The sequence below is a fragment of the Curvibacter delicatus NBRC 14919 genome, assembly GCF_001592265.1.
GTDB lineage: Bacteria > Pseudomonadota > Gammaproteobacteria > Burkholderiales > Burkholderiaceae_C > Hylemonella > Hylemonella delicata.
The window spans coordinates 1-110,352 of record NZ_BCWP01000007.1 but is presented as its reverse complement, the minus strand read 5'-3'; the positions used below and the strand labels follow the sequence as shown (position 1 = coordinate 110,352).

The window sequence follows — 110,352 nt, the reverse complement described above, 5'->3', positions numbered from 1 at the left end:
GAACTCGCCACCCCCTGCTTGGAAGCCCTGGTGGCGGGCACTTTCGCCCTCATGACCTGCTGGGCTGCACCGGCCGCGCAGGCGGCCACCAGCCCCGGGCGGCAACGCCTGCTGATGGCGCGCAAGATCGTCTCCAACCTGTTCTTCCTCAAGACCCATCCGCACGCCAGCCCGGCCCTGCGCCAAGTCATGGCCAATGCCCATGAGCGCTGGGTTGCCGTGTGCAATGCCGCCGGTCATGACAAGACCCCCGTCATGGCAGCCGAGCTGTACGCCGCCATGCCGCCCGAAGCGGCCAGCCTGCTGCACTGACCCAGGAGGCGACCCATGTGCCAAGCCAAGCCCGACCCGCTGCAATCCGCCCTGGAGGCGGCGCTGCCCTACGCGCAGCCGCAGCACGTGCCGCAGTCCCCGGCACCGCAAGGCTCGCGCCGGCGGCGGCTGTGGGAGCTCGACGGCCACGCCTTCTGCCCGGTGGTCGGCGTCTGCCTGCCCATTCCGCTGCTGCGGCGCCTGGCCGAGCGCACGCTGGGCGACATGACGGCCAGCAGCGACTACGAGGTGCACTGCACCGTGGTCACCGAATGCAAGCACCGCACACCCATGGCCGAGGCGGTGCAGAAGGAACTGGAACGACGCTACAGCCTGGTGGTGAGCGCTGCCGCCCAGCTCAAACACACAGAGGCGCTGGCGGCCTGGTGGCGAAGCGCCTGCGCCAACGCCGACTGGGCCGGTGCCCTGTGGGCCACGCTGACACACCCGCGCTGCACGCCCGCACTGGAACACCGCGTGCTGGGCGAGGCGCACATGCTGCAGCACCAGGTGGGCGCGGCCACGCGCGCCGACCTGACGCGCCTGGATGCCTTGGCACATGAAAACGGCGTACTGACGCGCGAACTGGCGGCTGCCCAGCACCGCAGCCGCAACCAAGCGGCCGAATTCTCGCTGCGCCTGGAGCAGCAGCAGGGTGAGCTGATGCGTGTGCGCGCCGAACTGCTGCGCACGGCAACGGCCTTGCAGCTGCAAGGCGAACAGCTGGCGGAGCAGGAACAGGCCGCGCCCGGCTTGCGTGAGCGCATCGCGCTCACGCAAGAGAACCGGCAACAGAACGAACAGATCCAGCACCTGCAGCGTGCGCTGCAGCAGGCACAGCAGGAGGCCGAACGCCTGCGCCGGCGCACCGAAGAGGCTGAAACGCAAGTCGGCCAATTGCGCAGTGCCCAGTTGGCCGAACCGGCAGCGCCAGCCTGCAGCGCAGCACCGCCGCTGTGCAAGCGATCCGTCCTGTGCGTGGGCGGCCGCACGGCCAGCGTACCGATCTATCGCCATGTGATCGAGCACACCGGCGCGCGCTTCCTACACCACGATGGCGGCGAAGAAGACAACGCCAGCCAGCTCGATGCCACGCTGGCCGCGGCCGACCTGGTGATCTGCCAGAGCGGCTGCATCAGCCACAACGCCTACTGGCGCGTGAAGGACCACTGCAAACGAACCGGCAAGCAATGCGTGTTTGTGGAGACGCCGAGCCGGGCGGCACTGGAGCGGGCGCTTGACGCTGTGGCGTTGACGGCGGCAGCCAGCCCCCGTCAGGACTGATCCGGCGTTGCCGGCGCATAGGCCTCATGCAGGTGCACCGGCTTGGCCGCCCGTTTGCGCATTCGGATGTTGAGCATTTCCACCACGACCGAGAAGGCCATGGCGAAGTAGACATAACCCTTGGGCACGTGGTGGTCAAAACCTTCGGCGATGAGCAGCACGCCGACCAGCACCAGGAAGGACAGCGCCAGCATCTTGACGGTCGGATGCTCCGACACGAAGTTGCCGATGGCGCCGGCGAACAGCATCATCAGGATGACCGAGGCGATCACGGCGGCAATCATCACCGCCAGTTCGGACACCATGCCCACCGCCGTGATGATGGAGTCGAGCGAGAACACCATGTCCACGACCATGATCTGCAGGATGACGGCAGCAAAGGTGGCTTTCACCGCGCTGGAGGCATGGCCTTCCTCGCCTTCGAGCGACTGGTGGATCTCGCCTGTGCTCTTCCAGATCAGGAACAGGCCACCGCCGATCAGGATCAGGTCGCGGCCCGAGATCTCCTGGCCGAACACGGTGAACAGCGGCGCCACCAGCCCGATGATCCAGGACAGCACCAGCAGCAGGCCGATGCGCATGAACATCGCCATGAACAGGCCCAGCCGGCGCGCCAGCACGCGCTTCTCGGGCGGCAGCTTGTCCACGAGGATGGAGATGAAGACGATGTTGTCGATGCCGAGCACCAGTTCCAGCGCCGTCAGCGTGGCCAGTGCGATCCAGGCCTGTGGGTCGGTCAATAGCTCCAGCATGGCATCTCCTCGGTCCGAGTTGAAAAAAATCAGAGCGAGGCAATGGCCTCGCGCACCGCTGACAGCTGCCGCCGCGACACCGACAGCAACTCATTTATGCCATTGAGCCGCACCGCCCAGCCCTCGCCCTCTTCCGGGTCGTAGTGTTTTTCCAGCGCGCGCACGGCGCGCCGGGCCACCAGGGCGTTGCGGTGAATGCGCATGAACTGCGTCGGGTATTTCTCTTCCAGCTCGCTGAGGGAACCGTCGAGGATGTAGCTCTTGGCCGTCGTGCGCACCGTGATGTATTTCAGCTCGGCCTTGAAGTACAGCACCTCGGCCAGTGGCACGCGCTCGGTCCGGCCGCGCTCCTGGATCACCAGGCATTCTTCAGGCAAATCAGCCCCCAGCCCTTTTGATGATTGCGCGAGGCGCTCCACTTTTTGTAGCGCCTGTTGCAGCCGCTCCAGCCGGACCGGCTTGGTCAGGTAGTCCACCGCCTCGATCTCGAAGGCCTGCACCGCATGTTCGGCATGCGCGGTGACAAAAACGATGGCCGGCGGTTGCGGCAGGGTTTGCAGGGTACGCGCCAGCGTCAGGCCGTCGGCACCGGGCATGTGGATGTCGAGCAGGGCCACGTCGAACGACTGTTTGCGCAGCAACTCGACCGCCTGCGTGGCGTTGGCGGCCTCACCCGCCACGCTCACCGCCGGGCTGGTGCAGTCGCCCAGCAGGGTGCGCAAGCGGGCGCGCGCCAGCGATTCGTCGTCAACGATCAGGACTTGAAGTGTCATGGAGCGACCTCCGCGCGGCGCGCTGCGGTATTGGCCTTGGGAACAGCCCGGCGGCTCATGCGGGCACCTCGATGCGGACCTGGAACACGCCGTCTTTCAGCACATGGCGGAACTGGCCCTCCACGTCGTGCAGCAGGCGCAGGCGGTCGCGCACATTGTTGAGCGCCACACCATGGCCTTGGGCACCGGGGCCGGCGGGCACGGTGTTGGTGACCTTGATCACCACATTCGAACCACGGCGCCGGGTGGAAATGCGGATCTGTGCGCCCTCGGCGCTGGGCTCGACGCCATGGCGCACTGCGTTCTCCAGCAAGGGCTGCAGCAACAGCGGCGGCAGGCGGGCCGTGTCGGCGGCCGGGTCAAGCGCCCAATCCAGCCGCAGGCGTTCGCCAAAACGCACCTGCTCGATTTCCAGGTAGTGCCGCGCCAGCGCAATCTCCTGCGCCAGCGTGACGGACTCGCCCTGGTCCGCCAAGGCGTGGCGGAACAGGTCGCTCAGGTCTTCCAGCAGCGCCTCGGCGCGCGCCGGCTCGGCCCGCACCAGGGCGATGGCGCTGTTGAGGGTGTTGAAGAGGAAATGCGGCCGGATGCGCGACTGCAGCTCGGCCAGCCGCGCCGTGGTGGCCGCTGGCGTCTTGCCACGTTCACGCAGGGCCAGCGCCCCCACCCCGCTGCCCGCCAGCAGGGCGCCGCTGGCGGCACTGGCCAGCCAGGGCGGTGTCTCCAGCAGGCCGGACAGGACCAGCAGGCCGCAGCCGTAGAGGCCGGCCAAGGCCCCCAACCCGATGGCGACCACATACTGGCCTTGCGGCGGCAGGCGCAGCAGCGGGCGCCGGGCTGCGCACGCCACCACCAGCCAGATCACCGTGGCCGGCAAGGCACCGCCGGTGTAGAGCGAAAGCCGGATCAGCCAGTCGAAGAAATTGGACGTCCCGAACAGGGCGGCCACCGCCACCACCAGCTCGACAAACAACACCGCGCGCAGGGCCACGCCGACCTGACAGGCATTGAACAACGGCGCCGGCGGCGCAGCAGGCACCGCCGGCTCGGGGGCCCACTCCTGGAAGGTCGATAAAATCTGGGTATCTTTCATGTCGCGGATGGCAGGACCAGCCCAAGGGATCAGGCCACAAGGGCCAAGACCCGATTATTGGTGAAGTCCGGACCTCCGCACAATGTATTCACACGACAATGGGGCTCCCGCCCCATCCACCGCACGGTTCCCATGTCAAAAAACCAACTCGACAAAAAATCCGAAGCCTGGTCGGCGCTCTTCTCCGAGCCGATGAGCGACCTGGTCAAGCGCTACACCGCCAGCGTGTTTTTTGACAAGCGCCTGTGGCATGCCGACATCACCGGCAGCCTGGCGCATGCCGAGATGCTGGCGGCACAGGGCATCATCAACGCCATCGACCATGCGGCCATCCGTGACGGCATGGCGCAGATCGTGGCCGAGATCGAGACCGGCAAGTTCGAGTGGAAGCTCGACCTGGAAGACGTGCACCTGAACATCGAGGCGCGCCTGACCCAGCTGGTGGGTGACGCCGGCAAGCGCCTGCACACCGGCCGCAGCCGCAACGACCAGGTGGCCACCGACGTGCGCCTGTGGCTGCGCACCGAGATCGACATCATCAGCGACCTGCTGACCGACCTGCAGAAGGCGCTGCTGACGGTGGCGCAGCAGAACGTGGACGTGATCCTGCCCGGGTTCACCCACCTGCAGGTGGCGCAGCCGGTGAGCTTCGGCCACCACATGCTGGCTTATGTGGAGATGTTTGCGCGCGACGCCGAGCGCATGGCCGATGTGCGCAAACGCGTCAACCGCCTGCCGCTGGGTGCGGCAGCCCTCGCCGGCACCAGCTACCCGCTGAACCGCGAGCGCGTGGCCAAGACACTGGGCATGGACGGCGTGTGCCAGAACAGCCTGGACGCGGTAAGTGACCGCGATTTTGCGATTGAATTCACCGCCGCCGCCTCGCTGGTGATGGTGCACATCAGCCGCTTCAGCGAAGAACTCATTCTGTGGATGAGCCAAAACTTCGGCTTCATCAAGATTGCGGACCGCTTCACCACCGGCTCATCCATCATGCCGCAGAAGAAGAACCCGGACGTGCCGGAACTGGCACGCGGCAAGACCGGCCGCGTGGTCGGCCACCTGATGGGCCTGATCACCCTGATGAAGGGCCAGCCGCTGGCCTACAACAAGGACAACCAGGAAGACAAGGAGCCGCTGTTCGACACGGTGGACACCCTGAAGGACACGCTGCGCATCTTCGCCGAGATGGTGGGCGGCCAGATGAACCCCGATACCGGCAAGCTCGAAGGCGGCATCACCGTCAATGCGCCGGCCATGGAGCAGGCCGCGCTCAAGGGCTACGCCACCGCCACCGACCTGGCCGACTACCTGGTGAAGAAGGGCCTGCCCTTCCGCGATGCGCACGAGACCGTGGCGCATGCGGTGAAGGCCGCCATCACCCATGCCTGCGACCTGTCGGAGCTGCCGCTCACCGTGCTGCAGCAGTTCAACCCGAACATCGAAAAGGACGTGTACGACGTGCTGTCGCTGCGCGGCTCGCTCAACGCACGCCACACCCTGGGCGGCACAGCGCCGGCACAGGTTGAAGTGCAGATCGCCCGCCACCTGGCCCGCCTGGGCGTCCAGGCCTGAAGGAACACACCATGACAACCGTGTCCACCGCCACCACGCTCGTCTGGTCGCCTGAACTGGCGCTGGGCGATGCCCGCACCGACACCACACACGAGGAATTCGTCGAGCTGGTCAACGCCACCTCGGCCGCCGCCCCCGAAGCCAAACTCGCCCTGTACCAGGAGCTGGTCAAGCACACCGTGGAGCACTTCGCCCAGGAAGAGCGCTGGATGACGGCCTGCGGCATCCCGGCCGACTTCTGCCACTTCGGCCAGCACAACAGCGTGCTGGAGGTGATGCGCGAGGTGGAACGCCGCGCCCTGCTGGGCGAGATGGCCCTGATCGAGAACATGCTCGAAGCGCTGGTGGAATGGTTTCCCCAGCATGCCCAGAGCATGGACGCCGGCCTGGTGGGCTACCTGGCGGAAAAAGGCTTTGATACCGTGAGCGAAACTTTCAAGAACAACACCCCCAACACGACTGAAGGAGTTCCCTCGTGCCATCCGTGATCACCAACATCGAAGACCTGCGCGTGCTGGCGCAAAAGCGCGTGCCGCGCATGTTCTACGACTACGCCGACAGCGGCTCGTGGACCGAGGGCACCTACCGCGCCAATGAGGCCGACTTCCAGAAGATCAAGCTGCGCCAGCGCGTGGCGGTGAACATGGACAACCGCAGCACGGCCGTCAAGATGATCGGCATCGACGTCAAGATGCCGGTGGCCATCGCCCCCGTGGGCCTGACCGGCATGCAGCATGCCGACGGCGAGATCCACGCGGCGCGCGCGGCCGAGAAGTTCGGCATCCCGTTCACGCTCTCGACCATGAGCATCTGCTCGATCGAGGACATCGCCGAGAACACCAGCGCGCCGTTCTGGTTCCAGCTCTACATGATGCGCGACCGCGACGCCATGGCCCGCATGATCCAGCGCGCCAAGGCCGCCAATTGCTCGGCCCTGGTCCTCACGCTGGACCTGCAGGTGATCGGCCAGCGCCACAAGGACCTAAAAAACGGCCTGACCGCGCCCCCGAAGCCCACGCTGGCCAACATCATCAACCTGATGACCAAGCCGCGCTGGTGTCTGGGCATGGCCGGCACGCGCCGCCACACCTTCCGCAACCTGGTGGGCCATGTGAAGGGCGTGAGCGACATGACCTCGCTGGCCGCCTGGACCAACGAGCAGTTCGACCCGCGCCTGTCCTGGCCCGACATTGCCTGGGTGAAGGAACAGTGGGGCGGCAAGCTCATCCTCAAGGGCATCATGGACGCGGAAGACGCCCGCCTGGCCGTGGCCAGCGGTGCCGATGCCATTGTGGTCAGCAACCACGGCGGCCGCCAGCTCGACGGCGCGCCGTCCAGCATCGAAGCCCTGCCGGCCATCGTGGCCGAGGTCGGCTCCCAAATCGAGGTCTGGATGGATGGCGGCATCCGCTCCGGCCAGGACGTGCTCAAGGCCTGGGCGCTGGGCGCACGCGGCACCATGATCGGCCGCGCCATGGCCTACGGCCTGGGTGCCATGGGCGAGGCCGGCGTGAGCAAGGCGCTGCAGATGATCCACAAGGAACTCGACACCACCATGGCCTTCTGCGGCCATACCCAGCTCAGCAACGTGGACCGCAGCATCCTGCTGCCGGGCACCTACCCGACCGCCTGATCCTGCAGCCCTGGCAGCCGGTTCAGGCCGGCTGCACCGCCAGGTGGTACAGGCCCCAGGGGCACTGGGCAAAGCGTTCCGGCAGCGGCTTGGCGGCCATCTCGGGGTAACGGTCGGCATCGAACACGGCCCACAGGGGCCCCAGCCCGCCCAGCGCCATCGGCTGGCCGTCCAGATGGGTGGCCACGATGAACCGCTGCTGGTGCGCCTGCGCCAGGCTCAGGTTGACGGTATAGCCATCGACCGCCCGCAGCACCAGCTTGGCCGGGCGGCTCACATCCACCCCTGCGGCCTGCAGCACCTCGCTCAGCAGCGGCCCCTTCAGCGTGTGGACATGGGCGTCGTATTCCACCGTCGGGCGGATGGTCACGGCCGGCAGGCGGAGCAGGGCCGCGAAATCGAACACATGCGCCTTGTCGAAAGTGATCTGTTGCTTGGCCAGCATCTGGTCCAGCGCCTTGTCCAGCGGCCCGCGGTTGCCGCGGCCGATGGCACCGGTGATAGTCAGCAGGCCGGGGCCGACCGGGCGTTGGCGCGCGGGCGCAGCCAGGGCGGCCGAGGTGAAGGTGGCACCGGCGGCGGTGGCGGTGGCGACAAGGAAATGGCGTTTTTTCATCGGCTTCCTCCTTCAATAGGATTGAACGGCAGGGACGTATCATGGTGGCAAGCACCGGCCACACACCATACACCCCCCGATTCGTCGGGATGACAGCCCTATGCGAGCATTCAAGAAGCACCTGACCACCGGCCAATGGATTGTCACCGTCCTGAGCACGCTGGCCATCCTGCTCCTGATCTTGGGCTACTTCGACCGCGTGATCCGCTTCGAGACCTCGCACCGCGACCTGGCACGCACCACCAGCGCGGAAGTCGCCAACCAGGTGACCTTCATCCTGAGCGAGCGGCAACGCCAGGTGCAGCTGTACGCCGAAGACCATCTGCCGCTGCTGCGCCAGTTGCAGGCAGCCCCGGACGACACGGCACTACTCAAGCAGCTGGAGCGCAGCCTGAAGCGGGTCTTTCCCGACGTCTTCGGCTTCACCATCACCGATGACCAGGGCCACCCCCTCACCCCGGATTTCGAGGGTTATGTCGGCGATATCTGCGTGCAGGACATCCAGGCTTATGCCCTGCACGGCTTTTATGCCGCCCGCATCCACCCGAACAACCTGGCCTACCACTACGATGTCATGGCCAGCTGGCGCGGCACTGGCGATCGGCCCTTCGTGCTGATGGTCAGCTTTGCACCGACAGAGCTCGGCCAGATGATCCGCAGCATCCAGCCGCCCGGGCATCAGCTGATGCTGATCTCGGATGCGGCGCAGCCCATGATCGAGGTCACCGCCGAAGGCGCACGCAACCGCACGCCGCGCGAAGACTACCGCCTGACGGCGGACGAGCTGGGCCGCCTGTTGGCCCGCCATCCGGTGAAGCACAGCCTGTGGCAAGTGGCCGATCTGGCGCAGCCCGACTTCTTTGCCGCGTACAAGCGCCGCACGCTGGGGGGCACGCTGCTGGTGTTGCTGGCCTTCGGGGCGGTGATCGGTGCCTCGCTTTTTCTGCTGCGTCGCGAGGATCAGCGCCGTCAGGCGGCCGAACGCTCGCGCGAAGAACTGTTCTCGGTCATCACGCACGAGATGCGCACGCCGATCTCCACCATTTCCAGTACGCTGTCGTTCCTCGGCCAGGCCCAACTCGGCGAGCTGCCGCCGCGGCTGCAGACCAGCCTGTCGATGATCGAGCGCAATGCCGAGCGGCTGCTGCGCCTGATCGACGACCTGCTGGAGAGTCGGCGCATTGAGTCGGGCCGGCTGACGCTGCAAAAATGCCCGGTGGACCTCGTCCTGAATGTGCGCGACACGCTGGCGCAGTTGCGCGATTACGCGCAGCAAAGCGACGTCCAGCTCGACTTCACACCGCCGCAGGAGCCGTTCTGGGTGCATGCCGATCCGATGCGCCTGCAGCAGATCGGCGCCAACCTGATTTCCAACGCCACCAAGTTTTCGCCGCGTGGCGGCACCGTGCGTGTGGGCATCACCCAAACTGCCCCAGGCAAGGTGCGCGTCTGCGTCAGTGACGACGGGCCGGGCATCCCGGCCGATTTCCAGCCCCACGTGTTCGAGAAATTCGCCCGCGGCCCCGCCCGCCCCAACCGGCCCATTGCCAGCACAGGGCTGGGCCTGAGCATCGTCAAGGCGCTGGTCGAGGCACACGGCGGCAGCGTGGGCTTTGAATCGGTTGAAGGCCAGGGCACCACGTTCCACGTCGAGCTGCCGACGGTGCCGCCACCGGCCACGGGAGCCTGACGCAACGACCGCCTCACCCTCGGGCCACTGCGGCCCGATGCCAACGACCATGAGTACCTCCCCGCCCAACCGGCGCATTGCCCACCTCGACATGGATGCGTTCTACGCCTCGGTCGAGTTGCTGCGTTACCCGCAGCTCAAGGGCCTGCCGGTGGTCATCGGCGGCAGCCGGCGCCGGCCTGACGACGCCCTGTTGCAGCAATATGCCGAAGTGCCCTTGTCCGAGATTCCCGTCGAGGCCTTTCCGCTATTGAAGGACTACACCGGCCGCGGCGTCATCACCACCGCCACCTACCCGGCGCGTCAGTTCGGCGTCGGCTCGGCCATGGGCCTGATGAAGGCGGCCAAGCTGTGTCCGCAGGCCATCCTGCTGCCGGTGGACTTCGACGAATACCGCCAGTACTCGCGCCGCTTCAAGGCGGTCATCACCGAGATCGCACCGCTGATGGAAGACCGCGGCGTGGACGAGGTCTACATCGACTTCACCAACGTCCCCGGCGGCCAGCGCGAGGGCGGCCGCACGCTGGCACGGCTGATCCAGAAAAGCATTCTGGAAGCCACCGGCCTGACCTGCTCCATCGGTGTGGCCCCCAACAAGCTGCTGGCCAAGATGGCGAGCGAGTTCAACAAGCCCAACGGCATTTCCATCGTGCTGCCGGACGACCTGCAGACGCTGATCTGGCCGCTGCCCTGCCGCAAGATCAACGGCGTCGGCCCCAAGACCGACGCCAAGCTGCAGACACACGGCATCCACACCATCGGCGAATTGGCGGCGCGCGAACCAGCCTGGCTGGTGGAACACTTCGGCAAGAGTTACGGCGCCTGGCTGTTTGAGGCTGCCTGGGGCCGCGACGAGCGGCCGGTGGTGACCGAGAGCGAACCGGTGTCGGTCAGCCGCGAAACCACCTTCGAACGCGACCTGCACGCCGTGCGCGACAAGGCCGAGCTGGGCAAGGTCTTCACCTGGCTGTGCGAGCGCGTGGCGGCCGACCTGCAACGCAAGGGTTATGTCGGCAAGACCATCGGCATCAAGCTGCGTTACGACGACTTCAAGAGCGTGACGCGCGACCAGACCCTCGACCACTACACCGGTGACGCCAAGGCCATCCGCCAAGCCGCCGGCCAGTGCCTCAAGCGCGTGGACCTGTCGCGCCGGCTGCGCCTGCTGGGGGTGCGGGTGGGCTCGCTGCTGCGCGCCGACGAAGCGGATGCCCTGCAAAAACAGGGGGCAGACCTTGCTGGTCATGCGCCAGTCGCTATGAATTCAGGAGCAAAAACCGGCTCGCTGTTCTGACCTGACAGCACCTTGAAAAATCTGACGCGAAACTTACAATTGAACTTCGCGCAGGAGGCTCCCATGAATCACGCCCTCACCCTGGTGGAGATGCAACGCATCAAGCAATGGCATGTGGCCCACCGGGACGATCACCCGCTGGAATACCAGTTGTGGGATGCCATGCTCTGCCTGTGGCTGATGGGTCTGGTCGGCTGGCTGCCGGCCTTTGCGCTGGATGCCCTCTGGGCCTGGCCGCTGTGCCTGCTGGCCATGAGCGCACCGCAGATGTATGTGGCCTGGCGCCGGCACGCGCATCAGACGCAACGCCTGCGCTGCGACTGGCTCGGCAACGTCGGCTGAACGGTTCAGGCCTCCTCGATCTCGTCCTGGTGGTTGGCCACGTGAAAGGCGTGGGCCAGGGCAAAGTCAGCCCGGCTCAGCGCACCATAGGCAAAGTGCGGCTGGAGCGGCCCCGTATGTGACTGGAAGCGTGTGACCGCCGCGCGCAGGCGGGCCGCGCCGGGTTGCCAGTCCTCCAGTTGCGCCAGTGGCGGCGCGCCGGGGATCGGTTCGGTCAGGCCGTAGCTCATGCGACCGCGCCACTTGAAAAAGGCAAAGGCCGCCGAGCCGGCGATGGCCTGGAACAGCGGACTCTTCGGTGCGGGGAAACCGTCCAGGCTCATCTCGATGCTTTGCGCCAGGTGCTCAAGCACGGCACGCATCGTCCAGGCATTGGTGCTGCGCACCTGGCTGGCGCGCTCGAGCCGGTCGAGCCAGCGCAGTACATCATCCAGCGACTGGACTTTAGGGATATTGGCCATGGCACCTCCGGCGAGCAAGCTCGTCTGTAGAACGAGGTAGTGTCTGCAGTTCATCTTGGGAGGACACCTGTTTCGCACAGGTGACTGTGGAAGACGGGTTCGTTCGATTACAGTTTATCCACTCCCACCCACCTTGCCGCCATGAACTGCTTCACGCTCACCGTCACCGACCACATCGCCCACCTGGTGCTCAACCGCCCCGAGGCGATGAACACCATGCACCCGCTGTTCTGGCGCGAGCTCGACCAGATGCTGACCCAGCTGCACGCCGGCAACGAGGCGCGCGCACTGGTGATCAGCAGCACCGGCCGGCACTTTAGTGCCGGCATGGCGCTGGAGACCTTCGGCGGCGCGGTGCAACTGGACGACCGCAGCCCCGAGGGCCGCGCCGCCGTCTTCGACCTGCTGACCGACATGCAGGCCACCTTCAGCAAGCTGGAGACGCTGCGCATCCCGGTGATCGCGGCCATCCAGGGCGGCTGCATCGGCGGCGCGGTGGACATGGTGTCCGCCTGCTGCCTGCGCTACGCCACGGCAGATGCCTTCTTCTGCATCCAGGAAATCAATATCGGCATGGTGGCCGACGTCGGCACGCTGCAGCGTCTGCCCAAGCTCATGCCGCTGGGCGTGGTGAAGGAACTGGCCTACACCGGCCGCCGCCTGCCGGCGGCGCAGGCGCTCGGTTACGGCCTGGTGAACCAGGTGTTCGACACCCCGGAAGCCCTGCTGGCCGGTGCGCTGCAGACCGCGAAAGAAATCGCCGCCAAGCCGCCGGTGGCCATCTGGGGCACCAAGCAGGCCTTGCACTATGCACGCGACCACGGCGTAGACGACGCGCTCAAACAGATGGGCTGGCTGCAGGGCGCGATCTGGAGCAACAAGCATGTGCTGGAGTCCGTGACGGCCATGAAGGAAAAACGCGGTGGCAACTTCCCGCCGCTGGCACCGCTGCAATCCTTCAAGGAAATTGGCCAGTAAAGCCCGTCAACACGGCGCCAACAGCTATTTTTTTGATAGCAATTTACTGGCGTGCCGTGCGCACGTTGGCCGGCAAGGCCTGCGGATGGCTGGTTCGCCAGGGATTGATGTCCAGCCCGCCGCGCCGCGTGTAGCGCGCATAGACCGTCAGCTTGGCCGGTTTGCAGCGCGTCCACACGTCCATGAAGATGCGCTCCACGCATTGCTCGTGGAACTCGTTGTGGTTGCGAAAGCTCACGATGTACTTCAGCAGCCCTTCTTGGTCGATCTGCGGCCCGCTGTAGCTGATCTGCACGCTGGCCCAGTCGGGCTGACCGGTCACCAGGCAGTTGCTCTTGAGCAGGTTGCTGGTCAGCACCTCGCTCACCGGCTGCTCGTCGAAGGCGGCCGTCAGCAGCTCGGGCGCCGGCGTGTACTGCGAGCACTTCACCTCCAGCCGGTCCAGGTTCAGGCCGTCGAGTTCGTGGATCGGCTCGCGGTCGAACAGCTCGGGCGCGATCAGCTTGACGCCCACCGTGCCCTTGGCCTCTGAGCCGCGACACACTGCCTCGCTGATGTCGGTGCGGATGCGTGCTTGTACCTCGGCCGCATCGGCGAACTTCGTATTGTTGAAGCTGTTCAGGTAAAGCTTGAAGGACTTGCTCTCCACGATGTTGGGTGTCTCGCACGGCACGGTGATGTGCGCCAGCGCCACCTGCGGCTTGCCGCGGGCGTTGAGCCAGCTCAGCTCGTAGGCCGTCCACAGATCGGCGCCGAGAAACGGCAGCGTGGCCGGCACACCAATCTCCTCGCGTTTGGCGATGCGGGCGATCGGGTACAGCAGCGAAGCGTCGTACTGGTCGGCGTAGGGCACGGCCTTGCCGAGCAGGGAGTTTTCGGGTGTGGTCATTCCTGCACCTTGCGACGGAAGACGAGACGATCCGGCTCAGAGGCCGCAGCATCGAAGGCATACCCTTCGAGGTTGAATTTCTCCAACTGCTTAGGCGTCGTCACCCGGTGGGTAGCGGCGTAACGCGCCATCAGGCCGCGTGCACGCTTGGCCAGGAAGCTGATGATCTTGTACTTGCCGCCCTTCCAGTCTTCGAACACGCATTCGATCACGCGTGCCTTCAAGGTTTTCTGGTCCACCGACTTGAAATACTCCTGCGAGGCCAGGTTCACCACCACCGGCGTCTTGTCGGCCTGCAGCCGCTCGTTGAGGTAATCGGCAATCTGCGAGCCCCAGAACTTGTAGAGGTTGTTGCCTTTTGCGTTGGCCAGCTGGGTACCCATCTCCAGCCGGTAGGGCTGCATCCAGTCCAGCGGCCGCAGCACGCCATAGAGGCCGCTCAGGATGCAGACATGCTCTTGCGCCCAGGCCAGGTCGTCGGCCTTCAACGTCTTGGCGTCCAGCCCCTCATAGACGTCGCCATTGAAGGCCAGCACCGCCTGCTTGGAATTTTTCGCTGTGAACTTCGGGCTCCAGGCCTGGTAACGCGCCACGTTCAGGCCCGACAGCGCGTCGCTGAGGCTCATCAGCTCGGCAATATCCTGAGGCGACTTTTCGCGCAGCAGGCCGATCAGCTCGGCCGACTGTTTGACGAACAGCGGCTGCGTGTGCGGCACGTCGCCGGCGGGGGTGTCGTAGTCGAGCGATTTGGCGGGGGATAATAAAAACAACATGCTGGAAATCCTGTATCACGACGATTATCTCGTGGCCGTGAACAAACCGCCCGGACTGCTGGTGCACCGCACCGGGCTTGATGCAGGAGAAACGCAGTTCGCGCTGCAGTTGCTGCGCGACCAGCTCGGCCGCCCGGTCTGGCCGGCGCACCGGCTCGACAAGGGCACCAGTGGCGTGCTGTTGTTCGCACTCGACGCCTCCATTGCCAGTCTGCTTGGCCAGCAGTTCGACACCGGTGCAGCCATGCAGAAAACCTACCGCGCCGTGGTGCGCGGCTGGCCCGCCGCCGAAGGCCTGATCGACCATCCGCTCAAACGCATGCGCGACGACGCCCGCGCCGGCCGCGAGGAAGTACAGGATGCGCAGACGCGTTACCGCACGCTGGCGCACTACGAACTGCCTTTGCCCTACGGCACCTTTGCCAGCACGCGTTGCGCCCTGGTTGAACTGCAGCCCCTGACCGGCCGGCGCCACCAGCTGCGCCGGCACATGAAGCACATGGCCCACCCCATCATCGGCGATGCCACGCATGGCAAGGGGCCGTTGAATCGTGCCGTGGCGGAGTTTCTGGGCCAGCAACGCTTGTGGCTGCATGCACAGCGCCTGGTGTTGCCGCATCCCATCAGCGGCATGGTCCTCACCCTTGAAGCAGAACCCGGCCCTGAGTGGCAGCTCTGGCCAAGGCATCTTGCCGCCGGGTAGCGACCCGTCGCCCCCCATCGCCGGCCCCTTTGTCGGCCCTGCCTCTGCGCCTGTTCTGGCTTGCGCCAAAATGTGCGACCATTCTGGCCTCCGAAGAGGAACCGCGCACCCTGCGCCTTACCCAGAAAGCACCCGTCCCATGCACTGTCTCTCGACGCTCTTGCACAACACCCCGCGCACACGCAGCGCCACGCTGGGCATGATGGCCATCGTGGCCGCGACCTTTCTGGCAGGTTGCTCTTTGTGGCCCAAATCCAGGGCCTCCGAACCCACGCCGGTTGCCGTTCCCGCCGAACCGGCGCCAGCCACCGCCCCGGCCGAAGGCGAAAAACCCGCCACAGCCGCCATACCGTTGAGCGCGGCAGCGCCCCAGTCTTTGCCCACCCAGCCGGAAGCCGCCACGACCGCGCCGGCGGCCCCCGTCAAGGCAGAAACGCCGCCAGCAAGCCCGCCCCAGGCGCCGGCCAAGGCGTCAACGCCGAAGGCGGCAGCACCGTTGCCCACCCTGACCGCAGCCGACCTGGCGCACGGGTACTACATCAATGTGGGCTTGTTTGCCGTTCCCGCCAACGGCACGAACGCGCACCAGAAGCTGGAGGGGGCGGGATTGCCGGTGTTTTCCGACCGCTTGACGAACAAGAAGGGCCAGCTGACCCGCGTTCGGGTCGGACCGTTTTCCACACGAGCCCAAGCCGACGCCGCAGTAAAAACCATCCAGACCCTCAAGCTGGAAGCCATCGTTTTCCGGCACTGACGGACTGACGCGCCAGGCCCGCTGAGCCAGCGGGCGGCGGACACCACGCAAGCCAAGCTACTTCAGGTCACCCGCCAAGGACGTCAGCGTTTCGGCGCCGATGCTCACATGGGCCGGGTAGTGGGTGTGGTCGCAACCCAGCTTGACGCTGGCCCCGGCCTGGATGGCTGCGCGCATGGCCGGCGTGAACTCGAAGCGCACAAAATGCACGGCGGAAGTCTTCTCGTCGTTCTCGCGGTCCAGGTCTTCATCGGCAATCGCATAGACACGCTCATACCCTTCGACCTCGACAAACATGCGGTCTTCTACACCGATCAGGCGCGCCAGCTCGCGCTTGCGCTCGTTGATGTCGGGGTACTCGATCAGCATCGTGGCTTTCCAGTTGCTGCCGTCCGGCACCAGCGGGGCATAGGCCTCGATCTCCTGCAGGATGCCTTCCTCCTCGAAGATTTTCTCGATGCGCAGCATCTCCTGGATCTGGTAACGGATGGTGGTCTCGGACTCGAACTGCAGGTGGATGTGCTCACCCAGGTGCACGCTGCGCAACTGGCGGTGCGCCATGACCTCTGCCTTGTGTTCCTTGCGCCATTTGCTGTACGCCTCCAGCGACATCAGGCTGTCGGGCGTAATCTTGCCGGTGAGCTGCATGTCCATCTTCCTCATTTCAAGCCGTAGGCCTTGCGCACGAGGCTAAGCGGATGTTGTAGTTCAGGCGCGCCGAGGCCGTTGACCTCAAAGCCCTGCGCGATGTGGTGGCCGCCGAGCGGGCAGTCCGAGCTGATGTAGTCGGGCTTGGCGCCGTCCTTCATGGTGGCCATGGCTTTGAACACCGGTTTGCCGATCTTCATGGCCTGCTGGTGGTAGGCCTTCTTGACGCCGAAGGTGCCGGCATGACCCGAGCAACGTTCGATGGTGTTGATCGTGGTGTCGGGGATCATCTTGAGCATCTCTTCGGTCTTCTTGCCGATGTTCTGCACCCGGCCATGGCAGGGGATCTGGTAACTCACCTTGCCCAGCGGCGTGCTGAATTCGGTCTTGAGCAGGCCGTCGCGCTTGCGCGCCATCAGGTATTCGAACGGGTCCCACATCGCGTCCTTGACCAATTGCACATCGGCCTCGTCCGGGTACATCAGCGGGATTTCCTGCTTGAACATCAGCGCGCAGCTCGGCACAGCGGCCAGGATGGCGTAGCCCTCTTTCGCATAGCGGGCCAGCACCGGGATGTTGGCCTCCTTGCTGGCATTCACGGCATCGAGGTCACCCAATTCCAGCTTGGGCATGCCGCAGCATTTTTCCTTGTCCACGATCACGTAGGGGATCTCGTTGTGGTCCAGGATCTTGAGCAGGTCGTGGCCGATGCCGGGTTCGTTGTAGTTGACGTAGCAGGTGGCAAAGATCGCCACCTTGCCCGGCGTCTTCTCGCCGTCCTTCACCACCGTGGCCCGGGCCTTGGGCGGGCCGGAGCGGAACTTTCGGGTGGCCAGCGCAGGCAGCCAGGCCTCCTTGTCCACGCCGGCCACGCTTTCCATCACGCTGCGCATGGCCCGGGTCTTGTTGACCGCATTGGCCACCTGCACCACGACCGGGATGCCGGCGAACTGGCCATGCACGTCGGTGGAGGCCAGGAATTGCTCGGCCATGCCGACCTCACCCTTTTTGAACTTGATGGCCTTGGCGCGCAGCATGGTGTGCGGAAAGTCCAGGTTCCATTCGTGCGGCGGGGTGTACGGGCACTTGGTCATGTAGCACAGGTCGCACATGTAGCACTGGTTCACCACCTGCCAGTAGTCTTTCTTGTCGACCCCGTCGACTTCCATGGTCGAACTCTCGTCCACCAGGTCGAACAGCGTGGGGAAGGCGCCGCACAGGCTGACGCAACGGCGGCAACCGTGGCAGATATCGAAGATGCGTTCCAGTTCCTTGAAGCAGGAGGCCTCGTCGTAGAAGTCGGGATTTTTCCAGTCCAGCGGATGTCGGGTCGGGGCTTCCAGGTTGCCTTCGCGTGCCATGGCCAGTCCTTTGTCTCGTTATGGTTTTGGATTTACAAAAAAGCGCCTGCTCGAAGCTGTTTTGTAAAACCGCTACGCCTTGCGGCGTAGCGAGCGGCTGTCAGCTAAAGAAGCGGGTGGCGGGAAACCGGAACGTACCTGAAGGTACGTGAGGATTTCCCGACAGGCCCCGCAACGACGGATCACAGCCGCGCAGTAGCCGAAAATCAATCGACGAGTTCTGCGAGCGCCTTGGCGTAGCGGTTCGCATGCGAACGCTCGGCCTTGGCCAGGGTTTCGAACCAGTCGGCGATTTCATCGAAGCCTTCCGAGCGGGCGGTCTTGGCCATGCCGGGGTACATGTCGGTGTACTCGTGGGTCTCGCCCGCCACGGCCGACTTCAGGTTGTCGCGGGTCGGGCCGATCGGCAGGCCGGTGGCCGGGTCGCCGGATTGCTCCAGAAACTCCAGGTGCCCGTGGGCGTGGCCGGTTTCGCCTTCGGCGGTGGAGCGGAACAGCGCGGCCACATCGTTCTGGCCTTCAACGTCGGCCTTGTTCGCAAAATACAGGTAACGGCGGTTCGCCTGGGATTCGCCGGCGAAGGCTTCTTTGAGGCACCCTTCCGTCTTGGAACCTTTGAGTGTCGGCATGAATATCTCCTTGAAAAGTTGAAGATTTGTCTCGCGTGCCTTGAACAAGTTGTGTCAAAGACTCGCACAGACTATTCCGATTCGGGCCCTCGGTCTAATAGGCTCTTTCAATTCAAAGAATTACCGCTGCCTATGATTTTTTGCTATTGAGATTCATTCTCAAAAAAACCTCGCGCAGCCCGCTGGTCTTCCCGAATAAGTCCGACTAAAAGTTACGATAAAGTAAACGAATTACGTAATGGTGAATGAATCACCTGAGAGGAGACTGCATGACAAGCCCCCGGGAAATGGGCTCCACGGCCCCGCCGCCTGCCCCCATCCAGCAACTGCACCACTACGCCTACCGCGCCCGCGATGCGGAAGAAACGCGGCACTTCTACGAAGACATCCTGGGCCTGCCGCTGTACCACATCATCCAGAGCGACTACGTGCCCAGCACCGGCGAGTACTGTCCCTACACGCACTTCTTCTTCCGTCTGCAGGACGGCTCTTTCATCGCTTTCTTCGACCTCGGCGATGACCAGGCCGCAGCACCCAGCGCCAACACCCCCCAGTGGGTGAACCACATTGCCTTCCGGCTCAACTCGCTGCCGGAACTGGAGGCCATGAAAGCCCGCCTGCAGTCGCACGGCATCGAGGTGATCGGTGTCACCGACCACCACATCTTCAAGAGCATCTATTTCTTCGACCCCAACGGTGTGCGGCTCGAACTCTCGGCCCAGGTGGCCGACGAATTCCAGATGCTCAAGGAAAGCACCACCGCCCACGCACGCCTGAACGAGTGGACGGCAAGCAAGGAACAGTGGCGCCGCGACCGTGCTGCCGGCAGGGTGGCCGCGCCCCTCAAGCCACAGCAGAACGACCGCCCCGAAGTAGCCGCCCGCATCCAAGGGCAGAAAGGCCATGCAGCATGAACACGACTTACCGCGAAACCGCCTACACCAATGGCTACGAATTCACGCAGGGGTCGGGCTACGAACTGCCCGAATACCCGTTCGTCGCGCCACCTGAACTCAAGAGCGGCAAGGCCCAGCGTCACCCGGTGGTGATCGTCGGCGCTGGCATCACCGGCCTGACCATGGCCTGCTGCCTGGCCAAACTGGGCATTGCGGCGGTGCTGCTCGACGAAGACAACACCGTGGGCGTGAAGGGCGCGGCCTCGCGCGGCATCTGCTACACGCAAAAGTCCCTGGAGATCTTCCAGCGCCTGGGTGTGTACGAACGCATCGCCGCCAAAGGCATCCAGTGGAGCGTGGGGCGCACCTTCGCCGGCAAGGACGAGGTCTACTCCTTCGACCTGCGCGAGCAGAGCAACTTCGGCCTGTCGGCCCAGCCGCCCTTCATCAACATCCAGCAGTTCTACATCGAGGGTTATCTGGTCGAGCGCATTTACGGCCTGGGCCATGTGGACATGCGCTGGAAGTCGCGCGTGACCGGTTTCAAACAGCACAACGGTTATGCCTCGCTCACCGTGGAAACGCCGGCAGGCAGCTACCAGTTGGAAGCCGTGCATGTGATCGACGCCAGTGGTTCGCACACGCCGTTCCACGGCTGGTGCGGCGCTACCATGACCTCGCGCCGCGGCGACGACCGCTGGTGCATTGCCGACGTGCGCTTCAAGAACCATCCGCCCAAGGAGCGCCACACCTGGATCGAGGCGCCCTTCAATGGCAACCGCGCCGTCTGGCAGCACCTGATGGCCGACGACGTCTGGCGCATCGACTACCAGATGGAACCCAATGCCGACCCCGAAGTCGTGAGCCGTGAGGACGTGGTGCGCGAGCGCCTGCGCCAGCAATTCGGACCCGATGTCGACTACGAGATCGTGTGGGTCGGCCCTTATGCCTACCGCAGCCAGTGCCTGGACCGCTTGCGTATCGGCAGCGTGTTCTTCATGGGCGATACGGCCAAGATCGTCAGCCCCTTCGGCGCCCGTGGCGGCAACACCGGCGTGGCCGATGCCGACAACCTGGCCTGGAAGCTAGCCGCCGTGCTCAAGGGCCGCGCACCGGCCAGCCTGCTGGACAGCTACCACGATGAGCGACACGAGGCCGCCACTCAGAACGTGCAGGTGACCAACCGCACAGCGCGTTTCCTGCGTCCGGCCGACGGCATGGAGCGCACCTTCCGCAGTGCGGCCATCAGCCTGGCGCGCCAATACCCGTTCGCGCGCTCGTTGATCAACACCGGCCGCATGGCCATGGCCAACAGCTACACCCACTCCCGCATCTGCGACCGCACCGGCGGTCTGTCGGTGCAGAACGTGGGGTTCCGCTGGGCGGACAACAGCCGCGGCACGGTGAACGACCTGCTCGAATGGGCCGACGGCGATCTGCTGGTGCTGGTGTTCGGCGACATGTCAGCCGCCGCCAGCCAGCGCCTGCGCCAGCTGGCCAGCCAGGCGCCGGTGCGCTGCGTGCAGGTGATGGGCACAGACAGCCACGCCCAGGCGCGCGAGCATGTGCGTGACCCGCAAGGTCACCTGCAGGGCGCTTGCCATGTGTTCGGCCATGCCTGGGCACTGGTGCGGCCCGACGGTTATCTGGCCGCCACCGGCGAGAGCGTGGACGCCGACCTGATCCAGGCCATTGAACAGGCCATTGGCCTGAAGTCTTGAGGAGCATCCCATGAAGACCACCTTGCATTTCCAGGATGCCGACACTTTCTACGAGCAATTGCTCGACGCCCATACCGGACTGGGCCATGAACAGTCAGCGCTGCTGAACGCCCGGCTGATCCTGCTGCTGGCCAACCAGATCGGCAACCGCGAGGTGCTGGCGACCTGCATCGAGGCCGCCCGGCAGCTGCCGGACTGATCAGCGGCCTGCGCTGCTGGCAGGGTCTGCCGCCGAGGCACTGGCGCGTGCGAACTGCGCCGGTGTCTGGCCGCGCCAACGCCGGAAGGCCCGGACAAAGGCGTTCTCGTCGGAAAAGCCCAGCTTCTCGCTCACGGCCGCGGCAGACTGCCCGCTGCGCAGCGCCTGCACCGCCATCTCATGCAGAAGCGCTTCGCGCAAGCCTTTGAATGAAATGGCTTCGGCGGCCAGCTTGCGGTTGAGGTGCCGGCCGCTCATGCCCAGTTGCTCGCCGATGCGCTCCTTGCCCCAGCGGGGGTGCTCACGGATCAGTTGCTGCACCCGCGCCGAGACGCTGCCCTGCTGCAGTGAGGCCAGCATGTCGTCGGCAATCGACCGCAGATGGGCATGCAACTGCATGCCGGCCTGGATCAGGCTGCAATCAAGTGCACTAGCCTCCATGCCCACGCCATTGGCCGTCTGCTCAAAACAGACCGGGCAACCGAGCAAGGCCTCGTAGGCAGCCACATCGCCGCGGGGCGCATGCATGAAATACACCTCACGGGGCCGGAAGCGGCCATTTGTCATCCAGCGCGCCAGGCTGATCACACAAGCCAGCACCGCCTCCACCCGCTGCGCACGGCAGACCGCGTAATCCGGCGTGTAGCGCAGCACCACGCCATGGGCATCCGTCACGATGTCGAAACGGGCGTTGTCGCCAATGATCGGCGCGTACTCGGTCAGCACCTCCAGGCCGTCACCCAATGTGTCGCAGCTCAGCAGCAACATGCCCACGATGTCCAGGTGGCCCGCCTGCAAGTCACCGCCCAGGCGCAGCGCGGCCAGCGGGTCGGTGGCGGCCTCGGCGAACAGGGTCCACAACGCATCCTGCTGGGCCATCGGCACCCGGCTGTGCTGCGTCAAGGACTCGCGCAAGGTCTCGGGCAGGCTGACGCCCTGGCGTTGTGCGGCCTCGACGATGGCCTGGGTGAACCGGGCCGTAACGCTGAATGAGTCTTGCATGGCGGTTGATGCCGATGGCTGCCTGTCCCGAATTGATGGCTGCCTGTCCCGAATGGTGCGGGACGGCAGCGCGAGTTTGCCCTAAAGTTTCGGCACGTAAAAAAAGATCGGGGCAGCCGTCGCGGATGGGCCCTTGAGCCTACCAAAACGAGGAGACACATCATGGCGCCCATTGACCAGGTGCAGCTGAGCTTCAACCCGCAGACCCTGACCCTGCTGAACACCGTGCTGGGGCTGGTGATGTTCGGCGTGGCGCTGGAGCTGAAAGTCGACGACTTCAAGGCCGCACTGAAAACACCCAAGGCACTGGCACTGGGCCTGTTCGGCCATCACATCCTGTTTCCGGCCATGACCTATGTGCTGGTCTGGCTCCTCAACCCCCTCCCCAGCATCGCACTCGGCATGATCCTGGTCTCGTCCTGCCCGGCCGGCCACATCTCCAACTTCCTGGTGCATTACTCGAAGGGCAACACCGCGCTCTCGGTCAGCGTGAGCGCCTTGTCCACGGCGGTGGCCCTGGTCATGACGCCGCTGAACTTCGCGTTCTGGGGCAACCTCAGCCCCGTCACCAGCGGTCTGATGAAGCAGGTGGCCATGAGCCCGTGGGAAATGCTGGAAGTCATCGTGCTGCTGCTGGGCGTGCCGCTGGTGTTGGGCATGTGGGTGGCGCGCCGCTACCCGGCTTTCGCGCAACGCATCCAGAAACCGATGAAGATCCTCTCGCTGCTGGTGTTGGTGGGTTTCATCGTCGGCGCGCTGGCGGCCAACTTCAAGCACTTCCTGGCCTACATCCAGTTCGTGCTGCTGGTGGTGTTCATCCACAACCTGCTGGCGCTGGTGACGGGCTACAGCCTGGCAACGGCGGTAGGACTGCCGGAGCGCGATCGTCGTGCCATCACCTTCGAGATGGGCATCCAGAATTCCGGGCTGGGCCTGATCCTGATCTTCAACTTCTTCAATGGCCTCGGCGGCATGGCCATCGTCACCGCCTGGTGGGGCATCTGGCACATCGTGGCCGGCATGACACTCGCCACATTCTGGAAAAACCGCGCGCCTGACGGAGCCACATCATGAGCGGGCACCGCATCCTGGTCACCGGGGCCGGCGGCTACCTGGGGCGCCAGGTGCTGGAGCGTCTGGCGCAGTTGCCCGCCTCGCAGCGGCCTGCTGTACTGGTGGCCCACGACCTGCGCGCGCCAGCACAGGCGCTGCCCGGCGTCACGTACGAGATGGGTGACATCCGTGCCCCGGCGTTGCATGAGCTGATGAGCCGTCACCGCATTGATACGGTGGTGCATCTGGCCGCCATCGTCACCCCCGGACGCAAGAGCCACCGTGAACTCGAATACGACGTGGACGTGAACGGCACCCGCAATGTGCTGCAGGCCTGCGTTCAGCACGGCGTACGGCGCATCATCGTCTCCTCCAGCGGCGCCGCCTATGGCTACCACGCCGACAACCCGGCCTGGCTGACCGAGGACATGCCCCTGCGCGGCAACGAAGTCTTCGCCTACGCACACCACAAACGGCTGGTGGAGGAAATGCTGGCCGACTACCGCGCCCGCCATCCGACACTGGAGCAGGTGGTGCTGCGCATCGGCACCATCCTGGGCGCCACCGTGCGCAACCAGATCACCGACCTGTTCGAAAAGCCCCGCCTGCTGGCGATTGCCGGCTCCGAGAGCCCCTTTGTCTTCATCTGGGACCAGGACGTGGTGGCCATCATCCTGCGCGCCATTGGCGACGGCCCAGCCGGCATCTACAACGTGGCAGGTGATGGCGCCCTGACCCTGCGCGAGATCGCGGCCCGCCTGGGCAAGCGCCGCCTGGTGCTGCCAGCCTGGCTGCTGCAGGGCGCGTTGGCCCTGCTCAAGCCCTTGGGCCTGACCCAGTACGGGCCGGAGCAGCTGGACTTCCTGCGCTACCGGCCGGTGCTGCTCAACACGCGCCTGAAAACCGTGTTCGGCTACACACCACGCTACACATCGGCCGAGGTGTTCGAGATCTACCGCCAGGCCCGGGCCGCCCAGAGCCGCCAGGCGCCACGCCCATGACGCAGCGCAGTTTCAGGGGCAAGACGGTGGTCGTCACCGGTGCTGCCGGCGGGCTCGGCCGCAGCCTGTGCCTGCGCTTCAGTGAGGCGGGCGCCCGTGTCGCCGCCTTGGACCGCGATGCGAACGGCCTGCAAACCCTGGCACACGAGCTGGCAGCACAAGGCGGCGAGATCCACACCCAACTTTGCGACGTCACCGACGCAGCTGCCTGCGCCGCAGCCATGCAGGCCGTCCATGCCCGCTGGGGCGGCATCGACGTCCTCGTCAACAACGCCGGCATCGCCCACCGCAGCGCCTTCGCTGCCACACGCCTCGACGTGATCCGCCGCGTCATGGACGTCAATTTTTTCGGTGCCGTGCATTGCACGCACGCCGCCCTGGCCGATCTGCGCGCCGCGCGCGGCCTCGTCATCACGATCTCCAGCGTCGCCGGTTTTTCCCCGCTGATCGGCCGTACCGGCTACGCCGCGAGCAAACATGCGCTGCATGGATTTTTCGACAGCCTGCGCGCCGAACTGGCCGACGACGGTGTCGGCGTGCTGCTGGTCTGCCCCTCGTTCATCGACACCGGCATCGACCAGGCCGCACTGGGTGGCGACGGTCGACCCGCAGGCCATTCCCGCCTGACGACCGGCCGTCAGGCCACGCCGGACGAAGTAGCCCAAGCCATTCTCCAGGCCGCCTCGCATGGAAAAACGCTGCTGCTTTTCAGTGCCACCGCGCGCCTGGCCTGGTGGCTGTCGCGCTGCTGGCCCAACCTGTATGCCGCTCTCATGCGGCGCCGTCTGCAAGGCGAAATGAGAACACAACACCAACAAGGAGGAGACTGACATGAAACCATGCTTGGCACACAACGTACCGCGGGCGGCCCTGATCGCTGCCATGACGGGCCTGCTGACACTGGCAGGAATGAACGCCCAGGCCCTGACGCTCAAGGTCCAGACCGAAGATGGCCGGGCCGCCAGCCTGGTCATGGTGACGCAGGCACCACAGCCGCCGGCACGCATCGACGATTCGGACAACGGCTACCCGGCCTCCGGCAAACTGCAGCAGGGCGCTTTCGAGCGCACCCGCTTCACCGATGCACAAGGCCAGGCCACGCTGGCAGACACGCGGAGCGCCTTCGAGCTGCGCTTGCGCAAGCCGGGTTACCAGGACTTGAAGCTGTCGTCGAAAGACTTGGCCGCCAACCCGGTGCTGACGCTGAAGGCCGAGAAGGATGTCGCAGCACTGGCCCAGCAGCGCCCCTCCAACGCCTGGACGGCGACGCTGGAAAAAGCCGTGCCGGATACCGCGATCCGCAAGGAGTTCCTGCTGCATTGCGGCTTCTGCCATCAGCAGGGTTCGGCCTTCCTGCACCGCGAGCGCAGTGCCGAAGAATGGGAAATAACGATCAAGCGCATGGTGCGTTATGGCTCGCGCCTGTCGAGCGAAGCGCAAAAGGAATTGCCCGCGCTGCTGGAGAAACACTGGAAGAACATTGCGGCCCACCCGGAGCTGGTACCGGCGTCCACACCATGGCGCGAGCATCTGGCAGGGGCGCAGATCACGGAGTTGCCGCTGGGCGACCGCTTTTCACAGATGCATGACTTCCTGATGCACAGCAACGGTTTTGTCTACATCGGCGACAACCTGCAGGACCGGCTGTACGAGGTGAACCCCGACACCGGCGCCTATACGGTCTACAAGATCCCGCCCGTGGCCGGTGACCAGCTCGGTGGCCTGCTGGCCGGCCGGCTGCGTGACTTCCCGAAACACGAGACCTACCAGGGCATCCATTCGCTGGCCGAGTCGCGCAAGGACGGCCACGTCTTCATCACGCCGTCCTACCAGCGCCGACTGATCGAGTTCGACCCTGTGAACAAAACCTTCAAGACGCACGAGATGGACAGCGGTTTCTACCCGCACACCGTGCGCATCGATGCCCAGGACCGCGTCTGGTTCACGCTGGCGCTGTCCAATCAGGTCGCCATGTTCGACCGCGCCACGGCCAAGTTCACCACCTACGACCTGCCGTTTCGCAGCGTCATGGAGAAGCTCACCGTCAAGCTGACGCCCTTCTTCTTCAAGCTCATCGGCTGGGGCCTGCCCATCACCAACTGGGTCAAGATCGACCACGTCTCCACCGGCGTGCCGCTGCCCTACGGCATCGACATCACACCCGACGGCACCGTCTGGATCGCACGCCTGCACACCGACGAGATCGCCTCCATCGACCCGGCCAGCGGCAAAGTCACCATGATTCCCACCCCGCTGCACGGACCACGCCGGCTGCGCAGCGACCGCGACGGCAACCTCTGGATCGCCATGTTCAACGAATCGGCCATCCTGCGCTACGAGCCGGCCAGCGGCAAATTCACTACCTTTGACATGCCGGTGCTGCCCAAGGGCAGCGACACCCCCTATGCCCTGAACGTGGACCGCCAGCGCCACCAGGTCTGGGTCACAGGCACCAATTCCGACTCGGCGCAGTGCCTGGACATCGCCAGCGGCACCTGGCGCTTCTACCCGCTGCCGCGGAAGGCCACCTTCACGCGCGATGTCGAGTTTGGCAAGGACGGCCGCGTCTTCCTCTCCAGCGCCAGCTTTCCGTCCTGGCACATCGAGGATGCTCAGCCGACATTGATCCAGCTGCAGCCCGGCAGCGCGAAGTGAGCTGATGCGCCGGCACATTCCATTCCTGCTGTCGTGCCTGCTGGCCTTCACCGCCGGGCACATGTTCAACTACACCGTCATCCTCTACCTGCAGGAGGCGGTGGGGTCGGACCTGCTGTCCGGGCTCGGCTTTGGCCTGGCCTTCGGCAGTTCGATCGTCTTCGGCTGGTTCGGCGGCGTGCTGTGCGACCGCATGGCACCGGGGCGCGTGATCCACGGAGCCCAGGCCCTGTTCCTGCTGGGCCTGGCCTGTCTCTGGTGGGCGGACACCGGTGCTGCCGCCGGCCAGCGGGCGGCCTGGGTACTCACGGGTGCTTTCGCCGGTGGCCTGGCCTGGTCCTTTGTCGGCCCGGCACGCCTGACGGCACTCGGCCAGCTCGCCTCGGCCAGCGAACTGCGGCCACTGACCATCGTCTTCAACCTGCAGGTGCTGCTGGGCTTCGGCCTGGCCCCGCTGCTGATCGGCCTGATCCGCAGTGCCCATGCCTGGCCTGCCGTGCTGGCCACGGCGGCGCTGGGTTTCGGGTTGTCGTCGGCACTGCTGCTGCGCCTGCGCACCCACGCCAACCCTGTGCCGTCGTCGCAGTCGGTGTGGGCCGATATCGCCGAGGGTTTCCGTACCGTCGGGTCCGCGCCGCTGCTGCGCCAGCTGATGCTGGCCGCAGTGATCGGCTACGCCATGACCGGGCCCCTGCAGATCCTGCTGCCGAAACTGGCACGTCAGCAGCTCGGCCTGACGGAAGCGCAACGGGGTGCCTACCTGGGGCTGCTGGCCATCAGCCTGATCATCGGCGGCGTGCTGGCGCTGGTGCTGGCCCGGCGCCTGCACCATGGCCGCACCATCCTGGGCGGCGTGGCGCTGGGCGGCCTCATCTTTGCCCTGCTGGGCGCTATTGCGTCGCCGCTGTTGTCGGCCCTGGCCCTGGCCTGCGTCGGCATGCTGGGCGGCATGGTCATCAGCCTGGTGGTGGCCGGCATCCAGACGCAAGCCCCCGAGGCCCTGCGCGGGCGGGTCATGTCGATGTACGCCATCACCTCGCAGGTGCTGCCGGCCGTGTCGGGGGTGGCCGCCGGCGCGCTGGTCAACCAGGCGGGGCTGGTGCCGGCCATCGTCGGGGCCGGTCTGGCGCTGGCGGGCCTGGCGGCCGCTGCCGCCCTGACCATGCCGGTCCTGCGGCGTCATGCCGGCCGGTGACACAGGGCACAGGTACCGGCGGGCCAAGCCGGTCGATCGCATAAAATTGCCCATCTCCTCGCCCTGCCACACTTGGGGCGCCATGGCACCCTGAATCGCATTGCAGGGTGCCGCTTTTTCCGATCCGAGCCATCTCCATGAGCGATACCGTCCAGCAGCCCGGCCTCAACAGCCTGTCCAAATCCTTCGAACCGGCCGCCCTTGAGGCGCACTGGGGCCCCGAATGGGAACGCCGCGGTTACGCCGCCGCCGGCTACCGCGGCACCGGCACCCCAAAGGACGGCGCCCCTTCGTTCGCCATCCAGCTGCCACCGCCCAATGTGACGGGCACGCTGCACATGGGCCACGCCTTCAACCAGACCATCATGGACTCGCTCACACGCTACCACCGCATGGCGGGCGCCAACACCGTCTGGGTGCCGGGCACCGACCACGCTGGCATCGCCACGCAGATCGTGGTGGAGCGCCAGCTGCAGGAACAGAAGATCAGCCGCCACGACCTGGGGCGCAAGAACTTCGTGGCCCGTGTCTGGGAGTGGAAGGAGCAGTCCGGCAACACCATCACCACCCAGATGCGCCGCATGGGCGACAGCGTGGACTGGAAGCGCGAGTACTTCACCATGGACGACAAGCTGTCCAAGGTCGTCACCGAAACCTTCGTCCAGCTCTACGAGCAGGGCCTGATCTACCGAGGCAAACGCCTGGTGAACTGGGACCCGGTGCTGCAGTCGGCCGTGTCCGACCTCGAAGTGGAAAGCGAGGAGAAGGACGGTTCGCTCTGGCACATCGCCTACCCCTTGGCCGACGGATCCGGTTCGCTGACCGTGGCCACCACCCGTCCCGAGACCATGCTGGGCGACGTGGCCGTGATGGTCCACCCCGAGGATGATCGCTACAAGCATCTGATCGGCAAGATGGTGACGCTGCCCCTGGTGGGCCGTCAGATCCCGGTGATTGCTGACGCCTACGTGGACAAGGAATTCGGCACCGGTGTGGTCAAGGTCACGCCGGCCCATGACCCCAACGACTACCAGGTCGGCCAGCGTCACAAGCTGGAGCTGATCTGCGTGCTGACGCTGCAGGCCACCGTCAACGACAACGCGCCGGAGAAATACCGCGGCCTGGACCGCTTCGTGGCACGCAAGGCCATCGTCAAGGACCTGGAAGCCATCGGCGCGCTGGTGGAAACCAAGAAGCACAAGCTCATGGTGCCCATCTGCACCCGCACCGGCCAGATCGTGGAGCCCATGCTGACCGACCAGTGGTTCGTCGCCATGAGCCAAGTTGGCAAGGGCGACCCGACCGGCAAGAGCATTGCGCAAAAGGCCATCGATGCGGTGGACAGCGGCGCGGTGAAGTTTGTGCCGGAGAACTGGGTCAACACCTACAACCAGTGGATGAACAACATCCAGGACTGGTGCATCTCGCGCCAGCTCTGGTGGGGCCACCAGATCCCGGCCTGGTATGACGAAGACGGCAACGTGATCGTGGCGCGCAACGAAGCCGAAGCGCAGGCCAAGGCCCCCGGCAAGAAGCTCACGCGCGACGAGGACGTGCTCGACACCTGGTACTCCTCGGCACTGGTCCCCTTCTCCACCATGGGCTGGCCGGAGAAGACGCAGGACTTCGACCTCTACCTGCCCTCCAGCGTACTGGTCACCGGCTACGACATCATCTTCTTCTGGGTCGCCCGCATGATCATGATGACGACCCATTTCACCGGCAAGGTGCCGTTCAAGCATGTCTACATCCACGGCCTGGTGCGCGACGCCCAGGGCCAGAAGATGAGCAAGTCCGAGGGCAATGTGCTGGACCCGGTGGACCTGATCGACGGCATCGCACTGGCCCCGCTGCTCGACAAGCGCGTCGTCGGCCTGCGCAAACCCGAGACCGCACCCCAGGTGCGCAAGAACACGGAGAAGGAATTCCCCAACGGCATTCCGGCCTTTGGTGCCGACGCGCTGCGCTTCACCTTCGCCTCGCTGGCATCGCTGGGCCGCAACATCAATTTCGACAGCAAGCGCTGCGAGGGTTACCGCAACTTCTGCAACAAGCTGTGGAACGCCACGCGTTTCGTGCTGATGAACTGCGAGGGTTACGACTGCGGCCTGAAGGAACACGGCGCCGGCGAATGCCTGCCGGGCGGCTACCTGGAGTTCAGCGCCGCCGACCGCTGGATCGTTTCGCTGCTGCAGCAGGTCGAGGCTGACGTGGCCCAGGGTTTTGCCGACTACCGCCTGGACAACGTCGCCAACGCGATCTACGACTTCGTCTGGAATGAGTTCTGCGACTGGTACCTGGAAATCGCCAAGGTACAGATCAGCACCGGCAACGAGGCGCAGCAGCGCGGCACGCGCCGCACCCTGATCCGCACGCTGGAAACCATCCAACGCCTGGCCCACCCACTGATTCCCTTCATCACCGAAGAGCTGTGGCAGAAAGTGGCGCCGGTCGCCGGTCGCAGTGGTGAGTCGGTCAGCATCGCCGCCTACCCGGTGAGCCAGCCCGAGCGCATTGACACGGCGGCCATGGCCCAAATCGCCAAGCTCAAGCAACTGGTGGATGCCTGCCGCAACCTGCGCGGCGAGATGAAGGTGTCCCCCGCCACCCGCCTGCCGCTGTATGCCGTCGCCAGCAACACCGCCGAAGCAGCCTTCCTCCAGCAGTCTGCCCCGGTGCTGCAGGCACTGGCCAAACTGAGCGAAGTCAAGGTGTTCAATGACGAGGCTGCCTGGGTTGCCGCGGCGCAAGCGGCCCCGGTGGCAGTGGTGGGCGAAGCCCGCGTCTGCCTGCACATGGAAGTGGATGTCGCAGCCGAGAAGGTGCGACTGGGCAAGGAGGCCGAGCGCCTGCAGGCCGAGATCACCAAGGCCAACGGCAAACTCGGCAACGAGGCCTTCGTTGCCAAGGCGCCGCCCGCCGTGATCGAACAGGAAAAGAAGCGTGTCGCCGACTTCACGGCCACCCTGGAAAAAGTCAAAGAGCAGCTCGGCCGATTAAAGTAACACCCCTGTGTCGGCTATCGCCGCCTCCCCCTCAAGGGGGCCACGCCAGTGGCCCGGCAAAGCCGGTGCCACGGCGTTCCCCCAATGAAGTCACCACATGTTGAGAGAGCTGCGCGCATGAACAACAAAGTCAAAACCGCCGTCTTTCCTGTGGCCGGTCTGGGCACCCGCTTCCTGCCGGCCACCAAGGCGGCGCCGAAAGAAATGCTGCCGGTGGTGGACAAGCCGCTGATCCAGTACGCCGTGGAAGAAGCGTATGCAGCGGGCATTCGCCACATGGTGTTCGTGACCGGGCGCAACAAGCGCGCCATCGAAGACCACTTCGACACCGCCTACGAGTTGGAAAACGAACTGGAACAGGCCGGCAAGCAAGCCCTTCTCGACCTGGTGCGCTCGGTCCAGCCGGAGGACATGCTGTGCTCCTATGTGCGCCAGCCGCGCGCACTCGGTCTGGGCCATGCGGTGCTGTGTGCCGAACACCTGACCGAAGGCGCACCCTTTGCCGTGCTGCTGGCCGACGACCTGATGATCGGACCGACCGGTGGGCAACCGGTGCTGGCACAAATGGTCAACACCTTTGAACGTCTGGGCAATTCGGTGATCGCCGTGCAGGAGGTGCCGCAGGAACACGTGCGGCGCTACGGCATCGTGGCCGGCACCGCCGACGGTGAACGCCTGCTCAAAGTCCGTCAGATCGTCGAGAAACCGGCGCCCGAGCAGGCACCGTCACGCATGGCGGTGGCCGGCCGTTACGTCCTCACCCCCGCGGTGTTCGAGCAGATCCGCCGTCAGCCACGCGGTGCTGGCGGCGAGATCCAGTTGACGGATGGCATTGCCGGCCTGCTGGCCAGCGAAGCCGTGCACGCCTACCAGTACCAGGGCAAGCGCTACGACTGCGGCAGCAAGGAAGGATTTCTGGAGGCAACCGTGGAACTGGCTCTGGCCCACCCGGAAGTCGGCCAGCATTTCCGCGATTACCTGCGGGCGCTGATGGTCTGAGTCAGCGCGCCGGCATCAGCGGCGGCGCAGGACGTGGATGTAGTCCTGGCCTTCGGTGGCTTGCTCAACCAGGTCATTGCCAGTCTGCTTGGCGAACGCCACGAAGTCGCGCACCGAACCCGCATCGGTGGCGACCACCTTGAGGATCTGGCCGCTCTGCATTTCGGCCAGTGCCTTCTTCGCCTTGAGGATGGGCAGGGGGCAGTTCAGGCCGCGGGTATCGAGTTCTCTGTCAAAGTTCATCACAATTCCTTCAATTGCTTTAATTTTAAGCAATTTCTGACCCAAGTTCAGTGCACCACGACAGGCTCGGAACCTTTGCCGGTAAAGACGATGTGGCCGGCTTCGTCCACCGAAAACACCCCGGCGTCAAAGTTGCGCTGCAAGCGCCTCGTGTGTTTGCCGAACATCAGGTCCACCGTCCCCGCCACACCCAGATCAATCGCTACCCGTGCATCGCGCACCAGCGCCAGCTGCTGCTCCAGTTCGTCCTTCTCCTTGATGGAATGGGCCCACAGCTGGACGGCATGCTGCCAAGAGGCTTTGGCGCGCGGCAATATCCCTTTTGGGTCACCATGCTGCATCAGGTGCTTGACCACCTTTTTCAGGTTCTCCTGATCAGCGCTCTGTTTCTCGATGATCTGCTCCAGCTCCTGGTAGCGCGCTTCCAACACAGGATTGACGCCCACCTGCACACTGGTGACACCACTGGACTCCGCGCCGAGCAAAGGCGTTTGAATCAACATCATGCTGCGGGCCGAACCACCCACCAGCCGCCCGCGTTGCGGCGACTTCACGCCGATCAGAATCTGGTTGAGGGCCTGCAACTCGCTTTGCAGGACCATGTCGTCAATCGCGATCACCGTACCGGCATGGATCTGAGAATTTTCGACAAAACGCGCTGCCACCGAACCGGAAGCCCGCACCTTGGCATGCGCGATGATGCCGGCGCCCACCACAACGTTACCGCCGGCCTCCAGTTCACCTCCTTCGACCGTACCCGTCACCGTGATATCACCGGTGACATGGACCTTCATGCCCGACAGGACGTCACCCTCGATCCGCGCTGAACCATCGTAAGTGATGTTGCCGCAGTCCATGTCGACGTTGCCGAGCGCCAGAACCTGCTCCACCATCACACCGTGGTCGACATACACCGGCTGTCCCTTGATTGCTGCGACCAGCACATTGGGGTCATCGCTTGCCTGGGAAACGCCACCGAGCTTGTCAGCAAAGGAATGGTCGTGGCCAGGCGTGGCTGGCAGCGTCGTGCCGCGCACATCGCGGCCCTCGACCCCCATTGTGGCCGGGACACGCTGCATCAGGGCCGTGCCGGGCTCCACGGACGGGATGTCGCCGTGCTCACGAAAATCAATCAGGCCCTGCGCATTCACTTTGGGCGCACGATCGCGGGCCAAGTCAATCAGCTTCTTGAACTGGGCGTCTTCACCGTGCACTGGCGCCATACCCGTGGCAACCAGCACACGGGCAGGTTCAGTCGCATTGCACACCAGCTGAAACGCAGCCTCGTCAATGCCGAAGATCACCCCCGCGTCTTCCAGTGCCCGTGCAATGTCATCACGCGCCAAGGCCTTGCCGCCATGGGCAGGCACCACATTGACCCAAGCACAGGAGGCATCCTGGGCGATATCCAGCATGAAACTGCCATCGCGTCGCTCGGCCACCGTCACCTCGAACTCGGTGGGCACCGTGTTGTAGCGCGCCACCAGCGTTGCCAAGGCAGCCTCCAGCAAAAACCAGTGGCCATAACCGGCCTGGTTCAGCAGGGTCCGCAAGGTCTGCTCATCCAGTGACGGTCGATCGACCCCAGCCTGGACTTGCGCCACCAGCTTGTCGTCGTGCTCGACGAACACCAATCCTTGAAAGCCCGTCATCAGAGAATCCTTTTTCGACTGCCTCCGACATCGCCCAATGCCGGCACCGAATCAGCCCGAGAGCCATCTGCCGCGAGTGTACGGGCATCGGGCAGCCGCCCGACCTGTGACTTACCCGTGGGACCAGTCGAAAAACTGCGGCGTATGACCGCGCGACCGCAACCAGTCGGCCAGGGCCGAGCCTGTGCCACCGGGCCAGCATTTGACCGTCTCGAGCGAGAACAGCCGGTAATCCACCAGCTCGGGGGACAGACTGACCTCGCCTTCGCAGCGGGCGTGATAGGCCACGATGACCTGGTTCATGCGCTGGAAGTCGTAAACGCCGATCAGGTTGAGTTCAAGTGGCTCCAGGCTGGTTTCCTCGCGGATCTCGCGCGCGATACCGTCCTGCGGCGTCTCGCCGGCCTCCATGAAACCGGTGATGAGGGCGTACATCTTGCCGCTCCAGGCGGCATTGCGTGCCAGCAGGATCTGCCCGCGGTATTCGACCACCGCCGCCAGCACCGGGGTGGGGTTGTTCCAATGCGTAAATCCGCAGACTGCGCAACGCAGCCGCGCCTTCTCGCCGCCATCCTCCAACTGCACCATCGACGCCAGCGGTGTGGCGCAGTTGGGGCAGAAACGGAATTCATGCGTCATGACGCAGCGTGGCAATCAAGCGGGAAAGACCCCGGTGGACAAGTAACGGTCGCCGCGGTCGCAGACGACAAACACGATGGTTGCGTTCTCTTCGCGCTTGGCAATTTCCTGTGCCACCCAGCAGGCACCGGCCGCCGAGATGCCGGCAAAAATGCCTTCCTCGCGTGCCAGACGGCGGCACATCTCCTCGGCATCGGACTGGCTGACGTTGACCAGTTCATCGACCAGGCTGGGTTCGTAGATCTTGGGCAGGTATTCCTGCGGCCACTTGCGGATGCCGGGAATACGCGAGCCTTCGCTCGGCTGCGCGCCGATGATCCGGATCTTGGGATTCTTTTCCTTCAGGAAGCGCGCCACGCCGGTGATGGTGCCGGTGGTGCCCATGGCGCTGACGAAATGCGTGATGCGCCCGCCGGTCTGCTCCCACAGCTCGGGGCCGGTGGTCTCGTAATGGATGCGCGGGTTGTCAGCGTTGGCGAACTGGTCCAGCACCCGCCCCTTGCCGCTTTGCTCCATCTGCGTGGCCAGGTCGCGCGCGTACTCCATGCCGCCGGACTTCGGCGTCAGGATCAGCTCGGCGCCGAAGGCCTTCATGGTCTGGGCGCGCTCGACCGACAGGTCCTCCGGCATGATCAACACCATGCGGTAGCCCTTGATGGCCGCCGCCATCGCCAGGGCAATGCCGGTGTTGCCGGAAGTCGCCTCGATCAGGGTGTCGCCGAGCTTGATGTCGCCACGCTCCTCGGCGCGCTTGATCATGGACACCGCCGGCCGGTCCTTGACCGAGCCCGCCGGGTTGTTGCCTTCGAGCTTGCCCAGAATCACGTTGCCGCGCGCCGCGTTCTCGGCAGCACCAATGCGTTGCAGTGCCACCAGGGGGGTCTTGCCGATGGCGTCTTCAATGGTCGGATACTTCATGCCCACACTGTGCCATAATTTCGGTCTTGCCTTCCTCCCTGCCCGGGTGGTGAAATTGGTAGACGCAGGGGACTCAAAATCCCCCGCCGCAAGGCGTGCCGGTTCGATTCCGGCCCCGGGCACCACCTCCTTGAACAACCCGTTCGTCGGCACTCACGAACCGGCACGCCCAAGGCGGCATGTGAAGCGCACTGCCTGCGCGGGTTTCGATTCCGGCCCCGGACACCACTTCTTGATTTTCCAATGCCTGTTCCCTTCGCGAACCGGCACGTTCCCTTTTCACTCGGCTGCCAGCAAACCCTCACGCACCGTCGGGTAATGCAGTGTCACCCGCAGTTCGCGCTTGAGCCGCGTGTTGTCCATGCGACGAGATTCGCTCATGAAACTCAGCAGCATCAGCGGCAGCTTGTCCTGCGCGGTCGTGCGCGGCACGCGCGGTGGGTGCGGCAGGCCGTAGAGGTCGGCCGCGAGATCGAAATAATCACCCATCTTCAGCACCGTGTCGTCGTTGACGTTGTAGACGCGCTGCGGTGCACCACGCCACAGCGCGGCCACGCAGGCGCGCGCCAGATCGTCGGCATGGATGTGGTTGGTGTAGACGTCATCCTCCGCCTTCAGCACCGGTGTGCCTTTGAGCAGGCGTTCGCGCGGCGTGCCGCCTTCACGGTCCGGTGCGTAGATGCCGGGAATACGCAGCAGGCTGGTGCGGGTGCCGGCACTGCGGCCGAAAAAACGTGCCGCCCGCTCGGCAACAACACGCCGCTGGCCGCGTGGTGTACGGGCTTGGGGCAAGCGGGTTTCCGCCACCCACGCCCCTGCGCAATCGCCGTACACACCGCTGGTTGAACCATAAACCAGCGCGCCGGGCAGTGACCGTTGCCGCAACACGTGCAGCAAGGCCTGGGTGCGCGGGTCACCCCAGCCCTCGGAAGGCGGTGGCGCCAGGTGCAGCACACGCGTGGCCAAACCAGCCAGGCGTTGCAGCGTGGCCGGCTGGTCGAGGTTGCCGGCCAGCGGCGTGATGCCGCGTGCACGCAGCTCGGCCTGGCGCGACGGTGAGGACGTCAGCGCCAGCAGACGCACCCGGCCCTGCAATTGGCGTGCCGCACGCAGGCCGACATCGCCACAGCCGACGATGAGCACACGCTCGCGGCGAAAGCGCGCTGGCAGCGCGCCGAGGGGGCTTTGGTTTGAGGGCAAAATTCCAACCTTTGCAATCTGATGGTTCAAGGATAACGAAAAGATGTCGAGCAGTGACCCCACCAGCTTCCAGGTGACCGTGCAACCCAGCGGCCGCGCCTTCAGCACCAGCGCTGGCGAAGCCATCCTGGCCGCCGCCATCCGCTCAGGGGTCGGCCTGCCCTACGGCTGCAAGGACGGCGCCTGCGGCTCCTGCAAGTGCAAGAAGCTCTCCGGCAGCGTGGTGCACGGCCCGCACCAGGACAAAGCCCTGAGCGCGGCCGAAGAAGCCGCCGGCCTGGTGCTGACCTGCTGCGCCGTGCCGCAAAGCAATGTGGTGCTGGAGTCGCGCCAGGTGACCGAAGAAGGCGCCTACCCGGTGCGCAAGATGCCGGTGCGCGTGAACCAGTTGGAAAAGAAATCGGACGACGTGATGGTCGTGCGGCTGCAGCTGCCGGCCAACGACAGCTTTGCCTTCCATGCCGGCCAGTACGTGGAGTTCCTGCTGCGCGACGGCGCGCGGCGCAGCTACTCCATGGCCAACGCACCGCACACCCTGGCCGCGGCCAAGGAGGCCACGCCGCCAGTCGGCCCCAGCATCGAGCTGCACATCCGCCATATGCCGGGTGGCAAGTTCACCGACCACGTGTTCGGCGCCATGAAGGAAAAGGAAATCCTGCGCATCGAAGGGCCGTACGGCAGCTTCTTCCTGCGCGAGGACTCGGCCAAACCCATTGTGCTGCTGGCCTCGGGCACCGGCTTCGCGCCGATCAAGGCCATCCTGGAGCACATGCAGCACCAGGGCATCACCCGCCCGGTCACGCTCTACTGGGGCGGCCGCCGTCCGGCCGACCTTTACATGCACGACTGGGTGGTGCAGAAGGCCGCCGAGATGCCCAACCTCAGCTACGTCCCGGTGGTCTCCAACGCCCTGCCGGAAGACCACTGGCACGGCCGCACCGGCTTCGTGCACCAGGCCGTGCTGCAGGACCTGCCCGACCTGTCGGGCCACCAGGTTTATGCCTGCGGCGCCCCGATCGTGGTGGACTCGGCGCGACGCGACTACACGGCACAGGCCGGTTTGCCGGAAGACGAGTTCTTCGCCGACTCCTTCACAAGCGAGGCAGACAAGCATGGCGCGTAGCGCCATGCTTGCGGCGCAGCCAAGTTAAGCTGCATGGCAGCGGCCGTAGCCACAAACTCCACGACTGAGCCCCCCGGATGTTCACCCTCTTAGGAGCATGCCAATGAAACGCAGACCCCTTCTTCTTGGCGCCGCACTGGCCCCGTTCGCTGGCGCCAGCCTGGCACAGACCAAGCCGATCCGCCTGATCGTGCCCTACGCCGCCGGCGGGCCGATCGACATCACGGCGCGTGCCCTGGCCGAACGCGTGAAGGACACCCTGGGCACCGTCATCATCGAGAACCGGCCCGGCGCCGGCGGCAACATCGGTGCCGATGCGGTGGCCAAAGCGGCGCCGGATGGCCTGACCATCGGCATCGCCGCCACCGCCACCCATGCGGTGAATCCCTGGCTCTACAGCCGCATGCCCTACAACGCGGCGACCGACTTCGCACCCATCACGCAGATGCTGCGTGTGCCGAACGTGCTGGTGATGAACGCCGACTCCGCCAAACGGCTGCACATCAACAACCTGCGCGACCTGATCGCTTATGCCAAGGCCAACCCGGGCAAGCTCAACTACGGCTCCGGCGGCAACGGCAGCGCCGGCCATCTGGCGGGCGAGATGTTCAAGGCGCAGGCCGGCATCTTTGCCGTGCACATCCCCTACAACGGCGCCAACCCGGCGCAGCTGGCGCTGCTCAGCGGCCAGGTGGACTTCAACATCGACAACCTGGCCAGCGCCGCGCCCAACATCCGCAGCGGCAAGCTCAAGGCGATTGCCGTCACCACGCTGCAACGCGCGCCGGCCCTGCCCGAGGTACCACCGATGGCCGAAACGCTCAAGGGTTTTGCCATCGACACCTGGTGGGGCCTGGTGGCGCCGGCGGCCACACCGAAGGACGTGATCGCCAAACTCAACCAGGCTTTCGTGGCCGCACTCAAGGCGCCAGAAACGCACACCCGCTTCGCCGCCCTGATGGCCGAGCCGGTGCCGAGCACGCCGGAGGAATTCGGCGCCTTCATGCAGCGCGAGCGGGCGCGCTACGAGCGCGTGGTGAAAGCGTCAGGCGCCAAGGTCGATTGAGGGATTGAAAGTCTTTTAAGGCTTTCAGGCCGTCCTGACGGCGCGGACAGCTATCAAATTCATAGCTGAACGCCAAACTTGCGCAGCAGCGGCAGCAGGGCCAGGTAGCACAGCACGGTTGCGGCGCTGGCCAGCCCCAGGCTGAGCCAGAAGTTCAACCCCTGGCGCAACAGCAACGGCAGCAGCAGGAACAAGACCAGCGAGGGCAGCACCAGCCAGAAGATCTGGCTCGACAGGCCGGCGATCTCGCTCGCCGGTGTGCCCTCCACATGCAGCCAGACAAACGCCAGCAAGGAAGTCAGCGGCAGCGAAGCCACCAGCGCGGCAAAACCCGAGCTGCGCTTGGCGACCTCGGTGATGACCACGATCAGCAAAGCTGATACCAAGACCTTGAGCGTGTAGTACAGCATGCTCAGACTGGCAACGGGTTGGAGACTTCGATCAGATTCAGGTCCGGATCACGGAAGTAGACCGACAGGATCGGCCCTTGCGCGCCGGTGCGCTGCACCGGGCCTTCGGTCACCGTCACGCCGCAGGCGACCAAGTGGTTTTGCACTTCGGCCAGCGGCACCGAGGTGAGAAAACACAGGTCGGCCGAGCCCGGCGTCGGCCACTCGGCCTTGGGCTCGAACTCGCGGCCGGCCTGGTGCAGGTTGATCTTCTGCACACCAAAGGCCAGCGCCTTGCGGCCAGCGCCGAAAGTGACCACCTCCATGCCGAGCACGCGCTGATAGAAGGCGCATGTGGCCTCGATGTCGGCCACGGTCAGCACCAGGTGGTCCAGGCTGTCGATCTTCATTCTTTAAAGCTCCAGGCTGTCTGCAATCGCCTTGATGCCGGCCTTGGCGCAGGACTCGTCGGCTTCGCCGCCCGGCCCGCCGGAAACGCCGATGGCGCCCACCAGCGTGCCGCCGCCTTCAATCGGCAGGCCACCGCCGGCCGCCACGACGCGCGGCACATGACGGATGCCGCTCATGGCCTTGCCGGGCTGGGTGTCCTTGCCAAACTCCAGCGTGGAGGTCTTGAAGCTGGCCGCCGTCCAGGCCTTGTCCATGGCCACGGTCGGCGTGTGCGGGCCGGCAAAACGGTCGCGCAACAGCACCTGCACCAGTCCGTTGCGGTCGGTCACGGCCACCGCGATCTGGTAACCCTGCTTGCGGCAGGCCTCCAGCGCCACCTGGGCCGCTTTCAGCGCGGCCTCGGGGGTCAGCGTCCTGGTCTGGAACACGGCCTCCTGTGCCAGCGCGCTGCCCGTCAGGCCCAGCACGATAAGGGAAAGGGTGATGCGTTTCATGGGAGCTCCTTCAGGTCTGTGAGACAGAGGCACATCGTAGACCTCACGTCTAGCGGTCGGCGGCAAACCTGAGCGAGCCGCTGCGTTATTCGCCGAGGTAGGGTGGTGGCTCTTGTTTTTTGGAATGAAGATACTGCCTCAACGTTCGACGTAGGGGTTAGGCAGTGTCAAGCGATCTTTCGCCACTTCTTGAAGGCAGCGATATCCACGGGTAAAAGGTTGAACCACTCACCTTCCCCTCGCTTATCTGCAAATCGACGGTGCCAGTACGCTTCGACACCGATTGGATCGTCAGTCTCGATTGCATGAAGAGTGCTTGGCGGTATCGGAATCTTGATGCCTAGCTCCCACTCACGTCGCCCTATAGAGTTTGTACGACCAATCTTGAAGTGACGACCGGATTTCATCAAATAGACGTAGCCGGTGAGAGCCTTCTTTTCCTTCTCCTTGATGTATGGCTGAGGACCTGCCTCTTGCTCTGATGGGAGAAGGGAGAGGACATCCGCGAATTGGTTCTCCTTACAGTACTCACGAACAGCGGTGAGCAAAGCGGTCTTGCTACCAATACCGGAAAACACACTGTGGCTCGGAAACGATGGATCGCTACGCGCTTTGACTCGTAGTTCAGCATGCAAGGGAACATGGCCGAGCTCACGGATGAGTGACACGTACTTCTGCAGAACCACTGAGCGATCAAATTTTCGGGCGAGCTCATTTGGGGCAAAGCCTGCCTCCTGCAGTGCGTCGCCCCAGCGAAGCCAAAGGTGGGGATACCATTCGCCCTGGCGAATGCCCGTTTCCTTCTCGAAACGTTCGCGACCAGGCGGACGCCCTCCGCTCATGGACGCAAGGCGTTTGATCTCAGCGATGACGTGGCGCTTGTCCATGAGTTGCACAGCCTAACGTGATTTCGTAATCATTTCCAGAATATAGCCATGAAGTCTTTGGCCACCTAGCGGGCGCATGCATCGCCAGCCCGGCACTCACATCAAGACCAGAACTCACTCCCCCAGATAAGCCGCCCGCACCGCTGGGTCGTGCAGCAGCGTCTGCGCCGGGCCGCTGAGCGTGATCTGCCCCGACTCCATGACGTAACCCCGGTCCGCAATGGCCAGTGCGCGGCTGGCGTTCTGCTCCACCAGCAGGATGGTGACGCCCTGCGCTGCCACGTCACGGATCACCTCGAAGATCTTGTCCACCATCACCGGCGCCAGGCCCATGGACGGCTCGTCCAGCAGCAGCAGGCGCGGCCGGCTCATGAGGGCGCGCGCCATGGCCAGCATCTGCTGCTCGCCGCCACTGAGCGTGCCGGCCAGCTGGCCGTGGCGTTCCTTCAGGCGCGGGAACAGGGCGTACATCTGCTCGGTGTCGGCGGCGATCTGCGCCTTGTCGTCGCGGCAGTAAGCGCCCATCTGCAGGTTCTCGGCAATGCTCATGCGCGTGAACACACCGCGCCCTTCCGGCACCATGGCCAGGCCCTGGCGCACCAGGTCCCAGGTGCCCTGGCCGGCGATCGGGCGGCCGAGGTAGTGCAGCTCACCGGCGCTGGCCGATAGCGTGCCTGTGATGGCTTTCATGGTACTGGTCTTGCCGGCGCCGTTGGAGCCGATCAGGCACACCAGTTCGCCGGCGCGGACCTCAAAGTCGATGCCCTTGACAGCCTGAATGCCGCCATAGGCAACCTGCAGACCGTTGACTTGCAGCAAGGCCTCGTTGCTCATGCGGGCTGCTCCTGTGCCGTGGACCCGGCGCCGTGGCCGAGGTAGGCCTCGATCACCTGCGCGTTGCGTTGCACCTCGGCCGGCGTGCCTTCGGCAATCTGCTTGCCGTAGTCCAGCACGGTGACGCGGTCGCACAGGCCCATGACGAGCTTGACGTCGTGCTCGATCAGCAGCACGGTGCGGCCGTCATTGCGGATGCGGTCGATCAGTTCGCGCAACTGCACTTTCTCGGTGGCGTTCATGCCGGCTGCCGGTTCGTCCAGCGCCAGCAGCTGCGGCTCGGTCGCCAGCGCGCGCGCGATTTCCAGCCGGCGCTGGTCGCCATAACTCAGCGTGCGCGCCTTGTAGTCGGCCAGCTGGCCGATGCCGACATAGGCCAGCAGTTCGTGCGCACGCGCCGCAATCGCAGCCTCCTCGGCCTTGAAGGCGGGTGTGCGGAAAATGGCGCCTAGCAGGCCGGTGCGGGAGCGGATGTGGCGGCCCACCATGACGTTTTCCAGCGCCGTCATGTCGGCGAACAGGCGGATGTTCTGGAAGGTGCGCGCAATGCCTGCCTGCGCCACCTCGTGCACGGCGCTCGGCCGGTAGGGCCGGCCAGCGAGTTCGAACGTGCCGCTGTCGGGCGTGTACAGGCCGGTGATGACATTGAAGAAGGTGGTCTTGCCGGCGCCGTTGGGGCCGATCAGGCCATAGACCTGGCCGCGTTCGATGCGCAGGCCAACATCATTCAGCGCCTGCAGACCGCCGAAGCGCTTGCTCACACCGCTGACATTCAGGAGCACATCCGTCATGGTGTCTCTCCCTTGCTCTGCAGCGACTTGCCATGCTCGGGTGCCGGCCACAGGCCGCGCGGGCGCAGCAGCATGACGCCGATCATGGCCAGCGCAATCAGCAGCTGGCGCAGGATGGCGGCGTCAAGCCGGCCGCCGGTCATGGCCTGCAGGGGGCTGGCCACGTAGCGCAGCACCTCGGGCAACGCGGCCAGCAGCACGGCGCCGAGGATCACACCCGGCAGGTGGCCGAGGCCGCCCAGCACCACCATGGCGACGATCATCACCGACTCCATCAGGCTGAACGATTCGGGCGAGATGAACCCCTGGAAGGCGGCAAACATGGCACCCGACACGCCGCCGAAGGTGGCGCCCATGCCGAAGGCCAGCAGCTTCATGTTGCGGGTGTTGATGCCCATAGCCTTGGCCGCCACCTCGTCTTCGCGGATCGCCATCCAGGCACGGCCGATGCGCGACAGCTCCAGCCGGTGGCAGATGACGACGCTGACCACCACCAGTACCAGGAACAGGTAGTAGTAGAGGGTGACGGACGACAGATCGAAGCCGAACAGATTGAGCTTCTTGCCGAGGTCGAAACCGAAGAACTTGATCGAATCGATCTGGCCAATGCCCTTGGGACCGTTGGTCAGGTTGAAGGGCTGGTCCAGGTTGTTGATGAAGACGCGGATGATCTCGCCAAAGCCGAGCGTGACGATGGCCAGGTAGTCACCGCGCAGGCGCAAGGTGGGCGCGCCCAGCAGGATGCCAAAACCGCCGGCCAGCAGCGCCGCCAGCGGAATCACCAGCCACAGCGGCGTGTGCAGGCCCTGCGGGAACATGGCCGCAAAGAGCGGGAAGGTATCACTCAGGTGCGGCGAGGCCATCAGGCCGAACATGTAGGCACCGATGGCGAAGAAGGCGACGAAGCCGAGGTCCAGCAGGCCGGCATAACCGACCACGATGTTCAGGCCCAGCGCCAGCAGCACGAACAGCAACGCCATGTCGGCAATGCGGACCCAGGCATTGCCGAAGCCCTGCAGGATGAGCGGCAGCACCAGCAGGCCGAGTGCGGCGAGCAAGATGGTGAAAAGACGAGTGGACGACTTCATGCTCTGTCTGCCACTCGCTCGCCAAGTAAACCGGAAGGCCGCAGCGTCAGCACCACGATCAGCACGATGAAGGCGAAGATGTCGGCGTAGTGGCTGCCCAGCACGCCGCCGGTGAGGTCGCCGATGTAGCCGGCGCCGATCGATTCGATCAGCCCGAGCAGGATGCCGCCGACCACGGCGCCAGCCAGGTTGCCGATGCCGCCGAACACCGCGGCCGTGAAGGCCTTGAGCCCGGGCAGGAAGCCCATGCTGTGCTGCACCGTGCCGTAGTTGCCGGCCCACATCACGCCGGCCACCGCCGCCAGCACGGCGCCGATGACGAAGGTAGCTGAGATCACGCGGTCCGGCCGCACGCCCATGAGCGCCGCCACGCGCGGGTTCTCGGCGGTGGCACGCATGGCGCGGCCGAGTTTGGTGGCGTGCACCAGCCACATCAGCGCCGCCAGGCAGACGGCGGTCAGCGCCAGGATCAGCACCTGCGTCGGCGTGATGGTGGCACCCCCGATCGGGATGGGGTCGCTGGGCAGCAGCGCGGGGAAGGACTTGTAGTTGGGCTTCCAGATGATCATGGCCAGCGTCTGCAGCAGGATGGACATGCCGATGGCGGTGATCAGCGGCGCCAGCCTGGGCGCATTGCGCAGTGGCCGGTAGGCGATCTTCTCGATGCTGTAGTTGAGCGTGGCGGCCACCACGCAGGCGATCAGCATGGCCAGCAGCAGGATGAGCCAGCCCGGCGCGCCCGGCAGGGCGTCCTGCATCAGGCCGATGACGCTCCAGCTGGTGAGCGCCCCCACCATCAGCACCTCGCCGTGGGCGAAGTTGATCAGGCCGATGATGCCGTACACCATGGTGTAACCCAGCGCCACCAGCGCGTACATGCTGCCCAGCACCAGGCCGTTGATGATTTGCTGCAGGAGGATGTCCATTGAATTCCTAACGCAATGTCTGTGCCATCTGCGTCGGGTCCCACGCGTTATTTTTTCTTGGCGTCGTTCAGTGCGCGCAGTGTACGCATCTTCTCGGCGATTTTGATCTCCAGACCGCGTTCCACGGGTCGGTAGAAACCCGGCTCGGCCATGCCGTCGGGCAGGTAACGCTCGCCGGCGGCAAAACCACCCTCCTCGTCATGGGCGTAGCGGTAACCCTTGCCGTAGTCGAGCTCCTTCATCAGCTTGGTCGGCGCGTTGCGCAGGTGCATGGGCACCGGGCGCGTACCGTCCTTCTTGATGAAGGCCTTGGCCTCGTTGAAGGCCTTGTAGACCGCATTGCTCTTGGGCGCGATGGCCAGGTAAACCACGCACTCGGCCAGCGCCAGCTCGCCCTCGGGTGAGCCCAGCCGTTCGTACACTTCGGCCGCATCGAGCGCCAGGCGCAGCGCGCGCGGGTCGGCCAGGCCGATGTCTTCGCTCGCAATGCGGACCAGCCGGCGCGCCATGTAGCGCGGGTCGGCGCCGCCGTCGAGCATGCGCAGAAACCAGTAGAGCGAAGCATCGGGGTCGGAGCCTCGCACCGACTTGTGCAGCGCGCTGATGGTGTCGTAGAACTGCTCACCACCCTTGTCGTAGCGGCGCATGCGCTCGCCCAGCACCTTGAGCAGCCAGGCCTCGGTGATGGTGGTCTGCTTCTGCTGCTCGGCCGCCACGGCCAGCGTCTCCAGCGTGTTGAGCAGGCGGCGCGCATCGCCGTCGGCGTAGGCGATGAGCTTGTCGATTGCTACGATTTCGATAGCTGGCACCGCTTTGATATCAAGGGCCCGGGCCACAATTTGCTTCAAATCCTCTTCTGTCAGCGACTGCAGCACATAAACCGCCGCACGCGACAGCAGAGCCGAGTTGACCTCGAACGAGGGGTTCTCGGTGGTGGCGCCGATGAAGGTGAACAGGCCGCTTTCCACGTGCGGCAGGAAGGCGTCCTGCTGGCTCTTGTTGAAGCGGTGCACCTCGTCAACGAACACGATGGTGCGCTTGCCCTGGCCCAGCGCCACCTGCGCCTGCTCCACCGCCTCGCGGATGTCCTTCACGCCGCCCAGCACAGCGCTGATGGTGATGAACTGCGCGTCAAAGGCATCGGCCATCAGCCGTGCAATGGTGGTCTTGCCCGTGCCCGGCGGGCCCCAGAGGATGCAGCTGTGCGGCTGGCCCGATTCAAACGCGATGCGCAGCGGCATGCCTTCGCCCAATAGATGCTGCTGACCAATCACTTCGCCCAGTGTCCTCGGGCGCAGGCGCTCGGCCAGGGGCTGATGGGGCGAGGCGGTAGCGCTGTTCATGCCGGGAATTCTAGGGGGAATGGCCCCTCATCGGCCTGCGTGCATCGGTACTATTTAGGGCTAGGATCGGGCAACACCAATTCGCAGGGCATGATGAGACACATTGAAAGACACCGGACCCACCGCATCGGCTGGCTTCGGGCCGCTGTTCTGGGGGCCAATGACGGGATCGTTTCGACGGCGAGTCTGGTCCTGGGGGTTGCCGCGGCCGGTGCCGAAGCGAAAAGCATCCTGGTCGCAGGCATCGCCGGCCTCGTGGCGGGCGCCATGTCCATGGCCGCAGGTGAGTATGTTTCCGTCAGCTCCCAAGCCGACACCGAACGCGCCGATCTGGACCGGGAGCGCAAGGAACTGCAGACTGACCCCGCAAACGAACTCGCGGAATTGACGGCCATCTATGTGGCGCGTGGGCTTGACCCGGCACTCGCTGCCAGCGTTGCGGCGCAATTGACAGCGCACGATGCCCTGGGTGCGCACGGGCGTGACGAACTGGGCATCTCCGAGGTGCTGAACGCACGGCCGGTTCAAGCGGCCTTGGCGTCGGCCGCCACGTTTGCCGTCGGTGCCGTTTTGCCGCTGCTGATCGTCTTCTTGGTGCCGACCTCTGCTCTCCTGTGGGCAGTTTCCGGCTGCTCACTTTTCTTCCTTGCCTTTCTGGGGGCTGTGGCGGCACGCGCCGGCGGAGCCTCCATGCTGCAAGCGGCGGCGCGGGTCGCCTTTTGGGGCGCCCTGGCCATGGCGCTGACGGCGGGTGTGGGCGCCATCTTTGGGGTCGCCGTATGAGCCCTCCGCCATACCGGGCTGGACCTCCGGCATCGCGCAACCTGGATCTGACGATCCGCCTGAATGACCGATCTCTTGCTTAGGGACAACATGGAAAACTCCCGCGATGCCCGATTCAATGCCGTGGCGACTCGGCTCGGCCACAGTTTCGACGGCGAAATCAGAGTCGGCGGCCATTACGCGCCGGTCGTCCGGCATGGTGCCGAGCTGTACATCAGCGGCCAGGTGCCACGTGTGGACCAGACGGTGGTTGTCACCGGCCGCGTCGGCACGGACGTGACACTGCTACAGGCACAGACCGCCGCCCAGATCTGCGTCATGCGGGGGCTGGCGCTGCTGCGCCAGACCTTGGGCAGCCTCGATCAGATCGAGCGCGTGCTGCGGATGACGGTTTACGTCCAATGCAGCCAGGACTTCACCCAACTCAGCGAAGTGGCCGACGGCGCCTCCGACATCTTGCATGAGATCCTGGGCGAGGCCGGCGTGCACACGCGCACCTCGGTTGGCGTGTTCCAGCTGCCGAAGAATGCGTCCGTCGAGCTGGACCTGGTGGCCGCTGCGAAGACTACTGCCGGATGACATCCGCCCCCTTGGGCGGCTGGAAACGGAAAGCGTCGGCGGCCAGGCGCGGGTTGATCTCGACCTTGCTGAAATTCAGCACCGAACGCTGGCCAAAGCTGTCGAGGATGTCGAGCGCAGCCAGTTCGGGCACCTTGTCCGCCGCGCGAAAACCGACCCGAATGGACTGCAATTGGCCCTCTTTCGCCTTCGGCTTCGCCTCCACCCACTGCAGGCCATCCTTGTCGGGCAAGGCCGCCAGTGTGAAGTCCGCCTGCAGCGCGCGCAGGTCGGGGGCGGACGCGATCAGCGCGGCCGGCGTGCTGCCCAGCGCCTGCGCCTGCTTGCGTGACGTCACCTGGTTGAGGTCCACGTCATAGAGCCACAGCGTCTGGCCATCGGCCACGATGCTTTGTTCGAACGGTTTCTTGTAGATGAACTTGAAGCGGTTGGGCCGCACAAACTCAAAGCTGCCGCTGGAAGTCTTGTGGCGCGCAGCCTGCCCTTCACGCGCCGGCATGGACACCACCTGGGTGAACTCGGCACGGCCGCTGCTGGCGGAGCGCATGAAAACCTCCAGGCTTTCCAGGCCGTCCGCCCTCGCCGACATTGCGCCAAACGCTATCAAAAACAGAGCAAAAATAATCTTCAAGGCTGTCACTCCGCGCGCGATGGCACCAGGATTTCACGCTGCCCGTTGCTGCTCATGGCGCTGACCAGGCCGGCTTTTTCCATGTCTTCCACCAGCCGGGCGGCGCGGTTGTAGCCGATCTTCAGGTGGCGCTGCACCAGCGAGATGCTGGCCTTGCGGTTCTTCAGCACGATCTCAACCGCCTGGTCGTACATCGGATCCTTCTCGCCGCTGCCGCCGCCTTCGCCGCCGGGGCCGTCTTCGCCATCCACCGTGCCGCCTTCGAGCACGCCTTCGATGTAGTCCGGCTCACCCTGGGCTTTCAGGTAGCTCACCACACGGTGCACCTCGTCGTCACTGACGAAGGCCCCGTGCACACGCACCGGCAGGCCGGTACCGCTGGCCATGTAGAGCATGTCGCCCATGCCCAGGAGCGCCTCGGCACCCATCTGGTCGAGGATGGTGCGGCTGTCGATCTTGCTCGACACCTGGAAGGCGATACGGGTCGGGATGTTGGCCTTGATCAGGCCGGTGATCACGTCCACACTGGGGCGCTGCGTGGCCAAGATCAGGTGGATGCCGGCAGCGCGTGCCTTTTGCGCCAGGCGGGCGATCAATTCTTCGATCTTCTTGCCCACCACCATCATCAGGTCGGCCAGCTCGTCGATGACCACCACGATGTGCGGCAGCCGCTCCAGCGGCTCCGGGCTCTCGGGCGTGAGGCTGAACGGGTTGTAGATGAACTCCTCGCGCGCCTTGGCTTCGTCGATCTTGTGGTTGTAGCCGGCCAGATTGCGCACGCCCAGCTTGCTCATGAGCTTGTAACGACGCTCCATCTCGGCCACGCACCAGTTCAGGCCGTGCGCGGCCTGCTTCATGTCGGTCACCACCGGCGCCAGCAGGTGCGGAATGCCTTCGTAGACCGACATCTCCAGCATCTTGGGGTCGATCATCAGCAGGCGTACGTCGCGCGCCTCGGCCTTGTACAGCAGCGAGAGGATCATGGCGTTGATGCCGACCGACTTGCCGGAGCCGGTGGTGCCGGCCACCAGCACGTGCGGCATCTTGGCCAGGTCGGCGACCACCGGGTTGCCCACGATGTCTTTGCCCAGGCCCATGGTCAACATGGACTTGGCCTCGTTGTAGACCTGCGAACCCAGGATCTCGGACAAGCGGATGGACTGGCGCTTGGCATTGGGCAACTCCAGCGCCATGTAGTTCTTGCCGGGAATGGTCTCGACCACACGGATCGACACCAGGCTCAAGCTTCGCGCCAGGTCCTTGGCCAGACCAACGATCTGCGAGCCCTTCACGCCGGTAGCCGGCTCGATCTCGTAACGCGTCACCACCGGGCCCGGCTGGGCCAGCACCACCCGCACCTCGACGCCGAAGTCCTTCAACTTCTTCTCGATCATGCGGCTGGTCATCTCCAGCGTCTCGGGCGCCACGCTCTCCTGGCGTGCCGGCGCACCGTCCAGCAGGTCGACCTGCGGCAGCTTGGAGTCCGGCAGCTCGCTGAACAGGGGTTTCTGCCGCTCCTTGGCGACGCGCTCGCTCTGCGGCACCTCCACCAGCACGGGTTCGATCAACACGGGCGCGTGATGCTGCTCGATGATCTCCTCGCGCTCCTCCATCACCACTTCCTCGCGCTCGCGCGCGGCCTGCTGGCCCAGAGCCAGGTCTTCGGCAATCTCGCGCTTTTCGCGCCGGGACTCGATGAAACCGTCAATCCAGCCGCCCAGGCGTTCGGCCACATGGCCCCAGGAAAAACGGAACACCAGCGCCGAGCCAAGCACACCCAGGCTGATGGCCACCAGTGCCGAACCGGCAAACCCCAGCCAGCGCACGCTGAACGGACCGACGAAATACCCCAGCACGCCACCACCATGGCCCGGCAGGCGGGCTTCCAGGCTGTAGAAACGGGCCCACTCGATGGCGGCACTGGCACACAGCAACATGACCAGGCCCAGCCAGAACGCCGCGCGGCTGGCGGCCCAGCGGCTCAGGCGCGACGACTCGTGCACCGACGGCGCCTCTCCCTCCAGCAGCTCATGGCCGCGCAACCAGCGCGCCAGCGAAGCCAGCCAGGCGCGCACGCCGGCAGCAAAGGCCCACCAGACCGAAAAACCGAGCAGGTAATAACTCGCATCGGCCAGCCAGGCCCCCAGGCGGCCGCCGCGGTTGTGGATGGCGCCACTCTCACCCGAGGTGGACCAGGCCGCGTCCTGCAGCGAATGGCTGCTCAGCGCCATCAGCCAGAAGGCCAGCCCCACCAGACCGGCCACCAGGGCCAGTTCGTGGGCAAAACGGCTCCAGCCCGCGCGGGCCGGCGCCTCCTCTTGGCGGGATGGGTTGTTCAGGGTATTGAGGGAGTAAGTCATAGGCAGGAATGGGGCTTAGCTTACCGCAGCCCAGGCCGTTTTTCGCACGGCCCTGTGGTCAATTCGTCCCGCTGGCTCAAGGGCATCTGGCGGGCGTCCGGCGTCCGGCGCCATCCGTTCTTACAATCAGCGCTGCATCCCCCTTGCAAAGGTTTCAGAATGTCACAGAACAAGCATGCCCAAGTCCTGATTCTCGGCTCCGGCCCGGCCGGCTACACCGCCGCCGTCTACGCTGCGCGCGCCAACCTCAAGCCGCTGCTGATCACCGGCATCGCCCAGGGCGGCCAGCTCATGACCACCACCGAAGTCGACAACTGGCCGGCCGACGTGGACGGCGTGCAGGGCCCGGACCTGATGCAGCGCTTCCTCGCCCACGCCGAGCGTTTCAAGACCGAAATCGTGTTCGACCACATCAACAAGGTCGACTTCCAGAAACGCCCCTTCACCCTGACCGGCGACAGCGGCACCTACACCTGTGACTCGCTCATCATCGCCACCGGCGCCTCGGCCAAGTACCTGGGCCTGCCGTCCGAGCAGGCCTTCATGGGCCGCGGCGTCTCTGGCTGCGCCACCTGCGACGGTTTCTTCTACCGCGACCAGGTCTGCTGCGTGGTCGGCGGCGGCAACACCGCCGTGGAAGAAGCGCTCTACCTCTCCAACATCGCCAGCAAGGTCTACCTGGTACACCGGCGCGACAAGTTCAAGGCCGAGCCGATCCTGGTGGACAAGCTGATGGACAAGGTGGCGGCCGGCAAGATCGTGCTCAAGACCTTCCAGACGCTGGACGAGGTGCTGGGCGATGCCAGCGGTGTAACCGGCATCCGCCTCAAGAGCACCAAGGACGGCAGCACCGAAGATCTGGAACTCAAGGGCTGCTTCATCGCCATTGGCCATGCGCCCAACACCGAGATCTTCCAAGGCCAGCTGGAACTGGAAAACGGCTACATCGTCACCCAGGGCGGCCTCAAGGGTTTTGCCACCCAGACATCGGTGCCGGGCATCTTCGCCGCCGGCGACGTGCAGGACCATGTGTACCGCCAGGCCATCACCAGCGCCGGCACCGGCTGCATGGCGGCGCTGGATGCGCAGCGGTTTTTGGAGCAGGAGGGGTAAGAAACCACCCCCGACTCTCGCCCACTGCGTGTGGCTCGCATCCCCCCTCAAGGGGGCGCACCCAGCGGCCCGGCCAAGCCGGTTCCGCGGGTGCCTGCGAACGGGCCAGCGCTGCGCGCGGCCATAGGCTTGCATAGCGCGGCCAAATTCCCTTATAATTCAAGGCTTTGCTGGGTTCGCCCAGTGATCATGGGTTACCGCCACCCTACTGGCGAGGTGAGGCGCTCACGTCAGTGACCGCCGTTTTGAAGAAAGCGAAGTGTCCTCATGGCACGCGTATGTGAAGTCACGGGCAAGGGCCCGATGGTCGGAAACAATGTTTCCCACGCCAACAACAAAACCAAGCGCCGGTTCCTGCCGAACCTGCAATATCGCCGTTTCTGGGTTGAATCCGAGAACCGCTGGGTCCGTCTGCGCGTTTCCAGCGCCGCCCTGCGTCTGATCGACAAGAATGGTATCGACTCCGTGCTCGCCGACCTGCGCGCACGTGGCCAAGCTTAAGGAGCTGAATCATGGCAACCAAAGGCGGACGCGAAAAAATCAAGCTGGAATCCACGGCCGGTACCGGTCACTTCTACACCACCAGCAAGAACAAGAAAACCATGCCCGAGAAGATGGCGATCATGAAGTTTGATCCCAAGGCTCGCAAGCACGTGGAATACAAGGAAATGAAGCTGAAGTAATTCAGTCTTTCCTCACGCAAAAAAGCCCGCTTCATGCGGGCTTTTTTGTGGCTGTTTGTTCGGCTGTTCTGACTGCCGGATTTCATCGCCGTGCGACAAGGCTGCGCACCGCAAGGCTCACGCAGCAGCCCTGACTTCGGCTCGCCTTCTTGGGTTTCCTTTTGAATCGACCATCGCGTTGAGACCTGACATGCCAAGCGGCCACCCACAAAAAAGCCCGCGTGAAGCGGGCTTTTTTAGATGCAGGAGAAACCGCGGAGGTATCAGGCGCGTGCTGCACGCAGCTTGCGCGAGAACTCCTGCAGCGCGGCAATGCCGCTTTCCTCGGCGTGGCGGCACCAGGCCTGCAGGTTGGCCAACAGCTGTTCGCGTGACAGCGAGGTGTTGAGCCAGAGCTGGCGCAGCTCTTCACGCATGGTCACCATCTTGTCCAGTGCCGGCGAAGCGGCACGCGCCTTGGCCAACTCAGGCACGGCAGCAGCGGGCACCTTGTCAGCGTCGCGGTGCAGCCAGCGGCTGGCGGCCTTGATGACGGCGGTGTCGGCACTGCGGGCCTTCAGCGCCGCCACTTCCTGCTGGAAGGCGCGCTGCATGCCATGGGCGTAACCCGCCATGATTTCGTAGCGGTTGGCAATCAGGGCCTCAAGTGTCTTCTCGTCGGCCACCGGCTTGATGTCGCCGAAAGCGAGCTTCGGCGGTGTCTTCTTGACCTTGGCCAGACCGACTTTCTGCATCAGGCTGATGTAGACCCAGCCGATGTCGAACTCATAGGGCTTGACCGAGAACTTCGCCGAGGTCGGGTAGGTATGGTGGTTGTTGTGCAGTTCTTCGCCGCCAATGATGATGCCCCAGGGCGTCAGATTGGTGCTGGCGTCCGGCGCCTCGAAGTTGCGATAACCCCAGTAATGGCCCACGCCATTGACGACGCCTGCAGCCCAGAACGGAATCCACGCCATCTGGACGGCCCACACGGCCAAACCGGCCGCACCGAACAGGGTCAGGTCGATGATCATCATCAGGCCCACACCCTGCCACGAATAGCGGGTGTAGAGGTTCTGCTCGATCCAGTCGTTCGGCGTGCCATGGCCATAACGCGCCATGGTTTCCTTGTTCTTGGCTTCGGCGCGATAGAGCTCGGCACCTTCCAGGAACACCTTCTTGATGCCATACACGTGCGGGCTGTGTGGGTCCTCGGCCTGCTCGCACTTGGCATGGTGCTTGCGGTGGATGGAGGCCCACTCCTTGGTCACTTGGCCGGTGGTCATCCAGAGCCAGAAGCGGAAGAAGTGCGAGGCAATCGGGTGCAGGTCCAGCGCGCGGTGTGCCTGGTTGCGGTGCAGGAAGATGGTGACGCTGGCAATGGTCACGTGCGTCATGGCCAGGGTGAACAGAACGATCTGCCACCAGGAAAAATCCAACAGGCCATGGGCGAACCACTCAATGGCCGCATTCAGCACAGCCCAGTCAGGTAACAGCATAGTCAGAGACTCTCAACGAAATGAATAGGAATAGTAATAAGGGCAAGCGATTGCTTACCCCCGTAGGCATGAATTTTAAGGGTTTCGGCCCGGTTTGACCATCCCTGGGCAGCTGCAGACGAAAACCGTGAATTCAAGTCAGATGATCACTTCTTTTGCCAAATTGCGGCAAAAAACCCATCTGTTTGATGCTTGTGCGGCCACAGGCGCAGGTATTTCTGGCCGCTGTCGCCACCGCTGCACAGGCTGGCAGCGCCCTCCACCTTCAGCTGGGCCAGCAGCTCACCGGCCTCCAGCGGCTGGAAATCGCTGTGGGCAGCCGAGAAGGCCTCTGCAATGGCCTCGTTTTCCTGCGGCAGGATGCTGCAGGTGGCATAAACCAGCCGGCCGCCGGGCTTGAGCAGACGCGCCGCGCTGGCCAGGATGGCGGCCTGCTTGACGGTCATCTCCTGCACCGCTTGCAGGTTCTGGCGCCATTTCAGGTCCGGGTTGCGCCGCAGCGTGCCCAGCCCCGAGCACGGCGCATCCACCAGCACCCGGTCGAGCTTGCCGGCCAGCCGCTTGATGCGATCGTCACGCTCATGGGCAATCGCCGCGGGGTGGACGTTGGACAAGCCGCTTCGTGCCAACCGCGGTTTCAGCGCCTCCAGCCGGTGCGCCGAGGTGTCAAAGGCATAGAGCCGCCCGGTGCTGCGCATGGCCGCACCAATGGCCAGGGTCTTGCCGCCGGCACCGGCACAGAAATCGGCCACCATCTCGCCACGCTTGGCCTCCAGCAGCAGGGCCAGCAGTTGCGAGCCCTCGTCCTGCACTTCGATGGCGCCACGCGTGAAGGCATCGAGCTTGTTCAGGGGGGGTTTGCCCTCGATGCGCAAGCCCCAGGGCGAATACGGCGTCGGCACCGCCTGGATGCCAGCCTGCGCCAGTTCCTTCTGGATGGCCTCGCGCTTGGCCAGCTGGGTGTTGACGCGCAGGTCCAGCCCGGCGCCCAGGTTGAGGCTGTCAACCAGCGGCCAGAAGCCGTCGCCCAACTGCTCCTTGAGCGGCTGCACCAGCCAGTCGGGCAGGTTGTGGCGATGCCGGTCCATCAGGTCGGTCGGCTTGACCTGGTCGCACTGGTCAAGCCACTGTTTTTCCTGATCCGTCAGCGCACTCTTGAGGAAGTCGCGCGGGCCATAAAAACCGAGGATGGCCAGGCGCCGCTCCTTCGGGCCGCTGCCCGAGAGCGCCAGCTGGTCGAACAGCAGCTTCTTGCGCAGCACGGTGTAGACGGTTTCAGCCAGCGTGGCGCGCTCGCGCGGGCCGAGGCCGCGGTTGTCGCGGAAAAAGCGCGACACGATGGCGTCGGCCGGATGATCAAACTTGAGGGTGAGCCGGACGAGCTCGGAGCAGACGTCCAACAGGGATTTGGGATGCATAGGGGAGAATTGTCCCATGCTTGAGGAAAAACTCCCCCCGTTGATCGAAACCCGGCCCGGCATCTACCGCCACTACAAGAACCTGATGTACGAGGTGCTGGGCACCGTACGGCACAGCGAAACGCTGGAGCCGATGACGCTGTACCGCGCGCTCTATGGTGAACGCGGCCTGTGGGTGCGGCCGGCGGCCATGTTTGGCGAAGCAGTGGTGATCGATGGCGTGCGGCAGCCGCGTTTTGCCTGGGTTTCAGAGACAAATCAGCAGCAAGACCCCGATAAATCTGCGCAATAAGCTATCGTTTTTGTAGCAACTGAACCACTGCGCGTGGGTAGATCAGGTGCTCCTGCGTGAGCACGCGCGCCGCCAGCGTATGTTCATCGTCGCCCGGCAGCACCGGCACCACGGCCTGGGCCAGGATCGGGCCATGGTCGAGTTCGGCCGTGACCTGGTGCACGGTGGCACCGGCGAACTTGCAGCCAGCGTCAATCGCGCGCTGGTGCGTGTGCAGACCCGGAAAAGCCGGCAGCAGCGAGGGATGGATGTTGAGCAAGCGGCCTTCGTAATGGTTGACAAAGCCAGGCGTCAGGATGCGCATGAAACCGGCCAGCACCACCAGCGCCGGCTCGAAGCGGTCGATCGCCGCCATCAGCGCGGCATCAAACGCCTCGCGTGACGCAAACCCCTTGTGGTCCAGCACCTCGGTGCTGATGCCATGGTCACGCGCAAAAACCAGCCCCTGGGCATCAGCCTTGTTGCTGATGACGGCCGCTACCCGGGCATCGAACTTGTCCTGCCAGCGCTCGCACTCGGCAGTCTTGACGATGGCGGCCATATTGGAGCCGCCGCCGGAAATCAGGATGACGATGTTTTTCATTTCTTGCTTCTGAGCCAGACTGGATTGTGCACGGCCAGGTGACCCGGCTGCAAAGACGCCCAACGGGGAACGCCGTGGAACCGGCAAAGCCTGAGCCACCGGTGTCGTCCCCCTGGAGGGGAAGATGGCCGCACGCAGTGGGCCGGCCCAGGGGGGTGCCTATTTCTGGCTTGTCGCGGTTTGGACAGGGCTTAGCGAACGATCGTGCTAAAAACACAGGCTTGCGCTTGCAACATGAATATGCGCAACCTGTTTGGAGACATCTATGGATTTGGCATTCACCCCCGAAGAACAGACATTCCGCGAGGAGATCCGCGCCTGGGTGCGCGACAACCTGCCGGCCGACATTGCCCACAAGGTGCACAACGCCCTGCACCTGACCCGCGACGATATGCAGCGCTGGGCCAAGATCCTGGGCAAGAAAGGCTGGCTCGGCTGGGGCTGGCCCAAGCAGTTCGGCGGCCCGGGCTGGAACGCGGTGCAAAAGCACCTGTTCGAGGAAGAATGCGCCCTGGCCGGTGCGCCGCGCGTGGTGCCCTTTGGCCCGGTGATGGTGGCCCCCGTCATCATGGCCTTCGGCAGCCCGGAACAACAGCAACGCTTCCTGCCCGGCATCGCCAGCGGTGAAGTCTGGTGGAGCCAGGGCTACAGCGAGCCGGGCTCCGGCTCCGACCTGGCCTCGGTCAAGACCCGTGCCGAACGCAAGGGCGACAAGTACATCGTGAACGGCCAGAAGACCTGGACCACGCTGGGCCAGTATGGTGAATGGATCTTCTGCCTGGTGCGCACCAGCACCGAAGGCAAGCCGCAGACCGGCATCTCCTTCCTGCTGATCGACATGAAATCACCCGGCGTGACGGTGCGACCGATCCGCCTGCTCGACGGCGAGTGCGAAGTGAACGAGGTGTTCTTCGACAACGTCGAAGTGCCGGCCGAGAACCTGATCGGCGAAGAGAACAAGGGCTGGACCTATGCCAAGCACCTGCTGAGCCATGAGCGCACCAACATCGCCGACGTCAACCGCGCCAAGCGCGAACTGGAGCGACTGAAACGCATCGCCAAGGCCGAGGGCGTCTACGACGACGTGCGTTTCCGCGACGAGATCGCCAAGCTGGAAGTGGACGTGGTGGCGCTGGAGATGCTGGTGCTGCGCGTGCTCTCCGCCGAGAAGTCGGGCAAGAACTCACTGGACATCGCCGGCCTGCTCAAGATCCGCGGCAGCGAGATCCAGCAGCGCTACAGCGAACTGATGATGCTGGCCGCCGGCCCCTACGCCGTGCCGCTGATCCGCGAGGCGATGGAAGCCGGCTGGCAGGGTGACTACCCCGGCGGTCTGCTGGCCAATGCCCCGCTGGCCTCGACCTACTTCAATATGCGCAAGACCACCATCTACGGCGGCAGCAACGAAGTGCAACGCAACATCGTCGCGCAGACGATTCTCGGCTGATCGCCGCAGGAACAGGAGAACAACATGGATTTCGATTTCACCGACGACCAGCAGCAACTGCGTGACGCCGTGCACAAATGGGTGGAGAAGGGCTACGGCTTCGAGCGCCGCCGCGCCACGGAAGCTGCCGGCGGCTTCTCACGCGAGGCCTTCAATGAACTTGCCGAACTGGGTCTGTGCGGCCTCTACATCCCGGAAGACGACGGCGGCCTCGGCATGGGCCCGATCGAAGGCATGGTGGTGATGGAAGAGCTGGGACGCGGCATCGTGCTCGAGCCGCTGGCGCAAAGCCTGATTGCCGGCGGTGTGCTCGCCGGTTACGCGGGCGCCGAGCTCAAGGCAGCCTGGTTGCCGCGCATTGCCTCGGGCGAGGCGCTGGTGGTGCTGGCGCAGCAGGAACGCCGCGCACGCTACCGCCTCGATGTGTGCGACAGCAAGGCAACCCAGACGACCGCTGGCTGGACCGTCTCCGGCACCAAGAACGTGGTGCCGGCCGGCGACCAGGCCGACGCCTTCCTGGTGCCCGCCACTGCGAACGGCAAGATCGCCCTGTTCCTGGTCGAACGCACGGCAACCGGCGTCACCACGCGCGGCTACGGCACGCAGGACGGTGGCCGCGCGGCCGACGTGGTGCTGGCCAACACGCCGGCGCAACTCGTCACGCTGGACGGCCTGACGGCGCTGGAGCACGCCGTAGATATCGGCATTGCCGCCACCTGTGCCGAAGCCGTTGGCGTGATGGACCAGACCCTGGCCGTGACACTGGAATACATGAACACGCGCAAGCAGTTCGGCGTGGCGATTGCCAGCTTCCAGGCCCTGCGCCACCGCGCGGCCGACATGAAGATGCAGCTGGAACTGGCGCGGTCCATGAGCTATTACGCCAGCCTCAAGCTCAATGCCCCGGCGGAAGAGCGCCGCCGCGCCATGGCACGCGCCAAGTACCAGCTGGGCCAGTCGATGCGCTTCGTCAGCCAGCAGGCGGTGCAGTTGCACGGCGGCATCGGCGTGACCGACGAGTACATCGTCAGCCATTACTTCAAAAAGCTGACGCAGCTGGAGATGACTTTTGGCGACAGCCTGCACCAACTGGGCGAAGTGTCGGCCCGCATGCAGGACACGGCCGGCGTGTTTGCCTGACACGTTCCCGATCTGCCATTAAAAAAGCCCGCCAGCATGTTGCTGGCGGGCTTTTTCATGTCACAGGCGGCTCAGAATCCCAGGGTATGGGGCAGCCAGGTCGAGATGGCCGGCACAAAGGTCAGCAAGACCAGCACGATGAAATGCGCCAGCAGGAACGGCGGCAACTCGCGCGTGAGTTCCGCCATCGACACCCGGGTGGACACGGCCGTGACGAACAGCAGGCCGCCGACCGGCGGTGTGATCATGCCCAGCGTGAGATTGACGATCACCACCATGGCAAAGTGGGTCGGGTCGATGCCCAGCGTGGCGGCAATCGGCGCCAGGATCGGCACCAGGATCATCACGCCCGGCAGCGGCTCCATGAAGATGCCGAAGACCAGCAGCAGGATATTGACGGCAATCAGGAAGGTCACTGGCGACAGGTTCCAGCCCACGATGGCTTGCGACACCTGCTGCGGCACACCTTCCACCGTGAGCACCCAGGCGAACGCGGCCGAGGTCGCCATCACCAGCAGCACGGAGGCCGTCAGCAGTGCCGAGCGCGCCGCAATGGCCGGCAGTGCCTTCCATTCCAACGTGCGGTAGATCCACTTGCCGCACACCAGCGCGTAGAACACCGCAACCACCGAGGCCTCGGTCGGCGTGAAGATGCCGAAACGGATGCCGACCAGGATCAGCACGATCAGCATCAGGGCCGGAATGGCCTTGACGCTGTTGACCAGCATCTCGCGCGCCGAGGGACGCGGCTGGGTGGAGCGGTAGTTGCGCCGGGTGCAGACGCGCCAGTTGACAAAGGCCATGGCCAGCGCGATCAGGAGGCCCGGCAGGAAGCCGGCCATGAAGAGCCCGCCGACCGAGACCTGTTCGTCCTGCATGGCGTAGATGATCATGCTGATGGACGGCGGAATGATGGGGCCGACGATGGCGGTGCTCGACGTCAATGCTGCGGCGTAGGCACGCGAATAACCGGCCTTCTCCATCATCTTGACCATCATGGAGCCGGGGCCGGCCGCATCGGCCAGTGCCGAGCCGGAAATGCCCGAGAACAGGGTGAGCGACAGCACGTTGGCATAACCCAGCCCGCCGCGCAGATGGCCGACAAACTGCGCCGCAAAACGCAGCAGCACCGCCGTCAGTGCACCACCCGACATGAGCTCGGCCGCCAGGATGAAAAACGGCACCGCCATCAGCGGAAAGCTGTCGATGCCGGTGAACATCTCCTTGAAGACCACGAGTTGCGGGTAGCGGCCGCCGACGAACACCGCCAGCGCGGCCGACATGGCCAGCGCGAAAGCCACGGGAAAACCCAGTGCCATCAGCACGACGACGGCAATGAAAAGTGTGAGGGTCATGGAATGTCTGTCCTTCCTACGTCAGAGCGAAGCTGCGGCTTCGGCGTCCATCTCGCCGGACTCGATGTAGCTGCCGTCAGTGATGTAGCCGCGCACGATGAACAGCAGGTGCACGAACATCAGCAGAAAACCCACCGGCATGGCCACGTAGATGAAGGAGATCGGAATGTCGGTCGCCGCCGTGGTCTGGAAACGCGTTGCCCAGACGTAGAGGATCGAGAAATAGGTCATCACCAGGCAGAAGATACCGATGCCGACCACCACCACGGTGCGCAACCAGCGGGCGGCACGTGTGCTCACCGCCTGGTGCAGGTTGTCAATTGCCACGTGGCCACCGAAGCGCAGCACCAGCCCGGCCCCGAGGAAAGTGCCCCAGATCATCAGATGCCGCGCCACCTCCTCGGCCCAGACGATGGAGTCGCCCGTGGTGTAGCGCAGCACCACATTGGCAAAAACGATGCAGGCCATGGCCAGCAGCAGCAGGATCAACAGCCAGCGGTTGCAGGCCACCAGGATGCGCTCAATGCGGTTCAACATAGTCGGGGTCGGCACCGGGGGTGTCGGGTCATGAGGATTTAAAACAAACGCCCGGACAAAGCCGGGCGGTGCAGGTTCAGGACAGCAAACCGCTGTTTATTTGACCGCTGCGATCTGGTCCAGCGTTTTCTGCCCGTACTTGGCCGCGTACTGCTTGTAGGCGGGAGTCAGGGCAGCCTGGAACGGTGCATTGTTCACTTGGGTCACGACCTTCACGCCGTGCGATTTGATCTCCTCCACACCCTTTTTCTCGACGTCGTCGACGAACTTGCGCGAGGCCTGGGCGCCGAGCTTGGCGCCCTGGATGAAGGCGGCCTTCTGTGCCTCCGTCAGGCTGCCGAAGAAAGCGGGCGAGACGATCAAGGCAATCGGCGCGTAGACGTGGCCGGTCAGCGTCAGGTTCTTCTGCACCTGCCACAGCTTGGCCGAGACAAAAACCGACAGCGGGTTTTCCTGGCCGTCGATGGTGCCCTGCTGCAGGGCGCCGATCACCTCAGGCCAGGCCATGGGGGTGGGCGAAGCGCCCATGGTGCGGAAAGCCAGGATGTGAACCGGGTTTTCCATGGTGCGGATCTTCAGGCCCTTGAGGTCGTCGGGCTTGTTCACCGGGTGCTTGTTGTTGCTCAGATGGCGGAAACCCTGCTCGCCCCAGGCCAGGGCAATCAGGCCGCGTTTCTTGAACTTGGTCAGCAGGTCCTGGCCGAACTCGCCGTCGAGCACCTTGCGCGCATGGGCGGTGTCACGGAACAGGAAAGGGATGTCCACCACGCCGACTTCCGGCACGAAATTGCTCAGCGCGCCGGTGGACACGATGATGGCTTCCACCGTGCCCAGTTGCAGGCCTTCGATCAGCTCGCGTTCGCCGCCCAGGGCGCTGGAGGGGAACTGCTTGACCTTGAAGGCATTGTTGGTCGCCTTCTCAACCGAATCAGCCCAGGCCTGGGCCGCAGCGCCATAGTGCGAATTGATGGCCAGTGCATAGCCAATCTTCACCTCCCGGGCTTGCTGCGCAAACGCAACGCCAGTCGCAGCAGCCAGCAAGGCGGCCGCACAACTCGTAAGGACGGAACGGCGAAAGGTCATGATGGGGACTTTCTCAGAAACGTTGACGGGAATGATGAGCGTGCATTGTAGTTTTCCCGCCGCCGGCTGCGCGCCGCCTCAGCGACATCAGTCCGGCCCACCTGCAGCCTACGTGAGCAGCCGCGAGGACTTGGGCACATGCGCCATCAGGAACTCCATCTGGTCGGCCAGGATGCGGCGGTTGCGCAGAATGAAGTCTTCCCACAGGCTGGGCACGTAGGGCGCGTAGAGCAGGGGCATGTTGGCCTGCTCGGGGGTGCGATGGCTCTTGCGGTGATTGCAGGCACGGCAGGCGGTGACCACGTTCATCCAGTGGTCCTGGCCATTCTGCGCGAACGGGATGATGTGCTCGCGCGTCAGTTCGGTCTCATGGAAGTGGTCGCCGCAGTAGGCACAGACGTTGCGGTCGCGCACGAACAGCTTGCTGTTGGTCAGGCTGGGCCGCAGGTTGAAGGGGTTGATGTTGGGCACGCCCTTGGTGCCAATGATGCTGTTGACCGAGATGATGGACTGCTGGCCCGTGATCGCGTTGTGGCCACCATGGAACACGGCCACCTTGCCGCCGGATTCCCAGCGCACCTCATCGGCGGCGTAGTGCAATACCGCCTCTTCGAGCGAAATCCACGACTGGGGCAGCCCTTGGGCCGACAGCTTCAAGACTTTCAAAACACGCCTCCTGACCGGTCACAAAACCATTCAAACGGAACGCTTGCGTCTGCGGCAGCCGGCCGGGCCGTGCTGCCTCGCCATGGGTCACAATATACCCTGTTTTCATGACAAATTGGCGGCAGTTGCTTTACGTTACAGCGCTGACTGCTATCAAAAAGATACTGCTCCATGAAGGTCTTCCGCGGCTTCCACCACCCCGGCATCGCACCGGCTTGTGCCATGACCATCGGCAACTTCGACGGTGTGCACCGCGGCCACCAGGCCATGCTGGCGCTTTTGCGTGGCGAGGCGCAGCAACGCGGCGTACCGAGCTGCGTACTGACCTTCGAGCCGCATCCGCGCGACTACTTTGCCGGCGTGACGGGCAAACCCGAACTGGCACCGGCACGCGTCGGCACGCTGCGCGACAAGCTGACCGAGCTGGAGCGCTGCGGCGTCGACCAGACCGTGGTGCTGCCCTTCGATGCCCGGCTGGCCGCGCTCACGCCGCAGGCCTTCATTGACCAGGTGCTGGTGCAGGGCCTGGGCGCGCGCTATGTGCTGGTGGGTGACGATTTCCGTTTTGGTGCCAAGCGCGCGGGTGACTACGCCATGCTCGACGCGGCCGGTGTGAAGCAGGGTTTCGACGTGGCGCGCATGAACAGCTACGAGGTGCACGGCCTGCGCGTCTCCAGCTCGGCGGTGCGTGCGGCGCTGGGCGAAGGCCGTATGGCGGATGCGGCACGCCTGCTCGGTCACCCGTACCACATCTCCGGCCATGTGGTGCATGGTCGCAAGCTCGGGCGTGAGCTGGGCTTCAAGACCCTCAACCTGCGCTTTGCCCACTGGAAACCGGCCGCCAGCGGCATCTTTGCCGTGCTGGTGCATGGTCTGACCGAGCCGCCGCCGGGCCGCCCCAAGGCGGCGAGCACCCCCTCGGGGGGCAGCGAGGACACGTCAGTGCCGAGCGTGGGTGCCTATGGCCAGCCCCTGCGCGGCGTCGCCAACCTGGGCGTGCGCCCCTCGCTCGATCCGAATGACGTCAACGGCGGACGCGTGTTGCTGGAGACCCATTGCCTGGACTGGCCGGCCGGCCTGGGGCCGGAAGGGGCCTACGGTAAAATCATCCGCGTGGAACTGCTGCACAAACTGCACGACGAGCTCAAATACGACGGTCTGGACGCCCTGACAGCGGGGATCACCAAGGACTGCGATGATGCGCGGGCTTTTTTTGCCTCCATGCACGCCGAAACGCACCGGCAGACGACACGCGACCGAATTTAGACGATCTGTCTCGACCGTCGTAGCCCTTCGACCAAGCTCAGGGCCAACGGCTTATCTCTTGTTGCTCCAACCTTTGCGTTCGGGCTGAGCTTGTCGAAGCCCTCACAACACCATCGCCATGTCAGACACCAACAAACCGGATTACCGCAGCACCCTGAACCTGCCCGACACCCCGTTCCCCATGCGCGGCGACCTGCCCAAGCGCGAGCCGGGCTGGGTCAAGGAATGGGAAGACAAGGGGCTGTACAAGAAACTGCGCGCCGCACGCGCCGGCCAGCCCAAATTCGTGCTGCACGACGGCCCCCCCTACGCCAACGGCCAGATCCACATCGGCCACGCCGTCAACAAGGTGCTGAAGGACATGATCGTCAAGGCGCGCCAGCTCAAGGGGCTGGACGCCATCTACGTGCCGGGCTGGGACTGCCACGGCCTGCCGATCGAAAACGCGATCGAGAAACTGCACGGCCGCAACCTCTCCCGTGATGTGGTGCAGGCCAAATCGCGCGCCTTCGCCACCGAGCAGATCGCCGGCCAGATGGCCGACTTCAAGCGCCTCGGTGTGCTGGGCGAGTGGGACAACCCGTACCGCACCATGGACTTCGGCAACGAGGCCAACGAGATCCGTGCGCTCAAGCGCATCATGGAGCGCGGCTTCGTCTACCGCGGCCTCAAACCCGTCTACTGGTGCTTTGACTGCGGCTCTTCGCTGGCCGAGTTCGAAATCGAGTACCAGGACAAGAAGAGCACCACGCTGGACGTGGGCTTCGAGTGCGCCGAACCCGAGAAACTGGCCGCGGCCTTTGGTCTGCCAAAGCTGGAGCAGCCGGCCTATGCCGTGATCTGGACCACCACCGCCTGGACCATTCCTGCCAACCAGGCGCTCAACCTCAACCCCGAGTTGGAGTACGCGCTGGTGCAGACCGAGCGTGGCTTGTTGCTGCTGGCTGCGGTGCTGGTGGAGAAGTGCATGGAGCGCTACCAGCTCAGCGGCAAGGTGCTGGCCACCACCCTGGGCAAAAACCTCGGCCTGATCAACTTCAAGCACCCGCTGTACGACGTTGATGCGGGTTACCGCCGCTTCAGCCCGGTGTATCTGGCCGACTACGCCACGGCGGAAGACGGCACCGGCCTCGTGCACTCCTCGCCTGCCTACGGCGTGGACGACTTCAACAGCTGTGTTGCCCACGGCATGGCCTACGACGACATCCTGAACCCGGTGCAGGGCAACGGCAGTTACGCGGCCGATTTCCCGCTCTTCGGCGGCCTCAACATCTGGAAAGCGGTGCCGGTGGTGATCGAAGCGCTGAAGAATGCCGGCCGCCTGTTCGCCACCCACGACATCACCCACAGCTACCCGCACTGCTGGCGCCACAAAACACCGGTGATCTACCGTGCCGCCGCGCAGTGGTTCGTGCGCATGGACGAAGGTGAAGGCGTGTTCACCAAGGACAAGGCGAGCAAGACGCTGCGTCAGCTGGCACTGGCCGCCATCGAGGAAACCAGCTTCTTCCCTGAGAACGGCAAGGCCCGGCTGCGCGACATGATCGCCGGCCGGCCCGACTGGTGCATCTCGCGCCAGCGCAACTGGGGCGTGCCCCTGCCCTTCTTCATCCACAAGGACAGCGGCGAGCTGCACCCGCGCACCATGGAGATCATGGACCAGGCCGCCAGCATGGTGGAGGCCGGTGGCATCGAGGCCTGGAGCAAGGTCACGGCCGAGGAGATCCTGGGCGCGGCCGATGCCGTGCACTACACCAAGGTCAACGACATCCTGGACGTCTGGTTCGATTCCGGCACCACGCACTTCCATGTGCTGAAGAACAGCCACAAGGACCAGTCCACCTGGCCGGCCGACCTGTATCTGGAAGGGCACGACCAGCACCGCGGCTGGTTCCACTCCTCGCTGCTGACCGCCTGCGCCATGTACGACCACGCGCCCTACAAGGGCCTGCTGACGCACGGCTTCACCGTGGACGGCCAGGGCCGCAAGATGAGCAAGAGCGTGGGCAATGTGGTGGCGCCGCAGCAGATCAGCGAGAAGATGGGGGCCGAGATCATCCGCCTGTGGTGCGCGGCCACCGACTACTCGGGCGACCTCGGCATCGACGACAAAATCCTGGCGCGCGTGGTGGACGGCTACCGTCGCATCCGCAACACGCTGCGCTTCCTGCTGGCCAACGTGAGTGACTTCGATCCGGCCGCGGACGCGGTGCCGGCCGATCAGCTGCTGGAGATCGACCGTTACGCCCTGTCGCGCGCGGCTGAGCTGCAGGCCGACATCCTGGCGCACTACGAAGTCTATGAATTCCACCCGGTGGTGGCCAAGCTGCAGGTCTATTGCTCGGAAGACCTCGGTGCCTTCTACCTGGACGTGCTGAAAGACCGCCTGTACACCACGGCGCCGAAGTCGCTGGCGCGTCGCAGCGCCCAGACCGCCCTGTGGCAGATCACGCACGCCATGCTGCGCTGGATGGCGCCGTTCCTGAGTTTCACGGCCGAGGAAGCATGGAAGGTGTTTGGCACCTCCGAGTCGATCTTCATGGAAACCTATTCGGCGCTGGGTACACCCGACGCCGCGCTCTTGGCCAAATGGAACCGCATCCGCGAGATCCGCGACGTGGTCAACAAGGACATCGAGGCACTGCGTGCCGACGGCAAGGTCGGCGCCTCGCTGCAGGCTGAGGTCACGCTGACCGTCGGCACCGATGACCACGCCTTGCTGGCCAGCCTGGGCGAAGACCTGAAATTCGTCTTCATCACATCCGCTATCAAATTGGTAGCTGGTGACGCTGTATCCACGAGCGCGGAAGCCTCAAAACATGCCAAATGCGAACGCTGCTGGCACTACCGCGACGACGTCGGCCACGACACTGCCCACCCGACACTGTGCGGCCGCTGCACCAGCAACCTGTATGGTGCCGGCGAAGAAAGAAAGGTTGCCTGATGGCCAAACCGCGTTCACACACCAGTGCCGGCATGCTGCAGTGGCTGGGCCTGGCCTTCATCCTGCTGCTGGCCGACCAATTCACCAAGGTGCTGATCCTGGGGTATTACCACCTGGGTGAGAGCACCTACGTCACGAGCTTTTTCAACGTCGTACGGGTGCACAACAGTGGCGCGGCCTTTTCCTTCCTGGCCAGCGGCTCGGGCTGGCAGCGCTGGTTCTTCGTCGGCATCGCGGTGGCTGCGGTGGTCTTCATCCTGTTCATGCTGCGTTCGCACGCCGGCCAGCGGCTGTTCTGCTTTGCCATGGCCTGCATCCTGGGCGGCGCCATCGGCAACGTGATCGACCGCCTGCTGCACGGCTACGTCATTGACTTCCTTGACTTCCATCTGCGCAACTGGCATTTCCCGGCCTTCAATGTGGCCGACAGCGCCATCACCCTTGGCGCCGCCTGCCTGATCCTGGACGAATTGCTGCGCGTTCGACGCAGCCGATAGTCAAGAAATGGGCATCGGCCATCTGCGGCTTACGCAGATGGCCGATGTGGCACAAGAAGCCCGACCAGTTGCTTGCACCCGTGCCCGCGCAGCCCTGGGCGTGACAACAACAAGCTCCCAACCGGCGTGGCATGCGGGAAAAACAGAACGGCCGCGGGGCTCTCGCTCCACGGCCGTTTCATGCTCTCAGCCTCGCATCAGTTCTTGGATGGGTAGCTGTTCGGGTAAAGCTCGTTCAACTTCTGGCCGGTACCTCCGTCGATGAGGTTGCCGGTGCGCTGAGCCTCTTTCAACTCGGCATTGACTTCCGAGCGACTGCGGCTGGGAGCAACCGTCTTGGCGGGGAACAGGTCCGGGTTCAGCTCATTCATTTTCTTGCCGGTTCCGACATAGACGATGTCGCCGGTCCGGCGGGCTTCGGCCAGCTCAGCCTTCACCTCTGCGCGGGTACGGCCCTGCGCAGCGGCCTTGGCCGGGTAATGGCCGGGTTGGAGCTGGTTGAGCTTCTGGCCGGTACCTGCATCGATGATGTCACCCGTGCGCTGGGCTTCTGCCAATTCAGCCTGAACCTGGGCACGTGTTTTGGCAGCAGCCGGATCGGCAGCCAGAGCATTGCCGGCGGCCAGTGCAGCCACAGCCAGCATGATGATGTTGGTGTATTTGGTGTTCATGTTGAGTTCCTGTTAAAACAAACGACGTTTAGCCCTTGATCGGATAGCGGTTGGTGTAGAGCTCGTTGAGCTTCTGGCCGGTACCTGCATCGACGATGTCACCCGTGCGCTGGGCTTCCCGCAGCTCGGCATTGACTTCAGCGCGGCTGCGGTTCGAGGCAGTTACCTTGGCCGGATAACGGTTGGGGTACAGCTCATTGAGCTTCTGGCCGGTGCCGGCATCCACGATGTCGCCCATGCGCTGGGCTTCGGCCAACTCGGCATTGACTTCAGCGCGGCTGCGGTTCGAGGCAGTTACCTTGGCCGGATAACGGTTGGGGTACAGCTCATTGAGCTTCTGGCCGGTGCCGGCATCCACGATGTCGCCCGTGCGCTGGGCTTCCAGCAGCTCGGCTTGGACTTGGGCGCGGGTTTTGCCGACAGCCTGATCGGCAGCCAAGGCATTGCCAGCAGCCAGAGCGGCGACGGCCAGAGTGATCACGGTGGTGTACTTGCGGTTCATGATGTATTTCCTTTCAAAGACGAACAATGTTTCTGGGCATGGCAGGAAATCGCTTTCTCGCCTGTCCAACCTCGATGCCTCGTTATTTGTTTCGATTCATCGATGGAATGAACTTTATGACAGCTTGATTTCAAGAAAAATAGCGTTTCCTTCAAATAATCATTGCCAATTCAGCAATAATTACTCTGTCGCCATTGATATCTGAAAGAGGGGCCATCATGGACAGACTCCAATCCATGCGCGTTTTTCAACGCGTGGTTGAAGAAGGCAGCTTTACTGCTGCCGCCCGCGCACTGGACATGTCACCGGCCGTGATCACCCGGCTGGTGGCCGATCTGGAGCAGAGCCTGGGCACACGCCTGCTGCACCGAACAACACGCAAGCTCTCGCTGACCGAAGCAGGGAATGAATACGGCGCACGGCTGCACAGCATCCTGCAGGACATCGACGAAGCGGAGATGGCAGCCGCGGCCCACAGCAAGGAGCTGCAAGGCTCGGTGCGCGTGCTGAGCACACCGACCATGGCCTCCTACTTCATCGCGCCGAACATTGCGCATTGGCGTGAGCGCCACCCGAAGCTGATGCTGGACCTGTCGATCGATCCCCAGCCCCTGGCACGCATTGAGGCCTTCGATCTGGCAGTCGTAGCGGCAGATGAGGACTTCGATGCCAACATCGTCGCCCGCCCTCTGGGCACCAACAACCTGATCCTGTGCGCCTCAGCCGACTATATGCAGCGCATGGGAAAGCCCTTGGCTCCTGATGATCTGGTTCGGCACGACTACCTCAAACCCGCTTTGCTGCCGGGGCAGGACCAGAGTGGCCTCAAACTGCGGCTTGAGTTGAGCGACCCGTGCCTGGAGGCCAGTGACCCCGTGGAAGTCGCGGTGATGCCGGTGCTGCGTACGCAAAGCTTCGACGTGATGTTGCGCGCGGGCCTGAATGGCATCGGCTTTTTTGCCGTCTCCGAACTCATTGCCAGGCCGTACCTGAACTGCGGGCAGTTGATCCAGTTGCTGCCCGACTGGATGCTGGGCCGCGTGACCGCCTACGCCGCCCTGCCGACGCGCAAATTCATGCCCGCCAAGACACGGGCCTTCCTCGACTTCCTGGTCGAGCGCGCCGGCGCCGTCAACTGAGACGGTGCCGGCACACACTCACAGCGTGAGAACGGTGCAGCCGGTGGTCTTGCGCGCTTCCAGGTCGCGGTGCGCCTGTTGCACCTGTTCCAGCGGGTAGGTCTGGTCGATCTGGATCTTGACCTTGCCGCTGCTCACCATGTCGAACAGATCGTCTGCCATCGCCTGCGTGCTCTCACGCGTGGCGATGTGGGTGAACAGCGTCGGACGCGACACGTACAGCGAGCCCTTGGCCGCCAACAGCCCGATGTCCAGCGGCTCGACCTTGCCCGAGGCGTTGCCGAAATTGGCCGCCAGGCCAAAGGGCCGCAGGCAGTCGAGCGACCGGAGGAAGGTGTCCTTGCCCACCGAGTCGTACACCACCGGCACACCCTTGCCGCCGGTGATCTCCTTCACCCGTGCCACGAAATCCTCTTTTGCGTAATTGATGGCGTAGGCGGCACCGTTCGCCTTGGCCAGGGCGCATTTGTCGTCCGAGCCGGCCGTGCCGATGAGCTGCAGGCCCATGGCCCGCGCCCACTGGCAGGCAATCAGACCGACGCCGCCCGCTGCCGCATGGAACAGCACGAAGTCGCCGGCCTGCAGTCCCCCTTGTGGCTGGGTACGGCGCAGCAGGTACTGCACGGTCAGGCCCTTGAGCATCATGGCCGCGCCGGTCTCGAACGAGATGTCATCCGGCAACTTGCACACGCATTTGGCCGGCATCACGCGCACCTCGCAGTAGCTGCCGGGCGGCTGGCTGGCGTAGGCGGCGCGATCACCCACCTTCAGGTGCGTGACGCCCTCGCCCACCGCCTCGACGATGCCCGAGGCTTCCATGCCGAGCTGCAGCGGCATGGGCAACTGGTACAGGCCGGAGCGCTGGTAGGTGTCGATGAAATTCAGACCGACCGCCTTGTGGCGGATGCGGATCTCGCCGGGGCCAGGGTCGCCCACCGTCACCTCGACGATCTTGAGCTGCTCGGGGCCGCCGTTCTGGTCAATGCGCACGGCGCGCGATGTGATGTGTGTCATGTGATGTCTCCTGCGGAATAGCGAAAAATTTTACTGTGCCGTCTCCATCATGCCGCACAGTCAAAAGACCTGTGACGGCAATGCCCATGATGTCTTGCTACAGTGCTGGCGATGCACGCACGACTCACCCCAGCCACCGCCCTGCTCCTCACCATCCCGCCCCTGATGTGGGCCGGCAATGCCGTCGTCGGCCGCGTGGTGGGTCCGCTGGTGCCGCCGATGACACTCAACCTGCTGCGCTGGCTGCTGGCCTTTGTCTTGCTGCTGCCCCTGGCCTCCGACGTGCTGCGCCGCGGCAGCGGCCTGTGGGCGCATTGGCGGCGCTTCAGCGTGCTGGGCCTGCTCAGCGTCGGCGCCTACAACGCGCTGCAGTACCTGGCCCTGCACACCTCCACGCCGATCAACGTCACGCTGGTGGCCTCCAGCATCCCGGTCTGGATGCTGGTTTTCGGCCGCCTGTTCTTCAACGCCCGGATCACGCGCCGCCAATTGCTGGGCGCCGGCCTGTCCATGAGCGGTGTGCTGCTGGTGCTCAGCCGCGGCGAACCGGGCACGCTGCTGCACCTGAAGCTGGTCCCGGGCGACTTCTATGTGCTGCTGGCGGCCATGGCCTGGGCCTGGTACAGCTGGATGCTGGTGCAACCGGCCAAGGAACCCGCGGACATCCGCAACAACTGGGCGGCCTTCCTGATGGCACAGATCGTGTTCGGCCTGGTCTGGTCTGCCCTTTTCACGGCCGGCGAGTGGGCGCTGACCGACGCACACATCGAGTGGGGCTGGCCGCTGGCTGGGGCGCTGCTGTTCGTGGCCCTGGGGCCGGCCCTGCTGGCCTACCGCTGCTGGGGCACCGGCGTGCAGCGCGCCGGCCCGTCGGTGGCCGGCTTCTTCTCCAACCTCACGCCGCTGTTTGCGGCCGTGCTGTCCTCGGCCCTGCTGGGTGAACTGCCTCAGGTCTACCATGGCGTGGCCTTTGCGTTGATCGTAGGCGGCATCGTGGTATCTTCCCGGCGTTGAGCATTAACCGTCTTCGCTGGAACCTGCCATGAAACCTGTTGCCCTCAAGTCGCTGCTGCTGTCTACCTTCATCCTGCTGACGGGATGCGCCACCACCTCCGGCAACAGCGCCGGCACGGGCTCGGGCAACGGCGCGATGAACGACCTGATCGTCAACTCCCAGCTGCCGGCGGGCGCCAAGATCAACCACAGCCAGTCGCTGATCATGGGCTCGGGCGAAAACTGGGTCGGCCGCGTAGTGCTGGAACTCGACCAGAACCCGAACGCCGCCTACAACTTCTTTCTTGAGCAGTACCCGCCGCAGGGCTGGACGCTGGTGAGCGCGGTGCGCGGCAAGACCAGCCTACTGGTCTTCACCAAGGCCGACCGCAGCGCCACTGTTGAACTGAACGAAGGCGGTGTGATGGGCGGCTCGCAGGCCACGCTGACCGTCACGCCCAAGAGCACGCTGCCACCCCCACCGGCTCCGACCCCGTCGACCCAGCCGGTACGCCGCTAAACAGCTCAGCGGCAGCGGCCGGCGCGCTGACAGCGGGCGCCGGCCTGACAGTCCTCAGTAAGTGCCCGGGTAGGCGCCACCATCGGCCAGCACGTTCTGGCCGTTCATGTAGCCGGCATGCTGGCTGCACAGGAAGGCGCAGATCGCGCCGAACTCCTCGGACGTCCCGAAGCGCTGTGCCGGAATCGTCTTCTTGCGCGCCTCGGCCACGGCATCGATGCTCTGGCCGGTCTTCTGCGACGCCCCCACCATCGTCGCCTTCAGCCGGTCGGTGTCAAACGCACCCGGCAGCAGGTTGTTGATGGTCACGCCCCGCGCCGCCAGCTTGGGGTTGCGCGCCACGCCGGCCACAAAACCCGTCAGGCCGCTGCGCGCGCCGTTGGACAGGCCCAGGATGTCGATCGGTGCCTTCACTGCGCTGGAGGTGATGTTGATGATGCGGCCGAAGCCACGCTCGGCCATGCCGTCCACCGTGGCCTTGATCAGCTCGATCGGGGTCAGCATGTTGGCATCCACCGCCTTGATCCAGGCCTCGCGGTCCCAGTCGCGGAAGTCGCCGGGCGGCGGACCGCCGGCATTGGTGACGACGATGTCGAAGTCCTTGTGCTGCGCGAAGATGGCTTCGCGCCCGGCGGGCGTGGTGATGTCGGTCGCGACGGCCAGCACCTGCGTGCCCCGGGCTTCGGCCTTGAGCTTGTCGGCCGCGGCCTGCAGCGCCTCGGCGCCACGCGCTACGATCAGCACATTGACGCCCTCACGCACCAGTGCCTGCGCGCAGCCAAAACCCAGCCCCTTGCTGGCGCCGCCCACCAGCGCCCATTTGCCCGCAATGCCCAAATCCATAACGATCCTCTCGTTTCAAACAAAAATTTAGCCGATGATAAAGGCCCACGCATCACCCCGCTCTATTCAGGGCACTCGTGGAACCGGCTTTGCCGGGCCACTGAGTGCGCCCCCTGCAAGGGGGGTGGCGCAGCGACACGAAGTGCGCGTAGCCTGGGGGTATTTCATCTCCCGCGACTGAAGACGAAGATGCCGGCCACCACCAATACGGTGCCAGCCGCAATCCAGGGCGTGAATGGCTCGCCCAGCAGCCACACGCCCATCAGGATGGTGGACATCGGCCCGACCATGCCGACCTGCGCCGTCAGGCCGGCGCCGATGCGCTCGATCGCCATCATCACCAGCAGCACCGGCACCGCCGTGCAGGCGATGGCATTGAGCAGCGAAAGCCAGATCACCGGCATCGCGACCTCGGCCGCTGCAAGTGGTCGCAGCAGGACAAACTGCAGGATGCAAAGAATACAGGCCACGCTGGTGGCCAGCCCGACCAGGCGCAACGAGCCCAGGCGCCGCACCAGCTCGCCGCTGTAGGTCAGGTACAGCGCATAACTGATGGCGCTGATGAACACCAGCAGCGAACCCCAGGCCACATCACTGCCGGCCAACGAAACCTCACGGCCGAATACCAGCAACACACCGGCGTAGCTGATCGCCATACCCCACAGCTGCTTGCGCTGCACCCTGCGGCCAAACAGCACCAGCCCCAGCAGCAGCACCAGGGTGGGCGTGAGATACAGGATCAGCCGCTCCAGCGACGCCGTGATGAAGGCCAGCCCGGCAAAGTCGAGAAAGCTGGCCAGGTAATAACCGGAAAAACCCAGCCCCAGCACGCCCAGCCAGTCGCGCCACTTCAGCGGCGGCTGGCCTCGGCTGGCCCACCAGGCCATGGCGGCGAACAGTGGCAGCGCGAACAGCATGCGGTACATGATGAGCGTGACCGCATCGACGCCGTGGCGGTAGGCCAGCTTGACGATGATCGCCTTGCCACTGAAAGCAATGGCACCGATGACCGCGAACAACAAACCGGACGCTACGTTTTTTGTAGCGCTTTGCGCAGGTTTCACAAGGGCAGAGACCGAATTTCTTGATGAATACGAAAACCGCCGGTCAGAAACCGGCGACCAGTCCGTCACGTCGCGCGTCGCTGGCGGCCACATAACCCTCGACCTTCGGATCACCGGCGCGCCAGATGAACTGGCCGGCGCCGAAGTCCTGGTAGGAGTCGTTGATCACTTCCATGCGGTGGCCGCGTTCGGCCAGGCCCTGCACCGTGGCCTTGTCCATACCGGCCTCGACGTTGATCTCCAGCCCGGCGTTGTAGCGCCAGCGCGGCGCGTCGCAGGCCGCCTGTGGGTTCTGCCCGTAATCCAGCATGCGCACCAGCGTCTGCATATGGCCCTGCGGCTGCATGTTGGCCCCCATGACGCCGTAGCTCATCACCGGCTGGCCGTCCTTCGTCAGGAAGGCCGGGATGATGGTATGGAAGGGACGTTTGCCCGGCGCCACCACGTTGGCCGGGTTGTGGCCCTTGGCGTCCAGGCTGAAGCCGTGGCCGCGGTTCTGCAGGCTGATGCCGAACGTCGGCTCGACGCAGCCCGAGCCGAAGCCCATGTAGTTGCTCTGGATGAAGCTGACCATCATGCCGTTCTCGTCGGCCGCCGTCAGGTAGATGGTGCCGCCTTTCACCGGATTGCCGGCCTTGAAGTCCTGCGCCTTTTTCATGTCGATCAGCTTGGCACGCGAGGCCAGGTAGGCGTCGTCCAGCATCTGCTCGGCCGTCACTTCCATGCTCGAAGGTTCGGCCACATAACGGTAGACGTCGGCAAAGGCCAGCTTCATGGCCTCAATCTGCAGGTGCTGCGAGTCAACGCTGTCCACCGGCAGCGAACCCAGGTCGAACTTGTCGAGGATGCCCAGCGCGATCAGCGCCGCAATGCCCTGCCCGTTCGGCGGAATCTCGTGCAAGGCGTAGCCGCGGTAGTTCTTGCCGATGGGTTTGACCCATTCAGGTTTATAGGCCGCGAAGTCGCTCGCCTTGATGCTGCCGCCGTGTTGCGCGGAGAACTTCTCGATCGCCTGCGCAATCTCGCCGCCGTAATAGGCCTGGCCCTTGGTTTCGGCAATGGCACGCAGACCACGTGCGGCGGCCTTGAACTGGAACAGCTCGCCCACCTGCGGCGCCCGGCCCCAGGGCAGGAAGGACTGGGCAAAACCCGGCAGACCTTGCAGCTCGGGCGTGGCGGCGGCCCACTTCTGCTGCACCACCACCGGCAGCAGGTAACCGCGCTCGGCGATCTCGATCGCCGGCTCCATCAGGTCGGCAAAGGGCAGCTTGCCAAAGCGCTCGCTCATGGCCACCCAGCCGGCCACCGCGCCCGGCACGGTGACGGCATCGATGCCGCGCTTGGGCGGGTTCTTGGCATCGTCACCGTACTTGCGTTTGAAGTACTCGGGTGTCCAGCTCTGCGGCGCACGGCCGGATGCGTTCAGGCCGTGCAGTTCCTTGCCGTCCCACAGGATGGCGAAGGCATCGCTGCCCAGGCCGTTGCTGACCGGCTCGGTAATGGTGATGGCCGCCGCCGCGGCAATGGCCGCATCCACCGCATTGCCGCCCTTGTAGAGCATGCGTAGGCCGGCCTGGGCCGCCAGCGGGTGCGAGGTGGAGACGACGTTGCGCGCGAACACAGGCAGGCGCGTGCTGGTGTAGGGGTTGGTGTAGTTGAAGTTCATGATGTTTTGAGTCAGGTGCTCAGTCGAGCGTGATTTTGCGTTCGGCAGCCAGCTTTTTCCATTTGGCGGTTTCGGCCCGGACAGCAGCGGCAAAGCCCTCGGGTGTGCCGCCGACCGGCTCGGCCCCCAGGCGGGCAAAGCGGTCCTTCACCTCGGCGCTGGTCAGGGCCACATTGGCCGCCTGGTTGACCTTGGCCACGATGTCGGCAGGCAAGCCGCGCGGACCATAGATGCCGAACCAGTTGACCGATTCGTAACCGGGCAGTACCTCGGCCACGGTCGGCAGCTCGGGCGCCAGGCTGGTGCGCTTCGGGCTGGTGACGGCCAGCGCGCGCACGCGGCCGTCCCTGACATGCGGCATGCCCGAGATCAGCGAATCGATCAGCAGGTCGACCTTGCCGCTGATGAGGTCGGGCATGGCCAGGCCGGTACCGCGGTAGGGAATGTGGACCAGGAAGGTGCCGGACTGCTGCTTGAAGACCTCGGTCGACAGGTTGGAGATGGTGCCATTGCCGCTGGAGGCGTAGTTCAGCCGGCCCGGGTTCTTGCGCGCGTAGTCGATGAACTCGCGCAATGTTTTGGCCGGCGAGCTGTTGGGTACCACCAGCAACTGCGGCGAACTCGCCACGTAGACGATGGGTGTGAAGTCGGCCTCTGCGTTGTACGGCATGCGCGGGTTGAGGGCCGCGCCGATGCTGTGCGTGCTGGAGGTCGTGAGCAGCAGGGTGTAGCCGTCCGGTACTGCCTTAGCCGCGGCCAGCGCACCAATGGTGCCGCCGGCACCCGGCTTGTTGTCCACCACCACCGGCTGGCCCAGCTTGCGCCCGAGTTCGGTGGACAGGGCGCGCGACAGGATGTCAGTGGCACCACCCGCCGGGAACGGCACGATCAGGTGCACCGGCTTGACCGGATAGGTCTGCGCGATCGCCTGCAGACCGTGACCCGCACACAGGCCCGCCAGCAGCAGGCCGAACAGATGTCTAGCTTTCATGCTTGTCATGCCCCACGATCCGGCGATGCAGTTTGCGCAATGACCACCAGACGGCAAAACCGACCACCGGCACCGCCAGTGCCGCTGTCGTTTCACCGCTCAGCGGCCAGCCCAGGCTGTGTGCGCCCTTGGCCAGATAGCTCACCAGGCCGACGATGTAATAGGTGATGGCCGCCACCGACAGGCCCTCCACCGTGGACTGCAGCTTGAGCTGCAGGTCCTGGCGCTGGTTCATGGTGGCCAGCAGGGCCTGGCTGCTTTGCTGCTGCTCGATCTCGACGCGCGTGCGCAGCAGGTTGCTGATGCGCGAGACGCGTTGCGACAGCGCATCCTGCCGGCGTGTCACCCATTCACAGGTACTGCGCGCCGGCGACAAACGCCGGTCCATGAATTCGCGGATGGTCTGCATGCCGACCAGCCGGGTCTCGGTGATGTCGTTGATGCGTTTGTCGACCAGTTCGAAGTAAGCCGTGCTGGCGGAAAAACGTGAATGGGTGGCGGCGTACTGGCTCTCCACCTTGCCCGCCAGCTTGGTCAGGCGATCCAGCAGCAGCGGTTCGTCATTGCGCGTGGCGCTGCGAATGGCCTCGGCCAGCTCAGCCAGCTCGCGCTCGGCCGAGCCCAGCACACTGGAGGCCTCGCGTGCCGCCGGCAGGCCCAGCAGGGCCGCCATGCGGTAGGTTTCGATTTCCAGCAGACGCTGCACCATCCGGCCCAGGCGGCGCGGCGACATGTGCAGCCCGTCCACGCTCGGCGTTTTGGCATCCTCGCTGCTGGCGGCATCAACAAACAGCAGCATGCGCGAAAAACCGTCGGCATGGATGGCGAAATCGGTATAGACCTCACCGGCCCCTCCCGCCACGCCAGAGGCCACCAGTGAGTCTTCATGCAGCACATGGCGCACGAGGCTGGTGGCATCCGCCTGGTCGGGCAGCGCCCACAGGTGCAGGCTGGCCAGGCACTGGCCGGGCAAGGCGGCCACCCAGTCCTGCGGCACCACGTCGATGGCGGCCTCGGGCTCACGTTCGACGTAGTTCGACGCCGGCAGCGTGCGCAGGAAGGTCCAGGAGACGAATTCGGTGTGCAGCTCCCAACGCAGACGGAAGGGGCCGATATCCATACGGAAATGCGTGGCATGGGCGTCCGGCAGCGGCAGGTGATGGTCGCGCAGCAGGGTGGTCACATGCGCCCGGCTGGCATCACGCTGTGCCGCATCGCACACCATCACCACGTGCGAAATCGCCAGCGGCGTGCTCATCGCCTCGGGTGGCCGGGCATGGATTTCGTTGTGCAAGGTCACCCTTTGCGGGTGCTGGAGCGGGTTGTTTTTCAGTTGCATGGCATCCTCTTGGCCTGATTGTGACGCAAGGCGGTTCCAGGCCCATGGCCATCTGTGACCCGGCAAAAAAACGGCACCCGAAGGTGCCGTTTTCTAGCGCTCGAACAATGGACTCAGTCCTCGACGAAGGCCTCTTCGCGCTTGTTCTTGACCGCCGGCAGCAGCACGATCACCAGAAGCAAGGCCGCGGCAGCCAGCAGACCGGCGGACAGCGGACGCGTGACCAGCACGCTCCAGTCGCCACGCGACAGCAGCAGGGCCCGGCGCAGGTTTTCTTCCATCATCGGCCCCAGGATGAAACCCAGCAGCAGCGGTGCCGGTTCGACGCCGAGCTTGATGAAGCCGTAGCCGATCACACCGAAGATCGCCACCATCCAGATGTCGAAAGTGTTGTTGTTGGTCGAGTACACGCCGATGGCACAGAACAGCACGATCGACGGGAACAGCCAGCGGTAAGGCACGGTCAGCAGCTTGATCCACATGCCGATCAGCGGCAGGTTCAACACGATGAGCATCAGGTTGCCGATCCACATCGAGGCGATCAGGCCCCAGAACAGCTCGGGGTTGCTGGTCATCACCTGCGGGCCGGGCTGGATGTTGTGGATGGTCATGGCACCGACCATCAGCGCCATCACGGCGTTGGGCGGAATGCCCAGCGTCAGCAGCGGAATGAAGGAGGTCTGCGAACCGGCGTTGTTGGCCGACTCGGGCGCCGCCACACCGCGGATATTGCCCTTGCCGAACGGCACTTCACCCGGCTTGAGCTTGGTCTTCTTCTCGATGGTGTAGGCCGCAAAAGCCGCCAGCAGTGCACCACCACCCGGCAGGATGCCCAGCACGGAGCCGATGGTCGTACCCCGCAGGATGGCCGGAAACATGCGCTTGAGATCCTGGCCCGTGGGGTAGATGTTCTTCACCTTGCCGGTGAACACTTCGCGCTTGTCTTCGGAATGCGACAGGTTGGCAATGATCTCGCCGTAACCGAACACACCCATGGCGATGGTGATGAAGCCAATGCCGTCGGTCAGTTCCGGAATGTCAAACGAGAAGCGGGCCACGCCCGAGTTCACGTCGGTACCCACCAGACCCAGCAACAGGCCCAGCACGATCATGGCCACGGCCTTGAGCAGCGAGCCCGAGGCCAGCACCACGGCGCCGATCAGGCCCAACACCATGAGCGAGAAATACTCGGCCGGACCGAACTTGAAGGCCACTTCGGTCAACGGTGCCGCAAAGGCGGCCAGGATCAGCGTGCCGACGCAGCCGGCGAAGAAGGAACCGATGCCGGCGGCCGACAGTGCCGGACCCGCACGACCTTGACGCGCCATCTGGTAGCCGTCGATCACGGTCACCACCGAAGACGATTCACCCGGCAGGTTCACCAGAATCGCGGTAGTGGAACCACCGTACTGGGCGCCGTAGTAGATACCGGCCAGCATGATCAGCGCGGCCACCGGCGGCAACGCATAGGTGGCCGGCAGCAGCATGGCGATGGTGGCAATCGGGCCGACGCCCGGCAGCACACCGATCAGCGTGCCCAGCACACAACCGATGAAGGCATAGATCAGGTTCTGGCCCGTGAAGGCAACGCCAAAACCGATCGAGAGGTTGTTGATCAAATCCATCATGTTCTTGTTCTCCTCAGCCCGCGATGAAGGTCGGCCAGACCGGGAACTGCAGTTTGAGCAGCATCACAAAGGCCAGGTAGCTGCCCAGGGCCAGCACGGCCGCCAGGACCAGCACTTCCTTGAGCTTGAAGTTTTCACCCGCCAGGCTGGCGACGATGGTGAGGGCAAAAATGCCGGCGACCAGCCCCATGGGCGGCAGGCCGATGCTGGGCAGGCCACCGATCATGATGCCGAACAGCAGGTTGGCGCTGATGATGAACACCAGCGGCTTCCAGGCCCACTTGCCGATCTTGTCGCCGTCCTCGGTCTCGACGACCAGGGCCTTGAACATGATCAGCCCGCCCAGGAAAGCCAGCACAATGCCCAGCATCAGGGGGAAGTAGCCCGGCCCCATGCGGGCGCCAGTTCCCACGTTGTAATTGGCAGCACCCCAGGCAAATCCAACGCCGACGGCGGTGAACATGAGCCCGGAGAAAAAGTCTTTCTGACTCTTGATCTTCACAAACAGTCTCCTAAGAGCAACTCTCAAACCGTCGATTCTGCAACGGAAAGCCCCTGTTCCCGGATGTGGATTCCACCTATGGATGCGACGCATCGGGCCGCAAAACACAGGGAATACCCTTGGTTTTCAGCGGCTCTGCACCGTCCGGGTGCATTCAGACCAGCGGGGGCGTTGCGCTCAGCACTTCGTCCAGCACGGTCAGGCCTTCGGCCACGCGCAAGGCACCCGCCAGCCGCAGCGGGCGCATGCCATCGCTCACCGCCTGGCGCCGCAGGGCATCGATGTTGGGCTCGCGGCTCACCCGGTCCTTGAAGGCCTCGCTCACCACCAGCAGTTCATACAGGCCCATGCGGCCCAGGTAACCGGTCATGCGGCAGTCGACACAGCCCACCGGTTTGTAGGGCTTGTAGCCGCCACTGAGCTGCCAGGGTTTCACCACCTCGGCCAGTGCCTCGCGCTTGGCCGTCTCGTCCAGCGCCTTGCACTGCGGGCACAGGGTGCGCACCAGGCGCTGCGCCAGCACCCCCAGCACGGTGGCGTTGATCAGGTAGGGCGGAATGCCCAGTTCCATCAGGCGTGTGATGGCCGAGGGTGCGTCGTTGGTGTGCAGGGTGGAGAACACCAGGTGGCCGGTGAGGGCCGCCTGCACCGCCATCTCGGCCGTTTCCAGGTCGCGGATCTCGCCCACCATGATGATGTCCGGGTCCTGCCGCATCAGGGCGCGCAGGCCCTCGGCAAAACCGAAATCGAGCTGCGGCTGCACCTGGGTCTGGTTGAAGGCCGGCTCGATCATCTCGATCGGGTCTTCCACCGTGCTCACGTTCACCTCTTCGGTGGCCACGCGCTTCAAGGTGGAGTACAGCGTGGTGGTCTTGCCCGAGCCGGTCGGCCCGGTCACCAGGATGATGCCGTGCGGACGCTTCACCAGCGCCTCCCAGCGCTGCGCGTCGTGCGGTGTGAAGCCGAGTTCGTCCAGGTTCTTGACCGTGGTGTCGGGATCGAAGATCCGCATCACCATCTTCTCGCCGAAGGCGGTGGGTAGGGTCGAGATCCGCATCTCGACCTCGTCGCCACGCGGGTTGCGCGTCTTGATGCGGCCGTCCTGCGGGCGGCGCTTTTCCACCACGTCCATGCGCCCCAGCAGCTTGATGCGTGCCGTCATGGCGTTGAGCACGCCCATCGGCATCTGGTAGACCGGGTGCAGCACACCGTCGATGCGGAAGCGGATCACGCCCTGCTCGCGCCGCGGCTCCAGGTGGATGTCGCTGGCGCGCTGGTCGAAGGCGTACTGCCACAACCAGTCCACCACCTGCACCACGCCCTGGTCGTTGGCATCAAGCTGCTTGTTGCTTTTGCCCAGCTCCACCAACTGCTCGAAGCTGGCGCCACCGGTGCCGCCACCGGCCTTCTGCGCCGCGCGCACCGACTTGGCCAGGGCAAAGAACTCGGCCGTGAAGCGATGGATGTCCTGCGGGTTGGCCACCACGCGGCGTACGCTGCGGCGGCTCTGGCGCTCGACCTCGCCCACCCAGTCGGTAAGAAAGGGTTCGGCGGTGGCCACCACCACCTCGGTCGGCGTCACCTGCACCGGCAGCACACGATGCCGCTCGGCATAAGCCGCACTCATGATGTCGGCCACCTTGCCCACATCGACCTTGAGCGGGTCGATGCGCAGATAGTCCAGCCCGGCACGGCCGGCCAGCCACTGCGTCAGGCTTTCGATGTCCAGCGGTTTCTGATCGCTGACGCGACGCATCGACACACTGGCCAGGCGCAAGAGCGGATGCTGCGCACTCTCGGCCTGGGCACAACGCGCCACGGTACGCTGTGCTTCCTCGTCCGAGATCACGCCATCGGCCTGCAGCCACGCCACCAGACGGCGCCAGTCGATCGGCCCGTCATGCGGTGTCTTGGCCAGGGATTTGGTTTTCACGTTTGCGTTCATTCGATCGGTTTGAATCCGCGCAGCCACTTGGGCGCTGGCAGGCCCCATTGAGTCTGGATGATTTCGGCGCGGGCGGCAAGCTCGGCCCGCTTGGGGCGGCTGGGGGTGCGTTGCGCCAGCACCACCGTGTTGCCTTCGCGCGTCGCCTTGAAGGCCCAGATGGCATCACGGCCAAAGGCCTCGGCAATCCGGTCCACGCTGCGCGCAAAGCTGGAGGAACGGCCGAACAGGTTGACCGTCATGCAGCCCTCCTCGGTCAGCAGACGCCGGCAGTCGGCATAAAACTCCGCACTGTCGAGCACCGGCGCCGCCGCCTCGTCGTCGTACAGATCGACCTGCAACGCATCGACTGTGCCGAACCACTGCGGCTTTTTGATCTCCTGCGCCGCATCGCCCAGGATCACCTGCAGCTTCGCACTGTCGTCCGGCAGGTGGAACCAGCCGCGGCAGGCGTGCAGCACCTGCGGGTTGAGTTCGATGGCGGTGGTCTTCATGCGCAGCACCTTGGCACAGAACTTGGTGAGCGAGCCGGCGCCCAGGCCGAGCTGCACCGCCTGGCGCTTCGGCACCGTGGCCGGATCGACAAACAGCAGCCAGGCCATCATGCGCTGGACGTATTCGTGCACCAGCGCGGTCGGGTCGTCCATGTCCATGGAACCCTGGATCCAGATGGTGCCCAGGTGCATGTGGCGGATGTCGCCTTCGTCGGAGAAGTGGACTTCGGGGAGAGTGGGTTGGCGTTTTTTCAAGATCGGGCCATTATCCCCAAACAGGTCTCACGCACCTGACACCAGGCCGGCCGCCACCATCACCGCCCGCCAGGCGGCCAGCTTGCGCTCGAAAGGCCAGCTGGCATTGGCCGGGCTGGTGGACGGCAGCTTCACCACGGCGAAGTCCTCAATACCCAGACTGTGACGCACCAGCCCCGCATGCTTGAAGCTCTCGCCGCCGTTGTGCGCAATCATCTTCAGCTGCGGGCAAAACGCCTTCAGACTGGCGAAGTCGTTGACCTGCGGGTTGCGGATGGCGCTGTCCAGGCTGCCGCTGCGCTCGCAGCTGGCATAAACATCCCATAACCCCAAGCCACGGTCGAGCAGCCATTTGCTACGTTTTTCATAGCTGTTGGCGCCCGTATCCATGGGCACGGAAGGCCAAATGGCTTGCAAGATTTTCCAGAACTGGTTCTGCGGGTGGCCGTAGTACTGCTGCGCCCTTAACGAGGCCACGCCGGGGAAACTGCCGAGGATCAGCAGACGTGTGCCGGGCCCGACGATAGGCGGTAGACCGTACAGGCGCGCGCTGTCGGCGGGGCGGGACGCTGAGGAAACTGGGCCGATCGGTGTCATGCGAAGGTAGCGCATCTGCAGGTTACATCCTCTCGGCGGGGATAGGAGGCTTCATGCGCTGCGCCTAGAATTCTAAGGCCCGCCATACGCAGGAACCTCACCCGGAAGCCGCCCTCATGCCCACGCATGCTCCCCACACCGTTGCCGATCTGCAAACCCTTACGGCCCTGTTCGGCCCCGTCGGCGAAGCCTCCTTGCGCAAGGAAGTGACCTACCTGCACCCGGTCTACCAGCAATGGATCCAGGCCTCGCCGTTTGCCGTGCTGGCCACCAGCGGGCCCCATGGGCTGGATGCCTCGCCGCGCGGTGATCCGGCCAGTCTGGTGACGATCCACGACGAGTACACCCTGCTGCTGCCGGAGCGACGCGGCAACAACCGCATCGACAGCCTGCGCAACATCCTGCACGACCCGCGGGTCGCACTGCTGTTCCTGGTTCCCGGCGTCGGCGAGACGCTGCGCGTCCATGGCCGCGCCCGCATCACGGTTGACCCGGCGCTGCTGCAACGCCTGGCACATGAACAGGCCGAACCGAAGTGCATCATCGAAATCAAGGTCGAGTCGGTCTTCTTCCAGTGCGCGCGCGCCATCCAGCGTTCCTCGCTCTGGGCCCCCCCGGCAGCCGATGCGCGCAGCACGGTCCCGACGGCCGGCGCTATCCTCTCCGCACTGACCGACGCCGCCATCGACGGCGCCGCCTACGACCGGGAACTGCCGGCACGCCAGCGTGCCACGCTGTACTGACTTCAGGACGCCAGCAGGGCCTGCAAGCGCGGCAAGGCGGCCATGGCATTGCGTGTGGTGGCCACGGCCAGCGTCTCGGCGTCAAGGCCACGCAAGCCGGCCAGCACCTGTGCGATGCGCGGCAGCTCGCCCGGTTCGTTGCGGCCTTGCGGCGCGCCGGCCGCCCGTGCCTCGGCGGTCTGGTAGAGCCAGTGCGGCGGCATGTCGGGCGCATCGGTCTCCAGCACGATGGCCTCCAGCGGCAGCGTGGTCGCCAGCCGGCGCAGGTTCTCGGCACGCTCATAGGTCAGCGCGCCGCCAAAACCGAGCTTGAGCCCGAAGGTGATGAAGGCCTGCGCCTGCTGCGCACTGCCGTTGAAGGCATGGGCAATGCCTTGCCATGGCGTGCCATTGCCGATGGCGCGCAGCCCCTTGAGCAGCATGTCGGCCGAACGGCGCACGTGCAGGATCACCGGCAAACCATGCTGGCGCGCCAGCTTGAGCTGCTCGACATAGAAGAACTCCTGCCGCTCGCGCAGCGGGCTGGCCAGCAGTTCCGGCACGAAGTAATCCAACCCGATTTCGCCCACCGCCACCAGGCGCGGTTCGTCGCGCTGGGCGGTCAGCGCGGCGTCGAGCCGGGCCAGGTCGTCATCCTGCGCCTGCTTCACATACAGGGGATGGATGCCCAGTGCGTAGCTGTCGCCGAATTCGTGCGCCAGCGTCCGCACGCGCTCGAAGTCCTTCACCTGCACCGCCGGCAGCACACAGTGCGCTACATTTTCCGCAGCAGCCCGCGCCCTAACCATCTGGACATCAGGCGAAAATTCTGCCGCATCCAGATGGCAATGGGTGTCGATCCAGAATCGCATCGCCCCACCAACGTTCAGGCGCTCAAGCGCCCCTGCTCCAGCCGGAGTTGACGCTGGCAGCGCGCCGCCAGCGTCTCGTCATGCGTGACCACGATAAAGGCCGTGCCCTGCTCGCGCGCCAGGCGCAGCATCAGTTCGAACACGCCGTCAGCGGTGCTGCGGTCCAGGTTGCCGGTCGGTTCGTCGGCCAGAACGCAGGCCGGCTGCGTCACCAGGGCGCGCGCAATCGCCACGCGCTGGCGCTCGCCGCCCGACAGTTCGGCCGGACGGTGCAACACGCGTTCGGCCAGGCCCACAGCCGCCAGCATGCGTGCGGCGGTCTGCGCCGCGGCAGCGCGGTCCTGGCGCCGGATCCACAGCGGCATGGCCACGTTGTCCAGCGCGCTGAATTCCGGCAGCAGGTGGTGGAACTGGTAGACGAAGCCGAGGTGCTGGTTGCGCAACTGGCCCTGGGCCGCCGGCGACAAGGCCGACATCGCCTGCCCCATCAGCTGGACCGAGCCGGTCGTCGGCGCATCGAGCCCGCCCAGCAGGTGCAGCAGGGTGCTCTTGCCGGAACCGGAGGCACCGACGATGGCCAGCGTCTCGCCGCGCCGCACCTGCAGGTCCACGCCCTGCAGCACTGTGACATCGAGCCGGCCTTCGGTAAAACGCTTGCTCAGGCCTTGCGCCTGCAGCACCACGTCGTTGATCACGTCACTCATAGCGCAGAGCCTCCGCGGGGTTGACGCGGCTGGCGCGCCAGCTCGGGTAGAGGGTGGCCACAAACGCCAGCACCAGCGAAATGATGGCAATCGGCACGATGTCGCTGCTTTGTGGGTCGCTCGGCATGCGGCTGATCAGGTAGATGTCGCGCGGCAGGAAACTGGCGTGGAACAGGCGCTCCAGCGCCGGCACGATGACGTCGATGTTGAAGGCCACGCCCAGCCCCAGCAGCAGGCCGGCCAGTGTGCCGATCACACCCACCATGGCGCCCTGCACCACAAAGACGCCCATGATGCTGCGCGGGCTGGCGCCCAGCGTGCGCAGGATGGCGATGTCGGCACGCTTGTCGGTCACCGTCATCACCAGTGTGCTGACCAGGTTGAAGGCGGCCACCGCCACGATCAGGGTGAGGATGATGAACATCATGCGTTTTTCCAGCTGCACGGCAGCAAACCAGTTGCGGTTCTGCCGCGTCCAGTCGCGGATGTAGAGGTCGCCGCTCAGGCTGCGCGCCAGCTCGCCGGCCACCTCGCGCGCCTGGTGCAGGTCCTTCAGCTTCAGGCGGATGCCGGTCGGCCCTTCAAGGCGGAAGATCTTCGCCGCGTCGTCCACGTGCAGCATCACCAGCCCGGCATCGTATTCGTAATGACCGGAATCGAAGGTGCCCACCACCGTCATCTGCTTCAGGCGCGGCACCACGCCGGCCGGCGTCACCTGGCCGCTGGGCGCCACCAGCGTGACCTTGTCGCCCTCGCGCACGCCCATGGCGCGCGCCAGGTCCACCCCCAGCACGATGCCGAACTCACCCGGCACCAGCCGCGCCAGCGCCGCATTCTTCAAACTCGCGGCCAGGTCGGTCACCTCGGGTTCGCGCGCCGGGTCGATGCCGCGCACGATGGTGCCCTTCATGTCCTCACCACGCGCCAGCAGGGCCTGGGTGCCGATGAAGGGCGCAGCGCCGATCACCTGCGGGTTGGCGCGTGCCTCGCGCAGGGTCAGATCCACATCGGGCAGCGCCGCACCGTTGGGCGCGAAGATCTCGATGTGCGACACCACGCCCAGCATGCGGTCGCGCACCTCTTTCTGGAAGCCGTTCATCACGCTGAGCACGATGATGAGCGCGGCCACCCCCAGTGCGATGCCCAGCATGGACACGCCCGAGATGAAAGAGATGAACCCGTTGCGCCGGGTGGCGCGGCCGGCGCGGGTGTAGCGCCAGCCGAGGATGAGTTCGTAAGGTATTTGCATATAGGGTCCGTGCCCCCGATTATTCGCGATCTGGCGCACCACCCCCGCCGGCCCGATCCGTTTGCCCGGACAATAGCGGCATGCATCTCCTGATCCCGTTTGCCGCCAGCGCGGACCTGGCCAGCCGCCAGGTCTGGCGCGAGCTGCAACTGCCGCAGCTGCAGCAGCTGTTGCGACGCCTGCAACCACTGCCGCAGGACGCCCCCCCTGCCAAAGCACTGGTGCTGCCGCACGAACGCCTCCACGCCGCCGAACTGGGCCTGGCACCGCAGGCACCGGCCTGGGCGGCGCTGCGCGCACGGCAACTGGCCCTGCCCGGTGCCACCGAAGAGGGCTGGGCCGTCCTCACCCCCTGTCACTGGCAAGTGGGGCAGGCGCAGGTCACCCTGCTGGCGCCGGAGGAACTGGCGCTGACCGACGAGGAGTCGCGCGCCCTGCTGGCCACCATGCAGCCCTATTTCGCCGAAGACGGCATCACGCTCTTCTTCGACAGCCCGGCACGCTGGCTGGCCCGGGGTGAGGTCTTTCGCGGCCTGGCCACGGCGTCGCCGGAACGCGCCATCGGACGCGATGTCGCACCCTGGCTGCCGGCGTCCCAGCTGCTGCGCCGGCTGCAGAACGAAATGCAGATGCTGCTCTACACACACACCGTCAACGAAGCGCGCGCCGCGCGCCGCACGCTGGCGGTGAATTCGTTCTGGATCAGCGGCAGCGGTGCCCTGCCGGCAACGCTGCCGGCCCCGGCGCGGCCGCTGGTGGTGCCACAGGGCCTGATGCAGGCCGCGCTGCGCGGCGACTGGCCGGCCTGGGGCCGCGCCTGGGAGCAGCTCGACGCCACCGACATCACCGCCCTGCGCACAGCCCTGGACGCCGGCATGCCGCAGGTGCAGCTGACCCTGTGCAGCGAGCAACGCGCGCTCAGCTACACCCCGTCCACGCCCGGCCTGTGGCGCCGGATTTCAAGCATTTTTGGCCCTGAGCCCTTATCAAATCTGCCCGACAAGCTATGAAAATAGTAGCAAGAAACATTCCACCACGCGCCGCCTGGGCCCTGGAGCAGGCCGGCGTGCACCCGCTGCTGGCGCGGCTGTTTGCCGCCCGCGGCGTTGCGGCCAAGGACGAACTGGACGATGGCCTGGCCCGGCTGCTGCCACCGGCCAGCCTGAAAGGTGCCAACGAAGCGGCGGTGCTGCTGGCCGACGCCATGGCGCAGGCCAAGAAGCTGTGCATCGTGGCCGACTACGACTGCGACGGCGCCACCGCCTGTGCTGTGGCGGTGCGCGGCCTGCGCCTGCTGGGCGCAAAGCACGTGAGCTACCTGGTGCCCGACCGCGTGGTGGACGGTTATGGCCTCACCGCCCCGATCGCCCAACGCGTCAAGGCCAGCGGCGCCGACGTGCTGATCACGGTGGACAACGGCATTGCCAGCGTGGACGGCGTGCGCGTGGCGCGTGAACTGGGCCTGCAGGTGCTGGTGACCGACCACCATCTGCCCGGCCCCGAACTTCCTGACGCGGAGGTCATCGTCAACCCGAACCAGCCCGGCTGCGATTTCGAGAGCAAGTCCATCGCTGGCGTCGGCGTGATGTTCTACGTGCTGCTGGCACTGCGCGCCGAGTTGCGCCAGCGCGGTGCCTTTGACGCGGCCAGTCAACCCAAGCTGGACGCCCTGCTGCCACTGGTGGCGCTGGGCACGGTGGCCGACGTGGTGAAGCTCGACGCCAACAACCGCCGCCTGGTGGCGCAGGGCCTCAAGCGCGTGCGCGCCGGCGCCCTGCCGCCCGGCATGGGCAGCCTGTTCACCGTGGCCGGCCGCAACGCGGCAGTGGCCACCACCTTCGACTTCGGTTTCGCCCTGGGCCCGCGCATCAACGCCGCCGGCCGCCTGTCGGACATGACGCTGGGCATCGAATGCCTGCTCACCGATGACCCAGCGCGCGCCGAGGAACTGGCGCGCACGCTGGACGGCATCAACCGCGAGCGACGCGAGATCGAGGGTGAGATGCGCGAGCAGGCCTTTGACATTGCCGAGTCGCTGTTCGACGAGGGCGATGAGCCGCCGCCGGCCATCTGCGTCTTCGACCCCGACTTCCACGAAGGCGTGGTCGGCATCGTGGCCTCGCGCATCAAGGACAAGCTGCACCGCCCGAGCTTCGTCTTTGCCGCCAGCCAGGCGCCGGGCAAGGAGCACGAGCTCAAGGGCTCGGGGCGCTCCATCCCCGGCTTCCACCTGCGCGACGCGCTCGACCTGGTGGCCAAGCGTTACCCCGGCGTGTTGCTGCGCTTCGGCGGCCACGCCATGGCGGCCGGCTGCACCATTGCCGAAGAGCATTTCGACGCCTTCGAGCAGGGCCTGAACGAAGTGGCGCAGGAGTGGCTGGATGCCGCCACGCTGACGCGCCGGCTCGACACCGACGGCCCGCTGCCGCCGGAGTACCGGCGCACCGATGTGGTGGAGGTGCTGCACCGTGAAGTCTGGGGCCAGGGCTTTGCGCCACCGACCTTCAGCGAAGAGGTGGAGGTGGTGTCGCAGCGCCTAGTGGGCGAGAAACACCTGGCACTGAAACTCAAGCACCAGGGCCAGCCAGTGGATGGCATCTGGTTCGGCCACACCGAGCCGCTGCCGCAGCGCGTGCTACTGGCCTTCCGGCTCGATGCCGATGAATGGCAGGGTGTGCGCCGGGTCAGGTTTCTGGTCGAAGGGGCGGAGCTCTGAACGCCGCGTCCTTTGTCACGATGTCAGTCGCGGCAGGTCCCCGTGGGCGGCAGACGCCAGCGCCGGCATGGCGCCAGGCTCGCCCACATTAAAGACAGACACCACCTCGGCCAGGCGCTGCGCCTGATCACGCAGGGCAGAGGCCGCCGCCGCCGACTCCTCCACCAGTGCCGCGTTCTGTTGGGTCATTTGGTCCAGATTGGCCACCGCATCGTTCACCAGGGCGATGCCGTCACGCTGCTCGGCAGAAGACACCGTGATCTCACCGATCAGGTCCGTGACCCGCTGCACGCTGCTGACAATTTCGCTCATGGTCTGCCCGGCCTGCTCCACCTGCTTGGAACCGGACTCGACCGTCTCCACCGACAGGCTGATGAGTTCCTTGATTTCCTTGGCGGCCTCAGCCGAACGCTGGGCCAGACTGCGCACTTCTGAGGCCACGACGGCAAACCCCCGGCCCTGCTCGCCGGCGCGGGCGGCCTCCACGGCAGCATTGAGCGCCAGGATGTTGGTCTGGAAGGCAATGCCATCGATCGTGCCGATGATGTCGGCGATCTTGCGCGACGAGTCGGTGATGTGCTGCATGCTGTTCACGACCTGACCGACCACTTCACCGCCGCGGCTGGCGACCTGCGCCGCCGTGGTGGCCAACTGGTTGGCCTGACGCGCCGTGTCCGCCGACTGGTTCACGGTGCTCGTCAGCTCTTCCATGCTGGACGCCGTCTGCTGCAGATTGGAGGCGGTCTGCTCGGTACGGACCGACAGGTCATGGTTGCCGTTGGCAATTTCGCTGGAGGCGGTGGAAACGGATTCCACACCGCTGCGCACTTCCGAGACCAGGCTGCGCAGCTTGCTTGCCATCTCGGACAGGCTGCGTGTCAGCACGCCAAACTCATCTTGGCGGTCATCCCGGATCTGCTGCGTCAGGTCTCCGGCGGTGATGGCCTCGGCAACAGACACGGCCCGTTCCAGCGGGCGTGTGATGGAGCGCACCAGCATGAGGGACAGAACGATGCTCAAGGCAAACACCAGCACGGCACTGATGACCGCCACCAGCTGGACATCGTTGCGGGTCTGCAATGCCGCCTGCCGGGCCTCGTCACGCTGCTTCTCCTGCAACGCGACGTATTTGTCGATGGCCCCCAGGTACTCCACCACCAGAGGGCGGAACTGCTTGTCGTGAAACTCCTGGCGCGCGGCCGGATGACCGGACGTCTTCAGCTCGGCCACCTTCTCGCTCACACCGCGGACTTTGACGCGTGTGCCCGCCACAACCGCCAGGGCCTCCTTGTCGGCCGCCGTGGTGGCACCTTTGTTGATACGCTCCTGCACGGGCGTGATGCGGGCCGTCAGTGCGGCCACCCGGGTGTCGAAATCCTTCTGCAGCTCTTCGTCGGTCGTAATCAGGCTGGCCATGGACATGGACACCGCCAGTTCGGCCAACCCGCGCCAGGTCACCGCATTGGTGATCGAGTCCTCATACTTCTGCACCAGCCGTTCGGCCTCGTCTGTCGTCTGCCGGGTCCGTACTTGTGTCCATGTTGCAACGGTGAACATCAGCAACAACAGTCCCAGAATGACGCTCCAGAGTTTGTAGGACACGCGCAGGTTATTGAATTTCATTTCTGACTCCTTTGAGGTCAGCTTATGCCCAGCCTCCCAAAACAGAGGTCAAGCACGTGACAGGAAATCCCTGAATTTGTTTATATTTTTTATATTGATCATTTTCGCTCAAAAAAAGAGCCGAATGTCTACCGGCTGTCTGCCAACGGCGGCGGACTTCCGGCGCGCCTGTGGCGCCCCTGTCAAACCACCGCAATGCGGTTACGGCCTTCGGCCTTGGCCTTGTACAGGGCCGTGTCGGCACGCGCCAGCAGCACATCGATCTGGGCATCATCCGGTCGGTTGGTCGTCACGCCAATACTGGCCGTGATGGGCGGCAGCCCGGTCGTCGGCTGCGCGACCGCCGCACGGATACGTTCGGCCACCAGCAATGCCTGTTCCTGCGTGGTCTCCGGCAACAACACGACGAACTCCTCGCCGCCGAAACGGCCCAACTGGTCCGGACGTCGCAACAGAGGTGTCAAGCGGTTCACAAAATCGACCAGCACACGATCGCCCATCTGGTGGCCGTGCATGTCGTTGATGGCTTTGAAGTGGTCAATGTCCAGCATCAGCAGGGCCATGCTGCGTCCATGGCGGCGGCAACGCTCCAGCTCCTGCTCACACGCGCCGATCAACGTCCGGCGCACCAGCGCATTGGTCAGGGAGTCGTGAGACGCAGAGTGCTCCAGCAGCACGCGCAGCCGATCGCTGGCCATAAGGATGAGACCGACCCCCAGCGCAACGGTGAGCAAGGCATTCATCACGACGTACAGCGTCTGCACGCGTGTCGGATCGAGCAGGTGTTCGTTCGGCAATGGCAGCCAGGCCGACAGGAAGCGCAACACCAGGGTGCAGGTATGGATCAGCAGCACCACTGCGGTAAATCGGGTCGAAAACACCTCCGGCCCATGACGCCAGATCAGCACGGCCAGCGTCATCTGGATATAGGCCCAGAGCAGGGAAACAATCAGGATGCGAGCGGTGAAGCTGGGCTCGACGAGGGTGTACCAGGTCAGAAGGGGCAGGGCCGCCAGGATCAGCCCGATGCGCGACAGGTAAGCCGGGGCCAGACCGAAAAAATGCCGAGCCCCGAAATAGAACATGGCAATGCCGGTCAGCAACAGGCCATTGGCAGCAACAACAGACACCAGATCAGGAATCTGGCCGCGCGCGGCAAACAGCAGCGTCGACACGAAGCTGGCCACCGGAGCGACCGCCCACCAGCCCAGCCCCTGGATGGATCGGGGATAACTCAGGCGCAGGAACAGAAACACCACGGCCAGCAGCAAGCCCATGATGCCGCTCAGGAGGATGATGGAGCGCAGGTCCAACCCCATCATGCAACCACCACCTCAAACCACCGTTTCGGAAAAATCACTGTTTGCCGGAAAGTCATCCTCAACCCAGCAGATCCGAATCACGGCGTGGCGCGCGATCGAGGTGGTAGAGGAAAAACACCAGCAAAAAGGTGGCGCCGACGATCCACAAGGGGCCAAACAGCCAGAACAGCAGCGGCACCGTGAAGTAATAGGCCCGCATGCCGACACGGTAGAAGATGGCTGCGCGATTGAGCTCCGCCCCCACATGCGCCGGCCGTGTGCAGTCGAGCGCCAGATCCTTCTGCACATTGATCTGGTAGCCGATGTGGTGGTACAGCCGCATCGACAGGCAAAAAGCGAAGAAGGCGAACAACAGGTCAAACAGCAGGATGAGCAGCTTGAACAGCCACATTTCCGAACTGTTGGTCCCCAGAACGTTGAGTGCGTGCCAGGTCCCGATCAGCTTGTCGCCCTGGGCACTCAGGGTCAGCACACCAATGATCAGCAGAATGGCCGTGGAAGCCATGAAGCTCGATGTCATGGTGGAATTGCGCAGGGTCTGCACCGCCAGGATGTCGCGACCGTCGCGCATCACGCCTTCGACCCAGGCGGCACGGGCGGCGTTCATGCCATACAAGGCGCTGGAAGCCGGGTCGCGCCGGTTACGCCAGCGCAAATACATTTGGTACGCCGCCACAGCCGCCACACTCAGGGCAAAGCCGGCAAGGTCATAGACATGCGTCGAGATGAAATCAACCATGGGGGCATTGTGCCAGCACGCAAAGCCTAAAATGAAGACGTGACATCCATCCTCAACGCCGATCTGCACTGCCACTCCGTCGTCTCCGACGGCACCCTCACGCCGGAAGAATTGGCCGCACGGGCCGCCAACAATGGCGTCGAGCTGTGGGCACTGACCGACCACGACGAGATCGGTGGCCAGCACCGCGCTGCAGCCGCAGCCCGTGCACAGGGGATGAAATACCTCACCGGCGCCGAGATTTCCATCACCTTCGCAGGTCAGACAGTGCACATCGTCGGTCTGGGCTTCGACCCCGATGACACGCGCATGCAGCAGGGCCTGTACCAGACGCGTGGTGGGCGTGGCCAGCGCGCCATGGCCATGTCGGACAGCCTGGCCGCAGTCGGCATCCGCGGCGCCTACGAGGGCGCCCTCCAGCACGCCGGCAACCCTGAACTGGTCTCGCGTACCCACTTTGCCCGCTTTCTGGTGGAGGCCGGCATCTGCCGTGACACCAATGAGGTTTTCCGCAAATACCTGACCGAGGGCAAGCCCGGCTTCGTGCCGCACCGCTGGGCCACACTGCGCGATGCCGTGGGCTGGATCGTTGATGCCGGCGGCGTGGCGGTGATTGCCCACCCGGCGCGCTACAGCTTCAGCGCCAACGAGGAATACGCGCTGTTCAGCGAGTTCAAGGCACACGGCGGCCAGGCTGTGGAAGTGGTGACTGGCAGCCACACCGCTGCCGAGTACGTCAAATACGCCGACATGGCGCGCGAGTTCGGCCTGGCGGCCTCGCGTGGCAGCGACTTCCACAGCCCCGACGAATCGCGCACCGACCTGGGTGCCCTGCCCTACCTGCCCGGCGGGTTGACGCCGGTGTGGGAGTTGCTGGCAGGACGGATCCAGTGAGCCGGCACCGGGCAGCCCCCAAGGCCACCGCGGCCGCTCCGGGCCGCAGCGATCAGCAGCAGACACCCGTGGGACCCATCTGATGCCGAGACACAACCTGGCCGGCATGTTGCTGGCGCTTTCTGCACTGGCCTGCTTCGCCACACTGGATACCACCACCAAGTACATCACGCTCAGCGTGCCCTTGCTGCTGGCGCTGTGGTTCCGCTACATTTTCCAGGCCGTGGCCACCACCGTCGTGATGCTGCCGCAACGCGGCCGCAGCCTGCTGCGGACCCAGCGCCTTTTCCTGCAATGCCTGCGCGGCGTGCTGCTGTTCGTCACCAGCCTGTTCACGTTCCTCTGCCTCAAGTACATGCCGGTGGGCGAATTCACCGCCATCGCCATGATCACCCCGCTGGTGGTCACCCTGCTGGCTGCCACCACGCTGGGCGAAAAGGTCTCGCCGCTGCGCTGGGCACTGGTGGCGGGCGGTTTTGTCGGCACGCTGATCATCATCCGGCCCGGCAGTACGCTGTTCGGCTGGCCCATGCTGCTGTCACTGGTACAAGTCGCGGCCTACTCGGCCTTCCAGATCCTGACCAGCCGGCTGGTGAAGACCGAAGACGCCGTGACCATGCACTTCTATACCGGCTGGGTCGGTGCGTTGCTGGCGTCGCTGGCGCTGCCCTTTGCCTGGGTCCTGCCGGCAACAGGGGGCCAATGGGCCGGCTTGCTGCTGATGGGCGCCATGGGTGCGGCGGGCCACTTCCTGCTGATCCTGGCCTACCGCCGCACCGCGGCCGCCACACTGACGCCCCTGCTGTACGCCCAGATCGCCTTTGCTATGCTGGGCGGCTGGCTGGTCTTCTCTCATGTTCCCGACGGCTGGGCCCTGCTGGGCATGGCCATGATTGCCTTCTGTGGGGCCGGCAGCGCCTGGCTGGCCGTGCGTGAGAGCCGCCTGCAGTTGGAGCCGATGGAGGTCTGATGGCACAGTATTTCGAAGTTCACCCCGACAACCCGCAGTTGCGCCTGCTCAAGCAGGCGGCCGCCTTGCTGGAGAAAGGTGGCGTGCTGGCCGTGCCGACCGACTCGAGTTATGCGCTGGTCTGCCACCTCGACGACAAGGCTGCGTCCGACCGGCTGCGCAGCATCCGCGGCGTGGATGACAAGCACCACCTGACGCTGCTGTGCCGCGACCTCAGCGAGCTGGCCAATTACGCGCGTGTCGACAACCGGCAGTACCGCCTGCTCAAGGCCGCCACACCGGGCCCGTACACCTTCATCCTGGAGGCCACCAAGGAAGTGCCCAGGCGCCTGAGCCATCCCTCACGCAAGACCATCGGCCTGCGCGTGCCGGACCATCCGGTGTTGCACGCGCTGCTGGCACTGCACAGCGAGCCTTTGCTGGCGACCACCTTGATCGCGGCCGGCGAATCTGATCCGATCAATGACGCGTCCGAGATCCGGGAGCGCTACGAACACCAGATTGCCGCGGTCATCGACGCCGGTGCCTGCGCGCATGAACCCACCACCGTGGTCGACCTCACCAGCGGAGAGCCGCTGGTGCTGCGCCAGGGCCGGGGTGACCTGGCCACCCTGGGCCTGTGACGTCCTGCAGCGCCCCTTCCTCACTCTGAGACAATTGCACCCGTGGATATTGCCCATCTGATTCAAACCGTTCTCATCTACGCCCTGCCGGTGTTGTTTGCCATTACCGTGCACGAGGCGGCCCATGGCTACGCTGCACGCCATTTCGGCGACAACACGGCCGCCATGATGGGCCGCATCACCCTCAATCCGGTCAAGCACATCGATCCGGTCGGCACCATCCTGATGCCGCTGCTGCTGTACTTCGCGACCTCAGGGGCTTTCCTGTTCGGCTACGCACGGCCGGTGCCGGTGCGTTTCGACCGCCTGCGCCACCCCAAACGCGACATGGTCTGGGTGGCGCTGGCCGGCCCGGGCGCCAACCTGCTGCAGGCGCTGCTGTGGGCGGTGCTGATGTACGTGCTGCTCGGTCTGGACGTGAACGAGCGCTTCTTCCTTGAGATGTGCAAGGCCGGTGTGCTGGTCAACGTGGTGATGTTCGCCTTCAACCTGTTCCCGCTGCCGCCGCTGGATGGCGGCCGCATCCTGATCGGCCTGCTGCCCTGGCGTTATGCCGCCCTGCTGGCGCGCATCGAGCCCTGGGGCTTTTTTGTCGTCATGGCGCTGGTGATTCTGGGCGTGGTCAGCACGCTGTGGATGCAGCCCATCATGGCCTTGACCTACGGCCTGCTCGACATCCTGCTCACCCCCCTCTCTTTCCTGATTCGTTGAGACTTCCCGCCATGCGTTCCACTCGTGTTCTGACCGGCATCACCACTTCGGGTACGCCCCATCTGGGCAACTACGTGGGTGCCATCCGGCCCGCCATCGCCGCCAGCCGTGCCAGCGGGGTGGAGAGCTTCTATTTCCTGGCCGACTACCACGCCCTGATCAAGATCGACGAGCCGGCACGCATCCAGCGCTCCACGCTGGAGATCGCCGCCACCTGGATCGCCGCCGGCCTCGACCCCGAGCGCGTCACCTTCTACCGCCAATCCGACATTCCGGAAATCCCGGAGCTGACCTGGTTCCTCACCTGCGTCTGCGGCAAGGGCCTGCTCAACCGCGCCCACGCCTACAAAGCCTCGGTCGACAAGAACAACGCCGCCGGTGTCGACCCGGACGCCGACGTCACCGCCGGCCTCTTCATGTACCCGGTGCTGATGGCGGCCGACATCCTGATGTTCAATGCCCACCGCGTGCCGGTCGGGCGCGACCAGATCCAGCACATCGAGATGGCACGCGACATGGCCGCCAGCTTCAACCACCGCTACGGCGAGCACTTCGTGCTGCCGGAAGCCGCCATTGAAGAATCGGTGGCCACGCTGCCCGGGCTGGACGGGCGCAAGATGAGCAAGAGCTACGACAACACCATTCCGCTGTTCGCGCCACGTGAGCAGCTGAAGAAACTGATCGCTGGCATCAAGACCGATTCACGTGCGCCAGGCGAGCCCAAGGACACCGAGGGCTCCGCGCTGTTCCAGATCTACCAGGCCTTTGCCACCCCGGATGAAACCGTCGCCCTGCGCCAAGCCTATGCCGACGGCATTGCCTGGGCCGACGCCAAGCAGGTGCTGTTCGAACGCATCGACCATGAGATCGCACCGATGCGCGAGACCTACGAGTCCTTGATGCGGCATCCGGAGCGGCTGGAAGACCTGCTGCTCGCCGGTGCGGCCAAGGCGCGCGCCATCGCCACCCCCTTCACAGCCAAGCTGCGCCATGCCGTCGGCCTGCGTGACCTGCGCGCGCAAGGCACCGAGAAGCAAGCCAAAGCCGCCAAGGCAGCCCTGCCGTCCTTCAAGCAATACCGTGAAAGCGACGGCCAGTTCTACTTCAAGCTGGTCGATGCGCAAGGCAAACTGCTGCTGCAGAGTGCTGCTTACGCCAGCCCCAAGGACGCCGGCCAGGCCATCCGGGCCTTGCAGCAGGACGATGCGGCACTGGCCCAATTCGCGCCCGTTGGTGGCATCAGCCAGCAGGAAGTGGCCCAGGCCTTGCACCAGCTGCGCGACGTCGCCTGAGCACTGCTACAATAGCGGTCTTTCGAGACACCCCGGAGAGGTGGCAGAGTGGTCGAATGTACCTGACTCGAAATCAGGCGTAGGGGCGACCCTACCGAGGGTTCGAATCCCTCCCTCTCCGCCAGACAGCCAATAAAAACGGGCCTTCACGGCCCGTTTTTATTTCCATCCGCCGTCAGGCGGATATCACACGGATCTTTTGGGCTGCCGCTCTTGCCCTGGCCAGGGCATTGCTACCCTTTGCCAGCGCAACCGCCATGCGACGATAAGGGCGCGTGCTGGGCTTGCCAAAGATCCGCACGTCAATACCTGGCTCGCTCATGGCATCCGCCACACCCGAGTAGCTCGGGTTGGTGCCATCCTGCGTTGCCAAGACGACTGCGCTGGCACCCTCGGTCGATTCGATCAGCGGTATCGGCAGCCCGAGAACAGCGCGTGCGTGAAGATCAAACTCGCTCAGGTTCTGGCTGATCAAGGTCACCATGCCCGTGTCATGCGGGCGCGGGCTCAGCTCACTGAAGATCACTTCGTCTCGGGTCACGAAGAACTCCACACCGAACAAGCCCGCACCGCCCAGGTCCGATGTGACTTTTTCAGCCATCTCCTGTGCAGCTTTCAGGTAGTCCAGTTTCATGGCTTGCGGTTGCCAGCTGTACTGATAGTCGCCACGCTCCTGTACGTGACCGATCGGGTCGCAGAAAAGGGTTTTCCCGTTGCGCTGCCGGATGGTGAGGAGCGTGATCTCGAACTCGAAATGGATGAACTCTTCAACGATCACCTTTTGCCGATCCCCACGCATGCCTTGGCAGGCATAGTCCCAGCTGGCCTGGATCTCCGAGGCACTTCTGGCGACGCTCTGGCCTTTGCCGGAGGAGCTCATGACGGGCTTGATGACCACCGGGAAGCCAATCGCCTGGGCCTGCGTCAACAAGTCCTGCGCTGATTCCGCGTAGCTGAATTTGGCCGTGCGAACCCCCAAACCGACGGCCACATCCCTGATCCGGTCGCGGTTCATCGTGAGGTTGGCTGCCCGTGCGCTGGGAATGACCTCAAACCCCTCTTGCTCGACTTCCAGCAGAACCTCCGTTCTGATCGCTTCAATTTCAGGGACGATCAGATCGGGTTGGTGCTGATGGATCGCGGCCCGCAAAGCGGCCTCATCAAGCATGCTGAACACGCAGCTTTCGTCCGCCACCTGCATGGCTGGAGCGCCCGCATAGCTGTCGCAAGCCACCACATGGCAGCCCAGGCGTTTTGCGCTGATCACAAATTCTTTACCGAGTTCACCGGAGCCGAGAAGCAAGATTTTTTTCATGTCTGAAGATGGGAAATACCTGACGCCTAGGATTGTGGCCCATCTCCCGCCCTGTTCCGGCAACAGCTTGCCGTCAGAAGACGGGGCCATGCCTTCTGTCAGGCTGATCACGGGGAATCGCCCACCGTCCTCGCAGGAGGGGGATGCGCTTTTGTCCCGTCTGCGCTAGAGTGCGCAGACCATTTCATCCCAAGGCTGCCATGCGACCCCTCACCCGTCCCGCATTCATGCTCGCCATGACCCTGTTGACAGGGTGCTGGTTCAACACATCCCTGGCCCAAGCGCCTGCACGGGAAAGTACCGATGAGGTGGATATTGCCGCCATCAAGCCGCCGCCACGTGATGTCAAGGACATCCTGCGTGTGCTGGAACAGGGCAAGGTCGACCTGACCGAAATTGAACAGGCCCGAAAAATCCTGGCCCTGCCCCAACCGGCGCCAGACGCGGACAACCCGACCTGGAACAACTTCCATTTCAAGCGCGCTCTGGCCAACCAGAAGCTGGGCCGGATGAGTGAAGCTGTGGCCGAGATGCGGGTCGCAGCGCTTGAGCGTCGCCTGAGCGATCCCAAGCTGGAAATCCGGGACTTGATCGATCTGTCTGTGCTGGAGAGCTTCTCCGGCAATATGGCAAACGCCATCAGCGCCTTGGACAAGGCCAAAAATATTGTGCGCGGCCTACCGCAGGCAGGTGGTTTCCTGCTGACGATCAATCGTTTGCTGGTGATCAATCACGCGGCCGTGGGCAATTTTGAAATTGCCAAAACAACGCTCACCGAGATGGACAACCTGCTGAACCGTCTGCGCCGCGCCCCCTCGGTGGCTGAGTACATCTCCATCTGGGAAGCCAATGTGGAGAGTGCGCGTGGCACCCTCCAGTGGCAGCAGGGCCTGTGGGTCGAAAGCGAACGTTCTTTGCGCAAAGCCTTGCGCCTGCTGAACCAGAACTACCAGGCGGCCAAGAACAGCGCCACCAAAGCGGACGATCTGGGGAGTGGCGAGAGGACCTACAGCGACGGCACCAACAATCCCCGGATGCATCTGTCCCAGATCATCTTGCGCAACATGAACCTGGCCGATGTCCTGTTGCAGCAAAGACGGCTGATCGACGCCGAGTTCTATGCCCGCGAAGCCTTGCAACTGGCCCTGGACAACTTCGGCCGCAACTCCACCGATGTGGGCAAGGCCTTGGCCACGATGTCGAAAATCGTCTCTGAGCAAGGGCGCTTTCCGGAAGCGGTTCTGCTGGCACAAGCCTCGCTGAAAGCCCACACCGAGAGCGGCATCACCGATGAATCGCGCGTCATGGCCATGGCACGAAAGTTCTATGCCACGGCGCTGGTCGCCGATGGCCAGTACCAGGCCGCCGACAAGGTCTTCAACGAGATGATGGCGGGCGTACGCAAGGATCCGGCCCTTGAAAAGACCTTCCGCCCGGACGATCTGGACTGGGTGCTGGCCATGCAGAAAATCGGCAAGCAGCCCGAAGCCCTGGCCATGGCCGAACACATGCTGAAGCGATCCGAGGCCCAGTCCGGCAAGAGTTCGCCGCGCACCGCCTTGATTGCAGCCTTCCATGCCGTGTCATTGCAGAACCAGGGCAAGCTGAAGGAAGCCCATGCGGCATTTCGTGAAGCGGCGCCGACGCTGGTCGACCAGACGCGCAGCGATGCCGAGAACGATACCGCCAGCATCAAACAACAGCAACGTACCACCTACCTGTTCGAGAATTACGTCGCCTTGCTGGCCCGGATCGCCCAAAGTGACCCGACCCAGGCACAAACCGCGGCCGCCGAAGCGTTCCGCGTCGCCGATCTGGCCAAAAGCAGCGGCGTGCAACGGGCTTTGACCGCCAGCGCCGCACGCGCCAACATCAAGGACCCGTTGCTGGCCCAACTGGCGCGCAAGGAACAGGATCTGCAACGTCGCGTCAACTCCTTGTCGGAACTGCTGACCGGCCTGCTGGCCGCCCCGCCTGAGCAACAGCTGCCGTCGGTACAGGCCAAGATCCGGCAGGACATCACGACGTTCAAAGCCGAGCGCGAAACCCTGAAAAAGGAGATCGAGCGCAAATATCCTGATTACGCCGAGATGGTCGAGCCCAAACCGGCGACGGTGGAGCGCACGCGCGCCCTGCTGCGCGCCGATGAAGTGCTGGTGTCGTGGTACTTCGCCGAGAAGGAGGCCTATGTCTGGGCCATCAGCCAGCACGACATTCCGCTGTTCAAGGCAGTGGCACTGGGGCGCAGCGAGATGGCCAAGCAGGTCAGCCACTTGCGCCGCGCCTTGGATCCTGGTGTGGCGACGATCGATGAAATCCCCCCCTTCGACGTGAAGGCGTCCTTCCTGCTCTACCAGCAGATCCTGGCGCCGGTGCAGGAAAGCCTCAAAGGCAAGAAAGTCCTGCTGGTGGTACCGCATGCCGAACTGGGACAGCTGCCGCTGTCGGTCCTGGTCACGCAGGACACAGCGGCTGCCGGCAAGCCCGCCGTACCGTTCGCCAGCTACAAGGCCGTGCCTTGGCTGGTGCGCGACATCGCCATTGCCCAGCTGCCCTCGGTCACGGCGCTCACCGCCTTGCGCAACACGCCGCCGGGCAACCCCAACCGCGGGAACTTCATCGGCTTCGGCGACCCCTTCTTCAGCGCCGAGCAGTACCGCAGCGCCGAGAAGGCACAAGCTGCCAGATCGACGCAGCTGGCCACGCGCGGCCTGCCCCTGAACCTGCGCAGCGCGCCCAAGACAGCGGGTGTCAGCTCTGCGGAACTGGGCCTGTTGCCGCGCCTGCCGGATACCAAGCAGGAAATCCTCGAAATCGCCAAAGTGCTGGGCGCGGCACCTTCTGATGTCTACCTGAACCGGCAGGCCAGCGTTAAGGCTGTCATGGAAGCCGATCTCTCGAACCGCAAAGTGGTGATGTTCGCCACCCACGGCCTGGTGCCGGGAGAACTCGACGGCCTGAGCCAACCGGCCCTGGCGCTGTCATCGCCCGAGGTGACCGGCGACCAGGATGACGGTCTGCTGACCATGGACAAGGTGCTGACCCTCAAGCTCAATGCCGACTGGGTGGTGCTCTCGGCCTGCAACACCGCATCTGGCGAAGGTTCGGGCTCGGAGGCCGTGTCCGGCCTGGGCCGTGCCTTCTTTTTTGCTGGCGCCAAGGCGCTGCTGGTCTCCAACTGGCCGGTCGATTCCGTGGCAGCCCGTCTGCTGATGACCGACCTGTTCCGGCGCCAGCAGACCGGCGACAAGGCGCTGGCGAAATCCGACGCCCTGCGCCAGGCCATGCTGCAGCTGATCGACCAGGGCGGCATGAGCGACGGCAAGGCAATGAAGTATTCTTATGCCCATCCCCTTTTCTGGGCACCCTTCATGGTGGTTGGCGACTAGCCCCAGGCGCGATGCGCACGGGTGGCTGGGCATGATCTTTTGTGCAAGTGTTGAATGATTGGAGGTAAACATGATTCGTTCTGTCCTGGCTTCTGCGCTTCTGTCTGGTCTGCTCGCCCAGGGTACGGCTTTCGCCGCTCCCCTGATCACTGCCAAGGAGGCTGCCTTGCCTCCGGCCGCGGGCGCCCTGGCCACGCGCGGCATTTCGCGCGGCCCCGCCATCAAGATGGTGTCGCCCGAGCCGGAGGCAGCGGTCAAATCGCCGTTCAACCTCAAACTCAATTTCGAAGCCCGCGGCGGCGAGAAGATCGACCCCAATTCGGTCAAGGTGGTCTACATGAAATCACCGTTCGTGGACCTGACCTCGCGCCTGCAATCCGCCATCACCCCGACTGGCATCGACTTCCAGCAAGCCGAAGTGCCGCCGGGTGAACACACCCTGCGCGTCACCGTCAAGGACAGTGCTGGCCGCGAGACCAACAGCACGATGACCATCGTCGTCAACAAATAATGAAGTGTCCGTATTGCCTGAGTGACATCGAAGACGAGGCACTGGTCTGCAAGGTCTGCACGCGGGACCTTTATCTCTTCAAGCCGCTGCTGGAAAAAATCGCCAAGCTGGAGGGCCAGCTGGCGGCTGTGGCAGACCCTGCCAGCTTTGATGCGCGCATTCGTGATCTGGAACAGCAGCTGGCCAGTGCCCATGAGCGGCTCCACCCCGTCCGCACAGGGCCGCTGGCTTTTTTGCTCAACCTGACCGTCTTCATCCTGCTGCCTCTGGGCCTGCTGTTGCTGTCGCACTGGCTGATCACCATCGCCCTGGACACCAACCTGCTGTACCTGCGCATCATCTCGATCGCCGTGCCCCTGCCTTTTGGCTTGGTGCTCTTTCTGCGCCGTCGGCGCGCGGTCCTGCCCTGGTTTGCCGGCACCGTGTTTCTGGCCATTGCCTCGGTCATCGGCATGAGCTGGATCACCAGCCTGGTGGATGGCACGCCTGTGCTGCCGCAAAACGCCTTTGAGTGGCGCGAATACCTTGAATATGCCGCCAGCATCTCCTTCAGCTTCCTGACCGGCATGCTGCTCGGTGGCGTACTGCATTCGCGCAGTCACCGGCCGGCGGGGAAACTTCGCGACACCTTGCTCATGTCAGTCATCTCCCGCCTGGTCGGTGGCAATCTGACACCGCAACAGCTCGGGACCTTGATCAAGAAACTGGAGGAGTACGGCAGCTCGATCGTGGCCGTGGGCACCACGGCCGTATCGATCTACACCGGCCTCAAGGGCGTACTGGGCAGCTGAAAGACACCGCCGAGAGACTCCTTTTTGCCAGCACGATCTCGCCCCCGTAAGGCCCTGCCATCCTGACCCGCACCCGATGCCATCCCACGGATGGCTCTCAACGCTTTGCCATTTGAACGATTCCATGCTCTCCACCCAGGACAAAACCCGCATCGACGACACCCGCATCTCGTGTGTACGCCCTCTCATGACCCCGGCCTTGCTCGAAGAGCGCCTGCCCGCCAGCGAGCAACAGCTGGCCCTGGTGGAGCGCTCGCGGCAAGACATCTCTGCCGTGCTGCAAGGGCGGGACGACCGGTTGCTGGTGGTGGTGGGGCCCTGCTCCATCCATGACCATGAGCAGGCCCTGGCCTACGCCCGGCTGCTCAGGCAGGAAGCCGACAAGCATGCGAAAGACCTGCTGGTGGTGATGCGTGTGTATTTCGAGAAACCCCGCACCACCGTTGGTTGGAAGGGCTACATCAACGACCCGCACCTCGATGACAGTTTCGCCATGAACGAGGGTCTGGAGATGGCGCGCAAGCTCCTGCTCGACGTGGTGGACCTGGGCCTGCCCGTGGGCACCGAGTTCCTGGACCTGCTGAGCCCGCAGTTCATCAGCGATCTGGTGAGCTGGGGCGCCATCGGCGCGCGCACCACCGAAAGCCAGAGCCACCGCCAGTTGGCCAGCGGCCTGTCGTGCCCGGTCGGCTTCAAGAACGGCACCGACGGCGGCGTCAAGGTGGCCGCCGATGCCGTGGTGGCCTCGCGTGCACCGCATGCCTTCATGGGCATGACCAAGATGGGGCAGGCCGCCATCTTCGAGACCCGCGGCAACCAGGATGTGCACATCATCCTGCGCGGCGGCAAGGCCCCCAACTATGCGACCGCCGACGTGGATGCCGCCTGCCAGGTGCTGCAGGCCTCCGGCCTGCCGCCGCAGGTGATGATCGACGTCTCGCACGCCAACAGCAGCAAGCAGTACCAGCGGCAGATCGAAGTAGCCAAGGACGTGGCAGCCCAGATCGCCGCCGGCGACCGCCGCATCATCGGCTTGATGATCGAGAGCCACCTGCACGAAGGCCGGCAGGACCTCGTGCCGAACAAACCGCTGGCCTACGGCGTATCCATCACCGACGCCTGCATCAGCTTCGAACAGACCGTGCCGGTGCTGGAGACCCTGGCACACGCCGTGCGCCAGCGCCGGCAAGCCTGAGCCGCAAGTCGCCAGAAACAACAAACCCCGCACATGGCGGGGTTTGTTGTTTCTGTTCCGCCTGGTCGGCGAACAGCTCAGTCCTGCGCCGGCTCGTCCGTCGGAACCTCCGGCCAGACAAACACCACGCGCGCCGGCTCCCCCTTCTTCAGCACGATCCGCTGCTGCAGCACTGTGCCGTTCAGTGTCGCTTCGACCACATAGATACCCGGTACCAGTCGGAGCAGAAGAAAGGGCCCGTCGGCCTGCATCTGCAGCAGCAACTTGCCATGTCCATCCCGAAGGCTGACCTTCGCATCCGCGGTGTAGACCGAACGCTGCCATCTCTTGGCCGAGAACAGCAATGTCAGGGGCCACTTGCGGCTCTCGGCATCGATCGCGGTGGATTCCTCCAGGCCGATGCCCCCACTCAGGTATTCGATGCCGCCTTGCTGCTGCACGGTGGGCAGGTCACTGGCGTTCGCCAACGGCAGCACCCCGCAGCCCGCAAGCAAAACCACACCCCACATGAAACGACGGGACAACAATGAAGTCATGATGCTTCTCCCTTGAATAAACGAATGACTCGGTACGACACTTCCGCGGTTCACCTTCTGAATGCCGGCGGCACTTGCCGGCCGTCGTGCCGGCTCAGGGCCGTGATGACTTGAGCTGCTTGAGGTCCGCCACGATCTCGGCCGAATGGCGCGAGGTATTCACCGACAGGTAGACCTTGGCGATCTGGCCCTGTGGGTCGATGAGGAAGGTGTAGCGCTTGGCAAACTTGAAGAGTTTCCAGTCCGAGATGGCGCCATAACGCTGCGCCACGTCGCCTTGCGTGTCGGCCAGCAAGGGAAAAGGCAGCTTGTACTTCTGGGCGAAGGCCGCGTGCGAGGCGCTGTCGTCCACGCTGATGCCCACCACCTCGGCGCCGAGTGCGCTGAGCTGTTCCCAGTCGTCGCGGAAGGTGCAGGCCTCTTCGGTGCAGCCGGGCGTGTCATTCTTGGGGTAGAAATAAAGCACCAGCCACTTGCCGCGCCAATCGGCCAGGCGGCGCAGCTTGCCGCCCTGATCCGGCAAGGTGAAGTCCGGCGCGGGCTGGCCCACGGCCGGCACGGCGGCCTGCACACTGGCTGCGCCCAGGGGCAACAGCAGGCACAGCGCGCGCCGCAGGCGGGAGATCACGGCCGCAACTCCTTCAAGCCGCCCATGTAGGGCTGCAGGGCGGACGGAATCTCAACGGTTCCGTCCGCGCGCTGGTAGTTTTCCAGCACCGCCACCAGCGTGCGGCCCACGGCCAGACCGGAGCCGTTGAGGGTGTGCACCAGCTCGTTCTTGCTCTGGGCGCTCTTGAAGCGGGCCTGCAGGCGGCGCGCCTGGAAGGCTTCGCAGTTGGAGACCGAGCTGATCTCGCGGTAGGTGTTCTGTGCCGGCAGCCACACTTCCAGGTCGTAGGTCTTGGCGGCGCCAAAACCCATGTCGCCGGTGCACAGGCTCATCACACGGTACGGCAGGCCCAGCTTCTGCAGGATGGCCTCGGCATGGCGCGTCATCTCTTCCAGAGCCTCGTAACTCTTCTCGGGGTGCACGATCTGCACCATCTCGACCTTGTCGAACTGGTGCTGGCGGATCATGCCGCGCGTGTCGCGGCCATAGGAGCCGGCTTCGGAACGGAAACACGGCGTGTGCGCCGTGAACTTCAATGGCAGTTCGGCCTCGGCCACGATCTCGTCGCGCACGAAGTTGGTCAGCGGCACTTCGCTGGTGGGGATCAGGTAAAGCGCCGCGTCTTCCACCACCTCACCTTCCTGGCCGCCCTTCTTGGCGGCAAACAGGTCGGCTTCGAACTTGGGCAGCTGGCCGGTGCCGCGCAGGCTGTCGGCGTTGACGATGTAGGGCGTGTAGCACTCGGTGTAGCCGTGCTCCTGCGTCTGCACGTCGAGCATGAACTGGGCAATGGCGCGGTGCAGGCGGGCAATGCCGCCCTTCATGACCGTGAAACGCGAACCGGTGAGCTTGACGCCGAGGTCGAAGTCCAGCCCCAGCGGCGCACCGACGTCCACATGGTCCTTGATGGCGAAGTCCATGGCCTTGGGTGTGCCCCAGGAGCGCACCACCACGTTGCCGGTCTCGTCCGCGCCCACCGGCACGCTCTCGTGCGGCAGGTTGGGCACGGCCAGCAACAGGGTCTGCAGTTCGGCCTGGATCTGGTCCAGCCGGGCGGCGGAGCTTTCCAGCTCGGCCTTGAGGGCGCTGACCTCGGCCATGGCAGCTTCGGCCTGGGCATGCTCGCCCTTGCCCTTGAGCGCGCCGATCTGCTTGCTCAGGGTGTTGCGCTTGGCCTGCAGCTCTTCGGTGCGGGTCTGGATGGTCTTGCGTTCGGCCTCCAGGGCACGGAAGGCGTCCACATTCAGGAAGGCTTGCGGTTTTTTGCGCGTCTCCAGACGGGCAACGACCGAATCGAGGTCTTTACGGAGCAGGGTGATGTCTAGCATGGCTGAATTGTAGGTCGGCTGGCCAATGGGGCACAGTGGGTCAGAGATCGGTCTTGAGGCCCTTGGGCAGGGGAAATTTGACCGTTTCCTCGATGCCGTCCATCTTGCGCACCGACACAGCGCCGAAGGCCTTGATGCGGTCCACCACCTGGCGCACCAGGATGCTGGGCGCCGAGGCCCCGGCCGTCAGGCCGACCCGGCCCTTGCCCTCGAACCACTCGGGCTTGAGCTCGTCGGCGTTGTCCACCATGTAACTCTCGGTGCCAAGCTTTTGGGCCACTTCACGCAGACGGTTGCTGTTGGAGCTGGTCGGGCTGCCGACCACGATGACGATGTCCACCTGCGGGCTCAGCAGCTTGACGGCATCCTGCCGGTTCTGCGTGGCGTAGCAGATGTCCTGCTGCTTGGGTTCGCGCACGTTCGGAAAGCGCGCTTTCACCGCCGCCAGAATGCCGGCCGCGTCGTCCATGCTCAGCGTGGTCTGCGTCACCACCGCCAGCTTCTCCGTCTGCGCCGGCTGCACACGCGCCACGTCGGCCACGTCCTCCACCAGGTGAATGCCACTGTCGAGCTGGCCCATGGTGCCTTCCACTTCGGGGTGACCTTTGTGGCCGATCATGATGAACTCGTAGCCTTCCTTGTGCAGCTTGGCCACCTCGATGTGCACCTTGGTCACCAGCGGACAGGTGGCATCGAACACATGGAAACCACGCTTGGCAGCTTCCTGCTGCACCGCCTTGCTGACACCGTGCGCCGAAAAGATCAACGTGGCACCGGGCGGCACGTCGTCCAGCTCCTCGATGAAGATCGCGCCCTTGGCCTTCAGGTCGTTCACCACATAGGTGTTGTGCACGATCTCGTGGCGCACATAGATCGGCGCGCCGAACTTGTGCAGCGCACGTTCGACGATCTCGATGGCGCGGTCGACGCCGGCACAGAAGCCGCGCGGCTCGGCCAGGATGATTTCGTCCAGCATCACAGCACCCCGAGCAGCTGCACTTCAAACGTCACCGGCTGTCCCGCCAGCGGGTGATTGAAGTCGAACAGCACGGCGCCGTCCTCGCGCACCTGCAGCACCACACCGGCAAAACGGCCCTGGCCGTCGGGCGTGGGGAACTGCACCACGTCACCCAGGCTGTACTGCTCCAGCGGGTCACCCATCTCGGTCAGCACCTTGCGCGCCAGCCATTGCTGCATGTCGGGGCTGCGCTCGCCGAAAGCGGCACCCGCCGGCAACTCGAAGGTCTGGCGTGCCCCCTCCTCCAGCCCGATCAGGCACTGCTCCACCGCGGGGGAAAGCTCCCCCGTGCCCAGCGACAGCGTGGCCGGCTTGCCCTCGAAGGTGTTGATGATGTCACCAGCCGGGCCGGCCAGGCGGTAATGCAGGGTCAGGAAGGAGCCTGCCTGGACGCGGGGAGGGGTGGAGGTCATATGAAGTCCCTATAAACTGGCCTCTATTGTAAAAACCCCGGCCCACCCCGCTTCTGATGCCGCTCAAAGACCTTCCTCCCGACGCGCGCCCGCGTGAAAAGCTGCTGGCCCGCGGCCCCGGCGCCCTGAGCGACGCCGAGCTGCTGGCCCTGCTGCTGCGCACCGGGCTGGCCGGCAAGGGCGTGCTGCAGTTGGCACAGGAACTGCTGGACGCCAAGACCGGTTTTGGTGGCATGGCCGGCCTGCTGCACGCCACGGCGGACGACCTCCAACGCATCAAGGGCCTGGGGCCGGCCAAACGGGCCGAACTGGTGGCCGTGCTGGAGCTGGCCCGGCGAGCCATGGCCGAGCAGTTGAAGGAACGCGCTGCGCTGGACACACCGGAGGCCGTCAAGCACTACCTGCAGCTGCACCTGGACGCCAAGAAGCACGAAGTATTCGCCGTGCTGTTTCTCGACAGCCAGCATCGCCTGTTGGCGCTGGAAGAGCTGTTCCGCGGCACGCTGACGCAGACCAGCGTCTACCCGCGCGAGGTGGTGCTGCGCGCCCTGCACCACCATGCCGCTGCCGTGGTGCTGGCGCACAACCACCCCAGCGGCACGGTGTTGCCCTCGCGCGCGGACGAGGCACTGACGCAGGCGCTCAAGGCTGCGCTGGCGCTGGTGGATGTGCGCGTGCTCGACCACGTGATCGTCGCGCCCGGGCAGGCACTCTCCATGGCCGAGCAGGGGCTGGTGTGATGGTGAAGGTCAAATCGCTCGCTGACCTGAAGCAGGTCAAGAAGGCCATCGAGGCACAGGCCAAACTGGAAGCCGAGCGCAAGGCGGAACGCGAACGCGCCGCGCGTCAGGCCACGGCCGACAAGGACCTGTTCATCAAGGCCGCGGGAGCCGTCAAACCCTTGAACGACAAGCGCCAGGCGCTATTGAAAAAAGAGCAACCCAAACCCATCCCGGTGCAGCGCGAGCGCGACGAACAGGCGGTTCTGCAGGAGGCCATCAGCGACGAATTCGACGTCAGCACCTTGCTCGACACCGATGAACACTTGAGCTTTCGCCGCCCCGGCATCGGCCCGGACGTGACGCGCAAACTGCGTCGCGGCGACTGGGCCATCCAGCGCGAGATCGACCTGCACGGCCTGCGCACCGACGAAGCGCGCAGCGCGCTAGGCCAGTTCATCCGCGACGCCCGCAAACATGGCATCCGCTGCGTGCGAGTGGTGCACGGCAAGGGCCTGGGCTCGCCGGGCAAGACGCCGGTGCTGAAGAGCCGCGTGCACAGCTGGCTGGTGCAGAAGAAGGAAGTGCTGGCCTTTGCGCAGGCCAAGCCGGCGGAAGGTGGGGCTGGGGCACTGGTGGTGCTGTTGCAGCCGACAAGTTGAGACGCCGAAGGCATAGAGGAAATCTAATGCTCAGTTTTGCACTCTTGGAGCACGAATGCCTTGTGCCGTTAAAGCCATATTTGCAATCAATCGGGCTAAAGGGATTAGCCGCACTCTGGG

110 protein-coding genes and 2 tRNA genes (1 of these 112 only partly in view) are annotated in these 110,352 nt (G+C 64.7%); 53 read left to right on the top strand and 59 right to left on the bottom strand.

Annotation, left to right across the window (positions count from 1 at the left end; all coding sequences use genetic code 11):
* Both CDE01S_RS05495 and CDE01S_RS05490 read left to right on the top strand, forming a co-directional pair.
* Positions 1 to 312 carry the 3' portion of a hypothetical protein gene (locus CDE01S_RS05495; protein WP_066704772.1) on the top strand. It extends 18 nt beyond the left edge of the window, so the window shows 312 of its 330 coding nt (coding positions 19-330); its start codon lies beyond the left edge, outside the window; it ends in the stop codon at positions 310 to 312.
* 15 nt (positions 313 to 327) lie between these two features.
* Positions 328 to 1,596, top strand: coding sequence for a DUF2325 domain-containing protein (locus CDE01S_RS05490; RefSeq protein WP_066704770.1), 1,269 nt, complete (start codon positions 328 to 330; stop codon positions 1,594 to 1,596).
* Here the strand turns inward: CDE01S_RS05490 and CDE01S_RS05485 are convergent.
* From CDE01S_RS05485 to CDE01S_RS05475, 3 genes are read right to left on the bottom strand one after another with little or no spacing between them, the layout of a single operon-like run.
* Positions 1,587 to 2,348, bottom strand: a complete 762-nt coding sequence (locus tag CDE01S_RS05485; protein WP_066704769.1) for a TerC family protein — start codon at positions 2,346 to 2,348, stop codon at positions 1,587 to 1,589. The two genes, CDE01S_RS05490 and CDE01S_RS05485, sit on opposite strands and share 10 nt — an antisense overlap.
* A gap of 29 nt (positions 2,349 to 2,377) precedes the next feature.
* On the bottom strand, positions 2,378 to 3,121 hold the full coding sequence (locus CDE01S_RS05480; protein ID WP_066704768.1) for a LytR/AlgR family response regulator transcription factor: 744 nt from the start codon (positions 3,119 to 3,121) through the stop codon (positions 2,378 to 2,380).
* A gap of 55 nt (positions 3,122 to 3,176) precedes the next feature.
* Positions 3,177 to 4,214 carry a sensor histidine kinase gene (locus CDE01S_RS05475; RefSeq protein ID WP_066704767.1) on the bottom strand — a complete coding sequence of 346 codons (1,038 nt, stop codon included), beginning with the start codon at positions 4,212 to 4,214 and terminating at the stop codon, positions 3,177 to 3,179.
* Between the two features lie 132 nt (positions 4,215 to 4,346).
* On the opposite strand from CDE01S_RS05475, the gene argH reads away from it, so the two are divergent.
* From argH to CDE01S_RS05460, 3 genes are read left to right on the top strand one after another with little or no spacing between them, the layout of a single operon-like run.
* Positions 4,347 to 5,789, top strand: a complete 1,443-nt coding sequence (gene argH / locus CDE01S_RS05470) for an argininosuccinate lyase (RefSeq protein WP_066704765.1) — start codon at positions 4,347 to 4,349, stop codon at positions 5,787 to 5,789.
* Positions 5,790 to 5,800: 11 nt separating this feature from the next.
* Positions 5,801 to 6,277, top strand: a complete 477-nt coding sequence (locus tag CDE01S_RS05465) for a hemerythrin domain-containing protein (protein ID WP_066704763.1) — start codon at positions 5,801 to 5,803, stop codon at positions 6,275 to 6,277.
* On the top strand, positions 6,265 to 7,422 hold the full coding sequence (locus CDE01S_RS05460; protein ID WP_066704761.1) for an alpha-hydroxy acid oxidase: 1,158 nt from the start codon (positions 6,265 to 6,267) through the stop codon (positions 7,420 to 7,422). Before CDE01S_RS05465 ends, CDE01S_RS05460 begins: the two co-directional genes overlap by 13 nt.
* A gap of 22 nt (positions 7,423 to 7,444) precedes the next feature.
* Here the strand turns inward: CDE01S_RS05460 and CDE01S_RS05455 are convergent, their stop codons facing one another.
* Positions 7,445 to 8,038, bottom strand: coding sequence for a putative pterin-binding protein (locus CDE01S_RS05455; protein WP_066704759.1), 594 nt, complete (start codon positions 8,036 to 8,038; stop codon positions 7,445 to 7,447).
* Positions 8,039 to 8,138: 100 nt separating this feature from the next.
* On the opposite strand from CDE01S_RS05455, the gene CDE01S_RS05450 reads away from it, so the two are divergent.
* The 3 genes from CDE01S_RS05450 to CDE01S_RS05440 all read left to right on the top strand — a co-directional run bounded on the left by CDE01S_RS05450 (position 8,139) and on the right by CDE01S_RS05440 (position 11,364).
* On the top strand, positions 8,139 to 9,728 hold the full coding sequence (locus CDE01S_RS05450) for a sensor histidine kinase (protein WP_066704758.1): 1,590 nt from the start codon (positions 8,139 to 8,141) through the stop codon (positions 9,726 to 9,728).
* 49 nt (positions 9,729 to 9,777) lie between these two features.
* Positions 9,778 to 11,022, top strand: coding sequence for a DNA polymerase IV (gene dinB, locus CDE01S_RS05445; protein ID WP_066704757.1), 1,245 nt, complete (start codon positions 9,778 to 9,780; stop codon positions 11,020 to 11,022).
* A 63-nt stretch (positions 11,023 to 11,085) separates the two neighbouring features.
* Entirely contained in the window at positions 11,086 to 11,364 is a 279-nt protein-coding gene (locus tag CDE01S_RS05440) for a hypothetical protein (RefSeq protein ID WP_066704799.1), read from the top strand.
* Between the two features lie 5 nt (positions 11,365 to 11,369).
* On the opposite strand, the gene CDE01S_RS05435 is transcribed toward CDE01S_RS05440, so the two are convergent.
* Entirely contained in the window at positions 11,370 to 11,825 is a 456-nt protein-coding gene (locus CDE01S_RS05435) for a DUF1569 domain-containing protein (protein ID WP_245636112.1), read from the bottom strand.
* A 141-nt stretch (positions 11,826 to 11,966) separates the two neighbouring features.
* Here CDE01S_RS05435 and CDE01S_RS05430 point away from each other — a divergent pair, with 141 nt between their 5' ends.
* Positions 11,967 to 12,803 carry an enoyl-CoA hydratase-related protein gene (locus tag CDE01S_RS05430; RefSeq protein WP_066704751.1) on the top strand — a complete coding sequence of 279 codons (837 nt, stop codon included), beginning with the start codon at positions 11,967 to 11,969 and terminating at the stop codon, positions 12,801 to 12,803.
* A gap of 43 nt (positions 12,804 to 12,846) precedes the next feature.
* On the opposite strand, the gene queF is transcribed toward CDE01S_RS05430, so the two are convergent.
* Together queF and yaaA are read right to left on the bottom strand one after the other, a co-directional pair.
* Positions 12,847 to 13,692 carry an NADPH-dependent 7-cyano-7-deazaguanine reductase QueF gene (queF, locus tag CDE01S_RS05425; protein WP_066704748.1) on the bottom strand — a complete coding sequence of 282 codons (846 nt, stop codon included), beginning with the start codon at positions 13,690 to 13,692 and terminating at the stop codon, positions 12,847 to 12,849.
* Positions 13,689 to 14,465 carry a peroxide stress protein YaaA gene (gene yaaA / locus CDE01S_RS05420; protein WP_066704746.1) on the bottom strand — a complete coding sequence of 259 codons (777 nt, stop codon included), beginning with the start codon at positions 14,463 to 14,465 and terminating at the stop codon, positions 13,689 to 13,691. The genes queF and yaaA overlap by 4 nt, the downstream gene beginning before the upstream one ends.
* Between yaaA and CDE01S_RS05415 the strand changes: the two genes are divergently transcribed.
* Together CDE01S_RS05415 and CDE01S_RS05410 are read left to right on the top strand one after the other, a co-directional pair.
* Positions 14,464 to 15,168, top strand: a complete 705-nt coding sequence (locus tag CDE01S_RS05415; RefSeq protein ID WP_066704744.1) for a pseudouridine synthase — start codon at positions 14,464 to 14,466, stop codon at positions 15,166 to 15,168. The genes yaaA and CDE01S_RS05415 overlap by 2 nt on opposite strands.
* Before the next feature lie 139 nt (positions 15,169 to 15,307).
* Positions 15,308 to 15,922, top strand: a complete 615-nt coding sequence (locus tag CDE01S_RS05410) for an SPOR domain-containing protein (RefSeq protein ID WP_157077050.1) — start codon at positions 15,308 to 15,310, stop codon at positions 15,920 to 15,922.
* A gap of 57 nt (positions 15,923 to 15,979) precedes the next feature.
* Here the strand turns inward: CDE01S_RS05410 and CDE01S_RS05405 are convergent, their stop codons facing one another.
* From CDE01S_RS05405 to CDE01S_RS05395, 3 genes are all read right to left on the bottom strand, one after another.
* A complete protein-coding gene (locus tag CDE01S_RS05405) occupies positions 15,980 to 16,570 on the bottom strand; it encodes a DUF3501 family protein (RefSeq protein ID WP_066704795.1) in 591 nt (196 codons plus the stop codon).
* Positions 16,571 to 16,581: 11 nt separating this feature from the next.
* The gene (locus CDE01S_RS05400) at positions 16,582 to 17,931 is read right to left on the bottom strand and encodes a (Fe-S)-binding protein (protein ID WP_066704740.1); all 1,350 of its coding nucleotides are present in this window, start codon (positions 17,929 to 17,931) and stop codon (positions 16,582 to 16,584) included.
* 206 nt (positions 17,932 to 18,137) lie between these two features.
* Positions 18,138 to 18,560: a rubrerythrin family protein gene (locus CDE01S_RS05395; RefSeq protein ID WP_066704738.1), complete on the bottom strand. Its 423-nt coding sequence runs from the start codon at positions 18,558 to 18,560 to the stop codon at positions 18,138 to 18,140.
* 269 nt (positions 18,561 to 18,829) lie between these two features.
* Here CDE01S_RS05395 and CDE01S_RS05390 point away from each other — a divergent pair, with 269 nt between their 5' ends.
* Genes CDE01S_RS05390 through CDE01S_RS05380 form a run of 3 tightly spaced genes read left to right on the top strand, consistent with a single transcriptional unit; the run spans position 18,830 to position 21,376 of the window.
* Positions 18,830 to 19,474, top strand: coding sequence for a VOC family protein (locus CDE01S_RS05390; protein ID WP_066704737.1), 645 nt, complete (start codon positions 18,830 to 18,832; stop codon positions 19,472 to 19,474).
* Positions 19,471 to 21,177, top strand: coding sequence for an FAD-dependent monooxygenase (locus CDE01S_RS05385; protein WP_066704735.1), 1,707 nt, complete (start codon positions 19,471 to 19,473; stop codon positions 21,175 to 21,177). The genes CDE01S_RS05390 and CDE01S_RS05385 overlap by 4 nt, the downstream gene beginning before the upstream one ends.
* Before the next feature lie 10 nt (positions 21,178 to 21,187).
* Positions 21,188 to 21,376: a DUF2783 domain-containing protein gene (locus CDE01S_RS05380; protein ID WP_066704733.1), complete on the top strand. Its 189-nt coding sequence runs from the start codon at positions 21,188 to 21,190 to the stop codon at positions 21,374 to 21,376.
* On the opposite strand, the gene CDE01S_RS05375 is transcribed toward CDE01S_RS05380, so the two are convergent.
* Positions 21,377 to 22,378: an AraC family transcriptional regulator gene (locus CDE01S_RS05375; RefSeq protein WP_066704731.1), complete on the bottom strand. Its 1,002-nt coding sequence runs from the start codon at positions 22,376 to 22,378 to the stop codon at positions 21,377 to 21,379. It lies immediately after the preceding gene.
* 162 nt (positions 22,379 to 22,540) lie between these two features.
* On the opposite strand from CDE01S_RS05375, the gene CDE01S_RS05370 reads away from it, so the two are divergent.
* The 7 genes from CDE01S_RS05370 (at position 22,541) to galU (ending at position 32,286) form a co-directional block, all read left to right on the top strand.
* Entirely contained in the window at positions 22,541 to 23,452 is a 912-nt protein-coding gene (locus tag CDE01S_RS05370) for a bile acid:sodium symporter family protein (RefSeq protein WP_066704727.1), read from the top strand.
* Entirely contained in the window at positions 23,449 to 24,432 is a 984-nt protein-coding gene (locus CDE01S_RS05365; protein WP_066704726.1) for an SDR family oxidoreductase, read from the top strand. Before CDE01S_RS05370 ends, CDE01S_RS05365 begins: the two co-directional genes overlap by 4 nt.
* Positions 24,429 to 25,262, top strand: coding sequence for an SDR family oxidoreductase (locus CDE01S_RS05360; protein ID WP_066704725.1), 834 nt, complete (start codon positions 24,429 to 24,431; stop codon positions 25,260 to 25,262). The genes CDE01S_RS05365 and CDE01S_RS05360 overlap by 4 nt, the downstream gene beginning before the upstream one ends.
* A gap of 1 nt (position 25,263) precedes the next feature.
* On the top strand, positions 25,264 to 27,087 hold the full coding sequence (locus CDE01S_RS05355; protein ID WP_157077049.1) for a Vgb family protein: 1,824 nt from the start codon (positions 25,264 to 25,266) through the stop codon (positions 27,085 to 27,087).
* A gap of 4 nt (positions 27,088 to 27,091) precedes the next feature.
* A complete protein-coding gene (locus CDE01S_RS05350; protein WP_066704724.1) occupies positions 27,092 to 28,282 on the top strand; it encodes an MFS transporter in 1,191 nt (396 codons plus the stop codon).
* 137 nt (positions 28,283 to 28,419) lie between these two features.
* Entirely contained in the window at positions 28,420 to 31,287 is a 2,868-nt protein-coding gene (locus CDE01S_RS05345; protein ID WP_066704723.1) for a valine--tRNA ligase, read from the top strand.
* 117 nt (positions 31,288 to 31,404) lie between these two features.
* Positions 31,405 to 32,286, top strand: coding sequence for a UTP--glucose-1-phosphate uridylyltransferase GalU (gene galU, locus CDE01S_RS05340; protein ID WP_066704722.1), 882 nt, complete (start codon positions 31,405 to 31,407; stop codon positions 32,284 to 32,286).
* A 15-nt stretch (positions 32,287 to 32,301) separates the two neighbouring features.
* On the opposite strand, the gene CDE01S_RS05335 is transcribed toward galU, so the two are convergent.
* The 4 genes from CDE01S_RS05335 to cysM form a co-directional block, all read right to left on the bottom strand.
* Positions 32,302 to 32,529 (bottom strand): sulfurtransferase TusA family protein, encoded by a 228-nt coding sequence (locus CDE01S_RS05335; RefSeq protein WP_066704721.1) that lies wholly within the window; start codon positions 32,527 to 32,529, stop codon positions 32,302 to 32,304.
* 47 nt (positions 32,530 to 32,576) lie between these two features.
* Complete coding sequence (locus CDE01S_RS05330) at positions 32,577 to 34,181, bottom strand: flagellar assembly protein A (RefSeq protein ID WP_066704720.1); 1,605 nt, start codon at positions 34,179 to 34,181, stop codon at positions 32,577 to 32,579.
* Between the two features lie 111 nt (positions 34,182 to 34,292).
* A complete protein-coding gene (locus CDE01S_RS05325) occupies positions 34,293 to 34,820 on the bottom strand; it encodes an NUDIX domain-containing protein (protein ID WP_066704718.1) in 528 nt (175 codons plus the stop codon).
* A gap of 15 nt (positions 34,821 to 34,835) precedes the next feature.
* Positions 34,836 to 35,738 (bottom strand): cysteine synthase CysM, encoded by a 903-nt coding sequence (gene cysM, locus CDE01S_RS05320; RefSeq protein WP_066704716.1) that lies wholly within the window; start codon positions 35,736 to 35,738, stop codon positions 34,836 to 34,838.
* A gap of 40 nt (positions 35,739 to 35,778) precedes the next feature.
* Here cysM and CDE01S_RS05315 point away from each other — a divergent pair.
* A tRNA-Leu gene (locus CDE01S_RS05315) sits at positions 35,779 to 35,863 on the top strand.
* A gap of 154 nt (positions 35,864 to 36,017) precedes the next feature.
* Here the strand turns inward: CDE01S_RS05315 and CDE01S_RS05310 are convergent.
* Positions 36,018 to 36,938: an SDR family oxidoreductase gene (locus tag CDE01S_RS05310; protein ID WP_066704713.1), complete on the bottom strand. Its 921-nt coding sequence runs from the start codon at positions 36,936 to 36,938 to the stop codon at positions 36,018 to 36,020.
* 43 nt (positions 36,939 to 36,981) lie between these two features.
* On the opposite strand from CDE01S_RS05310, the gene CDE01S_RS05305 reads away from it, so the two are divergent.
* Both CDE01S_RS05305 and CDE01S_RS05300 read left to right on the top strand, forming a co-directional pair.
* On the top strand, positions 36,982 to 38,061 hold the full coding sequence (locus CDE01S_RS05305; protein WP_066704711.1) for a CDP-6-deoxy-delta-3,4-glucoseen reductase: 1,080 nt from the start codon (positions 36,982 to 36,984) through the stop codon (positions 38,059 to 38,061).
* A gap of 103 nt (positions 38,062 to 38,164) precedes the next feature.
* On the top strand, positions 38,165 to 39,127 hold the full coding sequence (locus CDE01S_RS05300) for a Bug family tripartite tricarboxylate transporter substrate binding protein (protein WP_066704709.1): 963 nt from the start codon (positions 38,165 to 38,167) through the stop codon (positions 39,125 to 39,127).
* 59 nt (positions 39,128 to 39,186) lie between these two features.
* Here CDE01S_RS05300 and CDE01S_RS05295 read toward each other — a convergent pair whose 3' ends face one another.
* The 9 genes from CDE01S_RS05295 to CDE01S_RS05255 form a co-directional block, all read right to left on the bottom strand.
* A complete protein-coding gene (locus tag CDE01S_RS05295; RefSeq protein WP_066704707.1) occupies positions 39,187 to 39,537 on the bottom strand; it encodes a DUF3147 family protein in 351 nt (116 codons plus the stop codon).
* 2 nt (positions 39,538 to 39,539) lie between these two features.
* On the bottom strand, positions 39,540 to 39,926 hold the full coding sequence (locus CDE01S_RS05290; RefSeq protein WP_066704705.1) for a VOC family protein: 387 nt from the start codon (positions 39,924 to 39,926) through the stop codon (positions 39,540 to 39,542).
* A gap of 3 nt (positions 39,927 to 39,929) precedes the next feature.
* Entirely contained in the window at positions 39,930 to 40,421 is a 492-nt protein-coding gene (locus CDE01S_RS05285; RefSeq protein ID WP_066704703.1) for a GlcG/HbpS family heme-binding protein, read from the bottom strand.
* Between the two features lie 167 nt (positions 40,422 to 40,588).
* Positions 40,589 to 41,308: a GIY-YIG nuclease family protein gene (locus CDE01S_RS05280; RefSeq protein WP_066704701.1), complete on the bottom strand. Its 720-nt coding sequence runs from the start codon at positions 41,306 to 41,308 to the stop codon at positions 40,589 to 40,591.
* Between the two features lie 114 nt (positions 41,309 to 41,422).
* Positions 41,423 to 42,142 (bottom strand): ABC transporter ATP-binding protein, encoded by a 720-nt coding sequence (locus tag CDE01S_RS05275; RefSeq protein WP_066704700.1) that lies wholly within the window; start codon positions 42,140 to 42,142, stop codon positions 41,423 to 41,425.
* Positions 42,139 to 42,933, bottom strand: coding sequence for an ABC transporter ATP-binding protein (locus CDE01S_RS05270; RefSeq protein ID WP_066704698.1), 795 nt, complete (start codon positions 42,931 to 42,933; stop codon positions 42,139 to 42,141). The genes CDE01S_RS05275 and CDE01S_RS05270 overlap by 4 nt, the downstream gene beginning before the upstream one ends.
* On the bottom strand, positions 42,930 to 44,021 hold the full coding sequence (locus CDE01S_RS05265; protein ID WP_066704696.1) for a branched-chain amino acid ABC transporter permease: 1,092 nt from the start codon (positions 44,019 to 44,021) through the stop codon (positions 42,930 to 42,932). The genes CDE01S_RS05270 and CDE01S_RS05265 overlap by 4 nt, the downstream gene beginning before the upstream one ends.
* Positions 44,018 to 44,947, bottom strand: a complete 930-nt coding sequence (locus tag CDE01S_RS05260) for a branched-chain amino acid ABC transporter permease (RefSeq protein ID WP_066704694.1) — start codon at positions 44,945 to 44,947, stop codon at positions 44,018 to 44,020. Before CDE01S_RS05260 ends, CDE01S_RS05265 begins: the two co-directional genes overlap by 4 nt.
* A 47-nt stretch (positions 44,948 to 44,994) precedes the next feature.
* Positions 44,995 to 46,290, bottom strand: a complete 1,296-nt coding sequence (locus CDE01S_RS05255) for a replication-associated recombination protein A (protein ID WP_066704690.1) — start codon at positions 46,288 to 46,290, stop codon at positions 44,995 to 44,997.
* Positions 46,291 to 46,383: 93 nt separating this feature from the next.
* On the opposite strand from CDE01S_RS05255, the gene CDE01S_RS05250 reads away from it, so the two are divergent.
* Positions 46,384 to 47,073 carry a VIT1/CCC1 transporter family protein gene (locus tag CDE01S_RS05250; protein ID WP_066704688.1) on the top strand — a complete coding sequence of 230 codons (690 nt, stop codon included), beginning with the start codon at positions 46,384 to 46,386 and terminating at the stop codon, positions 47,071 to 47,073.
* A gap of 90 nt (positions 47,074 to 47,163) precedes the next feature.
* Entirely contained in the window at positions 47,164 to 47,652 is a 489-nt protein-coding gene (locus CDE01S_RS05245) for a RidA family protein (RefSeq protein ID WP_066704686.1), read from the top strand.
* Here the strand turns inward: CDE01S_RS05245 and lolA are convergent.
* Together lolA and CDE01S_RS05235 are read right to left on the bottom strand one after the other, a co-directional pair.
* Positions 47,639 to 48,283, bottom strand: a complete 645-nt coding sequence (gene lolA, locus CDE01S_RS05240; RefSeq protein WP_084382749.1) for an outer membrane lipoprotein periplasmic chaperone LolA — start codon at positions 48,281 to 48,283, stop codon at positions 47,639 to 47,641. The two genes, CDE01S_RS05245 and lolA, sit on opposite strands and share 14 nt — an antisense overlap.
* 5 nt (positions 48,284 to 48,288) lie before the next feature.
* On the bottom strand, positions 48,289 to 50,643 hold the full coding sequence (locus CDE01S_RS05235) for a DNA translocase FtsK (protein ID WP_066704680.1): 2,355 nt from the start codon (positions 50,641 to 50,643) through the stop codon (positions 48,289 to 48,291).
* 159 nt (positions 50,644 to 50,802) lie between these two features.
* Between CDE01S_RS05235 and trxB the strand changes: the two genes are divergently transcribed.
* From trxB to rpmG, 3 genes are all read left to right on the top strand, one after another.
* Positions 50,803 to 51,756 (top strand): thioredoxin-disulfide reductase, encoded by a 954-nt coding sequence (trxB, locus tag CDE01S_RS05230; protein WP_066704678.1) that lies wholly within the window; start codon positions 50,803 to 50,805, stop codon positions 51,754 to 51,756.
* A 267-nt stretch (positions 51,757 to 52,023) separates the two neighbouring features.
* Positions 52,024 to 52,257 carry a 50S ribosomal protein L28 gene (rpmB, locus tag CDE01S_RS05225; RefSeq protein WP_066704677.1) on the top strand — a complete coding sequence of 78 codons (234 nt, stop codon included), beginning with the start codon at positions 52,024 to 52,026 and terminating at the stop codon, positions 52,255 to 52,257.
* An 11-nt stretch (positions 52,258 to 52,268) separates the two neighbouring features.
* Positions 52,269 to 52,439 carry a 50S ribosomal protein L33 gene (gene rpmG, locus CDE01S_RS05220; protein WP_066704675.1) on the top strand — a complete coding sequence of 57 codons (171 nt, stop codon included), beginning with the start codon at positions 52,269 to 52,271 and terminating at the stop codon, positions 52,437 to 52,439.
* Positions 52,440 to 52,702: 263 nt separating this feature from the next.
* On the opposite strand, the gene CDE01S_RS05215 is transcribed toward rpmG, so the two are convergent.
* Together CDE01S_RS05215 and CDE01S_RS05210 are read right to left on the bottom strand one after the other, a co-directional pair.
* Entirely contained in the window at positions 52,703 to 53,917 is a 1,215-nt protein-coding gene (locus tag CDE01S_RS05215; RefSeq protein WP_066704673.1) for a DesA family fatty acid desaturase, read from the bottom strand.
* A gap of 146 nt (positions 53,918 to 54,063) precedes the next feature.
* Positions 54,064 to 55,335, bottom strand: coding sequence for an RsmB/NOP family class I SAM-dependent RNA methyltransferase (locus CDE01S_RS05210; RefSeq protein WP_066704672.1), 1,272 nt, complete (start codon positions 55,333 to 55,335; stop codon positions 54,064 to 54,066).
* A 16-nt stretch (positions 55,336 to 55,351) separates the two neighbouring features.
* Here CDE01S_RS05210 and CDE01S_RS05205 point away from each other — a divergent pair, with 16 nt between their 5' ends.
* Entirely contained in the window at positions 55,352 to 55,627 is a 276-nt protein-coding gene (locus CDE01S_RS05205) for a DUF1653 domain-containing protein (protein ID WP_066704670.1), read from the top strand.
* A 1-nt stretch (position 55,628) separates the two neighbouring features.
* Here CDE01S_RS05205 and purN read toward each other — a convergent pair whose 3' ends face one another.
* A complete protein-coding gene (purN, locus tag CDE01S_RS05200) occupies positions 55,629 to 56,210 on the bottom strand; it encodes a phosphoribosylglycinamide formyltransferase (RefSeq protein ID WP_066704668.1) in 582 nt (193 codons plus the stop codon).
* A 265-nt stretch (positions 56,211 to 56,475) separates the two neighbouring features.
* Between purN and CDE01S_RS05195 the strand changes: the two genes are divergently transcribed.
* Positions 56,476 to 57,657 (top strand): acyl-CoA dehydrogenase family protein, encoded by a 1,182-nt coding sequence (locus CDE01S_RS05195; protein ID WP_066704666.1) that lies wholly within the window; start codon positions 56,476 to 56,478, stop codon positions 57,655 to 57,657.
* A 24-nt stretch (positions 57,658 to 57,681) separates the two neighbouring features.
* The gene (locus CDE01S_RS05190) at positions 57,682 to 58,797 is read left to right on the top strand and encodes an acyl-CoA dehydrogenase family protein (RefSeq protein WP_066704664.1); all 1,116 of its coding nucleotides are present in this window, start codon (positions 57,682 to 57,684) and stop codon (positions 58,795 to 58,797) included.
* A 71-nt stretch (positions 58,798 to 58,868) separates the two neighbouring features.
* On the opposite strand, the gene CDE01S_RS05185 is transcribed toward CDE01S_RS05190, so the two are convergent.
* The 4 genes from CDE01S_RS05185 to CDE01S_RS05170 all read right to left on the bottom strand — a co-directional run bounded on the left by CDE01S_RS05185 (position 58,869) and on the right by CDE01S_RS05170 (position 62,438).
* A complete protein-coding gene (locus tag CDE01S_RS05185) occupies positions 58,869 to 60,152 on the bottom strand; it encodes a TRAP transporter large permease (protein ID WP_066704662.1) in 1,284 nt (427 codons plus the stop codon).
* Between the two features lie 21 nt (positions 60,153 to 60,173).
* Entirely contained in the window at positions 60,174 to 60,689 is a 516-nt protein-coding gene (locus CDE01S_RS05180) for a TRAP transporter small permease (protein ID WP_066704661.1), read from the bottom strand.
* Positions 60,690 to 60,785: 96 nt separating this feature from the next.
* Complete coding sequence (locus CDE01S_RS05175) at positions 60,786 to 61,772, bottom strand: TRAP transporter substrate-binding protein (protein ID WP_066704660.1); 987 nt, start codon at positions 61,770 to 61,772, stop codon at positions 60,786 to 60,788.
* Between the two features lie 108 nt (positions 61,773 to 61,880).
* Positions 61,881 to 62,438 carry an HNH endonuclease gene (locus tag CDE01S_RS05170; protein ID WP_066704659.1) on the bottom strand — a complete coding sequence of 186 codons (558 nt, stop codon included), beginning with the start codon at positions 62,436 to 62,438 and terminating at the stop codon, positions 61,881 to 61,883.
* Between the two features lie 171 nt (positions 62,439 to 62,609).
* Here CDE01S_RS05170 and CDE01S_RS05165 point away from each other — a divergent pair, with 171 nt between their 5' ends.
* The 3 genes from CDE01S_RS05165 (at position 62,610) to lspA (ending at position 67,145) form a co-directional block, all read left to right on the top strand.
* Complete coding sequence (locus CDE01S_RS05165) at positions 62,610 to 63,704, top strand: bifunctional riboflavin kinase/FAD synthetase (RefSeq protein WP_066704657.1); 1,095 nt, start codon at positions 62,610 to 62,612, stop codon at positions 63,702 to 63,704.
* Positions 63,705 to 63,822: 118 nt separating this feature from the next.
* Entirely contained in the window at positions 63,823 to 66,648 is a 2,826-nt protein-coding gene (ileS, locus tag CDE01S_RS05160; RefSeq protein ID WP_066704655.1) for an isoleucine--tRNA ligase, read from the top strand.
* 32 nt (positions 66,649 to 66,680) lie between these two features.
* The gene (gene lspA, locus CDE01S_RS05155) at positions 66,681 to 67,145 is read left to right on the top strand and encodes a signal peptidase II (protein WP_439648667.1); all 465 of its coding nucleotides are present in this window, start codon (positions 66,681 to 66,683) and stop codon (positions 67,143 to 67,145) included.
* Between the two features lie 197 nt (positions 67,146 to 67,342).
* Here lspA and CDE01S_RS05150 read toward each other — a convergent pair whose 3' ends face one another.
* Positions 67,343 to 67,816, bottom strand: a complete 474-nt coding sequence (locus CDE01S_RS05150) for a DUF4148 domain-containing protein (RefSeq protein ID WP_066704650.1) — start codon at positions 67,814 to 67,816, stop codon at positions 67,343 to 67,345.
* Between the two features lie 28 nt (positions 67,817 to 67,844).
* A complete protein-coding gene (locus CDE01S_RS05145) occupies positions 67,845 to 68,318 on the bottom strand; it encodes a DUF4148 domain-containing protein (protein ID WP_066704648.1) in 474 nt (157 codons plus the stop codon).
* Positions 68,319 to 68,536: 218 nt separating this feature from the next.
* Between CDE01S_RS05145 and CDE01S_RS05140 the strand changes: the two genes are divergently transcribed.
* Positions 68,537 to 69,457, top strand: a complete 921-nt coding sequence (locus CDE01S_RS05140; protein WP_066704646.1) for a LysR family transcriptional regulator — start codon at positions 68,537 to 68,539, stop codon at positions 69,455 to 69,457.
* 18 nt (positions 69,458 to 69,475) lie between these two features.
* Here CDE01S_RS05140 and CDE01S_RS05135 read toward each other — a convergent pair whose 3' ends face one another.
* Positions 69,476 to 70,471, bottom strand: coding sequence for a quinone oxidoreductase family protein (locus CDE01S_RS05135; protein ID WP_066704643.1), 996 nt, complete (start codon positions 70,469 to 70,471; stop codon positions 69,476 to 69,478).
* 111 nt (positions 70,472 to 70,582) lie between these two features.
* On the opposite strand from CDE01S_RS05135, the gene CDE01S_RS05130 reads away from it, so the two are divergent.
* Entirely contained in the window at positions 70,583 to 71,485 is a 903-nt protein-coding gene (locus tag CDE01S_RS05130; protein WP_066704641.1) for a DMT family transporter, read from the top strand.
* A 28-nt stretch (positions 71,486 to 71,513) separates the two neighbouring features.
* Entirely contained in the window at positions 71,514 to 71,984 is a 471-nt protein-coding gene (locus CDE01S_RS05125) for a hypothetical protein (RefSeq protein WP_066704639.1), read from the top strand.
* 54 nt (positions 71,985 to 72,038) lie between these two features.
* Here CDE01S_RS05125 and CDE01S_RS05120 read toward each other — a convergent pair whose 3' ends face one another.
* The 10 genes from CDE01S_RS05120 to CDE01S_RS05075 form a co-directional block, all read right to left on the bottom strand.
* Entirely contained in the window at positions 72,039 to 72,827 is a 789-nt protein-coding gene (locus CDE01S_RS05120; RefSeq protein ID WP_066704637.1) for an SDR family oxidoreductase, read from the bottom strand.
* A gap of 164 nt (positions 72,828 to 72,991) precedes the next feature.
* A complete protein-coding gene (locus CDE01S_RS05115) occupies positions 72,992 to 73,849 on the bottom strand; it encodes a DMT family transporter (protein ID WP_439648666.1) in 858 nt (285 codons plus the stop codon).
* 85 nt (positions 73,850 to 73,934) lie between these two features.
* Complete coding sequence (locus CDE01S_RS05110; protein WP_066704633.1) at positions 73,935 to 75,557, bottom strand: gamma-glutamyltransferase family protein; 1,623 nt, start codon at positions 75,555 to 75,557, stop codon at positions 73,935 to 73,937.
* Positions 75,558 to 75,576: 19 nt separating this feature from the next.
* Positions 75,577 to 76,548: a Bug family tripartite tricarboxylate transporter substrate binding protein gene (locus CDE01S_RS05105; protein WP_157077048.1), complete on the bottom strand. Its 972-nt coding sequence runs from the start codon at positions 76,546 to 76,548 to the stop codon at positions 75,577 to 75,579.
* Positions 76,538 to 77,887 carry a DUF3422 family protein gene (locus CDE01S_RS05100; RefSeq protein ID WP_066704630.1) on the bottom strand — a complete coding sequence of 450 codons (1,350 nt, stop codon included), beginning with the start codon at positions 77,885 to 77,887 and terminating at the stop codon, positions 76,538 to 76,540. Before CDE01S_RS05100 ends, CDE01S_RS05105 begins: the two co-directional genes overlap by 11 nt.
* Before the next feature lie 113 nt (positions 77,888 to 78,000).
* Positions 78,001 to 79,512: a tripartite tricarboxylate transporter permease gene (locus CDE01S_RS05095; RefSeq protein WP_066704792.1), complete on the bottom strand. Its 1,512-nt coding sequence runs from the start codon at positions 79,510 to 79,512 to the stop codon at positions 78,001 to 78,003.
* Between the two features lie 16 nt (positions 79,513 to 79,528).
* Positions 79,529 to 80,017 carry a tripartite tricarboxylate transporter TctB family protein gene (locus tag CDE01S_RS05090; RefSeq protein WP_066704629.1) on the bottom strand — a complete coding sequence of 163 codons (489 nt, stop codon included), beginning with the start codon at positions 80,015 to 80,017 and terminating at the stop codon, positions 79,529 to 79,531.
* A gap of 154 nt (positions 80,018 to 80,171) precedes the next feature.
* Complete coding sequence (gene tfpB, locus CDE01S_RS05085; protein WP_066704628.1) at positions 80,172 to 81,962, bottom strand: type IV pilus assembly ATPase TfpB; 1,791 nt, start codon at positions 81,960 to 81,962, stop codon at positions 80,172 to 80,174.
* The gene (locus CDE01S_RS05080; RefSeq protein WP_439648665.1) at positions 81,959 to 82,711 is read right to left on the bottom strand and encodes a class I SAM-dependent methyltransferase; all 753 of its coding nucleotides are present in this window, start codon (positions 82,709 to 82,711) and stop codon (positions 81,959 to 81,961) included. Before CDE01S_RS05080 ends, tfpB begins: the two co-directional genes overlap by 4 nt.
* Before the next feature lie 27 nt (positions 82,712 to 82,738).
* Positions 82,739 to 83,323, bottom strand: a complete 585-nt coding sequence (locus CDE01S_RS05075; protein WP_084382747.1) for a DNA-deoxyinosine glycosylase — start codon at positions 83,321 to 83,323, stop codon at positions 82,739 to 82,741.
* A gap of 101 nt (positions 83,324 to 83,424) precedes the next feature.
* Between CDE01S_RS05075 and CDE01S_RS05070 the strand changes: the two genes are divergently transcribed.
* Entirely contained in the window at positions 83,425 to 84,051 is a 627-nt protein-coding gene (locus tag CDE01S_RS05070) for a pyridoxamine 5'-phosphate oxidase family protein (RefSeq protein WP_066704625.1), read from the top strand.
* 2 nt (positions 84,052 to 84,053) lie between these two features.
* Here the strand turns inward: CDE01S_RS05070 and CDE01S_RS05065 are convergent, their stop codons facing one another.
* The 3 genes from CDE01S_RS05065 to CDE01S_RS05055 are packed head-to-tail and all read right to left on the bottom strand — an operon-like array spanning position 84,054 to position 86,855.
* Entirely contained in the window at positions 84,054 to 84,902 is an 849-nt protein-coding gene (locus tag CDE01S_RS05065; protein ID WP_066704622.1) for a TatD family hydrolase, read from the bottom strand.
* 14 nt (positions 84,903 to 84,916) lie between these two features.
* Positions 84,917 to 85,606, bottom strand: coding sequence for a lipoprotein-releasing ABC transporter ATP-binding protein LolD (gene lolD, locus CDE01S_RS05060; protein ID WP_066704620.1), 690 nt, complete (start codon positions 85,604 to 85,606; stop codon positions 84,917 to 84,919).
* Entirely contained in the window at positions 85,599 to 86,855 is a 1,257-nt protein-coding gene (locus CDE01S_RS05055) for a lipoprotein-releasing ABC transporter permease subunit (RefSeq protein ID WP_066704617.1), read from the bottom strand. The genes lolD and CDE01S_RS05055 overlap by 8 nt, the downstream gene beginning before the upstream one ends.
* Positions 86,856 to 86,935: 80 nt before the next feature.
* On the opposite strand from CDE01S_RS05055, the gene CDE01S_RS05050 reads away from it, so the two are divergent.
* Both CDE01S_RS05050 and recJ read left to right on the top strand, forming a co-directional pair.
* Entirely contained in the window at positions 86,936 to 87,865 is a 930-nt protein-coding gene (locus tag CDE01S_RS05050; RefSeq protein WP_066704615.1) for a hypothetical protein, read from the top strand.
* Positions 87,862 to 89,571 (top strand): single-stranded-DNA-specific exonuclease RecJ, encoded by a 1,710-nt coding sequence (gene recJ, locus CDE01S_RS05045; RefSeq protein WP_066704614.1) that lies wholly within the window; start codon positions 87,862 to 87,864, stop codon positions 89,569 to 89,571. The genes CDE01S_RS05050 and recJ overlap by 4 nt, the downstream gene beginning before the upstream one ends.
* A gap of 15 nt (positions 89,572 to 89,586) precedes the next feature.
* On the opposite strand, the gene CDE01S_RS05040 is transcribed toward recJ, so the two are convergent.
* The 3 genes from CDE01S_RS05040 to CDE01S_RS05030 all read right to left on the bottom strand — a co-directional run bounded on the left by CDE01S_RS05040 (position 89,587) and on the right by CDE01S_RS05030 (position 93,255).
* Complete coding sequence (locus CDE01S_RS05040) at positions 89,587 to 91,194, bottom strand: methyl-accepting chemotaxis protein (protein WP_066704613.1); 1,608 nt, start codon at positions 91,192 to 91,194, stop codon at positions 89,587 to 89,589.
* A gap of 182 nt (positions 91,195 to 91,376) precedes the next feature.
* Positions 91,377 to 92,516 (bottom strand): GGDEF domain-containing protein, encoded by a 1,140-nt coding sequence (locus CDE01S_RS05035; protein WP_066704611.1) that lies wholly within the window; start codon positions 92,514 to 92,516, stop codon positions 91,377 to 91,379.
* A gap of 58 nt (positions 92,517 to 92,574) precedes the next feature.
* Positions 92,575 to 93,255 carry a DUF599 domain-containing protein gene (locus CDE01S_RS05030; protein WP_066704608.1) on the bottom strand — a complete coding sequence of 227 codons (681 nt, stop codon included), beginning with the start codon at positions 93,253 to 93,255 and terminating at the stop codon, positions 92,575 to 92,577.
* Positions 93,256 to 93,294: 39 nt separating this feature from the next.
* Between CDE01S_RS05030 and CDE01S_RS05025 the strand changes: the two genes are divergently transcribed.
* The 6 genes from CDE01S_RS05025 (at position 93,295) to CDE01S_RS05000 (ending at position 97,869) form a co-directional block, all read left to right on the top strand.
* Positions 93,295 to 94,149, top strand: a complete 855-nt coding sequence (locus CDE01S_RS05025; RefSeq protein WP_066704606.1) for a 3',5'-nucleoside bisphosphate phosphatase — start codon at positions 93,295 to 93,297, stop codon at positions 94,147 to 94,149.
* Between the two features lie 82 nt (positions 94,150 to 94,231).
* The gene (locus CDE01S_RS05020; RefSeq protein ID WP_066704604.1) at positions 94,232 to 95,119 is read left to right on the top strand and encodes a DMT family transporter; all 888 of its coding nucleotides are present in this window, start codon (positions 94,232 to 94,234) and stop codon (positions 95,117 to 95,119) included.
* On the top strand, positions 95,119 to 95,742 hold the full coding sequence (locus CDE01S_RS05015) for an L-threonylcarbamoyladenylate synthase (protein ID WP_066704602.1): 624 nt from the start codon (positions 95,119 to 95,121) through the stop codon (positions 95,740 to 95,742). Before CDE01S_RS05020 ends, CDE01S_RS05015 begins: the two co-directional genes overlap by 1 nt.
* A 42-nt stretch (positions 95,743 to 95,784) precedes the next feature.
* Positions 95,785 to 96,453 (top strand): site-2 protease family protein, encoded by a 669-nt coding sequence (locus CDE01S_RS05010; RefSeq protein WP_066704599.1) that lies wholly within the window; start codon positions 95,785 to 95,787, stop codon positions 96,451 to 96,453.
* Positions 96,454 to 96,464: 11 nt separating this feature from the next.
* The gene (locus tag CDE01S_RS05005) at positions 96,465 to 97,745 is read left to right on the top strand and encodes a tryptophan--tRNA ligase (RefSeq protein ID WP_066704598.1); all 1,281 of its coding nucleotides are present in this window, start codon (positions 96,465 to 96,467) and stop codon (positions 97,743 to 97,745) included.
* A 34-nt stretch (positions 97,746 to 97,779) separates the two neighbouring features.
* Positions 97,780 to 97,869 (top strand) — tRNA-Ser (locus tag CDE01S_RS05000).
* Positions 97,870 to 97,920: 51 nt separating this feature from the next.
* On the opposite strand, the gene purT is transcribed toward CDE01S_RS05000, so the two are convergent.
* The gene (gene purT / locus CDE01S_RS04995; protein WP_066704596.1) at positions 97,921 to 99,060 is read right to left on the bottom strand and encodes a formate-dependent phosphoribosylglycinamide formyltransferase; all 1,140 of its coding nucleotides are present in this window, start codon (positions 99,058 to 99,060) and stop codon (positions 97,921 to 97,923) included.
* Positions 99,061 to 99,260: 200 nt separating this feature from the next.
* Between purT and CDE01S_RS04990 the strand changes: the two genes are divergently transcribed.
* The 4 genes from CDE01S_RS04990 (at position 99,261) to CDE01S_RS04975 (ending at position 104,946) form a co-directional block, all read left to right on the top strand.
* Positions 99,261 to 102,449, top strand: coding sequence for a CHAT domain-containing protein (locus tag CDE01S_RS04990; protein WP_169802239.1), 3,189 nt, complete (start codon positions 99,261 to 99,263; stop codon positions 102,447 to 102,449).
* Positions 102,450 to 102,519: 70 nt separating this feature from the next.
* Complete coding sequence (locus tag CDE01S_RS04985; protein ID WP_066704592.1) at positions 102,520 to 102,960, top strand: hypothetical protein; 441 nt, start codon at positions 102,520 to 102,522, stop codon at positions 102,958 to 102,960.
* On the top strand, positions 102,960 to 103,751 hold the full coding sequence (locus CDE01S_RS04980) for a hypothetical protein (protein ID WP_066704590.1): 792 nt from the start codon (positions 102,960 to 102,962) through the stop codon (positions 103,749 to 103,751). Before CDE01S_RS04985 ends, CDE01S_RS04980 begins: the two co-directional genes overlap by 1 nt.
* 124 nt (positions 103,752 to 103,875) lie before the next feature.
* Positions 103,876 to 104,946, top strand: a complete 1,071-nt coding sequence (locus tag CDE01S_RS04975) for a 3-deoxy-7-phosphoheptulonate synthase (RefSeq protein ID WP_157077046.1) — start codon at positions 103,876 to 103,878, stop codon at positions 104,944 to 104,946.
* 77 nt (positions 104,947 to 105,023) lie between these two features.
* Here the strand turns inward: CDE01S_RS04975 and CDE01S_RS04970 are convergent, their stop codons facing one another.
* The 5 genes from CDE01S_RS04970 to CDE01S_RS04950 form a co-directional block, all read right to left on the bottom strand.
* Positions 105,024 to 105,482: a T9SS type A sorting domain-containing protein gene (locus CDE01S_RS04970; protein WP_157077045.1), complete on the bottom strand. Its 459-nt coding sequence runs from the start codon at positions 105,480 to 105,482 to the stop codon at positions 105,024 to 105,026.
* A 94-nt stretch (positions 105,483 to 105,576) separates the two neighbouring features.
* The gene (locus tag CDE01S_RS04965; protein ID WP_084382744.1) at positions 105,577 to 106,110 is read right to left on the bottom strand and encodes a peroxiredoxin; all 534 of its coding nucleotides are present in this window, start codon (positions 106,108 to 106,110) and stop codon (positions 105,577 to 105,579) included.
* On the bottom strand, positions 106,107 to 107,420 hold the full coding sequence (gene serS / locus CDE01S_RS04960) for a serine--tRNA ligase (RefSeq protein WP_066704583.1): 1,314 nt from the start codon (positions 107,418 to 107,420) through the stop codon (positions 106,107 to 106,109). Before serS ends, CDE01S_RS04965 begins: the two co-directional genes overlap by 4 nt.
* 40 nt (positions 107,421 to 107,460) lie before the next feature.
* On the bottom strand, positions 107,461 to 108,396 hold the full coding sequence (gene ispH / locus CDE01S_RS04955; protein ID WP_066704581.1) for a 4-hydroxy-3-methylbut-2-enyl diphosphate reductase: 936 nt from the start codon (positions 108,394 to 108,396) through the stop codon (positions 107,461 to 107,463).
* Positions 108,396 to 108,851: an FKBP-type peptidyl-prolyl cis-trans isomerase gene (locus CDE01S_RS04950; protein ID WP_066704579.1), complete on the bottom strand. Its 456-nt coding sequence runs from the start codon at positions 108,849 to 108,851 to the stop codon at positions 108,396 to 108,398. Before CDE01S_RS04950 ends, ispH begins: the two co-directional genes overlap by 1 nt.
* A 56-nt stretch (positions 108,852 to 108,907) precedes the next feature.
* Between CDE01S_RS04950 and radC the strand changes: the two genes are divergently transcribed.
* Together radC and CDE01S_RS04940 are read left to right on the top strand one after the other, a co-directional pair.
* The gene (gene radC / locus CDE01S_RS04945; RefSeq protein WP_066704577.1) at positions 108,908 to 109,591 is read left to right on the top strand and encodes a RadC family protein; all 684 of its coding nucleotides are present in this window, start codon (positions 108,908 to 108,910) and stop codon (positions 109,589 to 109,591) included.
* Complete coding sequence (locus tag CDE01S_RS04940) at positions 109,591 to 110,232, top strand: Smr/MutS family protein (RefSeq protein ID WP_066704571.1); 642 nt, start codon at positions 109,591 to 109,593, stop codon at positions 110,230 to 110,232. Before radC ends, CDE01S_RS04940 begins: the two co-directional genes overlap by 1 nt.
* The last annotated feature ends 120 nt before the right edge of the window (positions 110,233 to 110,352 follow it).

Bases quoted from the DNA above. Each gene is read 5' to 3' on its own strand.
- CDE01S_RS05430 (WP_066704751.1), top strand. From the start codon at position 11,967: ATGAACTGCTTCACGCTCACCGTCACCGACCACATCGCCCACCTGGTG.
- ileS (WP_066704655.1), top strand. From the start codon at position 63,823: ATGTCAGACACCAACAAACCGGATTACCGCAGCACCCTGAACCTGCCC.
- CDE01S_RS05480 (WP_066704768.1), bottom strand. From the start codon at position 3,121: ATGACACTTCAAGTCCTGATCGTTGACGACGAATCGCTGGCGCGCGCC.
- CDE01S_RS05195 (WP_066704666.1), top strand. From the start codon at position 56,476: ATGGATTTGGCATTCACCCCCGAAGAACAGACATTCCGCGAGGAGATC.
- CDE01S_RS05325 (WP_066704718.1), bottom strand. From the start codon at position 34,820: ATGACGCATGAATTCCGTTTCTGCCCCAACTGCGCCACACCGCTGGCG.
- CDE01S_RS05370 (WP_066704727.1), top strand. From the start codon at position 22,541: ATGGCGCCCATTGACCAGGTGCAGCTGAGCTTCAACCCGCAGACCCTG.
- CDE01S_RS05435 (WP_245636112.1), bottom strand. From the start codon at position 11,825: ATGGCCAATATCCCTAAAGTCCAGTCGCTGGATGATGTACTGCGCTGG.
- purN (WP_066704668.1), bottom strand. From the start codon at position 56,210: ATGAAAAACATCGTCATCCTGATTTCCGGCGGCGGCTCCAATATGGCC.
- CDE01S_RS04990 (WP_169802239.1), top strand. From the start codon at position 99,261: ATGCGACCCCTCACCCGTCCCGCATTCATGCTCGCCATGACCCTGTTG.
- CDE01S_RS05175 (WP_066704660.1), bottom strand. From the start codon at position 61,772: ATGACCTTTCGCCGTTCCGTCCTTACGAGTTGTGCGGCCGCCTTGCTG.
- CDE01S_RS05165 (WP_066704657.1), top strand. From the start codon at position 62,610: ATGAAGGTCTTCCGCGGCTTCCACCACCCCGGCATCGCACCGGCTTGT.
- CDE01S_RS05400 (WP_066704740.1), bottom strand. From the start codon at position 17,931: ATGGCACGCGAAGGCAACCTGGAAGCCCCGACCCGACATCCGCTGGAC.
- CDE01S_RS05375 (WP_066704731.1), bottom strand. From the start codon at position 22,378: ATGCAAGACTCATTCAGCGTTACGGCCCGGTTCACCCAGGCCATCGTC.
- CDE01S_RS05150 (WP_066704650.1), bottom strand. From the start codon at position 67,816: ATGAACACCAAATACACCAACATCATCATGCTGGCTGTGGCTGCACTG.
- CDE01S_RS05395 (WP_066704738.1), bottom strand. From the start codon at position 18,560: ATGCCGACACTCAAAGGTTCCAAGACGGAAGGGTGCCTCAAAGAAGCC.
- CDE01S_RS05245 (WP_066704686.1), top strand. From the start codon at position 47,164: ATGGAAAACTCCCGCGATGCCCGATTCAATGCCGTGGCGACTCGGCTC.
- CDE01S_RS05040 (WP_066704613.1), bottom strand. From the start codon at position 91,194: ATGAAATTCAATAACCTGCGCGTGTCCTACAAACTCTGGAGCGTCATT.
- galU (WP_066704722.1), top strand. From the start codon at position 31,405: ATGAACAACAAAGTCAAAACCGCCGTCTTTCCTGTGGCCGGTCTGGGC.
- CDE01S_RS05190 (WP_066704664.1), top strand. From the start codon at position 57,682: ATGGATTTCGATTTCACCGACGACCAGCAGCAACTGCGTGACGCCGTG.
- CDE01S_RS05475 (WP_066704767.1), bottom strand. From the start codon at position 4,214: ATGAAAGATACCCAGATTTTATCGACCTTCCAGGAGTGGGCCCCCGAG.
- CDE01S_RS05365 (WP_066704726.1), top strand. From the start codon at position 23,449: ATGAGCGGGCACCGCATCCTGGTCACCGGGGCCGGCGGCTACCTGGGG.
- CDE01S_RS05260 (WP_066704694.1), bottom strand. From the start codon at position 44,947: ATGGACATCCTCCTGCAGCAAATCATCAACGGCCTGGTGCTGGGCAGC.
- CDE01S_RS05100 (WP_066704630.1), bottom strand. From the start codon at position 77,887: ATGCAACTGAAAAACAACCCGCTCCAGCACCCGCAAAGGGTGACCTTG.
- trxB (WP_066704678.1), top strand. From the start codon at position 50,803: ATGTCACAGAACAAGCATGCCCAAGTCCTGATTCTCGGCTCCGGCCCG.
- recJ (WP_066704614.1), top strand. From the start codon at position 87,862: ATGAAAATAGTAGCAAGAAACATTCCACCACGCGCCGCCTGGGCCCTG.
- CDE01S_RS05070 (WP_066704625.1), top strand. From the start codon at position 83,425: ATGCCCACGCATGCTCCCCACACCGTTGCCGATCTGCAAACCCTTACG.
- CDE01S_RS05335 (WP_066704721.1), bottom strand. From the start codon at position 32,529: ATGAACTTTGACAGAGAACTCGATACCCGCGGCCTGAACTGCCCCCTG.
- dinB (WP_066704757.1), top strand. From the start codon at position 9,778: ATGAGTACCTCCCCGCCCAACCGGCGCATTGCCCACCTCGACATGGAT.
- CDE01S_RS05205 (WP_066704670.1), top strand. From the start codon at position 55,352: ATGCTTGAGGAAAAACTCCCCCCGTTGATCGAAACCCGGCCCGGCATC.
- CDE01S_RS05385 (WP_066704735.1), top strand. From the start codon at position 19,471: ATGAACACGACTTACCGCGAAACCGCCTACACCAATGGCTACGAATTC.
- CDE01S_RS05235 (WP_066704680.1), bottom strand. From the start codon at position 50,643: ATGACTTACTCCCTCAATACCCTGAACAACCCATCCCGCCAAGAGGAG.
- CDE01S_RS05305 (WP_066704711.1), top strand. From the start codon at position 36,982: ATGTCGAGCAGTGACCCCACCAGCTTCCAGGTGACCGTGCAACCCAGC.
- CDE01S_RS05005 (WP_066704598.1), top strand. From the start codon at position 96,465: ATGCGTTCCACTCGTGTTCTGACCGGCATCACCACTTCGGGTACGCCC.
- CDE01S_RS05110 (WP_066704633.1), bottom strand. From the start codon at position 75,557: ATGAACTTCAACTACACCAACCCCTACACCAGCACGCGCCTGCCTGTG.
- CDE01S_RS05295 (WP_066704707.1), bottom strand. From the start codon at position 39,537: ATGCTGTACTACACGCTCAAGGTCTTGGTATCAGCTTTGCTGATCGTG.
- CDE01S_RS05255 (WP_066704690.1), bottom strand. From the start codon at position 46,290: ATGAACAGCGCTACCGCCTCGCCCCATCAGCCCCTGGCCGAGCGCCTG.
- lolD (WP_066704620.1), bottom strand. From the start codon at position 85,606: ATGAGTGACGTGATCAACGACGTGGTGCTGCAGGCGCAAGGCCTGAGC.
- CDE01S_RS05290 (WP_066704705.1), bottom strand. From the start codon at position 39,926: ATGAAGATCGACAGCCTGGACCACCTGGTGCTGACCGTGGCCGACATC.
- CDE01S_RS05440 (WP_066704799.1), top strand. From the start codon at position 11,086: ATGAATCACGCCCTCACCCTGGTGGAGATGCAACGCATCAAGCAATGG.
- CDE01S_RS05035 (WP_066704611.1), bottom strand. From the start codon at position 92,516: ATGATGGGGTTGGACCTGCGCTCCATCATCCTCCTGAGCGGCATCATG.
- CDE01S_RS05300 (WP_066704709.1), top strand. From the start codon at position 38,165: ATGAAACGCAGACCCCTTCTTCTTGGCGCCGCACTGGCCCCGTTCGCT.
- CDE01S_RS05350 (WP_066704724.1), top strand. From the start codon at position 27,092: ATGCGCCGGCACATTCCATTCCTGCTGTCGTGCCTGCTGGCCTTCACC.
- CDE01S_RS05095 (WP_066704792.1), bottom strand. From the start codon at position 79,512: ATGGATTTGATCAACAACCTCTCGATCGGTTTTGGCGTTGCCTTCACG.
- CDE01S_RS05410 (WP_157077050.1), top strand. From the start codon at position 15,308: ATGCACTGTCTCTCGACGCTCTTGCACAACACCCCGCGCACACGCAGC.
- CDE01S_RS05180 (WP_066704661.1), bottom strand. From the start codon at position 60,689: ATGTTGAACCGCATTGAGCGCATCCTGGTGGCCTGCAACCGCTGGCTG.
- rpmB (WP_066704677.1), top strand. From the start codon at position 52,024: ATGGCACGCGTATGTGAAGTCACGGGCAAGGGCCCGATGGTCGGAAAC.
- CDE01S_RS04985 (WP_066704592.1), top strand. From the start codon at position 102,520: ATGATTCGTTCTGTCCTGGCTTCTGCGCTTCTGTCTGGTCTGCTCGCC.
- CDE01S_RS05450 (WP_066704758.1), top strand. From the start codon at position 8,139: ATGCGAGCATTCAAGAAGCACCTGACCACCGGCCAATGGATTGTCACC.
- CDE01S_RS05145 (WP_066704648.1), bottom strand. From the start codon at position 68,318: ATGAACCGCAAGTACACCACCGTGATCACTCTGGCCGTCGCCGCTCTG.
- CDE01S_RS05455 (WP_066704759.1), bottom strand. From the start codon at position 8,038: ATGAAAAAACGCCATTTCCTTGTCGCCACCGCCACCGCCGCCGGTGCC.
- ispH (WP_066704581.1), bottom strand. From the start codon at position 108,396: ATGCTGGACGAAATCATCCTGGCCGAGCCGCGCGGCTTCTGTGCCGGC.
- rpmG (WP_066704675.1), top strand. From the start codon at position 52,269: ATGGCAACCAAAGGCGGACGCGAAAAAATCAAGCTGGAATCCACGGCC.
- lspA (WP_439648667.1), top strand. From the start codon at position 66,681: ATGCTGCAGTGGCTGGGCCTGGCCTTCATCCTGCTGCTGGCCGACCAA.
- CDE01S_RS04950 (WP_066704579.1), bottom strand. From the start codon at position 108,851: ATGACCTCCACCCCTCCCCGCGTCCAGGCAGGCTCCTTCCTGACCCTG.
- CDE01S_RS05130 (WP_066704641.1), top strand. From the start codon at position 70,583: ATGCACGCACGACTCACCCCAGCCACCGCCCTGCTCCTCACCATCCCG.
- CDE01S_RS05415 (WP_066704744.1), top strand. From the start codon at position 14,464: ATGCTGGAAATCCTGTATCACGACGATTATCTCGTGGCCGTGAACAAA.
- CDE01S_RS05330 (WP_066704720.1), bottom strand. From the start codon at position 34,181: ATGACGGGCTTTCAAGGATTGGTGTTCGTCGAGCACGACGACAAGCTG.
- CDE01S_RS04940 (WP_066704571.1), top strand. From the start codon at position 109,591: ATGGTGAAGGTCAAATCGCTCGCTGACCTGAAGCAGGTCAAGAAGGCC.
- CDE01S_RS05020 (WP_066704604.1), top strand. From the start codon at position 94,232: ATGCCGAGACACAACCTGGCCGGCATGTTGCTGGCGCTTTCTGCACTG.
- CDE01S_RS05380 (WP_066704733.1), top strand. From the start codon at position 21,188: ATGAAGACCACCTTGCATTTCCAGGATGCCGACACTTTCTACGAGCAA.
- CDE01S_RS05125 (WP_066704639.1), top strand. From the start codon at position 71,514: ATGAAACCTGTTGCCCTCAAGTCGCTGCTGCTGTCTACCTTCATCCTG.
- CDE01S_RS05360 (WP_066704725.1), top strand. From the start codon at position 24,429: ATGACGCAGCGCAGTTTCAGGGGCAAGACGGTGGTCGTCACCGGTGCT.
- CDE01S_RS05210 (WP_066704672.1), bottom strand. From the start codon at position 55,335: ATGCATCCCAAATCCCTGTTGGACGTCTGCTCCGAGCTCGTCCGGCTC.
- CDE01S_RS05135 (WP_066704643.1), bottom strand. From the start codon at position 70,471: ATGACACACATCACATCGCGCGCCGTGCGCATTGACCAGAACGGCGGC.
- tfpB (WP_066704628.1), bottom strand. From the start codon at position 81,962: ATGAACGCAAACGTGAAAACCAAATCCCTGGCCAAGACACCGCATGAC.
- CDE01S_RS05120 (WP_066704637.1), bottom strand. From the start codon at position 72,827: ATGGATTTGGGCATTGCGGGCAAATGGGCGCTGGTGGGCGGCGCCAGC.
- CDE01S_RS05065 (WP_066704622.1), bottom strand. From the start codon at position 84,902: ATGCGATTCTGGATCGACACCCATTGCCATCTGGATGCGGCAGAATTT.
- CDE01S_RS05280 (WP_066704701.1), bottom strand. From the start codon at position 41,308: ATGGACAAGCGCCACGTCATCGCTGAGATCAAACGCCTTGCGTCCATG.
- radC (WP_066704577.1), top strand. From the start codon at position 108,908: ATGCCGCTCAAAGACCTTCCTCCCGACGCGCGCCCGCGTGAAAAGCTG.
- CDE01S_RS04980 (WP_066704590.1), top strand. From the start codon at position 102,960: ATGAAGTGTCCGTATTGCCTGAGTGACATCGAAGACGAGGCACTGGTC.
- CDE01S_RS05345 (WP_066704723.1), top strand. From the start codon at position 28,420: ATGAGCGATACCGTCCAGCAGCCCGGCCTCAACAGCCTGTCCAAATCC.
- CDE01S_RS05055 (WP_066704617.1), bottom strand. From the start codon at position 86,855: ATGCAAATACCTTACGAACTCATCCTCGGCTGGCGCTACACCCGCGCC.
- CDE01S_RS05270 (WP_066704698.1), bottom strand. From the start codon at position 42,933: ATGACGGATGTGCTCCTGAATGTCAGCGGTGTGAGCAAGCGCTTCGGC.
- CDE01S_RS05140 (WP_066704646.1), top strand. From the start codon at position 68,537: ATGGACAGACTCCAATCCATGCGCGTTTTTCAACGCGTGGTTGAAGAA.
- CDE01S_RS05050 (WP_066704615.1), top strand. From the start codon at position 86,936: ATGCATCTCCTGATCCCGTTTGCCGCCAGCGCGGACCTGGCCAGCCGC.
- CDE01S_RS05265 (WP_066704696.1), bottom strand. From the start codon at position 44,021: ATGAAGTCGTCCACTCGTCTTTTCACCATCTTGCTCGCCGCACTCGGC.
- CDE01S_RS05490 (WP_066704770.1), top strand. From the start codon at position 328: ATGTGCCAAGCCAAGCCCGACCCGCTGCAATCCGCCCTGGAGGCGGCG.
- CDE01S_RS05105 (WP_157077048.1), bottom strand. From the start codon at position 76,548: ATGAAAGCTAGACATCTGTTCGGCCTGCTGCTGGCGGGCCTGTGTGCG.
- CDE01S_RS05275 (WP_066704700.1), bottom strand. From the start codon at position 42,142: ATGAGCAACGAGGCCTTGCTGCAAGTCAACGGTCTGCAGGTTGCCTAT.
- cysM (WP_066704716.1), bottom strand. From the start codon at position 35,738: ATGAAGTATCCGACCATTGAAGACGCCATCGGCAAGACCCCCCTGGTG.
- CDE01S_RS05185 (WP_066704662.1), bottom strand. From the start codon at position 60,152: ATGACCCTCACACTTTTCATTGCCGTCGTCGTGCTGATGGCACTGGGT.
- CDE01S_RS05405 (WP_066704795.1), bottom strand. From the start codon at position 16,570: ATGCAGCTCACCGGCAAGATTACGCCCGACAGCCTGATGTCGCTGGAG.
- yaaA (WP_066704746.1), bottom strand. From the start codon at position 14,465: ATGTTGTTTTTATTATCCCCCGCCAAATCGCTCGACTACGACACCCCC.
- CDE01S_RS05465 (WP_066704763.1), top strand. From the start codon at position 5,801: ATGACAACCGTGTCCACCGCCACCACGCTCGTCTGGTCGCCTGAACTG.
- purT (WP_066704596.1), bottom strand. From the start codon at position 99,060: ATGAAAAAAATCTTGCTTCTCGGCTCCGGTGAACTCGGTAAAGAATTT.
- serS (WP_066704583.1), bottom strand. From the start codon at position 107,420: ATGCTAGACATCACCCTGCTCCGTAAAGACCTCGATTCGGTCGTTGCC.
- CDE01S_RS05285 (WP_066704703.1), bottom strand. From the start codon at position 40,421: ATGAAACGCATCACCCTTTCCCTTATCGTGCTGGGCCTGACGGGCAGC.
- CDE01S_RS05215 (WP_066704673.1), bottom strand. From the start codon at position 53,917: ATGCTGTTACCTGACTGGGCTGTGCTGAATGCGGCCATTGAGTGGTTC.
- CDE01S_RS05390 (WP_066704737.1), top strand. From the start codon at position 18,830: ATGACAAGCCCCCGGGAAATGGGCTCCACGGCCCCGCCGCCTGCCCCC.
- argH (WP_066704765.1), top strand. From the start codon at position 4,347: ATGTCAAAAAACCAACTCGACAAAAAATCCGAAGCCTGGTCGGCGCTC.
- CDE01S_RS05485 (WP_066704769.1), bottom strand. From the start codon at position 2,348: ATGCTGGAGCTATTGACCGACCCACAGGCCTGGATCGCACTGGCCACG.
- CDE01S_RS05030 (WP_066704608.1), bottom strand. From the start codon at position 93,255: ATGGTTGATTTCATCTCGACGCATGTCTATGACCTTGCCGGCTTTGCC.
- CDE01S_RS05075 (WP_084382747.1), bottom strand. From the start codon at position 83,323: ATGCGCTACCTTCGCATGACACCGATCGGCCCAGTTTCCTCAGCGTCC.
- queF (WP_066704748.1), bottom strand. From the start codon at position 13,692: ATGACCACACCCGAAAACTCCCTGCTCGGCAAGGCCGTGCCCTACGCC.
- CDE01S_RS05250 (WP_066704688.1), top strand. From the start codon at position 46,384: ATGAGACACATTGAAAGACACCGGACCCACCGCATCGGCTGGCTTCGG.
- CDE01S_RS05015 (WP_066704602.1), top strand. From the start codon at position 95,119: ATGGCACAGTATTTCGAAGTTCACCCCGACAACCCGCAGTTGCGCCTG.
- CDE01S_RS05355 (WP_157077049.1), top strand. From the start codon at position 25,264: ATGAAACCATGCTTGGCACACAACGTACCGCGGGCGGCCCTGATCGCT.
- CDE01S_RS04975 (WP_157077046.1), top strand. From the start codon at position 103,876: ATGCTCTCCACCCAGGACAAAACCCGCATCGACGACACCCGCATCTCG.
- CDE01S_RS04970 (WP_157077045.1), bottom strand. From the start codon at position 105,482: ATGACTTCATTGTTGTCCCGTCGTTTCATGTGGGGTGTGGTTTTGCTT.